This window comes from Paenibacillus sp. FSL P4-0127 (assembly GCF_038007325.1).
Classification (GTDB): domain Bacteria; phylum Bacillota; class Bacilli; order Paenibacillales; family Paenibacillaceae; genus Fontibacillus; species Fontibacillus macerans.
Map to the genome: position 1 here is coordinate 2,198,872 of NZ_JBBOWY010000001.1, position 115,343 is coordinate 2,314,214.

The window sequence follows — 115,343 nt, forward strand, 5'->3', positions numbered from 1 at the left end:
AAGCGGGCCGTCCTGGACAGGTGCTCTACTTCTGGCATGATTGGGGGAACCGTTCCGTGGAAGCGGACAGTCTGTTTTCTTTTATCCAAAGCTGTCTGGAAGAAGAGGACGAGTAGACGAGCGGTATAGCGCGCGGCCGGGCCGCTTATTCTAATAAATCGCAATTCTGAAAGGAGAACGATGATGTCCGAAGCTGATACTGTCCCAATTTTACAGCGATACGCAAACGGAAGAACTGAAATGCCGCATCTGGTGGAGGTTGGCGCAGCGGGGGATCGACATTTCCGGACGAATCAACGCACTGCTGACGAATTTTCATAACTATAAAACCCCCGAACTGACCGGCAACAGTTTGCTGGCTTTATGGGTGGCGCTAAGGAAGGGCTTTTTTGACTCCCCGATCCCGGATAGCGACAAAACCTGCCGGATCTGGCTGTGGCATTTAGTGACGGACCTTGTGTTCAAGCTGAAACCGAAATATGACGAAAATACTCGTTTAGGGAGCGGCGGCTGCCTGCTTGAGGCCGCAAGCATGTACCCGCAGACGCAGCGGCTGATTCTGGAGTGCATGGAAAACTGGGGGATCAAGGAGCCGAAACGGCCGCGCGGCGATTTTCAACTGGATCTTAAGGAGCTTTACGGCCGCTGCCGCAATCATCCCGGTACCACCTGCCTGCCCGATAATTACGTGATTACGAAAAAAGGAATTATGATGACGGCGCGCCAGTAAATGAACTTGGAAGCAGCGGTTCTCCAATCACGGGGGAATTGCTGCTTTACTGTCTTCTTGTGCGCTCGCGCAGGGTCCGCTCGGCCTGCTTCTTGAACTGCAGCGGAGTCTGCTGTTCATATTTGAAGAAGACACGCGAGAAATAGGCCGCGTCCGAGAACCCCAGATCAATCGCCACCCGGTAGACCGGCAGGTTGCTGTTTAGCAGCATATCCTTGGCCCGGTTGATCTTCTGCACGGAGACGTATTCGGTAAAGGTGACCCCGGTGCGGCTTTTGAACAGGCGGCTGAAATATTGCGGATTCAGGTGAATGAAGGCGGCAACCTCAGACAAAGTCAGTTCGCTGGTAATGTGCCGTTCAATATATCGCAGTGCCGTCTTAATCAGATCTTCGTTCGGCTTGGGAGCGGCAGGGATAGTCTCTGCGTCCATAGCTTCGCCCTGATTCAAGGACAGGATCGCCTTATCGAGCGCAGATTTGAGCTGGTGGGGCGGCACTGGCTTCAGGAGATAGTCAATAACCCCACACTGCAGTGCTTCGCGGGCATATTGGAAATCGCCGTAGGCCGTCAGAATAATCGTCTTTGTCTGTGGGAATCTGTGGATAATCTGCTGCTGGGCCTCCAGCCCGTTTTTCTCGGGCATGCGGATATCCATCAGCAGAATTTGCGGCCCCAACAGCTGTACCTTGTGGACCGCCTCCTCGCCGTTGAGCGCATCCTCCACCACCTCCAGGTCCAGCGGCAGCCTTTGAATGATTTTGCGCAGCGCCATTCGCTCCAGTGGCTCATCCTCAACAATCATCAGTTTAATCACAAATGTTCATCCTCCATTCGGATCGGCAGATGTTCCCTCAAGCAGGGCAGGGTGATATGGACCAAGGTGCTGACATCCGGCTCGCTGCGGATACTTAGGCCGTACGATTTGCCGAAATAGCCGCGCAGCCGTTCATGCGTGTTGAACAGTCCGATCCCCGTATGTGTGCCTTTGTCCTTATCCCAGTTGGCGAACGCACGCAGAATATCCGGATTAAAGCCTCTGCCGTTATCCGCAACGGTGATGACAATCCGGTTATCCGGCGTTCGGCAGCCGCTGATCCGCACGGTGCCGCCGTCGCGCTTCTGCTCCAGTCCGTGTATGAAGGCATTCTCCACCAAAGGCTGCAGCACCATCGACGGGATGCGGTAATCCATAATCTCAGGATCGACTTTAATCTCATATTGAATCCGGTCGCTGTAGCGCAGGGTCTGAATGTAGAGATATTTTTTAATCGACTCGATTTCCGCGCGGATCTTGGGGAATTCCTCCACATTCTTCAGATTGTAGTGCAGCAGGTCGCAGAGGTTGTAGATCAGTTCTTCGGTTTCCGGGGCATTTTCGATCAGGGCCATACGGGCGATCGTGTTCAGTGTGTTGAACAGAAAATGCGGATTAATCTGTGCCTGAAGCTGCTTCAACTCCATCGTTTTGGCTTTCCGCTCCAGCAGCAGATTCTCGCGGCTTTCCTTGAGAAATTGCTCCTGCACCATTTTTTTCATACTGATCTCGGCTATATAGTTTGCAACAAAGGTGTCGAAATTGACCGAATCCTCCAGGTATTGGCGGCTGACGAGCGGAATCTGCCCAATCGCCTCCCGTACCTTCTGCAGCGGCAGCCCGAATTCAACGGAGATGCGCTCGGCGTCAATTTTCGCACGGTCCGCTTCATCCGTCAGCACTTGCCCGCCCAGCACCGCCCCCAGAAAATAACCTTCGGCAATGATCGGCGCCACACAGTCCTGCAAACCCAGATGACAGCGGTAGATTTGCGGTTTGCGGTGTTTCATCGCCAGCTTCCCTGCCTCATAGTCGCAGCTGATACATCTCCGCTCTCCTTCGCTGGAAGAACGCACCATCTTGCAGAACGGGGAGAAATTGCTCCACGCGCCCATCGGATTACCTTCTGCATCGATCGTAATAACGGGAAACATCACGATTTTGGCCAGCTTCTCCTGTATGCTCTTGAATGCTTCCACTTCGATAATGTCGGCAAGTTGAATCACTTCGGACATGGTATCGCCATTCCTTTCAAAGGTTTGAACACGCACTTTCACCGGATCCTGCTCCTCCGGCAAGGGGGCAGCTATCAAGATAGTGGGATTATGCCACAGCTTATTTGTAAGCGCAATCAATTATTGCATATTAACTACATGTAATTTTTTGCCATGTCATTAAAGTACAAGGCAGCGAGTCGTAATAATCCTGTTTCGCGTGGTTAAAGTCAAATATTTGCGGCCCCGTTCTTCGTACAATGGAGATGAAAACGCAAGTTTAAATATCTATGGAGGTGCGCAAAATTATGCGGCAGGAAGCACTCGGACTTATTGAAACAAAAGGGCTGGTCAGCGCAATCGAAGCAGCGGATTCAATGGTAAAGGCTGCGAATGTGACCTTGATCGGCTATGAAAAAATCGGCTCCGGTCTGGTAACCGTTATGGTTAGAGGTGATGTAGGCGCTGTCAAGGCGGCAACGGATGCGGGAGTAGCTTCCGCGAAACGGGTAGGCGAGGTCATTTCGGTACATGTGATACCAAGACCGCATATGGACGTTGAGAGAATTTTGCCAAAGCTGTCTGAACAATAAAACCGGGGTGAGCGTATGGATGAAGCGATTCTGAAGCAGGTGATTGAAGCGGTCGCCCAGGCAAGCCCCGGGGGTGTGCCTTCCGCCCCGGCAGCCGATGCTGCCGCAGGCTTTCCGCTGAACAACCAACAGTATACGGAAAAGAGGGAACAAGACGTGACAAGCCATTGCAAAGCGATAACGGAGTATGTCGGCTCAGCCATGGGGGATACCGTGGGCCTGGTGATCGCAAATCTGGACCGCCATCTGCATGAGAGCATGGGCCTGGACCCGAGATACCGTTCTATCGGCATCGTCAGCTCGCGCACCGGGGCAGGCCCGCAAATTATGGCTGCCGACGAAGCGGTGAAGGCGACCAACACGGAAGTGGTCTCGATTGAGTTGGCGCGGGACACCAAGGGCGGGGCCGGACACGGCTGCACCATTATTTTTGCCTCTGAGGATGTCTCCGACTCCCGCCGGGCGGTGGAAGTGGCGCTCAAAGAGCTGCCGCGCACCTTCGGCAATGTCTACCCTTGTGATGCCGGGCATGTGGAGCTCCATTATACAGCACGTGCGAGTCTGGCGTTGGAGAAAGCTTTTGGCGCACCGGCGGGCAAATCCTTCGGCATTCTGGTTGGTGCTCCGGCTGCGATCGGCCTGCTGATGGCCGACACCGCGCTCAAAACAGCCAATGTGGAGATTGTAACCTATGCCAGCCCGGATAAAGGTACAGCCCGCTCGAATGAAATTATCGCCACGATTACAGGCGATTCCGGCGCGGTCCGCCAAGCGGTGATCTCCGCTCGCGATGTGGGCGTAAGCGTATTGAGATCGATGGGCCATAACCCGGTATCGATGACACAGTCCAATCTGTAGGGCAGCACAAGCATACATGTAAAATGTTGAAGGAGTGGCTACCGTGAATGGGAATGCCCTTGGTCTGATTGAGGTGGTCGGTTATCCGGCGGCGCTGGAGGCTGCCGATACCTGTGTGAAATCGTCCTATGTCAAGCTGCTGGGGTACGAGAAAGCGAAGGACGGGCGGGTCGTGGTCAAAATTACCGGAGATGTGGGTGCGGTCAAGGCTGCGGTAGAGGGGGCTAAGAGCAGCGCCGGCAAGCTGGGGGCGGTTATAGCGGCGATTGTCATTGCCCGCCCGGCGGATGGGATCAGCCGGCTGGTCCATTCTCCTGAAACCGTATTCACCAAGCCGGGAGCGGAACAGATGCCTGGAGAGCCGCTGGAGGAAACGGCGGGCGGGGAGAAAGAGACAGCAGAGTCTGCTGCCGGTCGGCGCGATGCTGACAGCCCTGTTGCAGAGGAAGAAGTAACGAAATTTAACGAGTCTGGTGCTGAAGAACCCAATGCGGATGAGTCTGCAGGCGGGGAAACTGTAGCGGATCCGACGGAACAGGCGCCATGGGTCGAAGCTGCGGATCGGGAGTTGCAGCAGGAACCGCAGTCAGAGCCGCCAGTACCACAGCAAGAGCAGCAAGCGGAGCGATTAGACCGGGCTGAGGTCAGCTGCAATCTGTGCGGCGATCCGCTATGCGGGAGAATGAAAGGCCAGCCGGCCGCTCTCTGTCTGCATCACCGGCCGCGCCCAGTCAAAAGAAACAAGGATGGTCAACCATAATGGACATGAATAATCAGCTGGTACAAAGTCTTGCGGCGGAAATCGCGAGTACGCTTAAAGTAAAGGACCGCAGCTATAGCATTCCGGTTGGAATCTCCGCCCGCCATATCCATCTGGACCGCCAGGATATGGAGGTGCTGTTTGGAGCCGGCCACGAGCTGACGGTCAAAAGCAATCTGAAGCAGCCTGGTCAATTCGCTGCTTCGGAAACTGTCTGTATCGCCGGACCCAAAGGTTGCTTTCCGTGCGTTCGTGTGCTGGGGCCGCTGCGGCCGTCCAGCCAGATCGAAATCTCGCGCAGCGATGCTTTTGCGCTCGGAATCAACCCTCCCGTCCGCGACTCGGGAGATACGGCAGGCTCTGCGAGCTTGTGTGTGATAGGACCCAAAGGCATGCTGGTGATGAACAGTAAGACGATCTGCGCCAAACGCCATATTCATATGAGCGAAGAGGATGCAGCCCGGTTTGGGGTGAAGAACGGCGATTCAGTCACTGTAGAGTCGGCGGGCTCAGGCAAGAAAATTATGTTTCATGATGTACGTATCCGCGCGGGCCGCGAGTTCGTGCTGGAGATGCATATCGATACCGACGAGGCAAATGCGGCGGAGGTGAAGAACGGAGACACCGTTCGGATCACCGCAGTGCGGCAAGGGTGAAGCCTATGGGCGCTGAGCACGGCATGGAGCGGGTCAATCTACTGGTGCGTGAAATGGAGCTGGCGATGGACGGTGCACGGCCTTTTGAAGATAAAGTTTTTAAGCTGCCCTATAAGGTCGGCGTAGACCTGGGTACTTCGAATATCGTGATAACGGTGCTTGACCAGGATGACCGGCCGGTAGGCGGGGCTTTGGAGAAAGCCCATGTGGTCAGAGATGGAATTGTGGTTGAATACGTCCGTGCGGTTACGCTGCTGCAAGAAATGAAGAAGCGTTTGGAGCGGCGCCTCGGCACGGTGCTGCACGAAGCGGCTACGGCTATTCCGCCGGGAATATCGCCCGGCAACGTAAAGGTGATTACGAATGTGGTCGAGGCTGCCGGCTTCCGGTTGATTCAAGTGATTGATGAGCCTGAGGCGGCAGCGAAGGTGCTGCGGGTAAGAAGTGGCGCAGTGGTGGACATCGGGGGCGGCACAACCGGCATCTCCATTATCAGGAACGGCGAGGTTGCGGCTTCCGCCGATGAACCCACAGGCGGCGTGCATATGACGCTCGTGATCTCCGGGAACCTGAATGTGGATTTCGCCACGGCGGAGCAGTTGAAGCATGACCCTGAGCAGCACCGCATGCTCTCCCCCATCGTGCAGCCGGTGATTGAGAAAATGGCCAATATTGCGATGAGCTACATTCCGCAGGATATCGAAACGGTCTATCTGGCAGGAGGCAGCTGCTGCCTGCAGGGGATCGAGAAGGTTTTCGCCAAATACACCTCGCTCAACGTAAGGAAGCCGGACAATCCGCTGCTGGTTACCCCGATCGGCATCGCCATGAGTGCGAAAGGAGACGGCCTATGTTGCCCGCCGAAGCCTTAATCCGCCGGATGCTGGAGTCGCTGCTGCCCGCACTGAGCAGGAGAGTCGTTGTGTTCCTCAGCGGAGGCACAGTGAACGAAGGTTGTGTAGCCAGGATACTGGCGGATTATCCGCTGTACCGCTACAGTCTCGTCATCGATGACAGCCCCGGCCTGCCCCCGCTGGATGAGACGCTGCTGTCCCGGTTGTCCGCACGCAGATTAAACGGGCTGGCCGAAATCGAGCAAGCCTTGCGCGAGGCGGAACTGGTGCTGATTCCGCTCGCCACCCGGGGCACATTAAGCAAGATCGCGCTTGGCATCGCCGACAGCCCGCTTACCGCCGGCATCGCCGCGGCGATCATGCAGCGCAAGGAGATCGTCGCGGTCCGTGACGGCTATGATCCGCTACATACCGTGCAGGCCGCTGCCGGGCTGGGCGGAAACGGGGCGTACAACAGGATGCTGCTGGGTTATGAGCGTACATTGCAGGACTTTGGCGTCAAGGTAGTCACACTCGCGGAGTTCCGCGAAACGCTGAGCACGCATGGATTTCAGCCGGAGGGAGCCCCTGCAGCCGACATTTCGCCAGGCAGCGGAAGGCCAGCCGATCTAAACCCGCCGAACGCCATCCATCTGCCGGATTCGGTCATTACTCTGGCCGATGTGCAACATATTTCAGGGGGGACGCTGAGCGCGCGGGAGGATGCCATCATCACACCGTTGGCCCGTGAGCTGCTGGAAGCTCGCAGGATAGAGCTCCGTTTTCTGAAAAAGTAAGTGAGCAACAAGCATAAGAAGCAGGAGGAAACGGCAATGAAGATTCTGGATCATGATCTGCAATCCATACAGGAGGTTCGCGTCATTCTCGCAGCCGCCAAGCAAGCCCAGAAGGTTTTGCAAAGCTACAGTCAGGAGCAAATTGATCACATTGTAGCGCAGGTGGCCGCGGCTGCGGAACAGTCCGCCGTCAAGCTCGCCCAAATGGCCCACGAGGAGACCGGATTTGGCCGCTGGGAAGACAAGGTCATTAAGAATACATTCGCCAGCAGACAGCTGTACCGGCATATTAAGGACATGAAGACCGTCGGTGTAATTGCCATCCATGAAACTGATCAGATCGTGGATATCGCCGTACCGGTCGGTGTGATCGCCGGGCTGATTCCATCGACCAATCCAACTTCGACGGTGATTTACAAAAGCTTGCTGGCACTGAAGACAGGCAACGCTATCGTCTTTTCGCCTCATCCGTCCGCACGCCGCTGCATTAGCGAGACGGTGGCCCTTCTCTCCTCTGCGGCGGTGCAGGCGGGAGCGCCTGAAGGCATTCTGGGCTGCCTGTCTATTCTCAGCATGCCGGGCACCAACGAGCTGATGAAGCACCGCGACACCTCGCTTATCCTGGCCACCGGCGGGGAAGCGATGGTGAAGGCGGCTTACAGCTCCGGCACGCCTGCCATCGGTGTCGGCCCGGGCAATGGCCCGGCCTTCATAGAGCGGTCGGCGGATATCCCGCGCGCGGTTAAGCAGATTATCGACAGCAAGACGTTTGATTACGGGGTTATCTGCGCTTCCGAGCAATCGATTGTGGTGGAGAAGGAGAGCAGACAGCAGGTTGTACAAGAACTGCTGCGGCAAGGAGCCTACTTCCTGAACAGCGAGCAATCGGCCCAGTTGGGCTCCTTCCTGCTGCGGGGCAATGGCACAATTAATCCGCAAGCGGTCGGCAAGTCGCCGGAGAGGCTGGCGGCGATGGCCGGCTTCAGCATTCCGGCCGGAAGCCGGGTGCTGATCTCGGAGCAGGCGACCGTTTCCCGCAGCAATCCTTATTCCCGGGAGAAGCTGGCGCCTGTGCTGGCTTTTTATGAGGCAGAGGATTGGCAATCGGCCTGCGAGCGCTGCATGGAGCTGCTGGAAGGGGAGGGCAAAGGCCATACCATGACGATCCATTCGCGCAATGAAGCGGTGATCCGGGAGTTTGCGCTCCACAAGCAGGTGTCACGCCTGCTTGTTAATACTCCGGCGGCGCTGGGCGGCATTGGGGCAACCACGAATCTTCCTCCGGCCATGACGTTGGGGTGCGGTGCGGTTGGCGGCAGCTCCACATCGGATAACATCGGCCCGATGAACCTGCTGAACATCCGCCGCTTAGCCTATGGTGTGCGCGAGATGGAGGATTTGCGGGAGCCTGTGCCGATGTGTGCGGCAAAACAGGTGACGGCTGAGGCAGCGGCGGCATCGGCAGCACCGGCGGCGCCGGCAGCAATGAATGAGGCCCAACTGGAAGCGATCGTACAGCAGCTGCTGCGGCAACTAATGGGATAAGGGAGGAATCACAGCATGCATCTGGCTACAGTCATCGGCAAGGTCGTCTCTACCCAGAAATGTGAGAAGCTGATCGGCGCCAAGCTGCTTATGATCAAATCAGTGGACGAGAAGCGCAGAATGACCGGTGATGATGTGTTCGTTGCCATTGATATGGTTGGCGCGGGAATCGGTGACCTGGTGCTGATTGACTGGGGCAGTTCCATGTATGAGGACATCCGCTTATCCGCAGATATGTCCATTGTCGGAATTGTGGACGATTTGCAGACCGACGAATGACGTGGAACGGAGGCAGAGGAATGAAGCGTTTTTGTGTAAAGACGGAGGTCTATTTTGATTCAGGCGCGCTTGAATATTTAACACTGCTCGATAACCGCCGGGCACTGGTCATTACCGATCCTTTTATGGTGCAGGCCGGGTTCGCGGATACATTAATTCATATTCTGAAAACCAGTGTGGAGGATTACCGGCTCTTCACCGGCGTACAGCCTGATCCGCCTGTTGAGGCGGTGGCCGCCGGAGTGAAGGAGTACCTGGCTTTCCGTCCCGATCTGATCATTGCCCTGGGCGGAGGATCTACCATTGACGCGGCAAAAAGCATTCTGCTGTTTGCCCGCCAGCATGCCGGTAATGCGGATGACGGCGGCAAGCCGCTGTTCATCGCCATTCCGACGACAAGCGGCACCGGATCGGAAGTGACCTCCTATTCGGTCATGACGCTGGGCGACACGAAGATTCCGCTCGTCTCACAGGACATCATCCCGGATGTGGCGATCCTGGACGCCGCCTTTCTGAGAACCGTGCCGCCGCAGATTACCGCCGATACCGCCATTGATGCGCTAACGCATGCCATCGAAGCTTATGTGTCGAGCGAGCATTCCGATTATACGGATGCGCTTTGCGAGAAGACCGTCGAGCTGATCTTTGACTATCTGCTGCGCGCCTATCGCAGCGGCGACGATCTGGAGGCGCGGGAGCGCCTGCACAATGCCTCCTGTCTGGCAGGCATGGCGTTTACGAACGCGGCGCTGGGCATTACCCACAGCATGGCACATACGCTGGGCGGGCATTTTCATCTGCCGCATGGACGGGCGAACGCCGTGCTGCTGCCCCACATTATCGAATACAACGCTGACCTGGAGAGCGGCGGTGAGAGCCGGGCGGCGACGCGTTATTGCAAGCTGGCCCGTCGCCTGCATCTTCCGGCGTCAACGGTGGCGGAGGGCGTGGCCAGCCTCGTTTCGGCGGTGCGGGCGCTGCAGAAGCTCACCGGCACACCGGCATCGCTGGAGGCGGCCGGCATCGACCGGGAGGCTTATGAAGCACTGCTGTCCGCGATGAGCCAGGCGGCGCTGAAGGACAAATGCACCGCGGCCAATTCGCGCGAGGTCAATGTTCAGCAACTGGAGCAGCTGTTTCGTAAAGTGTATTAGCGCTTAGTAAAGCGAGTTTTACCGAAGTCTGTTCAATGAGAGTTTTACCATAGTGATGCTAAGAAGTGATGCTAACAAAACTTGCAGGAGAGTGAGCCATGAAAAAGACGCTGCTCGGCGAATGCCTCGCGAGTTCATTGGAACATTCATCTTTCTATTTATCGGCCTCGCGGCTGTGGTCTCGCTGGTTGCTGGGGGTTCGGACATCACCTGGGCGGAACTGACGCTAACCTGGGGGTTCGCGGTCATGCTCGGTGTTTATATTGCCGGTCATATCTCGGGTGCGCACCTCAATCCGGCGGTGACGATCAGTCTGGCCGTCTGGAGCGGATTTCGGCGCAGCAAAGTGATTCCTTATATTGCTGCGCAGATCCTCGGCGCATTTGCCGGGGCAGCGACTGTGTATGCGATCTACCGCAATATGATCCTTGCTTATGAGCAGGGGGCGGGGATTGTTCGTAGTACGGCCGGCGGCCGGGCCACGGCCAGTATGTTCAGTACCTTCCCGCAAAGCGGGCTGTCCCTGCTGCAAGCCGGTCTGATCGAACTCATCATTACTGCCGTTCTTATGCTGGTGATCCTGGCCGTAACCGACGGCCGCAATGGCGCCGCACCCCGGGCGGGACTGGCCGCTGTGTCCATCGGGCTGACTGTGGCCGTTCTGGGTATCGGCTTCGGGCGCCTCACCGGCTTCGCGATGAACCCGGCGCGTGACCTGGGTCCGCGCTTGTTGCTGCTGCTCTCCGGCTGGGGAACGAACGCCCTCGGTCCGAATCTTTACGGACTGATCGTGCCGGTATTTGGCCCGATTGCGGGCGCACTGGCCGGCGGCGCGGTGTATCATAAGCTGATCGCGCCCTTTTATCCGGCGATGCCGGCCGTGGTGCTGTCAGCGAAGGATCAGGACCAGCCGGCATCCTAACCGGGTGTTTCATGAACAGCTTATCAAGCATTATGAAAGCAAACTGAAGGGGGAAGCTATACGATGACAAAAGTGTATGATATGCCCAAATCAGCACCAGTGACCGGCCGGATCGGCCATCTGATCGACAACCTGATGTCCGGCACGCCGGAGATCGAAGCCGAAAGAGCGGTCCTGATTACGGAATCTTTTAAGCAAACCGAGCACCTTCCGATGATTATCCGCCGCGCCAAAGCGCTGGAGCATATTTTGCGGAACATGACGCTGGTGATCCGGGACAAAGAGCTGATCGTGGGCAATTTGACCGTCAAACCAAGAGGCTGCCAGATCTTTCCCGAATTTTCGAACCGTTGGCTGCTGAGCGAATTCGACACGGTGGCCCGCAGAACGGGCGACGTGTTTACGATCTCGGATGATACGGTCGGCAAGCTGAAGCAATCCTTTGAATATTGGAACGGCCGCACGGTGCAGGAGCTGGCAACCTCCTTCATGTCTCCCGAAGCGCTGACGGCGCTGGATGCGGAAGTTTTTACGGTAGGCAATTATTATAATAACGGCGTTGGCCATATTTCTGTGGATTATGGAAAGGTGCTGTCCAAGGGCTTCAAGGGCATCATCGAGGAGGCGCAGCAGGCCAAAGCGGAGGCGGACCGTTCGTTGCCGGATTATATCAAAAAAGAACAGTTTCTGAACGCGGTGATCATCTCGGCGGAAGCGGCCATCCAGTTCGGTAAACGGTTCGCGGAGCTGGCCAAGAATCAGGCCGCAGCCTGCAGCGACGGTGTCCGCCAGCGGGAACTGCTGCAGATTGCCCGCAATTGTGAGCGGGTTCCGGCGAATCCGGCATCCAGCTTCAGCGAAGCGGTACAGTGCTTCTGGTTCGTGCACATGCTGATCCAGGTGGAATCCAACGGGCACTCCGTGTCTCCGATGCGTTTTGACCAATACATGTATCCGTATTACAAACAGGATATCGAGCGCGGTACCCTTCGCCATGAAGAAGCCCAGGAACTGCTGGACTGCCTGTGGGTGAAGCTGAACGAGGTTAACAAAATCCGCGACGAAGCCTCAAGCAAAGCTTTTGGCGGATACCCGATGTTTCAGAATCTGGTGGTCGGCGGTCAGAATGAGGAGGGGCTGGACGCCACCAACGAGCTGTCCTTCGCCTGCTTGGAGGCGACGGCCCATGTGAAGCTGCCGCAGCCTTCCGTCTCGATCCGCGTCTGGAACCGCACACCGGATGAACTGCTGCTGAAGGCAGCGGAGGTAAGCCGTCTGGGGCTTGGACTCCCGGCTTATTACAACGATGAGGTCATCATCCCCGCGCTGGTCAGCCGTTCCGTAAGTCTGGCGGATGCGCGCGACTACGGCATTATCGGCTGCGTCGAGCCGCAAAAGGGCGGAAAAACCGAAGGCTGGCATGACGCCGCATTTTTCAATCTGCCGAAGGTGATGGAGTTTGTCATCGGCAACGGTACCGTCAATGGCAAAAAAGCCGGGATCACCACCGGAGACTTCACCTCCTTCACCTCCCTGGATGAGATTATGGAGGCTTACCGCAAGCAGATGGAACATTTCGTCAATCTATTGGCTCAAGCGGATAATGCGGTGGATTATGCTCATGCGGAAAGAGCGCCGCTGCCGTTCCTGTCCTCCATGGTGTATGACTGCATCGGCAGAGGCAAATCGCTGCAGGAAGGCGGCGCCTTCTATAACTTCACCGGACCGCAGGGCGTAGGTATTGCCAATGTAGCGGATGCCATGTACGCCATCCAGAAGGTGGTTTTCGAAGAGCGCAAAACAACGTTGTCGGAGCTGCAGGCAGCGCTTGAACGCAATTTTGGCCTGGCCCGGCCGGCTGCTGCTACAGCCCCCGCTCCCGTCTCGCCGGATACGTTAACCCAGGAGCATATTATTGAATTGATCAAAAAGTTCCTCCTGGAAGGCAACCAAATATCGTTAGCCCAGTTGGGCGCGCAAGCGGATGTAAAGGTGGATCTCGGCAACAGCCGGAGCCAGGGCCAAGGCAATGACGCCCGCCTGCGCGAGTGGCTGATCGCCGCGCCGAAATACGGCAACGACATTGAGGAGGTCGATGAATTGGCCCGCCAGGTAGGACTTGTCTACTGCCGTGAAGTGCAGAAGCATGTCAATCCGCGCGGCGGCACCTTCCAGCCCGGACTGTATCCGGCCTCGGCCAATGTGCCGCTGGGAGCCGCTACCGGTGCAACGGCGGACGGACGGCTGGCGGGCGAACCGCTGGCCGATGGCGTATCGCCGGTATCCGGCCGGGATACCAGCGGACCTACGGCTTCGGCCAACTCGGTCGCGAAGTTGGATCATCACATCGCCTCCAACGGTACGCTGTTCAATCAGAAGTTCCATCCGTCCGCGCTGAGCGGACCGGCGGGACTGGAGAAGCTGGCGGCGTTGGTCAGAGGATTTTTTGACCAGAAGGGGATGCATGTGCAGTTTAATGTGATCAGCCGCGATACACTGCTGGAGGCTCAGCGCAACCCCGAGAAATACAAGAACCTCGTCGTCCGTGTGGCTGGCTACAGCGCCCATTTCACCACACTCGACAAGAAACTGCAGGATGACATTATTAACCGGACGGAGCAGACGATGTAACTATATAGATCAGGAGGCCCACCATGAATGAAGTCATTTGGGAAGCCAGGGGGATGGTCAGCGAAATTCAGCGCTTCTCGCTCCATGACGGTCCAGGTATCCGCACAATCGTATTTCTGAAGGGCTGCCCGCTGCGCTGCAGCTGGTGCAGCAATCCCGAAACCCAGGCTCCCGGCAGCCAGCTGATGGTTCAGGAGGACAACTGCGTCAGCTGCGGACGCTGCGCCAATGTCTGTCCAGCGGGGGCCATCAGCTATCAGCCGAAGGTGACGGTTAACCGCCTAAGCTGCGTATCCTGCGGACTTTGCAGCGCCGAATGCGGCAGCGGGGCGCTGACTATGAACGGCAAAGAGATGAGCACCTCTGAGATTGTGTCCATTCTGCGCAAGGACGAGGCTTATTACCGGCGTTCCGGCGGGGGGATTACCCTCTCCGGCGGTGAACCGCTTTATCAGAGCGACTTCGTTCTGAACCTCCTTCGCGCCTGCAAGGATCAAGGCTGGAACACAGCGATTGAAACCACGGCCTTCTGTAATCCGGCCGTGCTGGATAACGTGCTGCCGCTGCTCGATACGGTTTTGCTGGACATCAAGCACATGGAGGACAGCAAACACTATGAATATGTGCAGCAGTCCAACTCGCTGATTCTGGAGAACGCCCGGCGGATTGCCGGGCAGGGGGCGCAGATGATCATTCGCGTTCCCGTCGTTCCGGGCTTCAACGACACCATCCATGAGATCGCCGCCATCGCCTCGTTCGCCGCGGAACTGCCGGGGGTGCGGGAACTGCATCTGCTGCCTTTTCACCGGCTGGGCGAGAATAAATACACCTATCTGGGTACGGAATACCATATGAAGCATCAGACGCCACCTCCAAGCGACGAGATGGAGAGCCTGCGCCATGTGGCGGAAGGTTATGGCTTGCGCTGCCAAATCGGAGGTTGAATTAAAAAAGAAGTACGTATGAAAGGAAGAGCCGTTTATGAAGGTGCTGGTCATTAACAGCGGCAGCTCGTCCTTGAAATATCAGCTGTTTGATATGAAGGATGAATCGGTGCTTGCGAAGGGAATTATTGAAGAGATTGGAACGGAGCAGGCGATTCATCGTCAGGATAATACACCGCCGCTGCCTCCGCAGACCGGTCTGCGGATCCTGGAGCATAAGGAGTCCATCACCCATATGCTTGCGGCGCTGATGGATCCGGGCAACGGGTGCATCGCCTCGGTGCGGGAAATCGCGGCAGTAGGGCACCGGATTGCCCATGGCGGCGAATTCTTTTCGGATTCGGCACTGGTGGACAATGAGGTGCTGCAGGCGGTAAGGCGCAATATCGAGCTGGCGCCGCTGCACAATCCGGCCAATCTGAAGGGGATCGAAGCGTTCCGCCAGCTGCTGGGCGAGGAGACGCCGATGGTGTGCGTGTTCGATACCGCTTTTCACCAGACGATGCCGCAGGAGAGCTACATGTATCCACTGCCAAGAGTCTTGTATGACCGCCATAAAATCAGAAGATACGGGTTCCACGGAACCTCGCATAAATATGTCAGCTTGCGCCTTGGCGAAATTACCGGCCGACCCCTCCAGGGAACCCGTGTAATCTCCTGCCATATCGGCAACGGAGCCAGCATTACCGCCATTCGGGACGGGAAGTCTGTAGATACCAGTATGGGCATGACCCCGCTGGAAGGCCTGATGGGAACCCGCTGCGGCGATATCGACCCGGCGATCATTCCCTTTGTGATGGCCAAAGAGAATCTGGGTCTTGGCGAGATCAACTCGCTGCTGAACAAACATAGCGGGCTGGCCGGCGTCTCCGGCCAGGGCTCCGATTTGCGCGAGATCATCCGCTGCGCCGATGAAGGCCATGAGGGAGCCAGGCTGGCGCTGAATATGTATGTACAGCGCATTCGCAAATACATCGGCTCCTACTGCGCCGTGCTGAACGGTCTGGATACGCTGATCTTTACCGACGGGGTCGGCGAGAATTCCGATTATATTCGCGCCAAGGTGTGCGAGAGTCTGACCTATCTGGGGCTGGAGCTGGACCCGGAACTGAACCGGTCCCGCTCGCCCGGCGAGCGCAAGATCAGCACCCCCGCCTCCCGTGTGGCGGTGCATATCATCCCCACCAACGAAGAGCTGATGATTGCGCGCGATACACAGCGGCTCGTCCAACAGCGTGCTGCTTCTGCGGCCGTGCACCGGTCTGTCCCAATGTGATGCGGCCATTGTCAAAAAACCTTGTCATAACGGTTGTTTGCCGGTATGACAAGGTTTTTTGCACGCCTAGTAAATGATCCAGAAAAAACGTGTTAATCTACGGGTCGGGTGGAGGTACTATCCAAAAAAATAGCGGAACTTTATGGTCTTATTTTCCGAATGGAGCCTGTTCGTCCTGATTAGCGGAATTTTTTGGCCCTATTTTTCAATGGGTGCTGCGAAAGGCGGCCATTCCCCTGTGATTTGAGAAAATAGCGCCATAATTTTCCTTTATTTCTCTCCGAAATGGGATTTCGCCGAAATAGAGCCATTTTTTTCCCTTATGTTTCCGGCTGAGTTTTTTAGCAAGCTAACTTTTGCAGTTCAAGAGAAGCCGCCACCATGCTCCATTATTTCAGGAACAGCCTACTAGCCAAGCCAGGGCTCAACTGCCGAACTCTTAATTAAACCGCAAAAGGGAAAGCAAAACAAAGTAGTTTCCACGCACAGCAATCTATCTTTTTTTGATAGAAAAATTTTTAAAAAATTTTTATCAACAGCTTGTCCCCCAGCGGGCCCTGGTATGATGCGGGATTGCATCGATTTTCCACATTATCCACAGGGGATTTGGGTGCGGTTTGGGACGTTTACCAGGTTGACAACACAATATATAGGTATTAAATTAAACAAGTACACCAATATGTTGTTGTGAAGCGAATTTTGGTGTTTATCTCATTATATCAAATACTTACCGGGTAATAGAAGAAAAGTGGGGGAGTAACAATGCTGATTGCCTATGATTCCAAAACCGGAAACGTGAAACGGTTCATCCAGAAGCTCGATTTGCCCGCCGTGCAAATTGACGAGAATATGACGCTGGAGGAGCCGTTTGTGCTGATTACATATACGACGGGGTTTGGACAGGTGCCGGCAAAGGTCTCCGCTTTTCTCGAGCATAACCATCAGCGGCTGCTCGGTGTAGCGGCCAGCGGAAACCGCAACTGGGGCGAGCGTTTTGCCCTGAGCGCCGATTTGATCGCCCAGCGCTACCATGTTCCCGTGGTGGCCAAATTCGAGCTGTCGGGCACGAAACAGGATGCGGAAAGATTTAAGCAGGAGGTGAGCCGGGTTGCGGCATATTGAACTGAACAACATGTTGATGAAGCGGGACGAGAGCGGGTTCTTCCAACTGGAGAAGGACCGGGAAGCCGTCGCCGAATTTATGCAAGAAGTCGAACGCAAAAGCGTGACCTTTTCGAGTACGACCGATAAAGTGCGGTACATGATCGAAAACGATTATTACGAGAACGTGTACGAGCAGTATACGGAAGCCGAGGTCGAACGCGTATATGCCATTACCCACGGCTATCATTTTGAGTTTCCGTCTTATATGGCGGCGTCGAAGTTTTATACCGACTACGCGCTGAAGACGAACGATAAGTCCAAGTATCTGGAGCATTACCCGGACCGGGTAGCGGCGGTGGCGCTGCACCTCGGCCGCGGCAACGCGGAGACCGCCAGCCTGCTGGCCCGTTCCATGATGGAGCAGCGGCTGCAGCCGGCGACGCCGACGTTCCTGAACGCGGGCAAAAGCCGGCGCGGCGAGATGGTGTCCTGTTTCCTGCTGGAAATGGACGACTCGCTGAACTCGATCAACTACGTGCTGAACACCTGCATGCAGCTGTCCAAAATCGGCGGCGGCGTAGCGGTAAACCTGTCGAAGCTGCGCGGACGCGGCGAGCCGATCAAAGGCGTGGAAGGCGCGGCCAAAGGGATCATGCCGGTGCTGAAGCTGATGGAGGACGCTTTTTCCTATGCCGACCAGATGGGTCAGCGCAAAGGATCGGGCGCGGGGTACTACAACATTTTCGGCTGGGACGTTGCGGAATTTTTGGACAGCAAAAAAATCAACGCCGACGAACGGATTCGCTTGAAAACCTTGTCGATCGGGCTGATCGTGCCGAACCGTTTTTATCAACTGGCCAAGGACAACGAACCGCTTTACGTGTTCGGTCCTTACAGTGTATATAAAGCTTACGGCACTCATTTGGACGACATGGACCTGGACGTGATGTACGACAAGCTGCTCGCCGACGAGCGGGTTAAGAAAAGAAAGCTGATGAGCGCGCGCGACATGCTGACCAAGATCGCCACGGTCCAGCTGGAATCCGGTTACCCGTACATCATGAACAAGAGCAACGCCAACAACCAGCATGCGCTGAACAAGGTCGGGAAGATCAAAATGTCCAACCTGTGCACGGAGATCTTCCAGCTGCAGGAGACGTCGGAAATCGCCGATTACGGGCAAGCGGATGCGATCCGCCGCGACATCAGCTGCAACCTGGCTTCCCTGAACATCGTGAACGTGATGGAGCGGAAGATGGTTCGCGAATCCGTGCACGAAGGCATGGTGGCGCTCACGTCCGTCAGCGACATGACGCATATTTCCAACGCTCCCGGCGTTGCCAAAGCGAACCGGGAAATGCATTCCGTCGGGCTCGGCGTGATGAATCTGCATGGATTTTTCGCAAAAAACAAAATCGCCTACGAAAGCGAAGAGGCGCGCGATTTTGCCCGTACGTTCTTTATGATGATGAACTATTATTCCCTGGAAAAAAGCATGGAGATCGCCGTGCAAACCGGAGAAACCTTCGCCGGATTCGAACAATCCGACTACGCTACAGGGGAGTATTTCGAACGGTATCTGAATACGGACTACCGTCCGCGCACCGGCAAAGCGGCCGCTCTGTTCGAAGGCATGCACATCCCGTCCCCGCAGGACTGGGCCGAACTGAAGCAGCAGGTGATGAAAAACGGCTTGTACCATGCTTACCGTCTGGCGATTGCGCCGACCGCCAGCATTTCGTACATTCAGAACGCCACCTCGAGCGTGATGCCGGTCGTGGAGCAAATCGAAACCCGGACCTACGCGAACTCGACGACGTATTATCCGATGCCGTATCTGAGCCGGGAAAATATTTTCTTCTATAAATCCGCTTATCAGATGGACCAGTTCAAGGTGATCGACCTGATCGCGGAAATCGTGCCGCATGTCGACCAGGGCATCTCGACGATCCTTCACGTCAACAGCAACGTGACGACCCGCCAGTTGGCGCGTTGCTATCTGTATGCCGCGCATAAAGGGCTGAAGTCGCTGTATTATACCCGGACGAAGAAGCTGTCCGTGGAAGAATGCCTGACCTGCTCGGTATAAGAGGTCTTTTTGAACTTGCACTATAACGAAAGACTTAGAAAGGGATGAAAGATCGGCGATGTGCGCATTACGAGCTGTAAACTGGAACCGTCCGGACGACGATTTTACGATGATGTTCTGGAACCAGAACATCATGCAGTTCTGGACGGATGACGAAATCCCGTTGTCCGACGACAAAATGTCCTGGATGACGTTAAACGATGATGAAAAAGACGCATATATGAAGGTCCTCGGCGGTCTGACGCTGCTTGATACGGTACAGGGCGGCGTCGGCATGCCGCAGATCATGGAGCATGTGGAGGGCCTGCAGCGCAAAGCCGTGCTCGGCTTTATGGGCATGATGGAGCAGATCCATGCCAAATCGTACAGCAGCATTTTCACTACGCTCGCTTCCAATGAGGAGATTGACGAGATCTTCCGCTGGGTGGAGCAGAACCCGATGCTGCAGACGAAAGCGGAGACGATCCGCCAGTACTACACCAACATCCGCTCCCCGAGAGAGCTGTATTTGGCGATGGCGGCCTCCGTCCTGCTGGAGAGCTACTTGTTCTATAGCGGATTCTTCTACCCGCTGTATTTGGCCGGCCAGGGCAAAATGACCTGCAGCGGCGAAATCATCGACCTGATTCTGCGCGATGAGAGCATTCACGGCGTGTACGTGGGCGTGCTGGCCCAGGAAATCTACGCGCAAATGAGCGAAGACGAGCAAAAAGACGTATACGAAACGCTGGAAGGGCTGCTGCACTACCTGCACGCCAACGAAGAGCGGTATACGGAGCAGATTTACACGAAAATCGGACTGGTGGACGAAGTGAAAGTCTTCCTGCGGTATAACGCCAACAAGGCGTTTATGAACCTCGGCTTTGAGCCGCCGTTCGAGGAGGAAGAGGTTAACCCGATCGTGTTCAACGGGATCCGTACCGACACGAAGCAGCACGACTTTTTCTCCAAAAAAGGCAACGGCTACGTACGGGCGCTGAACGTCGAGCCGCTGACCGACGAAGATTTCAATTTCTAAGCCGACGGGCTTTTTAAATAAGAACAGGGTGTTTGCTCCCGGAAGCGATCTTACAGCGGGAGACGCCCTGTTTTTGCTTGCAAGCGTAAGCTGTCTGAAAGTTAAGCAACCTGACTTGAGGAGTGAAAGTTACTTTTGACGACGATTTGGAGCATATTGGGGATCGAACCGACGCAAGACAAGCAGCAGATCAAGAAGGCCTATGCCAAGAAACTGCGGATGGCTCACCCAGAGAACGACCCAAGAGGCTATCAGCGGCTCAGGGAGGCTTTTGACGCGGCCATAAAGCAGGCCGGCATGCCGGAGGAGCATGATTTTCCCGGATACGGCCAGGACCTGAAGACCGGAGTCGCGATCGGGACGAAGCAGGAGGGGGAACCGGCCCCCGATTCGTTGGCGCTTTTTGAACAACACCTGCATGAACTTTACACGGATTTCAAGCGCCGCGTCGATCCGCAGGAATGGAAAATGCTAGCGAACCAGGATTACATATGGGACGTAGGGGCGCAAGGCGAGCGATTCGACGCGCTGATCCGGTTTCTGGACGAACATCGGCATATGCCGGCGAACGTGTGGAAAGTATTGGATGAACTGTTTTTGATCAGAGAAAACTTTGAGCACGGGTATGACTACTTTGACGATGAATTGATGGAATTTGTGACCGGACAGATTAGCGGAGGCCTGGCGATGGGCTACGAATGCTTCTTGAACCGGGAGCTGGCGATCGACTTGGAGGCATATCTCGGCTTAAGACAAGAGGCGCAGCTCAGTCTGATGGATGGCCGGCTGGAAGACGCCGGGCGGGAGCTTGCCGCCGCCCATGCGCTGTTCCGGGAGGACCCGGACCTGGAGTTAATGCGGGCCAAGCATGCTATTATGGCCGGGGATTCCGGCGCAGCGCTGGCTGTTCTCCATCAGGTCGTCCGTTTGAACCCGGAGGCGCGGGAAGCTTATCTGCTGCGCGGGAGATTGTTATTTGATCGGCGGCAGTACCGTGAAGCGCTGCAGGATGCGGAGTATTTGCTGCAGTTTTCTCCCACGCCGCAGGATGCGTACTGCTTGGCTTTGGAATGCCGGGAGGTTCTCGGTCAGGTTGAACAGGCCTGGGAGGACGGCAGGAAGCGCTGGGAGTTTGAGCGGAACTCTATACACTATCGTTTCTATGCGGTGTGGTCGCGTTTTAAAAACCGGCATCTATTCCCCCAAAAATATAGCAGGCTGCCGTTCAAGGTTCGGCTGCGGATGTGGCAGTTTGAACTCCTAATGATGCTGTTTCTGTTCCTGGGGCTAAATTGGCTGTACATTCTGCTCTATCTCGTCTGCCGGTTTACGTTTGGCGCCGGTTCCGCTATCGCCGCGATTTGGCTGGCAGTCATGTTGTGGAATACCTGGAAGACGGCCAAAATCGCCTGGATGCGGCGCATCTGACCGAAGGAGGGCGTTTTTAGATGTTACCCAAGTACAGTTTTTTTAGGCGCAGACGGCTGAATCAGTACTTTCGCTGTTTGTCGGCTAATTGCTTTGATGGGATTATGGCAGATTATTTTAATTTTTATGAATTCACCTGGCTTAACCGCTGGTTACGTAAAGGTGTGATAACCCTATCTCTCAAAAAAAATGAGGTTGCCAATGCGGAACAGTTGAAGGACAGGATTCGTACGCTGCTGGATGCGGATGCCGACCTTTACCGGGAATACCGCCGGATTCATAGAATCCTGTTCGTTTTACCGGAGGCGGCGCGCAGCAAATATATCGAAGCCCGGCAAGGCGGCGGCGATCATGCCAAGCTGGTGCTGGTGAATCACTGTCTGCACCAACTGCCCTCGGGCAACATTGCCGGGTATGGGGCCGCCTGGGCGGTCGCCTTAAGCCGAATCGGCCGGGCCAAAGGCTGGCTGACGGCCGAGGAAGCCTGGCAGTACAAGCTCGCGGCAGCCCGCTTTGCCCAAAGCTGCTACGATAGCTGGGGAGAGTTCTTTATCGCTCACTCCATCGGTTCTCTCTTTTCTCAGCCTAATCCGAAGCTCAAAGAAACATTGTTGGTGACGGGCATGGTTTCCCTAATGGAGGGAAGCTCGCTGCTTTACAGGAAGGCCAAGTGGGATATGAATCTGGAGCCGGATTGAGCGGGCGGTTCATCCTCCGTCTTAATATGCATTCCGCCGTTATTGTAGCGCCGGGGTGTACCTGTCGGATCGAAAGCCCGTTAAGCCGGAAGCAACCGCTCCAGCAGCTTATCGAATTTATTGACGCTCAAGATTTCATGCGTGACGAACTTCCCGTCATAGTACAGGGCAAAGGTTGTCCAAACCGCGGGGGCCTGCTGGGCCTGTTCTTTGGATGTGATCCGGCGGGCGCGGAAGGGGACGCCTTTGGCGCGGGCCGCTTCCCGCAGCTCCTCAAGCATGCCGGCCGCAAACGGGCATTGGGCCGTGTAATAGATCGAAACTCCTTCTTCCGGAACGGATGCCTGCTTGACGTGCGGTTTGAACGCAGGAGAAGCGGCGGTTTCGTTCCAGGTTAAAGCCAGCAACTGAAAATAAGGCTCGGCCTCATCCGCCACTATAAACCCCATATGCTCAAAAAAAGCCTTGTCGCTCAGATAAGGCAGCTTTTTGCTTCCGGCGATATGCACAATGCCGTCCATGCCCCGGGCCGCCGCGTCCTCCTTGCACCGCTCCAGCAGCTTTGCGGCATGCCCCTGCCCCTTATGCCTGCCCGACACCCAAAGACAATTGATGAACATATAATTGGGAGCATCGATGGGGATCCAGGCCTGATCGGCCGGCAAATATTCGATGAAAACTTTGGCCCGGTCGTCCAGACGGTAAAAAACGAGGCCCTCGTCCATTCGTTCCTTCAGCCAGTGCTTTTTCTCATTGACGGCCGCTTCATACTGCTTGGCGCCCAATGCGCAGCAAATGTGTTGTTCGTCGATATTTTGCTTCGTAATTTGCAAATATGCCAAGTGGACCAGTCCTTTCCGCGGATATCTTATCTGGTTTTTTCTATCCAGTATAAGCTTTGCCGTTCGTTAAATCTATGAAAAAAAACAGCCTGCCGCACGGCAGACTGTTTGGCTTGCGGTTATTGGCAAAGCCCATTAATGAAAAGTAGAGCGAAGAATGATCACCAGCAAAATGTACAATACGAGAATCGTGCCTGTTGACGTCCAGAAGCCGTAAAGGCCATGAACAGGTGCAACATGGACCGGTGCAATATGCACAGGCGCGACATTAACAGGCGCAACATTGACGGGTCCAACATTAGCGGGACCGATATTAGCGGGACCAATATTGGCGGGTCCAACCGCGCCGGGCCAAACATTGTTTAAGGAGCTCATTTTTGGTTCACCTCGATATATTTGGTTATCAGCTGATTTCACGTTATCTTATGTCGGGCGTTCGTCTCTGTCCTGTGCGGCGGCCCAGAGGGCGAAAAAACTATAAAATGGGCTTACGGCCGGCCGGCTTCGGCGCCGATCGGCGGCGTAAATACGCCGGGATGTTTCCTCGGCGGCGCCAAAATGAGCGCCAGCATCAGCAGGAAAAAGGCCAGGAAGTAGGGAGAATACGACCCGTGCATCGCCCCGGCGGCGATCGGCCCGATAAAGGAACCTAGCGACGTCGCGATCGACTGAAGGGAAAATACGGTGCCAAGCCTTTGTCCCCCGCTCAGGTCGATAAACAGGGAAGAGAGCGCCGGAAAGACGATGCCTTTGGCCATGCCCAGGACGAACAGAATCGCCGGCAGCGGGATGAAATCGAGTGCGGCCAGCGCAAAAAAACAGAGCGCAACACCCAGGATGCCGAAGCTCGCCCGTTTGTAAGGCGACAGTTTGCTAAGAAACAGCATCGAAAGGGTGACAAGCGCCCCCAGGCTGATGATCGAAAAATAGAGGCCGGTGTGCATGATTTCGGAAGCCCCGCCGGTTTGCAGCGGCAGTTCGAAAAACAGAATACCCTGGGAGCAGGCGACGGCCAGCGACAGAAGGTAGTAGCGGAGCGGAATGACGTTGAGCTTGAGCGGGATCCCGGAGGAGGCCGTTTTCGGCTCCAGAGCGGCTGGTTTGCTCGTTTTCGCGGGCTCGTGAATGGTGATCATGGCGATGACGCTTGTTGTGATGAGCAGCCAGCCCAGCATTTGAAACGCGAGCGAGAAGCCCGACTGGGCCACAAGGAACGCGCCGACCGCCGGCGAGACGACGGAAGCGATCGTGTGCATCACCCCGTGGCCGGCCATCAGTTTCCCCTGCTGCACCGGATTATTGGACAGCGAAGCAAGCATCGCCAGGCAGGCCGGCGACAAAAAGGCCAGCACAAAGCCGCTGATCGAGCGTATGACGAGCAGCTGCCACGGCTCCGTCACATGCGCCTGAAGCAGCAATAGTACACCGGCGGTAAGCAAGCTGAAAATCATGTATCTCCGGCTGCCGTGCCGGTCTACGCCTTGGCCGGCGATCAGGTTGCCGGGCAAATGCGTTAAGGAGTAGATCCCCATCATCCAGCCGATAAACGTCGGCGCCGCGCCGAGGGACAACGCAAACGGAGTCAGAATCGGATACTGGGCGTGCAGGTCGAAGAAAGCGAGAAACATAAAGAAATACAGCCAGAACGCGATTTTCATGCGTTAGCCCTCCTCTCTTGGATAGTAACGATGCTCTACTTGTACTACTTGTACGCCTGAAGGGATGAAGTTATGTCTAAATGGCGGAAAGCTTCCTGCTTTTAAGCTGCTTTTCGTTCTGTGAAAATTGAGGAAAAAAACTACCTGATAAACGCGGTCTGGCTTGCTTGAAAGTACGTCGATAGACGTTTTTCTTATGTTCGTTAGCTGCCCGGAAACGGGATAAGGTTATAATCGAAGGATAGAATTACCGGAACGACCAACCGGAACGGCCAACCGGGACGACGAACCGTCGTCCTTCAAAATAACGGCACTTTATGTACTTATTATCCGGAGCGAGGCATATTCATCCCCATTAACGGCATTTTTGGTCCTTATTTTCTTATGAAGGGTCCGGAACGCGGGCATTTCCTTGCAACGGGGGAAAATAGCTGCATAAAATACCTCTATTTCTCTCAAATGGATGGATATCGCCGGAATAACGACATTTTTTGTTCTTATGTTTTCCGCTGGAGTTCCTCCTCATTCGTCCTGCCAGCGTGTTGGCAGGTTGAACGGGTTAGGAGGTAAATGTAGCCTGATTGCTCTCCCTGTATAAAAATGTATGGCAAACATGTACGGCCCCACAGGGACTAAAGGCACGTCTTCTTCAGCCCCTGTATTATGATGGCAAAGGGGTTAAGCTGACACCGGCCTGGGCCATCATGTATAATGGTAAGGCAACCGTGTTGTTGCCGAAATAACCGGGCCGGCCAGGGAAGAACTCCGCCGGCAAAAACGTGTAGGAGTGTTTGCAAATGATGGACGTGCAAGTATGGACTGAATTTTTGAAAGAGAACTGGCTGGTCATCGTCGTGGCCCTGGTCATCCTTTTTCTGGTGCTGAATTTCGTCAGAACCGTCGTCAAATGGGCGCTTGTATTGGTGATCGCGGCTTTTATCATTATTTACAGCGGCATTTCCCTTAAGGACATCGGCAACGCGGTAGCCACTGTGAAGGAACAGGCCGTGAATATCAGCCAAAGCGAAGTTTTGAATATGATGAAAAAAGAAGCCAAGGAAGCCAAGCTGACGCAAAACTCGGACGGATCGTTTACGATTTCCACGCCGAATTTGGAAGTGACCGGCACCGAGGGGAGCGATAAAGTGAAGGTTTCGTTCCACGGCGTGTCCATGGGAGAATGGTCGGTGAACGATACGCTGAAGGCCTTTATTCAAGAGGCGCAGCGCAATTCCAAGTAAGCGGCGGTTCGAATTGCATCTGCATTTTTCGGAAAATTTATCGTTAATATATATGCCGCGCCGGCAAATCATCAGGATCGGGGGGTGACATGATGGAGGATTTGCTGCAAAGTGTGCGGGAATACAACTTCATATCGTTGCTGCTGCTGTTCATCCTGCTGGGATCGATACTTCAGGGCTTGCTGCGCGGGGCATCGCGGTCGGCCGGCCGCTTGTTTTCGCTGCTCAGCGGGGGCGTGCTGTCGCTGCTCGGGATTGCCGCCGCCATCCCGCTTACGTTGTGGATTTCTCCCAAGGTGCAGGGGTGGCTGGCTATGCTGGAGATACCGCAGCGTGAGCTGGCGCTTTGGGAGCAGGTGTTTTATACGTTCATCATGGCGGTAAGGGACTTTCCGCTGATGCGTTTTGCCGTCGTGTTCATCCTGATGTACTGGCTGATCCGGACGATTGCCGGGCTGGCTGCCGCGCTTTTCGGCGGCGGCTCCTGGTTCGGGCGGCTGTTCTCGGGCGGAGACCGCCCGGCTTCGCTGCTGAGCCGTTTGGCCGGAGCATGCATCGGCGGTGTGATCGGGGCGGCGCGCTGCCTGATGGTTATCGCCGTGCTTTTTATCGCCGTGACGTTGTTTCCGAACAGCGGCTTCAGCCGTTATGTCGAGGCGTCCCCGGTATACCAGCAGGGGGCCCGCACCATCATTGAACCGCTGACCGGCAACCTGATCAAGGAGAAGCTGCCGGTGTTCACCCGCAGTGTGGAGGCGGAGCTCAGCGGAATTCTGCAGCAAAAATACGAGCTGATCGACGCCCATATCCCGCAGGATATCGAGCTGGCGGCGGCCGAGATTACGAAAGGCGCGGATAGCGACGAGGAGAAGGCCCGCCGGTTGTACGACTGGATCGGCACGAGAGTCAGCTACGATTACGATAAAGTGAAGGACTATGAGGAGAAGGGGATCTGGCACGAGCAGACGCCGCAAATGACGTTTGAGACGAAAAAAGGCGTCTGCATCGATTACGCCCGCCTGTACGCGGTGATGGCGAGGTCGCAGGGCCTGGACGTCAAGGTCATCACCGGGCTCGGTTATGACGGGCAGGGCGGATACGGCCCGCATGCCTGGAACGAAGTGTTTTTGCCTGCGCAAAACGCCTGGATTCCGCTCGACGCGACCTGGGCCCAAAGCGGGGACTGGTTTAATCCTCCGGCCTTCAGCGAAACCCATATCCCGGATAAATTAATCTAACTAGGAAGTACGCATCTAAAATTTTTTTCCGGAGGCGGGCGAAAAAAGTTGGAACCGGGCCGTAACTTCGACGGGCCCTATTTCGTTAAAGTTATATAATAATAAGTTTCCGGCGGAGCCGAACAATTCTATAATCGTGGAGAAAAACTGCCGTTAAACGCGGTCTGCCTTCCCAGAAAATACATCGATAGACGTTTTTCTTATGCAAGTATAGAAGAGTGTAGACTTATCGATCCGATTTTTGAAAGGAAGAAGGTAGGGGAAACGCAATGAAAAGTGTCTACATGGACGATCCGCGCAAGCAAGAAGCGGCGATGCAGAGACATTTTAATATTCGGCTAAACCTGTTTTTCTTTAGCGCTTTTGCGATTTTTACCGTGATTATCGTTCGCCTGGCGATTTTGCAGTTCGTGGAAGGCCCGACGTTGTCCAGGCAGGAAAGCAATCTGCGGGTAAAGGATGTGCCAATGCCTCCGATGAGAGGTTCTATATTGGCTGCCGGTGGAGAAAAGCTGGCTTATTCGACACCGGTTCAATCTTTGTATTTGACTTTGCAAAAGAGCAGTTACAGCCAGGACAGTGAATCGGGAAAGAAGAATTACGAGGAAGCGGTGGCTTTAGCCCGGAAATTGAAAAATGCGTTTGCCAGATACGGAGCCCCGGACAAGGCCATGTCCGAAGAGGACATCCTTAAAGCGATGGACCTTAATTTCCAGACCAATAACGGTTTTGTTCCAAGGCGAATCAAAGCGGAATTGACCCCTAAAGAAGTTGCGTACTTTATTGAACGCAAAAGCGAATTTTCGGGGATTGACATCGTTGAGGAGAGCATCCGCCACTACGACAAGGACAGAGTAGCCGTGCAAACGATCGGTTATCTTAAAAAGTTTCAATCAACAAGGGATTTGGATTGGTATGACCCGATCAGGGAAGCAAAAAAAGAGGATCCTTCCCTGCAGTATACGGAGGAAGAGCTTGTCGGTTTCGACGGCTTGGAATTGTACTATCAAAATGAATTGCGGGGCAAAAACGGATTTAAGAGCGTCCCGATCGATCCGCGCAATATGGCAAACGGGATTCCGGAGCTGACGCCGCCGGAAAAAGGTTATGATTTGCATACAACGATCAATAAAAATGTACAGCTCGCCGCCCAGCAAGCCATCATGGACCAAATCAAATGGGTACACACGCATACGGTGTCCGGAAAAGTGCATCCCCATGCCAAAACCGGTTATGCCGTCGCGATGGAAGTGGATACCGGCAATGTGGTGGCGATGGCCAGCATGCCGGATTACGATACGAACTTATGGCAGTCGGGCGGGGTTTCGACGGAAGATTGGAACAAAATTATGGATAATTACCGAAACGGGACGATAACGCCAAACAGTTCGGGACGTTCGGGACATAATTTCGACTCCACCGTTTACCTTGGTTCGACGATCAAACCTTTGTCCGTGTTAGTTGGCTTAAACGAAGGCCTGTTTACGACGAGTGATCGATACAACGATACGGGGATTGCCTATTTCGGGAGAAATGATTCGTCAAGCGTGCGAAATTCCTCAAGACATGTGTACGGCCGAATTACCCCTAGAGAGGCGATCATTAAATCCTCCAATACGTTTATGGTCGATATGGTGGGAGAAAAGCTGTGGAAGAAATATCGCGACAAAGGGATTGGCATTTGGGACGGCTATATGAAGCAGTTTGGCCTTGGCGTACCCACGGGCGTGGATCTGCCTGAGGAATTCCGGGGCAGGCTGGATTATACCGACGAGTCGGAAACCTCCTTGGCGCGGTTGGTGTACTCTTCCTTTGGGCAGCAAGCCAAATACACCACATTGCAGCTTGCCCAGTATACGACCACGCTTGCCACCCGGGGGAAGCGGATGGAGCCGCACCTGGTCAGCAAAATTACCGATTCCGAAGGAAATGTCGTCAAGGAGATCAAACCGAAGGTGCTAAACGAGGTGAAATTTAATGACGCATACTGGAAAGAAGTAATTGCCGGGATGAGCACCAACGTGTCGTCCGCTTTTTCCGGCTTCCCGTATGACTTTGCCCGTAAAACGGGGACCTCGGAGCAAGTGGGGGGCAAAGAAAAGAGAGATAACGGCGTATTCATTGCCTTTGCCCCGCGCGAAAATCCGAAGCTTGCCGTCGCCGTCGTCATTCCTGAAGGCGGTTTTGGCGCAAACAGCGCCGCCCCGGTGGCCCGCAAAATTTTCGACGCTTACGATCGGGAGTACGGCCTCGACGGGGTGCCGAAGAAAGCGGAAAATCAAACAAGCAAATAAGAGCAGGTAAAAAGAAATCATGCTGTAACTTCGCTACGATTCTTGCGTTATGTTAATATAGATAAGGCCGACGGTTGCCTCGATCATGCCGATAAACGACTCATCAGGGGAAGAAAGTAGGGGAATCGCAGTGAAACGCGTCTACAGTGAAGATCCGCGCGAACAAGAAGCGTCGATGCAGAGACATTTTAATATACGGCTGAACATGTTTTTCTTCAGCGCATTTGCCATTTTTACCGTCATTATCGTGCGGCTGGCGATTTTGCAGTTTGTGGAAGGCCCAACCCTGTCCAAGCAGGAAAGCAGTCTGCGGGTGAAGGATGTGCCGCTGGCGCCCACGCGGGGCACGATCTATGCGGCCGGCGGGGAGAAGCTGGCGTATTCCACGCCCGTCCAGTCTCTCTATATTACTTTGCAGAAGGATTACAGCAATACGACGGACAAGGGGAAAAAGAACCGTCCGGAAGCGCTGGCCTTGGCGGATAAATTAAAAGAAGTGTTCGACAAATACGGCAAAGCGGATTCCAAGATGACGAAGGACGCCATCATCGAAGCCATGGACCTGGATTACCGGAAGCAAAACGGATTTTCGCCGCGCCGGATCAAAATGGATTTGACCAAGGAAGAGGTCGCATATTTTCTGGAGCGGAAGGATCAGTTCCCGGGGATTGATATCGTCGAAGAGAGCATCCGGCATTACGATCCGGATACGGTAGCCGTGCAGACGATCGGGTATATCCGGAAGTACTCCAATGCCTCGACGAACCTCGATTTTTATAAACAGATCCGCGCGCAAAAAGATGCGCCGCCGGATATGCAGTACACGGAAAACGAAGACGTTGGTTACGACGGGTTGGAATTGTATTATCAGAGCGAGCTGCGCGGCAAAAACGGGTACAAAAGCGTCCCGATCGATCCGCGGAACATGGCCACGGGCATCCCGGAGATCACGCCGCCGGTGAAAGGAAACGACCTGCACACGACCATCAACAAAAACATTCAGCTTGTGGCCGAACAAGCGATTTTGGACCAAATTGCGTGGGTGCATACGCACCCGGTGTCCGGTGAAGTTCATCCCAACGCCAAAACCGGGTATGCCGTCGCCATGGAAGTGGATACCGGAAATGTGGTGGCGATGGCCAGCATGCCGGATTACGATACGAACGTCTGGCAGTCGGGCGGGGTTTCGCCTGATGCTTGGAAGAAGATTTCAAGCAATTATATGAATGGGACAATTACCCCATTTAGTTCGGGACGGTCGGGACATGATTTCGAATCTACCGTCTTGCTTGGATCCACGATTAAACCGTTGTCCGTGTTACTCGGCTTGAACGAAAACTTGTTTTCGACGGACTCTTATTATAATGACACGGGGATTGCCTATTTCGGGAAAAACAATTCGTCGAGCGTCAAAAATTCACATAGAAGCGCATACGGCTTAATTGATCCGCGAGCGGCAATCAAGCATTCCTCCAACACCTTTATGGTCAATATGGTTGGGGAGAGACTTTACAATAAGTACGGCGCCAAAGGAATCGATGTATGGGACGGCTATATGAAGCAGTTTGGCCTTGGCGTATCCACGGGCGTGGATCTTCCGCAGGAGTATCTGGGCAAGCTGGAGTATATGAACGATAAGGAAACCGCCTTGTCCCGGCTGGCGTATGCTTCCTTTGGGCAGCAGGGGAAATATACCACGCTGCAGCTGGCGCAGTATACGGCGACGCTTGCCACTAGAGGCAAGCGGATGGAACCCCATCTGGTCAGTAAAATTACCGATTCCGCAGGAAATGTTGTTAAGGAATTTGAACCGAAAGTACTCAACGAAGTTAAATTTAATAATGCATACTGGAAAGAAGTTATCGCTGGGATGAGCACTGACGTGAACTTCGCATTTTCCGGCTTCCCGTATGACTTTGCCAGAAAAACAGGAACCTCGGAGCAATGGGGTGCCGGAAGAAATAGAGATAACGGCGTATTTATCGCCTTTGCGCCGCGCGAAAATCCGAAGCTCGCTGTCGCTGTAGTGATACCGGAAGGCGGCTTTGGCGCTTACAGCGCCGCGCCGGTGGCCCGTAAAATTTTCGATGCCTACGATCAGGAATATGGCCTCGACGGAGTGCCGAAGAAAACGAAAAATCAGCAGACGAACGGCCAGGCAGTTGAGAGCAACAAGGCGGAGTAAGCACCCCAAAATTGAAAAATACATGGATCAGCGATCTTTTCACAACATCGTTTGGGAGCAGGTCGCTGATTTTTTTGCATGCTTAGGAGTTTATCCGGAAGATCCGTACGAACGGGAAGCAACAAATATGGGATAGGCCTCCTTCCCCTCTTTGGATCAATATTTTTAGAAGTTACAATCTCGATACAAGTCTTCTGAAATCCGAAACAAGATCCCTCTATAATAAAATCCAACGAAACAAAAAGCGTTGAGGAGAAAATCATGCGTAGAAATCATCTTTTGTTTAGACTCCTAGTTTTGGCCGGATTTGTAATTGCTCTGATCTATGCGGCTATTCCCACCCACTTGTCCGGCAAATCAACAGTAGAAACTGCCGTTCCTTCTTTAGTGGCCAATCCTATAGAACAAAAACAACCTGTTTACCTGCCGGTTCCTGCTCCTGCTTCGGCTCCCAAATCCAAAAAAGTAGTGGCCTTGACCTTTGATGACGGACCGGACGGAAAATATACCGGAAAAGTACTTGATATTTTAAGAGAACAAAAAGTAAAAGGTACATTTTTTGTTATAGGTGAAAGAGTCAAGCAATATCCTGAGGTCTTAGAGCGCATCGTTAGTGAAGGGCATGCCCTGGGCAACCATTCCTGGAGTCACCGGAATTTAGCCAAGATCAGTGAAAAAGAAATGCGCGAGGAAATTACAAAAACGGATGAAGCCATTAATGAGGTTGTCGGATTTGTACCGGTGCTTATGCGCCCTCCTTATGGAGCCAAGTCGGATCGAGTAGAGGAGGAAATCGACCTATTGGGGCATGCCATGGCCTTATGGAATGTCGATCCGCGTGATTGGGACGGCGCCTCCGCCTCTGACATACTTGAGACCGTCAAGTCCGGTCCTGAGGAGGAGGTCACTATCCTGATGCATTCTTCAGGAGGGAGAGGCGGAGACCTGAGTAACACGATCAAGGCGCTTCCAGAGATTATCGATTACTATAAATCAAATGGCTATGTCTTTGTCACTGTGCCCGAACTAAAGGGCTTGGAGAGTCAGGCGATTGGAAAGGACGAGTAATGCTATGGACATTCAAGATATATACCGATCTTATAAAGGTGAATAGATCAAGATAATAAGTACCCGTCAAAAGCCTTGATTTTACAAGGCCTTTGACGGGTTTTAGTTTCCGTTCCGCTACAAATCTTATTCATAACGCAGGGCATCAATCGGTTTGAGCTTGGAGGCCTTGAGTGCCGGATATACTCCAAAGATTATCCCGACCAGCACACTGCTGGTGAAGGAATAGATAATCGGCTCATAGGAGAATTCTATCGGCATGCTCGCGAACTTCTCCAGCAGTTTGGCTCCGCCGATTCCGACAAAAATGCCGATGATCCCGCCAATCAGACTGATGAATACCGATTCGGTCAGGAATTGGGTCAAAATATTGCTGCGCTGGGCGCCAATCGCTTTGCGGATTCCAATCTCCCGCGTCCGTTCGGTTACCGAGACGAGCATAATGTTCATAATGCCGACCCCGCCGATGATGAGAGAAATTATGGCAACCCCAAGCAGGAGCAGATTCATAGTATCATTCACTCCGGTGGACATTTGCATAATCTCGGATTGGGTCATGATTTGGAAATCATCCTGGTCCGCAGGTTTCAGCTTGTGACTGCTGCGCAGAAGCTGCTGAATCTCCGCCCGAGCCTGATCTATTTTATCAAATGTCACGGCAGACGCATTCATTTCCTGAATATCCATTTGCCCGAACATATTCATCCCCGTCGTGATCGGGATATAAATCTGTTTGTTCGTGTAGCTGCGCATCGCATCCGCGGGACTCATAATCCCTACGACCTTAAACGGGATATCCTTGATTTGGATGGTCTCTCCTATGGTCTTGGCCGATGACTGGCCAAAAAGAGTTTGAGCCGCATCGGAGCCGAGAATGGCCACGTTAACACGGTTGTCTTCCTCAATAGATGTGAAAGTACGCCCATAGGCCAGCGACTGCTTTTTGACGCGGTAAAAGGCTCCCGAGGTCCCCTCAATCTGCGCATTGAGCACCTGCCGATTCCACGTGACTTTCGCTGAACTCATGGCACTGGGCGCTACATCGGCGACGGAGGGGAGCTTCTTCATGGCTTTGACGTCCTCCAGCGTGAAATCCTTCGGCTGGGCCATCGTCATCCAATTGTCCTCATCATAAGGTATATATGGGTAAATCATGAGCAGGTTGCTGCCCAAGCCGTTAATTTCTTTCGTGATGCTGGCGGTCGTTCCGCGGCCAATCGCCATAATAGCAATAACGGCCCCGATCCCGATGATAATCCCTAGCATCGTCAGGACCGTACGGAGCAGATTGCCGCGCAGACTGCTCAGCGCTACACGAATCGTCTCCAGCATATTCATTCCTCTGCCACTTCCCTTCGCGCGATTCTCCGGTTCTCCACCGGATGATCCTGTTCTATTTGGCCGTCGCGAAAGTGAATCAGCCGCTTGGCGTACTCCGACACCTCAATATCATGGGTAACCAGTACGATAGTCTTGCCGTTGTCATTCAGATCCTGAAAGATCTCCATAATTTCTTGGCTGGTCCGCGAGTCCAGCGCCCCTGTCGGTTCATCCGCCAGCAGGATCACGGGATTGGTGACAAGCGCTCTGGCAATAGAAACACGCTGCTGCTGTCCGCCTGACAGCTCGTTAGGCTTATTGTACATCCGCTCTGCCAATCCGACATTCGCCAGCGCCTCCATCGCACGTTCACGCCGCTCCCGGGCCGGTACGCCCGCATAAAGCATGGGTAATTCTACATTGGCAAGTGCCGTAGATCGCGGGAGCAGATGAAATTTTTGGAACACGAAGCCGATCTTCTCATTGCGGATATACGCCAGCTCATTTTCACGAGCGTCCAGAATGGAGTATCCGTCCAGATAGAACTCGCCAGAGGTAGGCGAATCCAGGCAGCCCATCACATTCATCATGCTGGATTTGCCTGAACCCGACGGACCCATGACAGCGACGAATTCTCCTTCCGTAATGGACAGACTAACGTCCCGGAGCGCATGAATTTCCTGATCGCCTACATGATATATCTTTTTCAGATTTTTAATCTCCATTACATAATTCATGGGAAGACAGCTCCTCCCGAGGCATCCATCATTCCGGCGCCTCCCGGAGCAGGGATGACAACGGTGTCGCCCTCATTGACCCCCGACTTCAGCTCTACGCGGTCTGTAGTGTAGAGTCCCAGCTCGACAGGCTTAAATTCAAAGACAGACGTATTGGAAGGATCGGCGGCGACATAGACTCCGTCTGCTCCCCCGTCCGATTGGATGGCGGTCACGGGGACGAACAAGACATTTTCACGCTTGCTGAGCTCGATCGCGATATTCATAATCATTCCCGTCTTCAGCTTGTTGTCCAAATTAGAGATAGATATCTCCGCCGGATAGGCATTTACACCCTCCTCTGTAGCGACTTCGGGAGAGATGAAGGTGACGGTGCCCGCGAATTCCTCGCCAGGATAAGCCGTAGTAGTCAGAATGGCTTTCTGTCCGGTTTTTACCTTAACAATGTCACTCTGGTTGATCTTGGTCGCAATCTTCAGGTCATTGGAATTGGAGTTGTTCATTACGATGAACGGAGCCGTGGGGCTTGTCCCCACGTCGCCATTGACCTTGAGGATGACACCATCCCAGGGAGCTGTAATCTGAAGTTTGTTCAGCTCACTGCGCTTTTGCTCCAGATCGGTCTCAGCACGGCTAATGTCGATGCGCAGATTCTCCAGTGTATCCGCCTCCGGCGGGGCCTTGAGCTTTTTAAGCTCTAATTGGGCGGTACGGTAGGACAACTCCGCATCCTCAATGCTGCTCTCAATCTGATCGCGGGTCTTGCGTACCTGCAGCTCCGTAGCGTCATAACTGGCTTGCGCCTTCTCCCACGCTTGCTCCGCTTCCGCCATCTCCTTGGCGGAGACGGCCCCGGACTCGTTTAGGAATTTTTGATCTTCATAGGTTTTCCTTGCCAGTTCCAGATCGCTTTTGGCCGTCTTGAGCCGCTCCTCGGCCTCCTGAAGATCATAGCTTTTCTTGGCATTTTCCAGTGCTTTCGCGGCTTTTTGCACATTCAATTCCTGCAGTTCCACTTCGGTTTCCTTTGGTCCTTTGGTCGCCTCGGCCAGCTTGGAACGGGCCATACGCAGCGTGTCCTCGGCATTCTGAATTTGCAGCTTTGCTTCCGTATCGTTCAACCGGGCCAGGAGTTGTCCCTTTTTCACCTGATCTCCGACCTTGACATTCACCTCGGCCAGCTTGTCCGTGCTGGTGCTGTTGAAGTTCAGATTCACCTCTTTGGAGGCTTTGACTGTTCCGGTGACGGACAGCGTCTCGGTGATGTCCCCGCGCTTCACGACGATCGCTTCGTTAGGGATCGCTGCCATCTCTGGCGCGGATTTATGCATTGAGCTATATATGGCAGCTCCGCCGCCACCGAGCGCGAGCAGCACGGCGAGGCTGATTATCCATTTTTTGCGGCGTTTCTTGCGTAATTGCTGTAGCGCGTTGTTCATTTGGTTCTGCGACATGTAACTTCCTCCTGAAAGTTTTGTGAGCATTGCTTCTTGAATCGGCTTCGTACAAAACTCGCATCGAAAGCATAAACTCAGTTTTGTGAGCGTTGCTTCCTGAACCGGCTCCGTACCAAAACTCGCTTCGGAAGCATTGGCTAACTGCTCCAAGGTTTGTTCAAGGTATAATTGGACTGGATCAGTCTCGTGGCAAGCTCGCTAATTTGCTGCTTCAATTGATCGACGCTCAGGCGAGCTTTGATCAACTCTAGTTCTACGATCAGGCCGCGTTCCCACTTCTTCTGAGCCAGTTCTAGGTCAGCCTGGGCAATCTTCAGATCTTCGTGCAGTTGTACGTATTTTTTCTGTTCTTCTTGCAGCGCGGTATAGAGAGATCTTACCGATTCGGCAAATTCGTCCTTGCCGTTGGTCAGCGCCTCATTAGCATTTTTCAAATCCAGCTTGACCATTTCATAATCTTCGGATGTTCCTTGGAAATTATAATAATGCAGACTAATCTTTGCATTTTTGACAGCGTCCTGCAGCTGCCAGATGGTTGGATTGTTTTGAAGCAAGCCTGTAATATGCGCCTCGATATTCATGGGCTCGGGCTCCTGGTAAACCGGATAATCCACAAGATGAAAAACCGTCCCCTTCGGCTTGTTCATCAAGGTGTTCAGCTCGTCCCTGGCCTTTTGCAGATCGGTTTTGCGCTCCTCCAATGTCCGCTCGGCATCCGAACGCGCCTTCGTGCTTTCGATCTTGCCCTTCTCCGAGATGAGTCCCCGGGATAGCTTGGCGATCGCAATGCGCTCCTCCAGCTTGGCGATTTGAGCGGACTCCTGAGCGACATTGACCTGATTCTCGGCTGTGATAATGGCGTAATAGGCCTTTATGGTCTGAAAATAAACCTTATCTTTGGCAAATTCAGTCTGCTTCTTGGCGGACAGGTAGGACAGATTAGCGGAGGTGTAGTCTCTCCAAGCAGCGTTGTTGGCTGTAGAATCCGATTCTTCCAAATTCGACGGAAGTTGTAAGTAGCCCAGGGCATTGGTGCTCTTTTTTAGCTCCAGATCTTTGCGTTCGAGGTCCTGAGCGGCTGTCTTCAAGGTGTAGCTGTTGGCCTGAGCCCATGCGTTGGCTTGGTCGAGAGTAAGCTCCTGCTGCTGAGCGCTGTCGCTTATATTGGCTGTCTGTGCTATATCTTCTATGTTAGACGCGGCAGCTGACGGCGCACTAAAGACAGCGGACAACGACAGAAACAGCACGGCTGCGGCTGCTTGATGTTTCATGGAGATGCTCCTTTCAAGATGGAGAAGTATAAGAGGATGAACTTGCATTATAACCTAAAATATTATAATTGGCAGTTGTATCCGTCTCGGTCGCAATTGTATCCAAGTTGTAAAATATGAGTATGTTATGCCGTGTTACCAGGCGCGGAACGTGAAGCGGTAAATCTCGCTTTTTTCCATAGAGCTGCTCACAACAAAGAGATTGTCGCCGTTCCATTTCAGATTGACAAAATTATCGATATTACGATACACCACCGTGTCCGACAATAACTTGTCGCCGTCAAGATAAGCCATGTGCAGCTCATTTTTTTGGTTTTCAAGCGCCGTAAAATAAGCAATCCGGGATTCATCTTCATTTAGGTCGAAGCTCCAGATGTTGCCTTTCATCAGAAGATCGAACCGCTTTGAGGCGGCTTGGTATATGAATAGCCCCGGCACCTTGTTCACAGTGCCCTGAACCAGTATATCGCCGTTCTTGAGCACTCTGAATTGCTGTATAGCCTCCGCGGGGGTGCACGCAACTGGATTGTTCCGGCCATTCACGGGAAAGCGGTATACCATGGTCGTGTTATTCCAGCCGACAAGAGTATAAAAGTACTGCAAATCCCGGCTGAACTCAATATTGAAGAGAATCCACACGTCATCCGGATTCCGGATATGATTCTCCTTGGCAACCAGCTTTATGATTTCTTCATCGCTGTATATTAAGCGTTTCTTGTCTGAATTTAAATCGATCATTTTGAATACGAGATTATCGTGCCCGATGTAGGCGTCGTTGCCGATATACTCCCGGTAAAAAGAATTGTCATCAGCCAGTTTCCGCCGCTGTCCGGATTTCATATTGTACTCATAGGTTGTTTGCTGTGCTTGCGGTGAGCGATATTCGGAAAAGATCATCTTCTTCCGATCGGGGCTCAAGACTACGCCGTAATCGGTGTTCGTCGCGAGATCCCTCACATGGTTGTCATCCAGTTTAAGCATGGAAATTTTGATGCCGGTATAAGAGTTTTCCGGCCGGTTCAGGATCAAGGTGTTTTGATCAGCGACTTCAAAATCGTAGATGGCAAAATCATTGGGCAGCTTGATTGCGGCCTCAATCTGAACCGTACTGTTTGGCGGAGGGGCGAGACGGCTGCTGAATTGCGCTTCCGGGAGAATGACCGTCCTCAGTTTGGAACCGTTCATGTCGAACAAACCGCCGACCCCGAATATGCCGCCGACAAAGGCGGCCAGCAAAATGGTCAATAGGAGCACATCGCGATGTTTTGTCCAGAATTCCCGGTTCTTCATGCCGGCCATTCTCCCGGAAGATGGATGTGTACCTGTGTCCCTAGGTTCACTGCACTTAACATTTGGATGGTTCCTCCATGCTGTTCTATTGTATTTTTTACGATGGACAAGCCGAGGCCTGCGCTTCCTCTCTCTTTTCTGTTCACCCCGTTCACCCGGTAAAACGGCTCAAGCACATGTTTCAACGCCTCTTCACTGATGCCTTCCCCCTGATCGCTGATCACGATATAAGCCGAATTGCCCGACCGGAACGACCGGACTTCGATCATCGAATTAACATATCCGTACTTAACAGAGTTATCGAGCACATTTAGGAACGCTTCCTTGAGCTTATGACGATCGCCCTGGATATGGAGGTTCTCCTCCAGTTCATAATGGATGGCGATATTATATTTGCCCGCCTTGATCGCCATGTCCTCGCAGGCTTCCCGAACGACCTTCGACACATCGATCCGTTCGAACCGATAGGCCTGCATCGCGGCGGACGCTACGGAAAATTCCAAAATATCCGCAACCATCGCGTTCAGGCGCCTGCTTTCATTAATAATGTAGTCCAAGCCCTTGTCGAAAAACGCTTTGTCCGTAAATCCATTATCCCGCAATATTTGGGCATACCCCAAAATGGTGGTCAACGGCGTTTTTAATTCATGGGTCACATTGTCAAAAAATAATTTGCTGCGCGCCTGCACCTGTTTTACCTCATCTCGTTCACGTTCAATCACGTCGATCTGCTCCCGCACGCGGTTGATCATGACATTGAAGCTGGAAGCCAGTTCGCCAATCTCGTCTTTCGTGGAGATGTTGACGTCCGCATTCAGGTTGCCCTGCGCCACTTGTACCGCGCGTTTAGTGAGCACGCGAACCGGTCTGGTAATTTGCCGGGAAATGAAGACGGATGCGATAAATACAAATACAAAAATGACCGCCGCCAAATATTTGACCGTATTTTGAAAGCGTAAATGCCGTTTGAACAGCTCCGTATAATTTTTCTCCAATTGAATAATGCCGATGACTTGCCGGCCGGACATGACGGGAAAGGACAGGCTGGAGATGAGCTTACCTTTCTGCATCGATGTGGAGTACGCGATCTGCGAATTGGCGGCAGACTGTATATCCGGCCGTTCGGAGGCAATTACGGCAGGGCTGGAAGACGCGTTATACGGAGAAGCATCCGGGTGATAAAGCGTAACCTTGCCGCCCGCCGCGGCCCCGATCTGCTCCTCCAGGTCCCGGCTTCCCGCCTCCAGCGACTTTTCGTTCAATCGTTTGTTATGAATCAGGAAATATTGATTGAGCGCAATGTCCAGATTTTTTTTGACCTGAATCATGTCTTCGTGCACTTCCCGGTACATGTTCTCTTCGCCCACTTTGTTTGAAAGGATGAGCAGGGAAGAGAAGCCGATAAATACGATGACCGAAAAAAGGGAAACCATTTTGAACTGGATCGTCCACTTCATGTCCGCACCTGGGTGTCCAATCTGTAACCGACGCCGAACACCGTCTCGATAATGGAAGCTCCTTGACCGTCGCCGTCCAGTTTCTTGCGGATGCGCTGCACGTGTATGTCCACTGTACGGGTGTCGCCGGCAAAGTCGTATCCCCATACTTTGTCCAGCAGTTCGGATCGCGTAAACACCTTGCGGTTATGGCTTGCGAGAAAGAGCAGTAAGTCGTACTCCTTGTTTGTCAGTCCTGTGCGTTTTCCGTCCTTCCAAACCTCCCGCTCGTCCTTGCGAATCTCGATGTGCTTCCCCAAGCGAATAACCTCTAACGATTCAATTTCCAGCGTCTCGCTGATCAGATCGATTCGGCGGAATATCGCCCGGATACGCGCCACGACCTCCCGAATATCGAACGGCTTGGTGATGTAATCGTCCGCTCCCAGCTCCATGCCCAGCACCTTGTCCAGCATATCCGACTTGGCCGTAATCATAATGACCGGCGTTTTCGCATCGGCTGACAGATGCCTGCAAATATCGAACCCGCTCATATCGGGCAGCATCAAATCCAGCAGCACCAGGTCGGGATGGTGCCGGCTTAACATCTCAAGCCCTTCCGTCCCCGTCGCCGCTTCGTGGATCACGAACCCTTCCTTTCGCAAAGAATAAGACAATATGTCACGGATGGAATCTTCGTCCTCAATGATTAATAATTGCTTATGTCTCATATTCCTTTTAAATCTCCCCTGCTCTTGCAATTCGTCTTCTTATATATTTTGAAGCCAAGGCGAACAATTGAACAGAGGTCAGAGCAAAAATTTACAACTTCGATACAAATGCCGCGAGTTTCGAAACATCGATCCTGTATACTCAATTAATTTAGGCAGAAAACTATGATTCATCTAAACCGAAAAGCAAGAGGAAAAATCCTCTTGCTTTTTTGTATGCGCTGCGTGTAAAATTTGCATTAGGGAAACATTTTTATATCTAGCTAAAAAACAGGCATCAGGAAAACAAGTGTTCACTGGGGAAACAACTAATCCAAAATAAGGGGATGAATTGGGGAAATGAGCGAAAAGGACGAATGGAAGATCAAAAAAAGCCCGTTTCAGCGGGCCAAAATGACGCTGGGGATGCTGGCTTTAATCATTCTGGCGGCATGTTCGAAAGTAGAGGGACAAGCCGATCTAACGCATCGGCACGATGACGGGACGCCGATTCAGGTCGTGTCGACGATCGGGATGATAACCGATGTGGTTCGGGAGGTCGGCGGGGAGGAAGTGGACGCAGCCGGGCTGATGGGCCCGGGCGTCGACCCCCACTTATATAAAGCGTCGCAAGGTGACGTGAAGAAGCTGGATGAGGCGGAGATTATTTTTTACGGCGGGCTGCACCTGGAAGGGAAAATGACGGAGATTTTCGAGAAGCTGGAGCAAAAGAAGCGGACGGTCGCCGTTTCCCAAAATATCGACCCTGCGCTGCTTAGATCGGGCGAGGATGCGGGGGGCTCGCAATACGATCCGCACATCTGGTTCAACGTCCAGCACTGGATAACCGCGACCGAAACGATCCGCGACACGCTGATGGAGTACGATCCAAAGCACGCCGAGGTATACCGGCAGAACGCGGAGGCCTACATAGGGGAGCTGGAGCAACTGGATGCCGAAGTTAAACAACGGATCGCGGAAATCCCCGAACAGGACCGGGTCCTGGTGACGGCGCACGACGCGTTCGGGTACTTCGGGGACGCTTACGGGATTAAGGTGATGGGGCTGCAGGGCATCAGCACGGCGGCGGAATACGGTTCGAGGGATGTCAGCAAGCTGCGGGATTTTTTGGTGGAGAATCAAATTAAAGCGGTGTTCGTGGAATCGAGCATTCCGACCAAATCGATGGAAGCCGTGATCGCCGGCGCCAAGGAAAAAGGGCATACGGTGAAGATCGGCGGGGAATTGTACTCCGATTCGCTGGGCGAACCCGGCGGCGAAGCGGATACGTACATCAAGATGGTCCGCCACAACGTAAACACCATCGTGGAAGCGTTGAAATAAGAAACGTCAACCGGACGGCATATTTATTTCAAATGAAGCGGCGGCCAGCGCTGCCCGAAGAAATGAGGCGATTAAAATGAAAGTGGTTCCGCTTGAAGTTGATCAACTAACGATCGCTTATCAGAAGAAACCGGTGTTAAGATCGGTATCGTTTCAGATTCCCGAGGGGAAGCTGATCGGCGTGCTGGGCCCGAACGGAGCGGGCAAGTCAACCCTGCTCAAAGCGGTGCTCGGGCTTATCCCGAAAGTGCAGGGGAAAGTGAGTATTTACGGCAAACCTTACCGGGAGCAGCGGAAAATCGTAGGGTACGTGCCCCAGCGGGAATCGGTGGATTGGGATTTTCCGACGAACGCGCTGGATGTGGTGATGATGGGCCGCTATGGTCATTTGGGCTGGTTCCGCCGGCCCGGCGCGAAAGAGCGGCAGATCGCCATGGAGTGTCTGGCAAAGGTCGGCATGGCCGACTACGCCGGCCGGCAAATCAGCCAGTTGTCCGGCGGACAGCAGCAGCGGGTGTTCCTCGCCCGGGCGCTGGCGCAAAACGCGCAGCTCTATTTTATGGATGAGCCGTTTGCCGGGGTGGACGCCACGACCGAAAAAGCGATTATCGGCCTTTTGCATGAATTAAAGGAACAGGGCAAAACCGTGCTCGTCGTGCATCATGATTTGGCCACGGTGAGGGAATATTTCGACCACGTGCTGCTGCTGAACGGCGAGCTGATCGCCGCCGGCCCGACCGCGGAGACATTCACCCCGGAAAATTTGCAAAAAACGTACGGCGGACGGATCGCCATGCTGCAGGATCTCGCGGCCGTACCGGCGGGGACGGTGTGATGAACATGCTGGTGAACCTGATCTCTTGGATCACGGATCCGAACATGCGGTGGATTTTGGCCGGATCGCTGCTGCTGGGGCTCGGGAGCGGTGTGATCGGATCGTTTGCTTATCTGCGCAAACAAAGCCTGCTGGGCGACGCGCTGGCCCATGCCGCGCTGCCCGGCATCTGCATCGCCTTCATGCTGAGCGGCGTCAAATCGGTGGGCTTGTTCATCATCGGAGCGGCCCTGGCCGGGATGCTGGCGACGTTCGGCATCTCCGCGATCACCCGGTATTCGCGCATTAAGCAGGACGCGGCGCTCGGCATCGTGTTGTCGGTCTTTTTCGGGATCGGCATCGTCATGCTGACGAAGATCCAGCACAGCGGCAACGGCAACCAAAGCGGGCTGGATAAATATATGTTCGGCCAGGCGGCTTCCATGATGCTGTCCGATGTGTATATGATGGGGGCGGTGGCGGTGCTCTTGATCCTCGTCAGCACCTTGTTGTTCAAGGAGTTCAAGCTGGTCAGCTTCGATCCCGGCTTCGCCCGGGGGATGGGGATGAACGCGGCTTTTCTGGAACAGCTGCTGCTGTTCATGACCGTGGTGGCCGTCGTCATCGGCATCCAGGCGGTTGGCGTCGTGCTCGTGGCGGCTCTCTTGATCACCCCGGCCGTGGCCGCCAGGTATTGGACGGATGCCCTGGGCTTCATGGTAATATTGGCCGGATTGTTTGGAGCGCTGTCGGGCGTAACGGGGACGCTGATCAGCGGGGCGTTGTCCAACCTGCCGACCGGGCCGGTGACGGTGCTGGCCGCCACCTCGCTGTTTTTGGTCTCGGCGCTGTTCGCGCCAAACCGCGGGCTGCTGGCAAAATGGGTCCGGCACTGGCGGAACCGCAGCGAAGTACGGCAGCACGTGGAAGGGGCGGTTATCCGCCAAAACGCAGGCGCCATGGAAAGGGGGGCGGAGTAATATGGCCGATGTATGGATTATTGTGACCGGCACGCTGGTCGCCGCTGCCTGCGGCATCCTGGGATGTTTTCTGATTTTACGCAAAATGGCGATGGTGGGCGATGCGATCAGCCACTCCGTGTTGCCGGGGATCGCGATCGCGTTTCTGGTGAGCAGCTCGCGGGATTCGCTGCTGATGCTGATCGGAGCGGCCGCGCTTGGCCTGATTACCGTTTTCCTGATTCAGGCGCTTCAGCACAGCGGACTGCAGTCGGACGCCTCAATCGGCATCGTATTTACGGCGCTGTTCGCGGTGGGCGTCATTCTCATCAGCCGCAACGCCGCCCATATCGACCTCGATCTCGACTGCGTGCTGTTTGGCGAAATCGCCTACGTGCAGTGGGACACTTGGGTCTGGAACGGCTACGACATGGGGCCGGCGGCCGTCTGGATGCTGGGCGGTACGCTGCTTGTCGTGCTGGCGGCGATCCTGCTGTTCTACAAGCAGTTCAAGCTGTGCGCGTTCGACCCGGCGCTTGCAGCCGCCGTGGGCATTCCGGTGGCGCTGTTCCATTATCTGCTGATGGGACTGGTATCCTTGTCCACGGTCGCTTCGTTCGAAAGCGTCGGGGCGATCCTGGTCGTCGGCATGCTGATCGTCCCGGCTTCCGCGGCTTATTTGCTGACCGACAGGCTCAGCGTAATGCTGCTCCTCAGCGTGCTGATCGGCGCGGCCAGCGCCGCCGGCGGATATTACGCCGCCAAATGGCTGGACGCTTCGATCGCCGGCTGCATGGTCGCCGTGGCCGGGCTGCTGTTCGTGCTGGCGTTTCTGTGTTCGCCGTCGCACGGCCTTGCGGCCCGGCTGAGCCGGCGCCGGCGGTTGAAGTCGGCCGCGGCCGCTTAGGATGGCGGCGACTCCCGGATTTTTTGCGCGCCGTCAACGCCAACAACCACCTTCCATCTCTTTAAGAGAGAGCGGAGGTGGTTGTTGGCGTTCATGTTTGCGCGGGCCACGGGATTAGCGGTAAAAAAGGGCTCTATTTCGGACGTGTGAGGGACTTCGGCCCAAATAAGGGAATTGTTTACCGCTATGCTCGACGGATGGAGGCAGATGTACACTTTTTCCAGGGCCGGCAACAAAATAAGTACATAAAATTCCGCTATTCCTCCAAAGTGGGGGAGAATATCGAAAATAGCGGTAAAAATTACTGCTATTTTTGATGGGTGTGGCACTACGCGCGTTCTGTTTAAAGGACGCCGTCAGGCATTATCTCCCGACTGGACTTACCGGATGTTCGGCGTGGACTCCCGAATGACCGGTTTGGTGTAGATATGGGACACCTGGTAGGGCTGATTCGGGTCTTTGATGCGCGAAAGCAGCATTTCGGCGGCTTTGACGCCCATTTCGTTGCTGAAAATATGGACCGTCGTCAAATGCGGTTCGACGATCACGGACTCGGGGCTGTTGTCGAAGCCGCAGATGACGATATTTTGGGGAATCGACAGGTTGCGGTTTCTCAGCGCTTTCATTACGCTAACGGCAATGTAATCGTTGGCGCAGACGAAAACGGAAGGAAGCTCCCGAATCGCGGCCAAGCGCTCGCCCATCCACTCGGGTTCGGAGAAGAACAGCCGGTCGTCGTCGACGATGCACTGGGACAAGTCAAGGACGATGCCGGCCTCGGTCAGCGCGCGGTTAAACCCGGCCCATCTTTCGTTGAAGCTGCGGCAATGGTTGTAGTCGCCGATAAAGCCGAAGCTTTTGTAACCGCCATCAATTAATTTCCTGGTAAGCTGATAGGTGCTGTGGTCGTTCTCCATCAGCAGCACGTCGGCTTGAAATTCCGGGTAGCAAACGTAAGCCGAGCAATCGATAAAGATAGTCGGGATGCCGAGCCCGGTGATAAGCTTGCTGTATTCCAGATCAAACAGCTCGATGCAGATGATGCCGTCCACATTGGACGCGTCGAAGTTGTTCGGCAGCGACAGCGATTTTTGCTCGATGTCCCTGACGATATGAATGGACAGGTTGTAGCCTTCGGCGCTGATTCTTTTTTCCAGGCCGCTGATCAGGGTTGAACCGAAATGGGAGGTGTTCGGCAAATTCTCCGTCAGCAAAGCGATGTTGCCCGAACTTTTCGACAAAAAGCTGTCGCTGTCCATAAAGGCAAATTGCTTGTATTTCAGCTCAATGGCTTTTCTGATTACTTTATTGCGCGTTTCCGCCGGGATGCTTTCGCTTCCGTTCAGCGCTTTGGAGGCCGTGTTGCGGGAGATGCCCAAAGCGTCGGCGATATCCTGAATCGTTACTTTTTCCTTCGCCATCATTTCACCTCTATAAGATCCTCGGGTCACGATGCATAAAAAGCGAGTATTTGCAAAGATTTCCTATCTCAAATGTATAATAAAACGAGAAAAATAGCAACATCAACTTTACAAATGAACAATTGATATTTACAATTTTGCATGATTACATTTGTCAAATTATTATGCTAATTTGTTAATCGATTTAAAACATGTGCGATCCGGAAAACGCTGTTTTATACAGCTCATTTAACCGAGATTGTTTGATTCTAGAGTGTTTTGTGCGGTTTGAAATATGTTTTTGTGCAAATTTCAGAAATTTTTCTTAACAAATGCACAAAAATAATTTTACAAAATATATTGACTATGAAAGTTTCGTTTGTTAAATTGTAAATGCAACAGGGTGCAGACAATAAAGGATTAGTGTTAGTGAAAGCCCTTACTTCAAAAGAGCTGTAAATTCAACGGGAGAACGGAGGTAACAAAATTGCAAAGCACTATAAAAGCCGGACAAAGAAGAACGGTGCTTAGGAGATCCCATGGACAAAGCCCCTTCGAATATTTGCGGAAATACGGCTTCCTCTACCTGCTGCTTGCCCCGGCCCTGATCCTCACCTTGATCTTCAAATACGGGCCGATGTACGGGGCGGTGATTGCGTTTAAGGATTTCAGTCCGATCAAAGGCATCCTCGGCAGCGATTGGATCGGACTCAAAAATTTCGACAAGTTTCTGTCCTCGCCCAATTTTGAAGTCATCTTTATGAATACGCTTAAATTGAGCTTGCTTGGGCTTGTGCTCAGCTTTCCCGTGCCGATCCTGCTGGCGCTGATGCTCAATCAGATCCGCCGGGCCGGCGTGAAAAAGAACATCCAGTTGTTTCTGTACGCCCCCAACTTCATTTCCGTCGTGGTTGTCGTCGGAATGCTGTTCATCTTCCTGTCGCCGACAGGGCCCGTCAACCAGCTGTTCATCTGGTTTACGGATGAGCCGATCATGTTCATGTCCCGCCCCGAGTATTTCAGGTGGATTTATATTTTGTCGGATATTTGGACGGGAGCGGGCTGGTCCTCGATCATCTATGTGGCCGCGCTGGCCAACGTGGACCCGGAGCTGCACCATGCGGCCCACCTGGACGGCGCCAACCTGCTGCAGCGGATTCGCCACATCGATCTGCCGACGATCCGCCCGATTATGGCGATCGTGTTCATTCTCGCCGCCGGCGGGATCATGTCGATCGGCTTCGAGAAGGCTTACTTGATGCAGACGGCCATGAACCTGCCGACCTCGGAGATCATTCCGACCTACGTGTACAAAATCGGCTTGCAGTCCGGAGACTACGCTTACTCCGCCGCCGTCGGGCTGTTCAACTCCGTCATCAACGTCATCCTGCTTGTGACCGTGAATTTTGTGGTTAAGAAGCTGAACGAAGGCGAAGGCCTTTATTGAGTCATCTTTAATCACGAAGCAGGTCAAGAAGCGGATTCGGCGTCGAATCTTGAATTCAGCCGGGCCTTCCGTTGCTCACGTACCCAAAGCGTACGCTGCGCTACTCAGTTCCTAGCTTCATTCAACCTTCTCGGTGCTGAAAACCTGACTTATTGAACTCGCAACTGTATTGAAAGGAGCAAAACTGCCATGCCCATCAAACATTCGAAATTCGACCGTTTTCTGCTGGTTTTAAATGCCATCGGGCTAGCGTTTGCCGTCTTGATCGTGGTCGTCCCGCTGATTTATGTCGTCGTGGCCTCGTTTATGGACCCCTCAGTACTGCTTAGCCGCGGCTTGTCCTTCAACGTTAAGGATTGGACCCTGGACGGTTACGAGAAAATCCTGACGAATCCGGCGATGGTCCGGGGGTTCGGCAACGCGGTGCTGTACTCGACTTCATTTGCCCTGATCACCGTGACGGTGTCGGTTTTCGCGGGCTACGCCCTGTCGGATCATAGGCTTGTCGGCCGCCGCATTTTTATGACCTTGTTTTTGATCACGATGTTTTTCGGCGGCGGGCTGGTGCCGACTTACCTGCTGGTCAAAGAGCTTGGCATGATCGATACGGTCTGGGCGGTGATCATTCCCGGCGCGGTCAACGTATGGAACATCATCTTGTCGCGGACGTTTTTCAAAGGCGTGCCGAACGAGCTGAGGGAGGCCGCCAACGTCGACGGCGCTTCCGAGGCGATGATTTTCTTCCGCATCGTGCTGCCGCTGTCCAAACCGATCGTTTTCGTGTTGGCGCTGTACGCTTTCGTCGGCCAATGGAACGCCTATTTCGACGCGATGATTTACCTGGACAATCCGAACTTGCACCCGCTGCAGCTCGTGCTCCGGTCGATTCTGATCCAGAACCAGGTCGATCCCAGCATGATCGCCGATCAACTGGCCATGGCGGAAATGAAGCGGCTGTCCGAGATGATCAAATACGCGGCGATCGTGATTTCGAGCCTGCCGCTCGTCGTGATGTATCCGTTTTTCCAGAAATATTTCGAGAAAGGTGTTATGGTCGGCTCCCTGAAATAATGCCGGCTGCACATAAATGATTTGCCTAAAGCACAAACCTGGGAGGTCAAAAGACAATGGAAAAAAGCCAAAAAGTGAAATTCGCCTGCAAAGCCTTATCCGTCTCCGTACTTGCTTCCGCGCTTCTGCTGTCCGCCTGCGGCAACGGGGGAAGCAAAAATTCGGCCGCCAACGAACAGGATCCGAGCGGGAAGATCACGCTGAACATGATGACGCAAAGCTCGCCGCTGGCGCCCGCGGATCCCAACGACAAGCTGATTTTCAAACGGCTGGAGGAAAAAACGAACGTCCATATCAATTGGAAGAATTTCACCAAGGACGTGTTCGTGGAAAAAAGAAATCTCGCCATGGCCAGCGGCGATCTTCCCGACGCCATCTTCGACGCCGGTTACACCGATTACGAGCTGCTCAAGCTGGCCAAGGACGGGGCGATCATTCCGCTGAACGATCTGATTGAGCAGTATATGCCGAATTTCAAAAAGGTGCTGGAAGAAGCTCCGGAATACAAGGCGATGATTACTGCGCCGGACGGCAACATCTACGCTTTTCCGTGGATCGAAGAGCTCGGCAAGGGTAAGGAGCGGATTCAATCCGTCGACGCCGTTCCGTGGATCAATGTGGAATGGCTGAATAAGCTCGGTCTGGAGATGCCGAAAACGACGGAGGAATTGAAGCAGGTGCTGATCGCCTTCAAAACCCAGGATCCCAACGGAAACGGGCAGGCCGACGAAATTCCGCTGTCTTTTATCAACAAGCCGGGGGCCGAGGATTTGGTGTTCCTGTTCGCCGCGTTTGGCTTAGGGGAAAATCCCGATCACGCGGTAGTTACGAACGACGGCAAAGTCGTGTTTGCGCCTGCCGAGGAAGGCTACAAAAATGCCGTCAAATATATCAACGAGTTATACAAGGAAGGACTCATCGATGTCGAAGCGTACACGCAGGACTGGAGCACGTATCTGGCCAAAGGCAAGGACCATAGATACGGCCTCTACTTCACCTGGGACAAGAGCAACATTACGGGCGCTAATGACAGCTACGAGGTCATGCCGCCGGTAGCCGGGCCGGACGGTGAAATCAATGTGGCCCAAACGAACGCGCTGGGCTTCCATCGCGGCCGGATGGTCGTTACGAGCACCAACAAAAACCTGGAAGCGACGGCGAAATGGGTGGATCAGATGTACGATCCGATCCAATCCGTGCAGAACAACTGGGGCACTTACGGCGACGAGTCGCAGCAAAACATCTTCGAATACGACGAAGCGAGCAACAGCCTGAAGCACCTGCCGCTGAACGGAACCGCTCCGGTGGAACTGCGCGAAAAAACGAGCGTTGGCGGCCCGCTGGCGATCCTGGACAGCTATTTCGGCAAATATACCACCGTGCCGGACGACGCCAAAGAAAGAATGCAAATCGTCAAGGAGGTCATGGCTCCTCATATGAAGGCGGAGCAGGCAATGCCCAATGTATTCCATTCAATCGATGAGCTGGACCGGCTGACGACGATCGAAACGGACCTATTCGCTTATGTGCTGAGAAAGCGCACCGAGTGGTATCAGAACGGCAAAATCGATGAAGAGTGGAGCGGCTATTTGCAGGAGCTGGATCGGCTTGGGCTGCAGGAATGGCTGAAAATCAAGCAGGGCGGATATGATCGGGCCATGAAGAAGTAATCGGGAAGTAAAGCGGCATCGCACAAAGCATCCGTATTCAACGAAAATTCCGAGAAATAGAAAATGATAGGTATTTACAGAGATAGCCGATTTTATTACGGAGGCAAAAAGGAGAGACGCTGGAATGTCGACAATCGCCAAGCAAAACTACAGAGGCAGGTATCATTTCTCGCCGGAGAAGAACTGGATGAACGATCCGAACGGATTGGTTTATTTTGCCGGAGAATACCATCTATTCTATCAATATTATCCTCACGGAACGACCCATGGGCCGATGCACTGGGGCCACGCCGTAAGCGAAGACCTGGTTCATTGGGAGGAGCTTGACATTGCGCTCTTCCCCGACGAGAACGGCACGATTTTCTCGGGAAGCGCGGTAGTGGACTGGGGCAATACGACCGGCTTTTTCGAGGAGGAACCGGGGCTGGTCGCGATTTTCACCCATCACCTCGAAGCGGAAGGAAAACCTCCCGTGCAAACGCAAAGCATCGCCTACAGCAAGGACAAAGGCAGAACTTGGACGAAATACGCGGGAAATCCGGTGTTGAGACATGAACGCTTCGTTGATTTTCGCGATCCCAAGGTGTTTTGGCATGAAGGTACCCGGCGTTGGGTTATGATCATCGCTTGCGGGCAGACGGTATGCCTGTATCATTCTCCCGATTTAAAAACATGGACGTTCGCCAGCGAATTCGGCAGCGGGATCGGCTTCCATGAGGCGGTTTGGGAGTGTCCCGATTTGTTCCGGCTGGCGGTCGACGGCGATGCCTCCCGGCAAAAATGGGTGATGCTGGTCAGCGTGGGCGATCATCCCGCTTATGCGGAAGGGTCGAGAACGCAGTATTTTACCGGGGAATTCGACGGCGTGACGTTCACGCCCGATGAAGACTCGCGCGCGGTCCGCTGGCTGGATTATGGCCGGGACAATTACGCGGGCGTCAGTTGGTCCGATATTCCGGCGGAGGATGGCAGACGGCTGCTGATCGGCTGGATGAGCAACTGGAAGTATGCGCAGCTTACGCCGGCGGAGGAGTTTCGCGGCGCAATGACGGTACCGCGGGAACTTGCTCTGGAATCCCGGAACGGTGCGACCGTTCTGACGCAGAGACCGGCGCGGGAACTGGCGCGTGTGCGCCGGCCGGTGCTCAGCCTGGCGAATGTCGCCGCCGGGGAAGCGGAAGCCGCGCTGCGTTCCCTGCGGCTGGACAGCTGCGAGCTGGTTGCGGAAGCCGCGCCCGGCGCGTCCTTTGCCTTTAAGGTCAGAACGGGGGCCGGCCAGGAGACGGTTGTCGGCGTGAACGCGGCTTCCGGGGAGGTCTATGTGGACCGCACGAAGTCGGGGCAGCATGAGTTCCACGAGCAGTTTCGCGGCGTACACGCGGCCAAGCTGCATTCCGCGGGAGAAAAGCTCGAGCTGCGCATTTTCGTGGACCGCGCCTCCGTCGAAGTGTTTGCCAATGACGGGGAAGCGGTTATTACCGATCTGATCTTCCCTGGCCCGGAGGCCACCGGCCTATCCCTGGCGGCGGAAACGGACTTGGCGCTGAAGTCGCTGACGATTTATGAGCTGGCGCCGTAATTTAGATGGAGGCAGCGATGCCAGGGTACGGCGCTGGTATCCGTTACGATCGGCGGCGCTGCGGCCGATGAATGCGGCCATCGGCCGATGAAACATACAAGATGCGGGACCGCCTTGGACTGTATCGAAAAAAAAGGAGATCATCAACATGCGCATAGGAGCGATTGAAGCCGGCGGGACGAAATTCGTCTGCGGCATCGGCAATGAGCACGGCGTGATTGAGGACAGCATCAGTTTTCCGACGGAAAGTCCGGAGATCACGCTTGGCAAAGCGATTGCTTATTTGAAGGACAAACGGGTGGAGGCGATTGGGGTCGGTTCATTTGGCCCCATCGATCTTCGGCAAGACAGCCCCACCTACGGCTATGTGACCACAACGCCGAAACCCGGTTGGAGCCGGTTCGATTTCCTCGGCGCGCTGCGCCGCGAATTCCCGGTCCCCTTGGGCTGGGATACCGACGTGAACGCGGCCGCGCTGGGGGAAGCGGCGTGGGGGGCCGCCCGGGGCCTGAACAGCTGCCTGTATTATACGGTGGGAACGGGCGTGGGGATCGGCGTTTATCTGGAAGGCCGGCTGGTGCATGGGCTGGTTCACCCGGAGGGCGGCCATGTGCCGGTAAGGCGGCACCCGGACGATGATTTCGCGGGCCGCTGCCCGTATCACGGCGATTGCCTGGAAGGCATGGCGGCGGGACCGGCGATCGAAGCCCGCTGGAAAGCCAAAGGGCATGAGCTGCCAGGGAATCATCCCGCTTGGGAAATCGAGGCGTTTTATCTTGCCCAGTCGATTACGGGGGCGGTGCTCTTGGTTTCGCCGGAAAAGGTCATCCTGGGCGGCGGGGTCATGCAGCAGCCCCAACTCTTCCCGTTGATCCGGGAGGCGGTGCGCCGAAATCTGAACGGATACATAAACGCCGGCGAGATTTTGGAGCGCATGGAGGAGTATATCGTGCCTCCCGGCCTTGGGCAGCATGCAGGGCTTTGCGGCGCTTTGGCATTGGGGCTGAAGGCGTTAACCGGGCCGCTTCTTTCTTCTTAAGCGAAAGCGAAGAAAGCGGCGAAGAGAGCGTGCCGGAGGGAGGCGGTGGCCGTGATCCATGGCCTCCTGCGCCGGAAGCCAAAACAAGTTTGTATCTCTTACAGGAAAAGAGGGTGTATCATGGGCAAAGGAAAATCCGTATTATCCATCCTTTTGTCCTCCGCGCTTATTTTTGCCGGGCTTGATGCTGGGATGGTCCGGGCGGCAGGCGCGGAGACGGAAACGGGAAAGGGGGCAAAGGCCATTTTTGAAAGCGCAACCAAATTGGAGACGAATTTGACCGGCTGGCGAATCGAGGGAAAAGGCCGAATGGAGACGGTGGAGCAGGGGCTTCTGCTCGTCTCGGAGCCGAGGGAGAACGTGATGGCCCTGACGGAAACCCGGGCGGCCGATTTTATCTATGAAGCCGACGTCATGATAACGGAGAGGCAGGCGGACGCCACGTTGGTATTCCGCTCCAATCAGGATGGGTGGTCCTCCTACATGCTTCAGCTCGTGCCGAACGCGGGATTGATCCGGCTAAAGGATGCAAGCGAAGACGGCAAGCTGCGGGAAGAACGGCGGGTGGACTTGGCCGAAGGGGAAATCTATCATCTGAAAGTCAAAGCCGAAGGAACCCGGCTTCAGGTATTTTGGGGGGACCGTTATAAACCGTTGATCGACGTCCATGACGGGGCTTATGCTTCCGGCTATTTGGGCCTGAACGTTTGGGACGGCTCCGCGCTGTTTCAGAACGTGAAGGTCAGCGAACTGAACAGCAATTTAGGCGCGGCGATCGCGAGTTTTGGAGTCTGGCAGCCGGACCTGCGGGGGGAGCTGGGAACGGCGGACGGTACCGGGCGGGCGCTGCGGCTTTATCAGGGGGCTGAGCGGGATCTCGTGCTGGAAGGAAACGTGTCTTTTGCCGCAGACCAGGGGGAAGCCGGTTTGCGGTTCAGAGCGAACGGGCAGGGGACGGACGGCTACGAGGCGGCTTTGCGAAAAGACGGCGGCCAGGTTTGGGCGGAGCTGAGAAAAGCGGACGGCCGCGTCATCGCGGCCTCGGAACGTGCTTACCCGTCGGCTTCCAAAGCAAGGCACCATCTGGAAATCCATGCGCTCGGGAGCCGGATTCAGGTCTATGTGGACGGATACGCCGAACCGGCCGTGGATGCCGTTGACAATAGCTACGCGGACGGTCACGCGGGATTTGCGGTATCCGGGGGAGCGGCATATTTTCAGGACGTCTATTTGACTGCGGCCAATGATTATTATACGGAAAAATACCGCCCCGACTACCATTATTCGCCCGCCCGCGGGTCGGCAAGCGATCCGAACGGACTGGTCTATTACGAAGGGGAATACCATCTGTTTCATCAGGACGGCGGAACTTGGGCGCACGCGGTCAGCACCGATCTCGTTCATTGGAAGCGCTTGCCTATCGCTTTGCCCTGGAACGATTTGGGCCATGTCTGGTCGGGTTCGGCCGTCGCCGATCTCCATAATGCCTCCGGCTTGTTCGCGGATTCCGGGGGCAAAGGCCTGATCGCCTATTATACTTCCTATAATCCGGACCGCCCGAACGGCAACCAGCGCATTGGGCTGGCGTACAGCAAGGATCGCGGCCGCACCTGGGAGTACGCCGCAGAGCGCCCGATCGTGATCGAAAATCCGGGCAAGCAGGGGGACGATCCGGGAGGCTGGGATTTTCGCGATCCCAAGGTCGTGCGGGATGAAGAGCATAACCGCTGGGTTATGGTTGTGTCCGGCGGCGACCATATCCGCTTTTTCACTTCGACCAACCTGATCGACTGGACGCTGACCGACAGCTTCGGATACGGGGCTTATGTCCGCGGCGGCGTGTGGGAGTGCCCCGATTTATTCCAACTGGCCGTGGACGACACGGGCGAGAAAAAATGGGTGCTCATGATCAGCACGGGGGCCAACCCGAATACGCAGGGTTCGGCCGCGGAGTATTTTATTGGGGAGCTTACTCCGGAAGGTAAGTTCGTTAACGACAACCCTGCCGGCAAGGTGCTGGCGACCGATTACGGAAAAGAGTACTACGCCTCTATGTCTTTTGCCGGTATGCCGGACGGACGCAGGGTGATGCTGGCCTGGATGACGAACTGGGATTACCCGTTTGCTTTTCCGACCGAGGGTTGGAAGGGGGTTCTAAGCATTCCGCGCGAGTTAACGCTGCAGAAGACGGACGAGGGAATCCGCCTGGCACAGACGCCGATCCGCGAGCTGGAATCGCTGCGCGGCCAGCTGCTGTTTGCGGCGTCGGACCGCCGCGTCCAAGCGGATAGGGAGAATTTACTGAAAGGCGTGTCCTCAGGAGTCTATGAAATTGAAGCCGAAATTGAAATTCCTCAGGCCAGCAACGTGAGCGAATTCGGTTTCCGCCTCCGCGAGGGAGCCGGAAAGCGGACGGTCGTCGGGTACAAAACAAAAGAGAACGAGATCTACGTGGATCGCTCCCTTTCCGGCGACACCGGCTTCTCCGAGCGGTTCACCACGCTTCATCAGGCGCCGCTTCAGCCGGACAACCGGCGTGTGAAGCTGCGGATTTTCGTGGACGATTCCTCGCTGGAGGTATTCGGAGGGGATGGCCGCGTAGTATTTTCGGAGGTGATTTTTCCCGATCCTGCGCACCGTGAAATGAGCCTTTTTACTGTAGGTGGAGAGGTGAACGTGGTTTCCTTGAAAGTGCACGCACTAACAAACGTATGGAACGAGGCGGCGGAGAGCCAAACCTCCATCGTGATGGACACGAGTCCGCAGCAAATGGGGCTGGGAGATACCCGGACCTTGTATGCGGCGGTGAACGGCGGCGCCAAAGGCGGGCGCAGCGGCGGTTCGGACGGCAACCGAAATCAGCCGATCCGCTGGGAGACAAGCGATCCGCAAGTCGTGGCCATCGCCTCGTCCGATCAGCGGCAGGCGGTGATTCGCGCGGCCGGCCAAGGAGAGGCGGTGATCACCGCCTCCACCCCGAACGGGAAAGCGTCGGCCAGCGTTCCGGTGAAGGTGTTTGCCGGGGAGTTCCATACGAATCTGACCGGCTGGACTCCCGATTTGGCGGCATCCTCCTGGGTGGCGACGGAGAAGGGCATCCGCGGCAGCTACGGGAGCGACGCTCATTATGTGGCGGAGGAGACGGCCGGGGATTTTGTGTATGAGGCCGAAATGACGCTGGCCGAAACGGGCGGTGCGGGCTCTATCCTGTTTCGGGCCAGCCGGGACGGGCGAAGCGGGTACTATTTTAATCTCGATCCGAATATGAAAGCTTTCCGTTTGTTCTACAAAATCGATGGCGCATTTGCCGAACGCCAGGTGCTGGCGAACGTGCCGGCATTCATCCAGCCGGGGAAGAAATACGCCATCGTCATCGAAGCGGACGGGCCGCGTATCCGGATTTCCGTGGACGGTGCCGGGATCATTGACATTACCGACGGAACGTTCGCGGAAGGGCATTTCGGCGTTCACGTCTTCGGCGGCGCGGCTTATTACCAAAACGTCAACGCCAGCCGGGCGGAGCAGGCCAAGCTGCGGAAGACAAGGTTCGTTAACGCCGGCGCGAACGCGTCGCTGTATGCAGCGAAAGCGGAAAACGGCGAGCCGGTCGCGCTGCTCCCGGCCGGGGCTGGGGAGGCGTCCTCCCAGACTTGGGTTTTGGTGCCGACCGGAGACGAGTCGGGCTCATATTCGATCCGCACCGCCGCGGGAGGCAAAGCTTTGGACCTCGATACCGGCCAAAACAAACTCCAGCTGTACGATTATCTCGGCTACGACAATCAGCGCTGGCTGCTTCGCGACAATGGCGACGGCACGGTAGCCATTCTGTCGCTTCACAACCAGCAAGCGCTTGAAGCTTCGGCGGACGGCGGCTCCTTGTACTTGAACGAACCGGATCCGGCGCTGGACCGGCAAAAATGGCGAGTGGCGGATACCGGCGCGCCATGATGCTTCTGGATTTTTAGCTGCCGCGGCCGGATCGTTTAAGGGCTCCCGAATAGCGGAGAAGGTTTCTTCCGCTTGGGAGCTCTGTTTTTGTTTGGATATTTGCGAGTAATGATATAGTTTATACTATATAAATCAACTGTCGGTGCGATCAACATGAAATTGGCAATTAAGCGAAGCGGTTGTTGCAAAGCGATCGCCCCACCCGAGCGTACCTGCTTCATTCTCCAGCTTTCTTGGTCCATTGTTATAATGGAATAGTTGCAGAATGTACAGTTACTTATCGGGAAATGCTGCCACAGCACCTGAATAAGTGTAAAACCTGCAATTACTCCGCTGCCTTTTTGAAGAAGAGACACAGAAACGAGGAAATCGATGTATGAAATACAATTAAACGGATGATTGATAAATGGATGTAAAGTTGGTTGTATGATTTGCAATTAATGGTCAGAGAGGGGCCGGTCAAGCACACTTTTGCCCGCCATCCGACCAGACGAATAAATAGGCAACGGTGTACTCTGTCTGTACAGCATCGGCAGTTTAGCCGATTTTGGTTCGGCGAAAGTTGAGTATATAAGTTGAACTAAAGAAATGCGGGAGTTAGGCAAAAGGATTTATACAACATCTGAATTTAATTGAATTAGAGATATGTTTCAAAAAACGGAACGGGAAGGGAAGAAAGTGAACGATACATCCGATAAACTCATGTTGACGGAAGAGGAAGTTCGTTACATGCTTCATGCCGCCGACAGCATCGCCGGTTGCGCGGGAAGAACGATGCTGGCCAAAATATTGAAGGGTTCCCGCGACAAAAAACTGTTGGCGCTAGGACTGAACGATAGTATAGCATACGGATATTATCGGCGGCTAACGATCGCAAACATCACTGAGCGTGTAGACTGGATGATTAAAAACGATTTTCTGTCATTCAGTTGGGTTGGCGAAATGCCGGTGCTGGTGTTTACGGAGCGGGGGCGGGAAATCCAGCGGGAGCAGTTGGCGGACCTGCTGCTGTCGCAGTGGAAGGCTTGGGTGGAAGCCGGGATTCCCGTCGTGGATATGACCTACCTCAAGGACCGCGACCGGAGCATGATCTTACTGTTTTTGCAAAAAATCGCGAATTCGCGGGACGCCCGCTACATTCCTTTGCTGAAACAGTGGGAGCTTGTGGATTACAGGAAGGTGCGGCATGCCATTGGTCAAGTTATCGTCCACCTGCAGCAAGGGACAAACCAACCGCTCGTGCTGGAAGGCGCGCCGGTGGATGCAGGGGTGGGCGACGGAAAGCCGATTATCGGGGAACGGAAGAGCGAACGATTGAAATGTCGGGACTGCGGCGCGCGTTTTGACTGGACCGTAGAAGAGCAGGACAGTTTCCGCATGAGAGGGTGGGACCCGCCCAAAAGATGCCGGGAATGCCGGAAGGAACGCAGCATCACAAGACTCTTTGACTTTGATGGCTGGATATGATGCAATAACGGCTCGGAAGCTGCGACCGGCGAGTCTCCGGTTAGCCTGCCTGTTTTGCCGAAGCTTTGTTGGGATTCCGGGATTATGGTAAAATGGCGGTGTACTAATATAGGATGACCCGAAGATGGGAGGAGCTTTTTTTTGAAGTACAAATTGTTGGCGCTCGATATGGACGGAACGTTGTTGAACGATGAGCAGCAAATTACGCCGGAAACGGAAAAATGGATTCGCAAGGCGGCGGCGGCCGGGGTACATGTCTGCCTGTCGACGGGGCGGGGATATCATGAGGCGATCGCGTACGGGGAGCAGCTTGATCTGGGCACGCCGATGATCACCGTGAACGGGAGCGAAATATGGAGAACGCCGAAAGAGCTGCACAGCCGGGTATTGCTTGACCGGTCGCTTGTCGCCCGGATGCATGCCATTGCCGAGGAAAAGAAGGTATGGTTTTGGGCCTACTCGGTGGAAGGCAGCTATAATGAAACGAATTGGGTCCCTGAGGTGCTGGAGCGCAACCAGTGGATGAAGTTCGGCTATTTTACCAAGGACGACGAGGCGCGCCAGGATATCAAGCGGCAGCTCCAGGAGCTGGGCGGTCTGGAAGTCACCAATTCGTCGCCGTACAATTTGGAGATCAATCCCGCGGGAATCAGCAAAGCGAGCGGCATTCGCACCGTTTGCGATTGGTTTGGCCTCGATTTGTCCGAAGTCGTGGCGGTTGGGGACAGCCTGAACGACCTCGCCGCGATCGAAGCGGCCGGGCTCGGCGTCGCTATGGGCAACGCCCAGGAAGCCGTAAAGGCCAAGGCGGACGTGGTAACGGCCACGAACAACGAGGACGGCATCGCGCTGATTATCCGCGATTATATTTTAACGGGAGAGTGAAGCTGTCGTGATGACCATGACCGTGCTCGGATGGATTTTGGTGATATTGCTGTTTGCCATCGGTATGGCGGGGGCGGTATATCCCGTGCTTCCCGGCGTCATCGCCATCTATTTCGCCTTTTTTGTGTACGGCTGGTTTTTCTCCTTCGAGCCGTTCGGGCCGCTTTTCTGGATCGTGCAGACGTTGATCGTCGTTGTGCTGCTGGTCGCGGACTATGCGGTCGGAGCCTGGGGCGTGAAAAAATTCGGCGGCAGCAAGCTGTCCGTCTGGCTCAGCACGATCGGCATCATCATCGGACCGTTTGTTATCCCGGCGTTTGGGCTTGTGATCGGGCCGCTAGTCGGGGCGATGCTCGGGGAGCTCATTAGGGGCGAGTCGCTTTCCAAGGCGTTTAAAGTCGGGATCGGCTCGGTCGTTGGCCTGTTCAGCAGCATCGTCGTCAAGGTGATTTTGCAGCTGGTCATGATCGTCGCGTTTATTATCTGGATCATGGCGGCTTAGCTTTGCGGCGGATAGGCCGGCGCCAGGCTTCTTGCTTTTAGAACGTTATAATCATCGCAGAAATGGACTTATTCAGGGGAGCGAAAGAAGGAATCGTTGTTGTCCAAAAAAGAATCGTTTATTAAAGGCACTTTGATTTTAGCGGGGGCGGCGCTGATCGCGAGGGTGCTCGGATTGTTTCAGCGCGTGCCGCTGGAACACATTCTCGGCAGCGTCGGGAACGCCTCCTATTCGCAGGCGAACAATGCTTATTTCATGCTGCTCACCTTGGCCACGGCCGGCATTCCCAGCACGTTAAGCAAAATGGTTTCCGAACGCCACGCCTTAAACCGGCCCGACGAGGCCCGCCGCGTGTATCACGCCGCGCTGATCTTTGCCGCAGCCGCCGGCGTCATCATGTTTGCGCTGCTGTTTGCTATGGCGCCTTATTATGCGAAAGCTTCCGGTGTTCCTGAGTCGGTGGTGGCGATTCGGGCGCTTGCCCCGGCGCTGCTGCTGTTTCCGCTGATCGCCATCATCCGCGGTTATTTGCAGGGGCGGAACATTATGATCGCCGGCGGCATCTCTCAAGTCATTGAGCAGATCGTTCGTGTGACGACAGGCATTGTTTTGGCGTTTATGTTATACAACTGGGGGTTCTCCGGAAAGGATATCGCCGCAGGGGCAACCTTCGGCGCGGTGCTTGGCGGCGTTGCCGCTTTGATCGTTATGTTGTATTTCAGCGTAAAAATGCTGCGGCAGGACCGGACCGAACGGGCACAGGATGCCAAACCGGAAGAAAAGCTGCCGTTTAAGCGGATTTATGCGGAAATTTTCAAATTGTCGATCCCGATCGTGTTGACTTCGCTGGCGGTTTCGGCCGTCAATTTTATCGATAGCTCAATTGTGGAGCCGTTGTTAAGAGGCCAAATCGGTTCTGAACAAGCCACCTATATCCTAGGGATATTGGGTACCCGGGCGCAAATGATCGCCGGCATTCCGCCGATTTTGGCCATTGCGCTTAGCCAATCGCTGGTGCCGATTATTTCTGCGGCCTACGCCCGGAAAGACCAGGAGCATTTGCAGCGCCAGGTTACGCTGGCGATGCGGATTTCGGTGCTGACCGGCATGCCGATCATCGTCGCGCTCGGTTCGGCGGCTTATTCCGTGAACGGCTTGCTGTTCAGTACGCGGGACGGCAGCGGTATCGTGGCCTTGCTGACGTTTATGACGATTTTTCAAATTACGATGATGACCAGCAACTCGATCCTGCTCGGCGTGGGCAAAGCGAACCAGTCGATGGTTCACGTCGCGATCGGGGTTGCCTTGAAGCTGGCGGCGAGCTATATCCTCGCGCAATTTTGGGGAATTTACGGCATCGTTACGGCGACAGGACTATGTTTCCTGGTCATTACACTGCTCAATGTACGGGCGATGAAGCGGATCGTTCCGTTCTCGCTGATGGGCGGCCGTTGGCCGGGTTTTCTGGCGACGGTGGCCGTGCTGTCCGGCGTGGGCTACGGCCTGAATCAGGCCGGCATCCAAATGGAGGCGCTGATGCCGGCGCGGATCGCCTTCTTCCTGACCTGCTGCATCGTCGGAGCGGCCGTGGTCGCTTTGTACCCGGTCATGCTGATCCTGCTGCGGGTGGTCCGCAAGGATGAACTGGCCGGTTATCCGAAGCCGCTGCGGAAACTGCTGTCCCCGCTCATGCGCCTGCAGCGCGGCGGCGAAACCGCCGTGGGGAAATAAGTAGTGGCGGCGGGCAGGGTTCGGGCGCTGCTAACGCGCCTTTTCCAGGTGCGCGTTCCCGTGCTGCAGGGGGGCTGGTTAGACCGTGCGCTGCCTTTGGACAAACTTTTACCACCTGGCGGTGCGAGGCAGCATTGAACGCGGCCGCGCTGGAACGGACCGACCTGCGGCCGCGTTGCCGACCTACGGCCGAACCTGGGCGTCCCGTTAGCCGAACCTAGGCGTCCCGCCAGCCGAACCTGGGTGTCCCGTTAGCCGAGCCTGGGCGTCCCGCTAGCCGAACCTTGTCCCGCTAGCCGAACCCGGGCGTCCCGCTAGCCGAACCTGGGCGTCCCGCTAGCGGTAAAAAAGGGCGCTATTGATAGAGTTTTGCGTGTTAACAGGAAGTTAGCGGAATTTTTGGGCGTTATTTTTGTGGGATTGGCTATGAAAGGACCTGTTTTAGCAGGCGGCCCCTCAAATAACGCCTTTTTATTCCGCTATTTCTTTATGGCGGGCAAACTTTGGCGAAATAAGACCATAATTTACCGCTATTTAATAGCGTATTATTTGAACTTAAGCGTGTTGGTGTGCAACCTGCGACTATGGTGATCTCGAGCAACTGTGCAGATGTAAATTACCTATGTCGCGTTTAGGAGCAATGCCAACTAGTTTTGTTTATGATAGAAGTGTTGCACGCAAATTGCGCAAATTGGGAGTTTGTTCATCTTAATGAGCCGCGCCAACTTTTAGGAGTCGCCGAGCGCATCGTGGAGCAGCGCCGTTTCGAGGATGCCGCCCCGGTGCTCGCGGCTGATGTCGCACAGAAACGGCCGCTTCGGCGCGCTGATCCCGTCCAGCGCGCTGTGGTCCTTGAGCCAATCCTCCCGGGATATTGGCTCATAGGGCGTATCGCCCCAAGCGCTCAGCAGCTTGGGGCTGTAGAGACGCTCGCCCGCCGGCAGCGTCTCGCTTTGAAGAAGCTCTGACGCCTGCCTTGCGGCGGTCAGAGCTTCTTCCTTATTGGCCGTGAACAAGTCCGGCCAATAATCCGCCCGCGAGCCGCTGTGCGGCACGCTCGCGGCGAACCGCTCCGCGCCGCAGCGTACGGCGCGGTAGCCCATCAGCATCGCGTATAGGCTTTTGCCTAACGCGATGCGGGCGGGCAGGCTGCCGAAGTCGGAGACGACGCGCCCCGCAAGGCGGCGCACCTCCCACCCGGCAGCCGGCCCCGGCTGCGGCGCGGCGCCTTGCGCTTCCGCAGCGCCGCTCCCCGCGCCGGCGCGTCCAGGCAAAGCCGCGCCTTCCGCACTGTCCCCGCCGGAACAGCGCGCTTGCGGAGCGCCCTCGCCGGCGTTGGAACAGTACGCTGCCGCTCCGCCCTCGCCACCGGCGTCCGTCCCGTATCCCGCGGCGGAAGTATTCGCGCCGGCCCCACCCGACGTGGCCCCACCAGCACCAGAACCCCTCAGAGCGGTGTTTCCGGCTTCTCCGTCGCCTTCGCCTCGGCTGGCTTCGGCCTTCGCTCCGCGTACGGCAGCCGCTCCCTCAGCCGCACCAGCGACCTGCCCCAGGTTTTCTCCGGCGATCTCGCCCTGAACTGTTCCGGCCTCCTTCGCTCCGCGTACGGCAGCCGCTCCCTCAGCCGCACCAGCGACCTGCCCCAGGTTTTCTCCGGCGATCTCGCCCTGAACTGTTCCGGCCTCCTTCGCTCCGCGTGCGGCAGCCGCTCCCTCAGTCGCTCCAGCATCCGGCTCCAGGCTTTCTTCGGCGATCTCGCCCTGAACTGTTCCGGCCTCCTTCGCTCCGCATGCGGCAGCCGCTCCTTCAGCCGCTCCCTCAGCCGCTTCAGCGTCCGGCCCCGGGCCTTCTTCGGCGGTTTCACCCCGAGCTAGTCCGGCCTTCGCTCCGGCAGCGGCGGGCGCAGCCACAGGCCCGCCCTCCTGAGCACCGGAAGCCGTTCCGGCGGTCTCAGCCGCGCCACCATTCCCTCCTTCTTCCCGTTCCAGCAGCGGAAACACGACTTGATTCAACCCGGCCAGGCTAAACAGATGAAACTTGGTTTTGCCCGTCACGTACTTTTGAAAATACGGATGGCGCACAACCCGCTTTTCGATGTAATTTTGCTCGTTGATGATCAGTCCGACGGTGAGCAAAGCGCTGCCCCGGTCAATCCAAAAACGCTCCCAAAACGGCCGCATAAACCGCGATACATGAAAATACGGAAGCAGATGGAAGTGGCTGGCCCCGCGTTCCCGGCTCTTCATATAAAGCAGCAGTTGGGGGTAAGCGTCCTGGAAAATAAGCGCATTGTTTCTCTCCAAAAACCGGTAGTTCAACCGTATCTCCTCGGCATCGATGATGTCGGCCATGCGGCTGCCGCTTAAATCGGTCATATTCCATCCCGCATTGCGGGATACCATATGGGCGAGGAACGCCCAATGCAATTCGGGATACGCCTCATAGCAGGCCAGGTATGCCGCGGTGCGGGTGATATTGCTGACACCGGCCCGGCTCGTCTCGGCGGCGATCTCCTCGGCCAAAGCCAGATCCTCGGGGCTCCAAAACGGCTTCTCCGCCGGCCGGGAGGTTACGCCGCGCCGCAGCATGTCCTCGATGTCGGCGATGACGGTGCGGGCGGCCGACTCGTTCCAGTCCAAAGCCAGCGCTTCTTCGCGCATCCGTGAGGAATCGGCGAATTGGGCGGTTTTATTTTTGACGAGGCTTTTGACGATCGCGGGCAGCCGGTTGATCAGCTTTTTGGCGCTTTCGGGCAACGCGTTGTGGCGGCGAGGCTGCGAACTCATGGCGGAGGGCTCCCTCCCCTTATTTCAAATTTATTCATCCGGTATCCGGATTCTGACGGAAACGCTGGACTGCGGGCCGCAGCAGCGGCTAAGGATAGTCGGAATTACTGATCATCCCCATAACCCGCTCCGTTCCTCCACCCCTCATTGGAAAAATCCAATAGATTGACCGACATCGACCGCAATATTGAGCTCTCACCCGCAAAAATCCAATAGAATTCGCTCAAATCTCCGTTTTGCACCCTACCGTGCCTATTCTATTGGAAATATCCAATCAAGCTGCCGCATTTGCTGCCCCATTTCCATTCTATTGGATATTTCCAATCAGAACGTGCTGCCTGACGTGATACACGACCGGGTACCCGACGTGTTGCCTGACGTACTGCCCGACGTGATACACACGAGCGGGTATCCGACCTGACACCCGCTGTGTTGCCTAAAGTGTTGCCTAAAGTGTTACCTAATGTGTTATCCGACATTTTGCCTAACGTGTTACCCGACCTGGTGCCCAGCGTGGAATCCCGTCACCCGATTATTTTCGGCTTGATTCAAGCAATTTGACTGGATAAATCCAATGGAATGAGCGAAAATAAGCCTAATCCTAAGCCTAAGCCGAGCGCGTCATGGCGTTAATCTGTTCCGGCGCAGCAGCATAGTCCCATGGAGATTGATCGCTTGGTTCAACTATATAGCCATATCGTGTTTCTCTATAGCCATATCGTGCTTCTCCATAGCCATATGGTATTTCGCCTTAGTCATATCCTGTTTCGCCGCTTCCGGCTTCATTACCGGAGCGCCCAGCCAGACAATGGTTATTTACTTGCAAGTATGCCCAAAAAATTGACTTCCACTCCCGGATTTGGTTGACTTAAGGGGAGAGAGGAACAGAAAGGAAGGGAAGCTTAGATGAAAAAAGTTACATCTCCCGGAGAATTTCAGGTCAGCATCCAATCCAGCAGCCTGGTGATCGCGGTTTTTAAAGCGGACTGGTGCGGCGATTGCAAATTTATAGATCCTTTTATGCCGGAGGTCGAGGAAAAATACGCGGACCGGCTAACCTTCATCGAAGTGGATGTGGATCAGGTCGGCGAAGTGAGCCAGGAGCAAAACATTCTCGGCATTCCGAGCTTCGTGGCCTATACCGACGGCCGCGAGCTCGTTCGCTTCGTCAACAAGCTGCGCAAATCGCGCGAGGAGATCGAGCAGTTCATCGGGCGGGCGCTGGATGTTTACCATACGCTGCATGATACGCCGGAGAGAAGAGATCTGTGAAGAGGTAAAGCCGCCTTCAAAGCCGGTTTTAAAGCAGCACGCCTATTGCATACGTGCTTAATCAAGCCACCGCCCCGGCCAACCGGGGCGGTGGCTTCTTTTTTGTAACTTTTTACGCAGGTTGCCTATGAAAGAGGTTGCTTTATCGGTTATAATGAGAAGGATATGTCAACCGAATGAAGATAATGAAGATACAAAGGTGTGAACCATTTGAATACGAGACAATTAAAATGGCTCAGTTATGCTTCCTGCTTGGTGATGTTTCTGGCTACCTTGGGGGGCAGCGTCGTCACCAAAACGGAGTCCGGACTGGGCTGCGGCAATGAGTGGCCGCTTTGTCACGGCAAATTCGTGCCTGCCCATACGATCGCTTCGCTGATCGAGTATTCGCACCGGGCCGTGAGCGGAGCCGCCGGGCTGTTGTCGCTGGCGGTGTTCGTCGCTTTCTGGCTGTACCGGAAAAACCGCAGGGATCTCCAGCTCTTTTCTCTCCTGGCTTTGATTTTCGTGATGGTGCAGGCGTTCATGGGAGCGATGGCCGTCATCTATCCGACCTCCTCCTACGTAATGGCGCTGCATTTCGGTTTTTCGCTGATCGCTTTCGCCAGCTCGATTATGCTGGTGCTGGGCATCCGCCAGGAGGAACGCAGGCAGGCGGGATTCGCGCCAAAGGCCAGGGTGTCCAAAGCCTTCCGCAACCTGACCTGGATCGCAACCGGTTACACCTATATCGTCGTTTATCTCGGCGCCTACGTCAGCCATACCGATTCGGCGGGAGGCTGCAGCGGCTGGCCGTTATGCAACGGACAGTTGATCCCGGGACTCGCGGGGGGAGAGGGGATCGCCTTTACCCACCGGGTGGCCGCCTTCCTGCTGCTGCTCGTCATCGCCGCGCTTGGACATTTGGCCTTCTGGAAGCATCCCGATCTTCCCGAGATACGCAAGCTGGGGCTGGCCGCGACGCTGCTGGTCATCGTTCAAGTGTTCACCGGGGCGAGCATCGTGTTTACGCTGAACAACTATCATGTCTACTTGTTTACTTCGCTGGCGCACATTATCGTGCTGGCTGCGTTGTTCGGTGTGCTTTGTTACCTTAGCGTCCGCACTTGGCAGCTAAGCGGGAGGAACTCGGCCCTGGCCGATGCGCGCAAAGCGGTATAGGAGGATTGATCAACCATGAGTTATAAGAACTTGCGTCAATGGATCGATGCGCTGAAAAAAGAAAACCAGCTGGCGGTTATCGATGTTCCGGTCGATCCTTATCTGGAGCTGGCGGAAATCCACCGCCGGGTCATTGAGGAAGGCGGTCCGGCGCTGCTGTTCACGAACGTGAAAGGAACCCCGTTCCCGGTGGCGACCAATTTGTTCGGCACGGTGCGCCGTGTGGAAATGGCGTTTGGCACCCGTCCGGAAATGCTGGCGAACCGGCTGGTCGACGCGATACATAAGCTTTTGCCGCCTTCGCCGAAGGCGCTGTGGAATGAGCGGGGATTAATCCGGGAAGTGCTAAAAGTAGGGATGAAAACCGTCACCAAAAGCGATGCCCCGATTTTGGAGGTGTGCCGGACCGAAGCTCCGCTCAAGGATTTGCCGAAGGTGACCAGCTGGCAGGAGGATGGCGGCCCTTTCATCACTTTACCGCTCGTATATACGGAGAACCCGCTGCAGCCTAAGGAGAACAACCTCGGCATGTACCGGATTCAGCTGTACGACGATCAGACGACAGGGGTGCACTGGCAAATTCAAAAAGGCGGCGGCTTTCATTACCATGAGGCCGAGAAACGGGGCGAGCCGCTTCCGGTTTCGGTGTTTCTGGGCGGCCCGCCGGCGATGATCGCTTCGGCGATTTCCCCGGTGCCCGAGCATTTGTCCGAACTGCTCGTCGCTTCGTTTATTCTCGGCGAAAAGCTGCCGATGGTCGACAATCCGCTCGGCGGCCACCGGATTCCGGCGGAATCCGAATTCGCCATCACCGGGCTGGTGCCGCCGCATGAGCGCCGGCTGGAGGGCCCGTTCGGCGATCATTTCGGGTATTATTCCCTGCAGCATGAATTTCCGGTGCTGCACGTAAACCATATGTGGCACCGCAAGGACGCGATTTATCCGGCGACGATCGTCGGCAAGCCGCGCCAGGAAGATTATTATTTGGGCGACTTTCTGCAAAAGCTGCTGTCCCCGGCTTTCCCGATCGTCATGCCGGGCGTCCGCTCGCTCTGGACCTATGCGGAAAGCGGATTTCACGCGCTCAGCTCGGCGGTCGTCCGGGAGAGCTATTCCCGCGAAGCGCTTGTCTCGGCGCTGCGGATTTTGGGGGAAGGGCAGCTGTCGTTGACGAAGATTTTGATGCTGACGGACAAGCCGGTGGATCTGGCCGATTTCCGCCTGCTGCTTAAGACGGTGCTGGAGCGCTTCGATCCGCGTACGGACTTGTTTATCCTAAACAATACCTCGCATGATACGCTGGATTATACCGGGCGCAAGCTGAACCACGGCAGCAAGGCGATTCTGATCGGGGTCGGAGACCCGGTGCGCGAGCTGCCGCAGGCTTACGACGAGGGCGAGATTGCCGAGATCGAGCGGATCCGCGTGTTTCATGACGGATGCCTGGTCGTGTCCGGGGCGTCTTACGAGAAGGAGCCTAAGCTTGCGGAACGGCTGCTTGGCCGGCTGCGCGAACGCGGCACGAGCTGGCCGCTGGTCGTCCTGGTCGATGACGCCGACGCGGCGACCCGGAACCAGACCGCCTTTTTATGGACGGTGTTTACGCGCTTTAATCCGGCGGACGATATTTTTGCCGCGGCCGAGGTGCGCCAGCATCATCTGGCCTATACGCTGCCGCTGGTCGTCGATGCCCGGATGAAGCCGGGGTATCCCGACGAACTGTTTCCGCGGGAAGATATCGTGTCTTTGGTGGATGAGCGCTGGAAATCTTATTTTTCGTGAAACGGGGACTAACGAATGCTGCGAAGCTTACTTGGCGAACCGCCGAGACGAAATGAAGGCCGGCTGGCCGAGACGTTGGGCGCGATGGCGCAAACCGTGAAGCTGCTGCAGCGGGAAATGAAGCGGCATCAAGATCCAACCCATGATTTCCGCAAGCTGGAAGTTTGGATGCACGGCCTGATTACCTCGTTGGACGAGTTGGAACAGTGTCTGTTTGCCGCGGCTTTTTTCCGCAAAAAAGTGCGGACCGGTTTCGTGGACGATATGGGCTCGGACGAACGGGAGAATTATGCGCGGTACGTCTTTTTTTACAAGGACGGGTTTATTCGGGTGTTTTCCTCTCTGGACAAGCTGGGCACGGTGCTGAACGAGCTGTTCGATTTGAACACGTCCAAGGTCAAGACGCATTTTTCCTACTTTACGGTGCTGCGCCAATTTGCTCATCTAAAGGTACATCCCGAGCTGGGCGGCAAGCTGACGGCGATCAAGGAGGAGTACGGTGAGGTGCTGGGGGTGCTCAGGCGCCGGCGGAACACGGAAATCCATTACATGAACTCGGAAATGAAGGACGATCTGTGGCAGCGGCACCAGGCCCTTTACGGGAAGATCGAACTGGAGGATCTCGACCGGCATCTGCGGGATTTGGAGCAGGGTTACCGCATGGTTTGCGAAACCTTTTGGACCGTTTTCGATTATACGAACCGGCGGTGGAAAAAGGTCACAACAAGCTGACTTCAAATGAGCTATTTTTCCTTTGACAAAATGCGAGAAAGTCTTTATACTCAACAATAGTTTCAGAAAGCGTGAAATAGTTTCATCCAATTTAATATTTTTCTTATCGAGAGAGGCGGAGGGAAAGGCCCGATGAAGCCCAGCAACCGATTCGACCAGGGTGTTTTCGCGGGTAACCGCGGAGCTTGGCGGATGTCATGGTGCTAATTCCTTCAAAACCGATGGCTGCAGTGGCAGATTGGTTTTGGCAGATGAGAAGGCATTGTCTTTACGTAAAGAGAGCCCTTTGATTCTGTCAGGGGCTCTTTATTTATATAAGTGCGTGTTCAAAAAGTCGGGTTTTCAGGACCGAAGCGTATGCTTCCGAAGTGCGTTTTTTCAAAACGCTTGAGTTGGATGAAGCCAGGGACGAAAGTAGCGGAGCGTAGACAGATCTACGTGAGTCAAATGTTTCCGAAGGAAACATGCTTCGGAAGCATCCGCTTGGAAGGCCCGGCTGAATTCAAGATTCGATGCCCGATTTACTCCCTGAACTACTTCGTCATGGAAAGACGACTTTTTGAACAACCTCTATAAGCGGAAACGGCATGGAAAAGGGGGTTAGGAGCTTGATTGAACTCAAAGGCATCACCAAAATTTACAGCGGCAAAAAAACGTCGACCACCGCGTTGTCGGGCCTCAATATGAGCGTGCAAAAAGGGGAAATCTTCGGCGTCATCGGCCACTCGGGCGCCGGCAAAAGCACGCTGATCCGCTGCATCAATTTGCTGGAACGTCCGACGCAAGGCGAGGTATGGGTCGGCGGCGTGGAGCTGACGAAGCTGGGCAAACGCGAGCTGCAGCAGCAGCGGCGCAAAATCGGCATGATTTTTCAGCATTTTAACCTGCTGTCGTCGGCTACCGTTTATGATAACATCGCTTTTCCACTGACGCTGATCGGAACGCCGAAGGCGGTCATTGCGGAAAAGGTGAACAGCTTGCTAACATTGGTCGGTCTGGAAGAGCACCGCCATAAATATCCGGCGCAGCTGTCCGGGGGCCAGAAGCAGCGGGTCGGCATCGCCCGGGCGCTGGCGAGCGATCCCGATGTCCTGCTGTGCGACGAAGCGACCTCGGCGCTCGATCCGCAAACGACGGATTCGATTTTGAAGCTGCTGCTGGACATCAATAAGAAGTTCCATTTAACGATTTTGCTCATTACGCACGAGATGCACGTCATTCAAAGCATCTGCGACCGGGTGGCGGTCATTCATGAGGGCGGCATCGTCGAGGAAGGGCCGGTAACCGAGGTGTTTCTGAAGCCGAAGCATCCGGTCACGCGCGAGTTTATCCACCGGGACGCCGCCGGGGAGGAAGGCGTCAAGCTGGCCGCTTCGGTGCCCCGTCCGGCATGGTCCCGGCTGGTGAAGATCACGTTCCTCGGGGCAAAGACGTATGAGTCGGTATTGTCCCAGGTCGTCCGGGAGACCGGTGTGAATTTCGCCATCCTGCAGGGGACGATCTCGACGATCAAGGAAGTGCCTTATGGGCAGCTTACCGTATCTTTTGAGGGCGCGGACGCCGATGTCGACCGGACGCTGGCGCTCCTGAAAGCACGGGATCTTGATGTGGAGGTGATCGGATAATGTGGAACGTGGATTTCGCCGGGTTGGATTGGCCCGAAATGGGCACGGCCACGATCGATACGCTGAAAATGCTGGGATATGCCTCCCTGTTTACGTTTTTGATCGGGCTTCCGCTTGGGGTGCTGCTGTATACCTGTTCCCGTTCGTCGTCCGCAGTGCTCGCTTGGATTTACCGGATTGTCTCGTTTATCGTCAATATCCTGCGCTCGGTGCCGTTTATCATTTTGATCGTCGCCTTGATTCCGGTGACCCGGGCGATCATGGGCGTTTCGACCGGCGTGGAAGGGACGATTCCGCCGCTGGTGATCGGGGCCGCTCCGTTTTTCGCCCGCTTGGTGGAAACGGCGTTGCGCGAAGTTGATCGCGGGGTGATTGAGGCGTCACAGGCGATGGGCGCCTCGCCTGTTCAAATCATCCGCAAGGTGCTGCTGCCGGAATCGCTGCCCGGCCTGATCGCGGGGATGACGATCACCGTCGTTACGCTCGTGTCCTACACGGCGATGTCGGGCATGGTCGGCGGGGGCGGACTCGGCGACCTGGCCATCCGTTACGGCTATTACCGTTATGAATCGGGCGTGATGATTGTCTCTGTCGTATTCATGGTTATTCTGGTGCAGGTGCTGCAAATGCTGGGCGACCGGCTGGTTATCTTTTTTACGCGGAAATAAGGAATGACTCAAATAGATATGAATCCTTATTCAAAACACATTTTAAGGGGGAAGAACTGCAATGAAAAAATGGACTTTATCTTTGCTTACGCTGGCGCTTGTATTGGTGCTTTCGGCTTGCGGCAGCAACAACGCGGCAAACAGCGGTGCGGGCAGCGCCGCTGGCGGTAACTCCGGCGGGGCGAATGCCGGGGCTGCTCAAGGCAGTGCGGAAGGCGGAGACACGAATACTGCGGTAAAACTGGTGGTAGGCGCAACGTCGCCCCACGCCGACATTTTAAAATTTATCGCTCCGAAGTTGAAAGAGGAAGGCGTTGAGCTTGAAGTTAAAGAGTTCACCGATTATGTGCAGCCTAACGTACAGCTTTTCGAAAAAGAACTCGATGCGAACTATTTCCAGCATCAGCCTTATCTTGACGAGCAAAACAAGCAAAACGGCTTTAATCTCGTTCCGGTGGTAGGCGTTCACGTTGAGCCGTTTGGCGCTTATTCGAACAAATACAAATCCGTGGACGAAATTCCGGACGGCGCGAAAGTGGCCATCCCGAACGACCCGACGAACGGCGGACGCGCGCTGCTGCTGCTGCAGAAACAAGGCTTGATCAAGCTGAAAGAGGGCGCGGGCATTACCGCCACGAAAAAGGACATTGCGGAAAATCCGAAAAACCTGGAGATCACAGAGAACGAGGCCGCTATGTTGCCTCGCCTGCTGCCTGAAGTGGATCTGGCGCTGATCAACACGAACTTTGCGCTGAAAGCCGCTTTGAACCCGACGAAGGACGCTTTGTTCATTGAGGACAAAGACTCGCCGTACACCAACCTTTTGGTAGCCCGTCCGGACAACAAAGATTCCGAGGCGATCCAAAAGCTGGCCAAAGCGTTGACATCCGACGAGGTCAGAACGTTCATCAACGATACGTACAAAGGCGCGCTTGTGCCGGTATTTTAAGCCATTGTTATAGTTATCCCGCTGCGAGAGCAGCGGGATTTTTCTGTTATTGGCGACTCCTGCACGTACCTGTCTGGTACATTGTTGAATAATTGTAGAATGTACACTTATCTACTAGGATATGTGGTTATATGAGTGTTAAATGCAAATCCTGCACTTAAATCTGTGTAATCCCAAGGGACGACGGAATTGTTTGGGTGTAGTTGCATGATATGCAATTAAAGCATATGACTCAGTAACTTTAGTTAAATCTAGTTGTAACTTTTACAACTAACCGTTCAAATACGTGTACCGATAGACGTGTCTTTCACGTGATTTTAAATTTGTCCAACATTTGTACACCCTCCAAAATAAAGGGGAAAGGGATGAGTTTGCAGAATAACATGCTCAACCGGAAACAAAGTTAACCGATGATATTTATCTAAGCGGGATGACTGGCTTTGCACAAAACGCAGAACGGTTTTGCCGGAACTAGTTCTTAAAAGGAGGTTGTTGTCCATGGGTTCGGTTCAACCCGGAGCTTTTCAAGGTTTTTTCCCCGAAACATTGACGTTCCTGGAGGAAGTGCAGCGCAACAATTCCAAGCCGTGGTTTGAGGAAAATAGAGCGGTATATACGCGGTTTTTGCTGGAGCCGATGCAGTCGTTGGTGGCGGATTTAAGCGAAGGTATGCTGGACATCGATCCGCTGCTGGAAACCCGGCCGGCCGTCAATAAAACGATCTCGCGCATCCATTGCGACACCCGTTTTTCGAAGGATAAGCTCTTGTACCGCAACACCATGTGGATTGCGTTTAAACGGCCTTCCAAGGAATGGAGGGACGCTCCGGCGTTTTTCTTCGAGCTGCATCCCGATTCTTATCGTTACGGCATGGGATATTACGGCGCAACCAAAGAAACGATGGACAAGCTGCGCGAATGGATCGATGCTGAGCCTGAGCAGTTTCAACGAGTCACTTCATTTTTCAACTCGCAAAATACGTTTGTGATCGAAGGGGAGCGTTACAAGCGAATTCTTGATCCGGCAAAATCCGCTGAAGTGCTGAACTGGTATCAGCGTAAAAACTTGTATTTGGTCCATAACGAGGTCGTTAACGACAAGCTGTTCAGTTCCGGGTTGGTCCGGGATCTTGCGTCCGGCTTCAATTTATTGGCGAAATTGTACCATAGTCTGTACAAGCTCAAAACAATGTAAAGTCTTTGGCCGTTTGTAGGAACACGCCAAATCTTTTATACTTGAAGTAAACGTGCAGTTTGGGAGGAGGAGTAGGAACGTTGCTGGGTAAGGTTGCCCTAATCACCGGGAGCGCCAAAGGTCTCGGAAAAAAGACGGCGCTGACGCTGGCCGCGCAAGGCTGCAATATCGCGCTGAATTACGTACATAGCGAATCGGAAGCGCTCTCCCTTCGTTCCGAAATCGAGCGGATGGGCGTGCGCTGCATCGCGGTGCAGGCGGACATATCGCATGGAGAGCAAATCGAAGATCTGGCCCGGCAGGTGAACGAAAGCTTGGGGACGATCGACATCCTCGTCAACAACGCCGGTCCTTTCATCCGGGAGCGCAAGCTGTTCGCCGAATACAGCCAGGGGGAAATTCTGGAGATGATCAACGGCAATCTTGTCGGAACGATGCTGCTGGATCATCAGGTGCTACAGGGCATGCGGGAAAAAAGCTGGGGACGGATCATTCACTTCGGCTTCGGGCACGCGGCGGAATCCCGGGCCTGGCCGCACCGCGCGGTGTATGCCGCCGCCAAAACGGGACTCGTCTCCTTTACGAAGACGCTCGCTGTCGAAGAAGCGCCGTACGGGATTACCGTCAATATGGTATGCCCCGGCGACATTCGCGGGCGGAACAAGGAGATTTCGATCCGCGAGGCGAGGGAGAAGCAGGACGGCGAAACGCCGCTCGGCCGGCCCGGCAGCGGCGAGGACATCGCTCGCGTCATCGCTTTTTTGTGCCATCCGGATTCCGATTTCATCACCGGGAACATTATGGACATTTCCGGCGGGCTGGACCCGATCCGCCCGTGGATCAAACCTATGTAATGCATAGCGGCAAATAAAAAAAACTCGGCCTCGCCGGCTAAAACCGGTCGGGCCGAGTTTATTATTGCATCATGATGGTCTTAGAATACTTGGACTACCTCTTCCACGCCTTCCACTTCTTCAAACAGGGCGCGTTCGATCCCCGCTTTGAGCGTGATGGTGGAGCTTGGGCAGCTGCCGCAGGCACCCATCAGTTTCAGTTTGACGATACCGTCCTCCACGTCGACCAATTCAACGTCGCCGCCATCGCGTTGCAGGAAAGGACGCAGTTTGTCGAGCACTTCGGAAACTTCGTCATACAATCTATCTTGTACATTTTCGCTCATCTATGTTCAACTCCTTTCTTGACTTATTATAATACAGAATAGATAAAATTTAAATGCTTCTTAAGCGGGAGGCCGAAAAGTGAAGCCGATTATTGAATTTTGTGCAAACAATGCCGGTTTTGGGACCGGCGAGGCGATCCGCAAAGTGCGTGAATTGCAGGATTGCGATGTTTACGAATACGGCTGCCTGACCAACTGCGGTACCTGCTTTATGTTCCCATACGTGCTGGTCGACGGGGAGCCGGTGGAGGCGGAAAACGCCGACCGGCTGTATGAGCGGATTCTGCTGAAAATTAAGGAATCCGCGTCCGCGGACTAACGCAAATTACATCAGGCACATTCCGGGTTTATCCAATATGATGCTTGGACATCCACAGCACGCCGCTTTTGAGCAGGCGCGGGACGCGGCCCTTCACCTGCGTTTTGCCCATGAGGCCGAAACCGGCTTTTTTGCCCAAGGAGCCCAGCGTCCCTTTCAGCTTGATCGGGTGCAGCCGGGGCTGTTCGCCGGGCCACAACGCGGAGGCGACTTGAGCGATTTGATGGCCTTGTCCTTCGGCCGCCTGCGCGCTGGGCGAAAACGGCAGGCTGGCGCAGTCGCCGCACACGAACACTTCCGGATGCTCCGGAATTTGATGGTATTCGTTCAGCAGCACGCGGCCCTGGCGATCCTTGGCCACATCCAGCGCCTGTACGATGTCGACGGGGCGGATGCCGGCCGTCCAGACGGTGACATCGGAAAGGATGTCGCCTTGTTCATGGTGAATGACCCCGGGTTCGAGGGATTGAATCGCTATATGGGACAGCGTTTCAACCTCATGCTCATGGAACCATTTCTCCACATATTCCGAAAGCTTCGGCGGAAAAGCGGAGAGCACGCGCGAACCGTGGTCAATGATGGCGATGTTCAGGTCCGGCCGGCTTTCCCGCAGCTCGGCGGCGACTTCGACGCCGCTGAGTCCGCCGCCGACGATGTTGATTTTACTGTACGGCTTCGCGTTGTTCAGCCGCAAATACGTTTCGCGAACCGCGGCGAACGACTGGATGGTGTAAGAATACTCCGCCGCTCCGGGAATCCCGTGGAAATTGTCGGTGCATCCCAGGGCGATCACCAACTGGTCATATTCCAACGGTTCGCCGTCTTGAAATAAAATGCGCCGCTGCTCCAAATCCACCGAGGCGACTTCCCCGAATTTGATCGTAAGCCCGGGATAATCGGGAAAAGAAACCCGCAATTCATGGTCCGAGGCGGTTCCTGCCGCCAGGGCGTAGTATTCGGTTTTTAAGCTTTGAAAGGGCATTCGATCAACGAGGACGACTTGTATGTCCGAAGGGATGCGGCGGCCTTTGAACAGCTCGTGAATCACGGTCGTTCCGCCGTACCCTCCGCCAAGAACAACGAACTGCTTCTTCATTCGAATTCCCCTTTTGCCGGAACTTTAGGCGCAAGGCTTGATCCGGTCTTTATTCGTAAACTTTGATTTCGTTGTAGAACGTGTCCCGCTCCACCGGGATGCGCCCGGCCCCTTTGACGAGCCAGATCAGCTCTTTCAGCGTGAGCCCTTCCGGCGTTTGCGCTCCGGCCGCGTGGCTGATTTGCTCCTTCAAAATCGTGCCGTGCACGTCGGAGGCTCCGAACGTGAGAGCGACTTGCGTCAGCTGCACGCCGATATTGATGAAATACGCCTTGATATGCTGGATATTGTCGAGCATCAGCCGGCTGATCGCGATCGTTTTGAGATCCTCGTACGCGGAATTCCGGCGCATAATGCTGGCGTTTTTGTTGCGCGGCTGCATGGACAGCGGAATAAACACGCTGAATCCGCCGGTCTCGTCCTGAAGCTCGCGGATTTGAATCATGTGGCGAATCCGGTCCTCATACGATTCGATCGATCCGTACAGCATCGTCGTAGGCGTTTTCATGCCTAGCTCGTGAGCGGTCCGGTGAACGTCCAAATACTGCTGGACATTCGCTTTCTCCACCTTCATTTTTTCCCGGTATTGGTCGGATAAAATTTCCGCGCCGCCGCCGGTTAACGACTGCAGGCCGGCTTTTTGCAGCTCCACCAGCACTTCCTTGGTGCTGAGGCCGCTAAGCCGGGTGAAAAACTCGATTTCCGCCGCCGTATACGCCTTGAGCGTCACATCCGGAAAACGCTCCTTCAGCGCTTTGAGCGAATCCACATAATATTGAAAAGGAACATGATTATTATGCCCACCTACGATATGGAATTCTCGAACGCCGGGGGTAATGTGCTGCTCCACGAAAGCAACCATTTCCTCGCCGGACAGTGTGTATGCTCCTTCTTCGCCCTGATCTTTGCGGAAGCTGCAAAACGCGCAGTGCGACTCGCATACATTCGTAAAGTACAGGCTCATATTTTCGATAAAATAGACCTTTTTGCCGTTTTTCCGCAAATTGACCTCATTGGCTAATTGCCCAATAGTCAATATATCGTCGCTTTCATATAGATAGACCCCGTCCTCCAGAGTGAGGCGTTCCCCGCGGCGTACTTTATCGGCAATTTCCGCCATTTTTTGCTCCGTGTTGGGGGTGACGACTGTGGACATGACATTCCCTCCGTTTCCAACGATTCTGACAATGAAACCACCATCCTATTATAAACCTCACTTTTTAAGGGGGCAATAAGCCTCCCCCTTGGAAAATGATTCGGCAATGAGAAATATCGCATTTATCGGATTTATTGGATTTGTTGAGCGGATTCGGGTTGTGGAGTATAATTTCTTATAAAGGAGTGTGAAAAACATGATTACGATTAGCGACAGCGCATTGGCGCGGATTAAAGATATGCTCGCTGAGGAGGAAACGCCGAACATGTTCCTTCGCGTCGGGGTCAATCCCGGCGGCTGCAGCGGTTTTTCATATGGCATGGGACTCGACGATCAGGAAAGCGAAGACGACGTGTACATGGATGTCAAAGGGCTTAAAGTGGTGGTCGATAAGGAGAGCATCCGTTATCTGAACGGGCTGGAGATCGATTTCAAGGAATCCGGCATGAGCGGCGGCTTCACCATCCACAACCCAAACGCCATCGCCACCTGCGGCTGCGGACAGTCGTTCCGCTTTAAAGATGAGGAGGGGCAGCCGCAGCCTTGTGATTGAGGAAAGGCGTAGCGGCGCGGTTTCCATTTGTTGATCCAAGCGCAAGCCGAAACGGAAACCATTGCTCAAATGAACGTTTGGGGATGCGGCTCGCGGTGCTAAATTGAGCGTTATCGACCCCGATTAACTCTGTACATTAACAACCTCGAAATCAGTGTTTTAGGGTTGAAGATCACGGCCTCTACTGCGTAAATACACGCTTTGGAGGTCGTTTTATTATGTCGTTAAAAAAACGGGAGAGACGCGTTCCCAGGGGCCTGGACAGCCGCGAGTACCCACGAATCACACTGGACCCGCTGGACTTTGTGATAAGCGCTAAAAGGGCTGAGGGGCTGTGCGAAAGGACGCTTGTTGATTACGCCTAACCTAAAAATCGGTGCTTGATTAACGGGTTAATCTTGAATGATTAAGCTATTCGGAACATTTTCTACGCTAACGGTTGTCATCGGGCTTATTCGAGCGAAAAAGCAGTGGTTTCTATATTTAACGGTTGTCATTGCACTTATTTAGGCAAAACTGCCCCATTACTGCCGATAATACGGGAAATAGGCTCGCTGGCAACCGTTACAATTTGTACTCGCTCGTTTTTAGCCAAATAGCGTTGCCCGCAACCGTTAGATTTTTTTCGCCCTCTCAAAGTCAAAGCGATATTGGCGCAGACGAACCGCCACGATTTCGTAGGTTTCCAGAATTACGTCGGAATCGTGACGTTTTAGACAGCTGGCTTCGCATATCGGAGTTGTTGCGGTTTCTGATATTGATATTTTCGGCCGTGATTTGTCGGGAGATTCGGTCGGGCGAATCCGTGAGGGAATAAATTAAACTTAACATCATCGGTTATCCGCTTTTTCAGAAACAAAAAAGCGCAGACTCAATGCAAGGGATTTTGCTCCGAAGGTCTGCGCTTTTTAAAATTAAATTGACCTAATTATACTAGATGGTCGGTGGATGGTATGTACGAAATTGCACTTAATAGGTTCATTTATTCACTTTAGTGAAATAGATCATTTTTCACTATCAACCAGCATTATGATCTTGCTTATATCGTTAGTCCCCAATGCTTCAGCTATTTTAACAATATGTTCAAAATTGATGTTTTCCCGCTTTCCGTTGACTAATTCCGAAAGAGCAGCTCGCCGCACGTTTGACCGCGTCGAAAGTTCATTTAATGACATACCTCTTTCTGCGAGAAGTTCCCCAAAAGTGACCTTTACTTTCAATGCCATAAAATTGCCTCCTCAAAAGTCTTGACTGTACGTTTATGCGTACAGTATAATCAAACTAAGAGTTGTACGTATTAACGTACAATCAATAGTATACATTGTTATTTCGCAAAAAAACATAGTTTTGCGCTACTTTGTCGCACCCATTTATAGATTTAGGAGGCGAAGGCCATGTATCGCGGAGGCCGACGGATAAACGGGCGGCTATACGTTCGGACACGCGGCGGAAACTGGATTGATTTACGGTTAATTATTTCGAATTTAAGAAGGACGTAGCGGCATTGGAGGGATGATTCGAGTGAACTTCGTAAAAGTAACGGAGGTTTGCGAAGACCCTGACGGTTTAGGCGAAACGAGCGTACTTGTCTACGATGGGGTCAAATTAAGCGGAAATATCGCGGCCTACGTGGATCGATCCGGCACAGGCACGTATCTCGTTGTTGAGAGAGTCATTGAAACGGAGAGCGGGCTGCGGACGGTCAGCGATCCCGGCAGCGTATTGTTTGACGCCAATCTGCCGCAAAAGCTAACGATTCTGGAAATCGCTGCTATGACCGCGCTCGAATTATTGGAGGTGCTTGCACATGCCGGCAACCATTGATCTTGAACGCGTTTTGGTCGTCGATGGCTATTTCTGCAGCGATCCGCTCGATTATGATCTGCACCGGGCGTGGCTAATCCGCGACGACCTGGCGCTATATTTTAGCGGTAACTATCTTGTTTTGCGCTGTGTCACGCGTTATGCCGACACCGCAAACCATCCGCGCCTTTACATTTCACGCGAGATCAAGTATTCCGTTCGGGTCGCGAAGGGGATCGAGCAGACGGACGAGATTGTCACGGAAGTTGCCGCCTGCCTGCTAAGGATGTCGGCACTCGACTTTCTTGTCGAATGTGTTATGAACGATCCGGACGCCGGGGAAGAGTTCAGAGTTGTACAATAGGGCTGCGCTACCTGATGAACCTACGCGGCTGCAACGGCTCAAGGTGCGCCAACACCGCAAGGGACCTTTTAGGAATATTTATCCACCATTTTAAGCAAATAATTTCGAAATTCTTCAACATAGGATTTGGGCTCTACGATTTCTAAATTTGTACCGAAGCTTGCTAAAAATTGAAATCCAATACTGTTTTGAGGAACATGAACGGTTGCCAAAAAAAGTTCAGAACTATAGTTTTCAATACTCTTTCGACCATACCTTTCCATGAAATGATCTTTTATGCTGGGCGAAATCAACGCTTTTACAGCGACTAGTTCCGGTTGATAACTGGCTTCATGTTCCTGTTCTAATGAAAAATCTCTAGGGTTAAATGTTTTTTCATCCATATGAAGATGATCGATCCGAGATAATTTAAATGTTCTATATCTCATGCGATGCAAACAGAAGCCTTTCAAATACCAACTCGTTTCGCTAAAATGAAGCTGGTATGGCTCGACCATTCTATTCGTTTTCATGCCATTTTTATCGATATAATTAAAAGTAATTAACCTTCTCGCTAAAATTGCTTCTTGACACTTCTTCAAGGTTTGAAGAATTTCAGACCGGCCCTCCCAATCATAAAATGACAGTTGGATTGAACCTTTCGGCGACAATGGGCTAACCATGGCTTCTATTTTTTTTATAGTCACTGCAACTTCTTCGCTAATAAGAATTTGTTCCAATCCGCCGAGCGCAGTCAATATATTCTCCAAGTCGGAGCTGCTTAAAAGACGTTTATCAAACTTGTATTCATCCATAATACCATAGCCGCCATGAACCCCGTTGACAGAATAGATGGGAATGTTTGATAAACTCAGTGTTTCCATATCACGAAGAATCGTTCTTTTGGAAACGTTAAATAATTGTGTGAATTCTTTGGTTGAAACCACATCCTTTTTCAGCAATATCATGATGATGGATATTAATCGCTCAACCTTTTCCATATTTTCTCCTTCTTTTTTGGTTCAAAACCGAGATCTGTGCTTGACAAAATAAATTATGATAGCGTTTGTGTCTTGGTATCCCTGCATGCTGCTTTGCACGATTATCTCCTTTGTTCAGGGGGGGAGAAGGTGGGGGCTAATCACGGTCCTTTCATTTTTCACGGTGTCTTCGTCAGGTCTGCTTCACTTCTCCTAAACCTCCTTCCACAAACCTGTCTAACGATTCGAACATGTCTGCTTCTCCCAACATCATTTACTTCTCCTGAAGAATTTATCTTCCTCTCTGTTTCCGGATCAAACGGGATAATCGTGCAAAGCGTCCGGACAGCGGATGTTGAACTGCCGATATTTCTTACCATGATCGGTGTATTTTATTTATAAATGGTGACATACATATGTCACCTCTTATTCATTATACTACATTCATAACAAGAAGGAGGGTTTTGCTTTATGTCAGCTATTGTATATTTAAACTTTGATGGAGTTGCAGAACAAGCGATTGATTTTTATTCGAAGGCTTTAAATGCGAAAGAAGTTAAAAAAGTAAAATTTAAGGATTTCCCGCAAGATCCAAACTATCCATTGCCGGAAAATGAATTAAATATGATCATGGAGTCTTCCGTCGAATTTGCAGGCGGGAAAATCATGATATCGGACATTTTGCCTTCCATGACGGCGGTAATGGGGGAACTAGTGAAAGGAAATAATGTACTTATTAGTTTGGTCAATGATGATAAACCAACATTGGAAGAATACTTTAACCATTTATCTGTTGGCGGCCATGTTGTGATGCCGTTATCCAATACGCCTTGGTCTTCGTGCTTTGGAATGCTGGTTGATCAGTTCGGAGTTTCCTGGAAATTTAATAGTGACGCAGATCAGTTCCTTGATAACGTAATTTCAAACAAACAGTAACTCATTCTAAAAATGGTCTTGCAGCTGAAGACCATTTTTTTATGTACCCATTAACTTAAACAGGTATATATGGATCATCAAATTAGAAAGGAAAAGGGATTTTAATGATGGAAATTGAAAATTTAATTCAAGTAAAATCGAGAGGAGATTTAAGGATCTGGCTGCAGGAAAATTGCAAGATTGAAAAGTTCTGCTGGGTGTTGGTTAGTATGAAGCCCACCCCTGATATGTTGTTATATTTGGACGCCGTAGAGGAAGCGTTGTGCTTTGGATGGATTGATGGGGTCAAAAAGAAAATATCTGAAACGGAGCTGGCGCAGAGACTGTCTCCTAGAAGTAAAAAAAGTTCGTGGACTGAATTAAATAAAGAACGTGTCCGCCGCCTTGAAAAGTTGGGGTTAATAAGAGATGAGGGAAGAAAGGTTCTTCCTGATATGAATCCGGATTCTTTTAGAATAGATAAGGGGATAGAGCAAAGGCTAAAAGAGGAAAGGCAAGTATATGAGAATTTTATGGCTTTTCCTGATCTTTATAAAAGAGTTCGGATCGACACAATCCAGAGCGTTAGAAATCAGCCGGAATTATTTATGAGTAGATTAGACAAATTCATAACAAACACGAGAGAAAATAAAATGTACGGTCAATGGAATGATAATGGTCGCCTACTGGATTATTAATATCCCCTGGGTTAGTTTCACCAGGTAAAACGGGTTATGTTTAAATGGCAGCAATACTCCGCGCTTTACGTGAAGGACAAGAGGTGATAAACGCAAAACTAGACGCACGACCGTGACTATATGTACTTAGCGTAACCAAACTGTCCAACCGCCGATTGGCTCAGTTTAATCGGGAAATTTTATTGGGATAAACGCAGAAAAGCGCCGCGATTAAACGGCGCTTTCTTTATGTTGCAATATACGCGAGACAATACCGGCTCCAATCGCCTGCATAGCCGATTTTACGAGGTACTGGCCGAGAATGGCTGCCGGAACCGCAGACCACGGAAGGATTCCGGCCCCCAGCGGAGAGAGTCCGATGATGACAAAAACCGCACTATCGACCGCGCCGCCAACCAAACCGCTGTATAGCACACGTTTTGCCAGACTGGCTTTCAGACGCGTAAATATCTCGGTATCAATCGTTTCGGATAGCGCAAAAGTAATCGCGCTGGCCACGGTGATGAGCAGCGTGTCGCCAAGCAGGGCCGACGAAATTGCGGACAAGACTAGAGCAGCTAAAATTACCAAATATGTTGCGCGGCGTCCAATCCGTTTTTGCACCAGGTCCCGAAGAATAAACGTCGCACCTATCAGAAACGTCCCCATCGGAACGATAAACGGTCCCCAAGCCAGGGGAGAAAAGGCCGCCGTTATTACGTTTGCACTGATAATGGCCAATAAATACAAGATGACCCGGATCAAGCGGCCTCACCTAACCTTTCGTATTTTTTCGTGCATAGCCAAGTATACCATCTTCTTTATGCTGCGTCTCCGCCGTTTCGGCATGCGGCTGAATAACTAAAATAAAGGCGCGGGTTCTTTAGTTGAGAACACCGCGCCTTTTGACTTAATAGTATTCGCCTGGATTGCCCAGGTATAATGTTCAGCTTGTCCAATGTAATCCTCCTAGTCTCAATTTAATCCATGCGTTTACCGGCCTGGCACAACGTTCTGATTGGAATTATCCAATTGATTGGGAAAATGACTTATAAGCCATCCGGCTGATTGGATAATTCCAATAGATTAGGTTCGGCAGAGGGCAAAACAGGCGGGTTGCGTGAATTCTATTGGATTTTTCCAATGAGAGTTCAAAATTGCGGGCGATTTCAATCGATCTATTGGATATTTCCAATTAAAGATGGAGCCAATGAGAAGCGAAGCTACTGGAGCGACGGCCCCCCTACTTCACTTCCACCATTAGCTCGGGCGAATCGTTCCGGACGTTGCCGACCTTCGGCGAGACCGGATAGGCGCGCATTTGGTCGGCATCGTAGGGCCTGAGCAAGCGGAGCAGGGCAGGGACGTCCGCATGGTCGCGGGCCAGCCACTCGGCCTCGTCTTCCCGGTGGAGGATGACCGGCATACGGTTATGGATTTCGGCCATCAGCGCATTGGGCTCCGTAGTGATGATCGTGCAGGTGGCGAGTTTGTTCCCGTCCGCGTCCGCCCAAATATCGTAAAGCCCGGCCAGGGAGAACGGGCCGCCGTCCTGCAGGACGATCCGGTACGGCTGCTTAACCCCCTCCCGCTGCTGCCATTCGTAAAAACCGTCGGCCGGGATGATGCAGCGGCGGGAAGCCAGCAGGCGGGCGAAGGAAGGCTTTTCGGTTAACGTCTCGGCCCGGGCATTGATCATTTTGCTGCCGATTTTATCGTCCTTCGCCCAGGAAGGCACCAGCCCCCAGCGCAGTTCCCCCAGCCGGTTGCCCGTTTTGCCCTGGATGATCGCGGGGATAAACTGCATGGGAGCGGCATTGTACCTCGGCATATAATTGAAGATTGCCGATTCCTGGATAAGGTAATGCAGCATTAATTCATCGATCGGCAGTGTAATCGTAAACCGCCCGCACATATCGAATCCCTCCCGCAGGACTATTCTTTGGATGATCCGTTTACGCTTTCCTCATGACCCGCGGCCGCGGCGTTCGCCTCCGGCTCGTACAGCCCCGAACGCCGTTCGAACCATTGGAACAGATGCGTGCAAATGACCTTGAGCACGGCGTATCCCGGGACGGCTAAAATGATGCCGAGCACCCCAAACAGATTGCCGGCGGTCAGGATAACGAAAATGATCGTAATCGGATGGATTTTCAGCGACTTGCCCATAATTTGCGGCGAAATAAATTTGCCTTCGATCAACTGCACGACCGTCCAGACGACAATCAGCTTCACCAGCATGATCGGCGACGTGACCAGGGCGATGATCAACGCGGGCGTAATCGCAATCGCCGGCCCCAAGTACGGCACGATGCTCGTAAACGCGGCGATGATGGCCAGCACAAGCGAATAGTCGAGCCCGATAATCAGGAAGCCGACGTACATCAGCGCCCCGATGCAGAAGCTGACGATAATTTGCCCGCGGATATAGGAGCTGATCTGGCCGTTCATTTCCGTCATGACATGGTGGGTTTGCTGGCGCAAACGGACGGGTACGAATCGTAAAATAAAATGCGGCAGCTTTTTGCCGTCCTTCAGCAGGTAAAACAAAATAAACGGTACGGTGACGATCGCCAGCACGACGTTTTTGACTGCCCCCAGGAAGCCGCCGATGCCGGACCAGGCGCTATTGAGCAGCGCGGTAGCCCGTTCGGATAACGTGTTGCCGAGGTCGTTCGGGTTGAATCCCGTCGATTCCTGGAGCTGATAAAAGAAATCGCCCCCGATCAGATCCTCGAATTGCCCCTGAATTTCGGTGCTGTATTGCGGAATATTTTCAATCAGGCCGGTCACTTGCTGCTTCACCAGAGGAACGACGCTCATGATGACCACCGTGATGATCCCCGCGATGAAAAGATATAAGGCGGTAATGGTGTAAACCCGCCGGACTCTTTTGCCCTCCAGCCAATCCACAAGCGGATTCAGCAGGTAGTAGATCGCCCCTGTCAGCAGGATCGGCAGCAGTACCGTTTTGAGCAGCACCGTGACCGGTTTGAACACAAACGAGATTTTGGTGAATACGAAAATATTCAAGCCGATAAGCAGCAAAATTAGCAGAAACAGCACAAAACGATTGTTGATGAATAACTTTTTGAACCGTTCGCTCCAAAGCTGAGTGGTTCCCATGCAATTTTAACCCCCTGTAATCCTGACTCAAACTAACATTAAAATTTTATTTATGTAGAGTAATACGTATCAGAACGATTTGGTTCCAAAAAAAATGGCGCCGGTAACGTCCTGAATCCATGATTCGCGGCCGGGGGGGCCAGCTTGCATGCTAGAAAAATTGACGGTTAACCATCATTACGATCATGCCGGCGGCGACCAGCGAAAAGACGATGCAGCCGATGCCCAGTCCTTTGCGCGAGCTTTTGATCATTTTGAACCCGGTCAGGAACAAGGCGACGGTAATCGCCGCCAGGATCAGCGACATCGCGATCATCGCAAACCAGTACAATACTTGAAAAAATTTAGCCTCAAACGATTGCCCCGCATCCAAAACTTTCATTCTCCTCTCTTGATAGGGTGTAATCCATTGTTTTCCTCATCATATACGCTAATTCCCCAAAATTGCAAAAAATGCTTCCGCAAGCGGCCGCCCGCGCGTTTCTGAAGGGCGGACGGGAAAAGAGGCGGGAAGCCTCGGACAAACATCCAAGAATATCTCTCTTTCTTTGAGTAGTATATCGTATAGTGCGAGAAAGGGGATGGTGTAATGGCGGGAAGACAGCTGGCCAATAAATGGCTGAAAACCGAGGCGCTACTTAGCAACGCGGACGTGGCCCCCCACATACCGCTTACCCGATTGTACAGCGCCGACTCCCTGAAGCAAATGCTGCATCAGTTTGGCATGGTCGTGATCAAACCGATTCGCGGCGGCGGGGGATACGGCGTAATCAAGGTCACTTATGCAGGTGGGATTTACGCTTTTACCTATATGTCAAAGCGGAGAGCATTTTCCAGTTTCGAGGCCATGTATCGGGCGTTGAACCGCGCCAAAGCCGGGCGGAAATATATCATTCAGCAAGGCATTCATCTGGCCACGATCTCCGGACGGCCGATCGACTACCGGGTCAAAGTCGTCAAAAGCAACGGAACTTGGGTTTATCGCGCCATGGTGGGACGCCTCGCCCGGCCGGGACTGTTTGTCACCAATCTCTGCAAAGGCGGAACGATGTTAAGCGCGCGCGAAGGGCTGGGACGGTCGTTGGGCCGGAAAGCGTCCGTCCGCAAACGCCGGGAAATGCGATCGCTGACCAATACCTGTGTGCGCATTTTGGAAAATGCTTTTCCGGGCATCGGGTCGCTCGGGTTTGATTACGGCCTGGACCACAGCGGCAAGATATGGATTTTTGAGGTGAATACACGACCGCAGTAAGAAAAGAATCGAAAATCTATGATTCTCAAAAAAAATTTTTGGTAGAAAAAACGGTGCGGCTATCCTGTGAATAACTTTTATCCACATTATCCCAATACATTTTTCAACGCTTTTCGCCGATTAATAACATGTTATTCACAGGATTTCCACAAGCTTTTGTGGATAACAGGAACACTTGTTCTACTAAACTTTTCCTGTTATGATGAGGAAAAATATAGAAAGGATGTGTGACTAATGGCGCTGTTAACGGATGAGCTGCTCCTGGAATCCTACCAAAAAGCGACGGAGTTGCAGTTGGATCGGGAGTTTATCGCATTGCTGTTAGCAGAAATCCACAAACGCGAATTGGAGCTGGCCGTGTCGTCCGTCGTGCATTAAAATGGGACAACTTATTCACAGCTTGGATGTACCCCGAGTTATCCACAACTTTTAAGGCGCTTGCCAAGCGTTCACATGATAAATATAAGCTTCATGACAATGCGGACATTGAACGACATGTTCGCAGCCGGACGGAATGCTCGCGGAAATCGCGGAGGTGTATTGATCCGCCGAACCGTAAGGGCTGTAAGGCCCGACGTAGTCTTCTTTCCGTCCGGCGTTCTCCAGTACGTGTCCGCAATCGGGACAGGTGGCGGTTAATGGCGCCAAGCCGTTGCATAGCGGGCATATAAATGGCAAAGGGTATCTCTCCTTTACGGCAGAATATTCCGTATAGGTAAGATACCCTTTTGTTTGCAATCTCATGTACGGATTACAGTTTCATGTTGCTGCTGTGGCCCGGAGACAGTTTGGCGTCCGGGTCGATATACACCTTGGCGTTGTTGACCGCGGTTGGCGCTTCGCCGAAGCCGACGGCGATCAGATCGAGTTTGCCGGGATATGTCGTAATGTCTCCGGCGGCAAAAATACCGGGAATCGAGCTTTCCATCCGCGAATCGACGACGATCGCGTTGCTTTCGATGTCGAGCCCCCATTCGGCGATCGGCCCGAGTGAGGAAACGAAGCCGAAATTGACGATGACGTCATCGACGGCGATCTCCTGGGTTTCCTTGGTTTTGACGTCGGCCAGAGTGACGCGTTCGATACGCTCTCCGCCGTGCAGCGCGGCGATTTCCGTCGGCGTGATCACATGCACGCGGGAGTTCATGAGCTGCTCCACGCTGTGTTCATGAGCGCGGAATTTGTCCCGGCGGTGAATGAGCGTCACTTGCTCGGCGATCGGTTCAAGCATGAGCGCCCAGTCCACGGCGGAGTCGCCGCCGCCGCTGATCAGCACTTTTTTGCCGCGGAACCGGTTCATGTCGCTGACGAAATAATGAAGGTTCGTTTTCTCGAACGCTTCGGCGTTTTCGAGCTCCAGCCGGCGCGGTTCGAAGGCGCCGACGCCAGCGGTAATAATGATGGCGCGCGCCTGATGCACGTCTTTATCGGTCGTTACCACGAAATGGCGTTCGTCCTTCTTTTCGATTTGGAGCACTTTCTCCTCCAGCCGGATATCCGGCTGAAACAGCTTGAGCTGCTCGTTCAGGTTGTTGATCAGCTCCTGACCGGTGATCTTGGGGAAGCCGGCGATATCATAAATATATTTCTCAGGGTAAAGGGCAGCAACCTGCCCCCCCAGTTGAGGCATACTTTCGATAAGTTTGACGGAAGCCTTTCTCATTCCTCCGTAAAAGGCGGCGAACATGCCTGCAGGACCCCCGCCGATGATCAGCAGGTCGGTAAAATCACCGCTATTGCTTTGGGATGACACGGATCAAACACCTCCAGATGGTTTCTCTTTTATAAATGTCATTTCTACTTTATTATAAACGCCCCGCTTGGACTTGCAAAGGAAAGGGCGGGCAGGCCGAAAAACGTCAAGAAAAAGGCGGAAAGTCCCGCAATGGCGCGCAAATTAAGACTTGATCTTTTATGTAAAAGCCGATATTATTCAAATGTATGTACATTTATATGTGACGAAAAAAGTACATTTATGAAAAATACTGCTCCATTGTTTTGATATTCATACAGACAACGTTTAAACTTATTGTGACAAATGTCGCAAAATTTACAAATAAAACGGCCAAAATTAGATAGAGGCTATTTTTTTATTTGAATATACGTGGATAGAAGCTTTTCTTATGTGTGAATTTTCACATTAACATCATTGGGTTAATAAACAAATATAGAGTGCTTACATTTGGAAGGAGAACAAGTTCATGAGTACCATACCGAAGATCGTGATTCTTGGGGCGGGTTACGGCGGTATTCTAACCGCGCAGCGTCTGCAGAAGGAATTGAACTACAACGAAGCGGACGTTACCCTGGTCAACCGTCACGATTATCATTATTTTACGACCCATCTGCATATGCCCGCGGCGGGAACCGATTCGATCGATCGCACCCGCGTGGCGATTTCCAAGCTGATCGATGAATTCAAAATCGATTTGGTAAAATCCAATGTTCAGGAAATCCGCCTGGCCGATAAGAAAGTCGTGCTTCAGGACGGCACGTTGTCATACGATTACCTTATTATTGCGCTGGGCGGCGAACCGGAATCGTTTGGCATTCCGGGGCTGACGGAATATGCGATGACGATCCGCAGCATCAACTCCGTGCGCTTGATCCGGCAGCATATCGAATATCAGTTTGCGCTGTACAAATTGGATGAAACCCGCACCGATCGTTTGAATTTCGTGGTGGGCGGCGCCGGGTTCAGCGGCATCGAATTCGTGGCCGAGCTGGCCGACCGCATCCCGCGGCTGTGCAAAGAATACGACGTCGATCCGAACCTGGTCAATGTATACAATGTGGAAGCGGCACCGACGGCGCTTCCCGGTTTTGATCCCGAACTGGTCGATTACGCGATGGAAGTGCTCCGCAAGAAAGGCGTCCAGTTCAAAATCGGCCTGGCGATCAAGGAATGCACGCAAGACGGCGTGGTTCTGGCCACGGGCGAAGAGATCAAGTCGGCCACGGTGGTTTGGACCGGCGGTATCCGCGGCAACCGGCTGATTGAAGCGGCAGGCTTCGAAACGGCCCGCGGGCGCGTAAAAGTCGACGAGTATTTGCGGGCGCCGGGACATGACAACATTTATATTATCGGCGACAACTCGCTGTTTTTTAATCCGGAGGGCCGGCCGTATCCTCCGACGGCGCAAATCGCCATGCAGCAGGGCGTCACTTGCGCGCAAAACGTCGTAGCTTCAATCCGCGGCAAGGAGATGAAGAAATTCGTATTCAGCCACAAAGGAACGGTGGCTTCCCTCGGCAAAGGCGAAGCGATCGCTTCGGCGTTCGGCAAGAAATATAAAGGCTGGGTGGCGGCCCAGTTGAAGAAACTGGTGGATATGCGTTACCTGTTTATTATCGGCGGCATTCCGCTCGTGCTGAGAAAAGGCAGATTTTTCTAAAATGCGCCACTGCAGCGTGCAGGTGCGCGGACTGTTGACCCGGGAGGAGCTGGACCGGTACAATGCGCTGATGGAGGTCGGCTCCTTCCTCGAGTCGCAGCAGCGCTACGACTTGTCGTATACGATTCAGAAGGAAGTCGATATCCTGATCCTTCCGGCGATCGAGCGGCTGAAGGAGAAAAGCCGGGACCGCGACCGGGCGACGGCGGAATTTCTCGAATCGCTGAAATCCGGGGATGAAGATGAATAGAAGGAGGGCGTGCTCATGATGTTAAAGGGCGCGCCTTTTTTTCGTCCGGGGCTTTTTGCATTTGATCGGCTATTTTGCGGCATTTTTGGTGAGAAGGGACTGCACTTTTGCAGTTCGTAGTGGCAATGGAGGGAGATAGCGGCTGGTACGACGAGGATAAAGGAAAAGGGATATGGGACGTAACGGCGAAACCGCCCGCAAAGCCCCATATCCCCCAGTATTCCTTTTTATAAATTGCTTGTTACATCTTCAGCATTTCGTCAAGCAGCTCGGCGTTGAGCAGATTGCCGACGAAAAAGCTGCCGAATTCGCCGAAGCGTGCGCTCACTTCGTCGAAGCGCATTTCGTACACCAGCTTTTTGAACTGCAGCGGGTCGTCGGAGAACAGCGTAACGCCCCATTCCCAATCATCGAAGCCGACGGAGCCGGTGATGATCTGCTTCACTTTGCCGGCATAACCTCGCCCGATCATGCCGTGGCTGCGCATCATGGCGCGGCGCTCCTCCATCGACAGCATGTACCAGTTATCGCTGAGGTCGCGTTTTTTGTTCATCGGATAGAAGCAAATATGCTTCGCTTTGGGCAGAATCGGCTGCAGGCGGGCCATCACTTCCGGATTGGCTTTAGGGTCGCCGTCGCCGGAGCCCAAATAGTTGCTGAGCTCGACGACGCTGACGTAGGAATAAGCCTTTGTCGTATATTCCGCGAACGTCGTTTTATTAAAGGCCGTTTCCAGCGCGTTCAGTTCCTCCATCGTTTCCCGGAGATGCATAAACACGATGTCCGCTTTCTGGCCGACGATCGAGTAGACCGCGGTGCTGCCCGTTTTATTTTGCTCCATGTCGTTCCATTCCTGCAGAAAATGATGCAGTTCCTCCAGGGCGCCGGCGCGTTCTTCGTCGTCCGCCGCTTTCCAGGCTTTCCAGTCGATCGTGCGGAAATCGTGGAGGGCATACCAACCATCCAGGGTTAATGCCGCTTCGTTCATTTATAATCACTCCCAGATCAATTTCTAAACGCTATCAAAAGTATGGAAATTACACTCCCCTTATTGTAGCGCATGGTTGGCAGACGGGGCAAATCAGTTCATCGATATTTCATCCAAAGTTCATTGCTTCGTTACATTTTTTCTAGTAAACTAACTACTAGCTTGAATTCGTGTGATTTATTTTATAGTTCACATTTTGAACTACCGTTTCAATAAAGGTTCGAACAGTCAGGTTTGGAGCAACGGAGCGACCGACTGAATTCAAGATTCGATGTCGAATAGGCTCCCTGCTATTGCTTCGTGATCGAAAGATGACTTTTTGAACTACCGTTTCAATAAAGGTTCAGACAGTCAGGTTTGGAGCACCGAGAAGGTTGGATGAAGGAGGGAGTGAGTAGCGGAGCGTAGGAGAACCTACGTGAGCAACGGAGCGACCGACTGAATTCAAGATTCGATGTCGAATAGGCTCCCTGCTATTGCTTCGTGATCGAAAGATGACTTTTTGAACTACCGTTTCAATAAAGGTTCAGACAGTCAGGTTTGGAGCACCGAGAAGGTTGGATGAAGGAGGGAGTGAGTAGCGGAGCGTAGGAGAACCTACGTGAGCAACGGAGCGACCGACTGAATTCAAGATTCGATGTCGAATAGGCTCCCTGCTATTGCTTCGTGATCGAAAGATGACTTTTTGAACTACCTCTTAGAAGGGTGGGAGAACGATGGGCTGGCTCATCGTATTAATTCTGATGGTTTTGTTTTTCGTCATGATGTTCGGCATCGGTTTTATCTTGAACATGCTGATGAAAACGACGTGGTTTCCCGCATATATTTTCATTTTGGTCATTTTGCCGATCGTCGTGTACACCTTGTGGAACCATGATAAAAGCTTCGGCGTTTATTTGGCCTCGTTCCGGCTGGTCGATTACTTGACGGCGCTGGCCGGGCTTGGCGGAGCTATCCTCAGCGGGTGGACGATCCGCAAGCTTCGGCAGGCCGGATATAAAATGTTTTAAGGCAAGAAAAACTACCTCTAAACGCGGGCCGGGCTTCCTTGAAAAGTATGGCGGACGATACGCAGGAGAGAGGGGAAGAGGAATCTGCAGGTAAGGGACACCAGAGTCGTTATTTGCGGAAAAACGGAGGTTTGCAAAATATAACGGACACAGCTGTACACAGCTGACCTTATTTACCTCACTAGCGTTGCATTAACTTTTGCTAAACATTTCCCAAAAAAAGCTACCCGGAAATTTAACGGTTGCAGCAGCGGCTATTTTCCGAAAAAAGACCTTTTCTAAATTCTAACGGTTGTAAGCGTCGTTATTTGCCTGAATCTAAGCCAAAATAGCCGGATATCAGTGGAATAAGCGCTATGACAACCGTTACAATTTGAAATCAACGTTTTTGGCACAAATAACGCTTGTGGCAACCGTTAGAGCGTCTGTCCAAAGTTTGGAAGATGAAGCCGAAATTCTCGATGCTTCTGCTGATGGCTGATAAAAGGAGGAAAGGGTTCTCGGGGTAAAAACCGAAAAGGGGAATGGATGTGGGGGGGAAACCCATACCTATTCCCCTCGCGAATCCAACGTATGGGATTGCGCATGCAAAGGACCTCGCCGGCAGTGAGGTTTTTTGCGCTTTTTGCGCTGGCCGTTAGTTCTTCTGTCCCATTTTCCATTTCTGGTATTCGAGGAAGTCCTTGAACTCTTTTTTGCTGACGCCCGAAGTCATCGCTTCCTGCACCAGCTCCCACCATTCCGGGTCAAGCAAGTCCTCCGCAGGGCGGTCGCCGTACAAGAGCAGGTGGATCGAAACGTTTAAAGCATCGGCGATCTTCTCGATGAAGGAAATGGAAGGATTCGTTTGAATATTTCGTTCGACATTGCTCAGGTAGGATTTTGCTACATCCGCTTTATCCGCAAGCTCGGACAAGGAATATCCCCGATCCTGGCGGATTTTCTGAATGCGTTCGCCAATACGTTCTGCCATGTAGCCGTCGCCCTTCTATCAGAATAATTTGATGCCATTATATCAAAATATACGTGATAGGACAAAGGCGTATAGTCGGAATTACGTTAAGTAAAGAACACCTTAACCCGAGGAGCGGGCCAAGGTGTTCTGCTTCGGTTTGACGGCTGAATTATTTGACTTCTCCTGCGCCCTGCTTCGCTTCGAACGTCCATTTCAGGTTCAAAGCGTCACCTTGGAATTCGTTTTGATCCTGGCCGTTATCCTTGAATTCGAAGTTAACGATCAGGTCGTCGGTATCGCCGGCTTTCAAGCCACCATGCTCTTCGAACCAGGCCACCCATTTGTTTTCCACGGCGTCAGGAGCTTGATTTTGCAGGTCATACAGCGTGGTTTGGTAAATGACGGTTTCTTTTTTGTCGATGTTCTTTAAAAATCTAACGACGATATGTTTGCCGAAGTCATCCGTGTTTTCAGGAGCCCCCGGCTTATTCACAACCGTATAGGTCGTTTTCAGCAATACCTTGGCGATGTCGAGCGTGCCGTCGTTTTTCAGCTTGAACGTACGGGTGGCGGTATCCCCCGGCTTAAGATTGCCCACGTCGATGATCGCCGTCGGATCGGAGTTGAGATCCAAGGTGCCTGCGGCGAACGTACCGGTCGTTTCCACGGAATCGCTAAAATAAGCGAACGTTCCTCCGCCGATCAAAGTCAATCCAAGCGCTGCGGTGGCTACTCCGAAACCTAATGTCTTTTTGATACCCATACAAAATTCCTCCCTTATTTTAAATGATTTTTTATATTGCATCCTTATGAAGTCATAAGGAGAGCAACCGAAAGTTAGAAACAAGCGACTTACTGTGTTATGGGGCCTTGGCGTCCGGTTGGGATGCGTTCGGGTCCGGCTTCTTGTCTTCCAGCGCCGAAATGGCTTTCCATAAGGAGGCTAAGGCATACAGGAACAAAAGCGCCCCCGGGACGATCAACAGCGTGACATTCCCCAATTTTGTCCCGGCGAAATTGAGAACGTATCCTGCATAAGGGACGTTAAAGCCGGTGTAAACGCCGGTGACATTGGCCGGATCAACCGGCTCCAGGTCGGGGGCATCGTTGTTGTCTCCTTTGGTCCGGTAAAGGACCTGACCGGTTAGCTCATTGCGGGCGACTTCGACGATGCGGTGGGTGATCAGTTTCTGTTCGTCCGCCCGGAAGGTGATAACATCGCCGGCGGTAAATCGGGTCATGTCGCCTCCGGGCTTAATGGCCACGATGGAACCGGTGGGTATGGAGGGTTCCATTGAGCCGGACAGTACCGTTTTCAACTGATAACCGTAGAAATTCGGTTCATTGCCGGACATTTTCGACATGACGGCTGAGCCGGCCACGGTAAAAAAGGCAGCCGCCATCAGAACCGTCAGCGCATTTGCCAACCATTTTCGAATCCGCATGACTCATTCACCGCCTTTCTGATCATTTGCGGGAGAGGGAGAGGCATCGGCACCGGCATCTGCGGAATCCGCGGAATCCGCGGAATCTGCCTGGCCAGGCCCATCTTGATCCAAATTTTGGCCGCCGGGTTGCCCGCCTTCGGCCGGCGCGCCATCTTCGGAAGCCGGGGGTTCTTCGGGCTGAGCAGGACTTGGGCCGGCGGCAGACCGTTCCGGTTGAGGCGGCGATGGTTTGTTCGCATGCGAATCGTTAGGATCGGCGGATTGTTCAGCGGAGGAGGGAGGTTCGTCCCCGTCGCCGCCTTCGCTATCCGCAGGAATCCGTACATCCCCGCCGCCGCTCTCTCCAGCCGTCGGAGTCTCCCCATCGCCGGTCTCGCTAACTGTTGGGATATCTCCCTCGGCCGGCGTTTTATCCTTTACCGCTTGTTTGTCTCCCGGCGGAGGCGTTTCGCCATCGCTCGGGTTCCCGGACCCGTCCGGGGCGGCCGGTTCCTTCTCACCGGCTTGCTCTTCTTGTTTGGCCTGCTCTTCCTGCAGCTGCTTCTGCCGCTCGATTTCCGCCGGCCGCTGCGCTTCCGCCTCCGGCAACAGCTGCGCTCTCTGTGCCTCCAGACTGGAGATGCCGGCGGTCAGACCGGCTATGGCCGACTGCAGGGAAGCTTGTACGCTTTCAAAATAAGCGAGCAACTCTTCTCCGGCGGGATCCCCATCGATAGCGACCCGGCCATCGAAAAAGGCAGCGGTTGCATAGCTATCGGCCGCAAAGCCGTCGGACGTCAGCGATCCTAATTGGTGGACGGAACGCAAGTAGCTTAGGATTTCTTGCAGCGTCCGGCTTAACGAGCCTGAATGTAATCCACTGCGCTCCAAAAGGTCGGTGATCCGGTCCAGCAGCGTCGTTTGCGACAGTTCGGCGCAATTCGGCTCCAGCTCGTTCAGCGAGGTTAGCAGTTCATGAACCGGCGCGGAGGCGGCGGCAAGTTCCCGCTGCAGCTCCTGCCAAATGGACTGATTCAAGGCCTTTTGCTGCTCCAACTGCTGAATCATGGCGTTCAGTTCGCCGATTCGCGCCGACAGGCCGGCCGCGGCCGGCCCCAACCGGCTGCCGGCCTCGAATTCGTTTGTTCCTTCGCCGCCATCGTAAACCAAATCGGTAGCGGATGGATTATAGGCAGGAGGGGTCACGGCAGAGCCTAGCAATCTTCCTTTTAATGAAGCGGCCCGTTCAAGGTGTTCAGCCAACAGCGACAGTTGGTTTTCAATTTGGCTGGGGAATACCCGGCATGCCTTAATTTCCGAATGATCCTCGCGTACGCTGGTGAATTCCCCGAAGGTGGTGCCGACTTGCTGCGAGGTCCACAATAACAAGGTAGAAAAAATCAATCCGGATTGCAGCGTTTTCACCATCTTTTGTTTCTTCCGGTTTTTGCGCCGTTTGCGGATCGCGCCGGTTCGGGATCTTCGCAGAAAAGGTTCCTCCTTTCCAAGGGGGTCGGCTCGTTCGTTAATATGTTCTTTATTAAGAACGAATTCCGTGACTCAAATATACACGAAATTCCCAAAGAAAGGAAACCCGCGAATTCGCTCGATTGTTCTCAATAATGAACAAATATCTTGAATTATCTTGGTATTATGCCCGTTTACGTTTATTATTTATAAATTTCGTTCTTTGTTAAGAACAGAACTTTGTTTTGTGACTTGCATCAGTGAATTTACTAAAATTGACAACAAATGTAACAATTAAACAATAAAATATAGCTTTTTCCATCAAATTTACGTGCTTGGCCTACGCGGAACGACATACTTTTCAGATCGGGGACATTATAATAAGAACTAAGGAAGCTTTCTGGCTGAAAGCCCGTAATCCATTGGCACAAAGTCTCAGATCTAAGGTAGGGACACTAAAATGGCTGGTCTGTCCGGGGACAAGCCTAAATAATGATCTTAGGAGGGGATTGTTGTTGAAAAAATCCGCCCAGGTTATTGTTCGTGACCGGTGCCCCGGGGAAATCGACCCTGAATGGGTGGTTCTGCTCGCCATGGCCAAGGATGCGGGGATATCCATCGAGGAGGTTCGGCGCTTTTTGTCGGGGGAACGATCAAATTATGCACAATGGCATTTATATCATAAATAGCTCTGAATAGAGAGCTGGCGAATCGTCCCCCGAGCGGAGCGGGACGGTTCTTTTTTTTTCGGCGATTTTTGTTCGGAGGCAAAAAGGGGCGTAAAACGCGGCGCCAGCGCGGTGTGAGGGGAAAAACGGCGATTTTTGTATGCCAAAGGCGATTCAGGGCGAAGCCTTTTATGCTAAAATAGATAAAGTCTATTTGTGCGTGAGAGGGAAGGGGCGATAAAGCCGTGCGCATGAACAACATGCTGCATTTTACCGAAAATCACCGTTATTGCGTATACCGCGACTTCAGTCTCAGCCCGGTGGACGGAAAGATGCTGGCCATGATCTACCAGCCGATGGTCGGGGCGTTTGCCGTGGCGTTGTACCGGCTGCTGGCGGAACAGGTTCCGCTGGAGCAGGTCGGTTATTCCAGGGTCGAGCAGCAGCGGAGGCTGTTCCTGACGCTGGGGGTGGACCCGAGCGAAAAGGGGAGGAAGTTCCTGATCGAGCAGGCTTCCAAGCTGGAGGCCGTCGGCCTGCTGCAGACCTGCCGCCTGTACGTACCGGACAGCGACGATTATATGTACGAATACGAGCTGCAGGCGCCGCTGTCGCCTGCAGAGTTTTTCAGAACCCAGCATCTGACGCTGCTGCTGCGCGACAAAATCGGCAAATTTGCCGTCCTGGCGCTGCGGGAACAGCTGTTCAGCAATGAACCGGAGGCTTGGGCAGGCGTAACTTATAACAAAGAAAATATTTCCGTACCGTTTTACGATATTTTTGAGTTGAATACGCACTCGATCGATTACGAGCTGGAGCAGGCGATCGCCGAGACGTCGATCGCCCGGCAGCCGGGCGTGCTGCTGGGGCCGGAGGAAGAGGCGATCAATTACGCCGACATTATTCTCCGGTTTCCCCGGGAGTCGCGCAACCGCCCGTTTGTGGAGGCGCTGCGCTTTGACCCGGAAAGCATGGGGATCGTGAATTACATCGCCCGCAAGTACGATTTAGGCGTGCAGGACATCTGCCGGCTGCTCGACGAGGACGGCGTGTTTGATCCGGCCGGAGCCATCCTGCTGGACGAATTGCAGTACAGGGCCAATTTGCAGTTCCGGCAGGGAAAACGGCGCAAGGAGGCGCGCGAGGTTGCGTACGGCAAAATCGTCTCGCTGCGCGGGGGAGAAGCGGCGGGTTCGGCGGCCCAGTCCATCAGCCATCCGGAAGAGGTGGCGGTGCAGATGGAGTATTACGTGGATGTTCCGCCGCAGTTCCAGAGCAAATGCGATGTTCATCAATACAATATGATGCTGCGCAACGAGCCGTATACCCGGCTATTGAAGACGTTTTTTCCGGGGACGGTGCCGGACAACCTGCTCGATATTTTTGAAAAAGTCGATTTGAACTATAAGCTGCCCGGCGAAGTGATCAACGTACTTATCCATTATTTGATGTCGCTGTTAACCTCCGGCGGGGAGCAGCGGATCAACCGCAATTTCATCGATGCGATCGCGGCGAACATGCTGCTGAAACAGGTCGACACCTATGAGAAGGCGGTTCAATACATTAGGGACCAGGCCAAGGTCAAGGATAAAGCGGCCGGCAACGCGGCGGCGGCCGGGGGCGCCAAACGGGGAAGATCCTACGCCGGCCGGAGCGCGAAGCCGAAGCCGGAGATTCCGATCGTACAGCAGTCCGGGGATGACCAGGCTTTGTCCGAAGAGGAATTTGCCGAGCTGATCAAGATGGCGGAGCAGATGCAAGCCAAAAAGCAAAAAGGGATATGAATCATAACGGGCCATGGGGGCCGGGGAAGGTGAATGCGACATGGAATCGCTGGGGGAACTGCTGTCGCAAATGAAAAGCTCGCAGCTAAGGCAGCGCTCGGAGGAACTGGCCGCGAGACTCATGAACGATCCGCTGGTCTGGGAGCTGCGCAGCAGCCATCCGGAGCTTGAACAGCAGCAGCTGATGCGCGGCATGGCCAAGCTGTATCAATATGTGAACGACCGCCGGCACTGCGAAAACTGCCCCGGGCTCGCGAATTGCCCGAACGATTTTCCCGGGCATTATACGAAGCTGGCGGTGGAGCAGCTGGGCGGCAAGCCGGAGCTGGTGGATCTGCAGGTGCCCTGCGGCAAGCAGCTGCAGTATGAGCGGGAACTTTCCGTGAAAAAGCGGATCCACAGTTTTTATGTGGATGAACGGGCGCTGGAGGAAGGCTACAGCGAAGTGGAAATTATGTCGAAGGACAGCTTGCGGGCTCCGGCCGTTGCCCAAGTGTTCCGTTACATCAACGAGATTAGGGAACAAGGCCTGAAGCCTAGGGGGCTGTACCTGGAAGGGCATTTTGGCACGGGCAAAACGTTCCTGATGTGCTATCTTTTGCACGAGCTCGCCAAAGAGGGATATTCCGGGGCGATCGTGTATATGCCCGAATTCGTGGAAGAGCTGAAGTCGATGCTGCAGGACAGCGACAAGCTGCGTGAAACGGTGGAGATGATGAAGCAGGTGGATCTGCTCATTTTTGACGATATCGGAGCGGAAAATTTGAACCCTTGGGTGCGCGATCATGTTCTGGGTTCGATTTTGAATTACCGGATGAACCGCAAGCCGACTTTTTACACGTCGAATTATTCGCTGAACGCGCTGGAGAAGCATTTAAGCTTCACGAGCAAGGACGGGGAAGAGGCCCATAAAGGCCAGCGGCTGATGGACCGGATCGCGCCGTTTGTGGAGGTCGTCCAGGTTCGCGGGACGAATAAGCGCGGGCGGTCTTGACAGGAAGCTTGGCAGGGGGCGCGGATTAAACGGCTGCGGCTTGGGGCCGAGCGTGAGGTGAACGGCCGCATTTTGGCCGCATCCTTGGAAGTAACCTTGTCAACTCCGGACCGGATGCCTGCCCTCTAAGCGCCGGACGCGCCATAAAACGGCTGGGGCTTCCATCCGCCAAGTGCACTTAGCTTGCCGCCGCCGTGGGGGGCGGTCCACGTTTGCTGAGGCCGCGGAGATAACGGTAAAAAATTCCGCTATTTTCTCCAAGGTAAGGGCTTGGCATAAAATAACGGAATTTTTTACCTCTATTGTTGCCGGATGGGGGGAGAAAGGCGTTTTTTTCAAGCTTAATTAGAAAATAGGGACCGAAAGTTCCGCTATTTTCTAAGCGAAGGGCAGCACCGCAGAAATAACGACATAAATTACCGCTATTTCCGGGAGGGGCCGGTGCCTTCCCGAACATCGGCAAAAAACCGGACTTCCCGAAGGAAGTCCGGTTTTTTTGCCGCCGTGCCGTGCCGTAGCGAGCGTCAATGCCGGAGGTATGTAGGCGCTTCAATTAACCGGCAATAAATTTAATGATAACCATCCCGAAAAAGATCACGATCATTAACGTCAGCATGCCGAAGAAACCGTTCATCAGATCGAACAGGTCGTTGCGCGGTTCTTCGTTAATATGCTGCCGTGGATCGTTCGCATGCGTGTTTGCATCCATAGCGATGGGGCCTCCTCGCGAATTTATCGTGTCGTCAACTACATTTGTCATAGACAATTCGTTTTCAGGTTATTCTTAGTATAACCAATCGCTTTTCACTTTGTAAAGAAGAAGGGATGGGCCGAGCACTTTCTTTTTTTTAGTGGGATGTGGTATAATTGGTTCGGCAGCTGTCGCTCAGGGAGAGATCCCTGAAAATGTTCATCTTGGAACGTTTTACCGGCGAACGGTCTGCATCATTCTCACATTCAATCCAATTGCTGGGCTGAAGCAGCAGGTATTTGACGCGCTCCCAAGCAAACCTATAAGGAGGAGAATATCATGGCCATTGTTAATGTATCCGATCAGTCTTTCAATAGCGAAATTGAAGGACAAGGTCCGGTTCTAGTTGATTTCTGGGCTCCCTGGTGCGGTCCCTGCAAAATGATCGCTCCGATTTTGGAGGAGTTGTCGGCAGAAGTGGGGGACTCGGTGAAAATCGCCAAGCTCAACGTGGATGACAATCCGGAAACGGCTTCCCGTTTTGGCGTAATGAGCATTCCTACCCTGATCCTGTTCAAAGACGGTCAACCGGTCGACAAAATCGTCGGGTTGAACTCGAAAGACACGCTGAAAAACCTGATCGCCAAGCATCAATAAGACAGGGATAAGGCGATAGGGACTTTTGCTGCGCGCCTTGGATTACGCCTCCGGTTTCGTCCGGGGGCGTTTTCTGTGTAAGCGGTGTACGCCTTCGGGCGGCGCGGATGTTTTTCTAAATTCCATGCGGGAGGAGGATGAAGGGCGTGGACTCATTTGTCAACGAAGCGCAGGGGCAGGAGCAGGAGAAGGCGTTGGAGGCGATTCGCCACAAGCTGGCGTTGCTGCCGGATTTGCCGGGCTGTTATTTAATGAAAAACAAAGACGGCAAAATCATCTATGTCGGCAAAGCCAAAGTGCTGAAAAACCGGGTCCGTTCGTATTTTACCGGCAGCCATAACGGAAAAACGCAGCGGCTGGTCTCGGAAATCCGCGATTTCGAATATATCGTAACCGGAAGCAACATGGAGGCGCTCATTTTGGAGTGCAACCTCATTAAGCAGCATCATCCGCGTTATAACGTGCTTTTGAAGGACGACAAAACCTTCCCTTATATCAAAATTACGAATGAACCGCATCCCCGGCTCGAGGTGACCCGGCGGGTGCTTAAAGATAAAGCGAAATATTTCGGTCCGTACCCGAACGCGTATGCGGCCCAGCAAACGAAAAAGCTGCTCGACCGCATGTATCCGCTGCGCAAATGCAACGTGATGCCCAAAGAGGTGTGCCTTTATTACCATATGGGGCAATGCCTGGCGCCATGCGTGCAGGAGGTTCCGCAATCGACCTACGACGATATGACCCAGGAAATAACGTCGTTTCTGAGCGGTGGGCACGAGGAGATCAAAAAAGAGCTGGAGCGCAAAATGCATGAGGCGGCCGAGGAGCTGCAATTCGAGCGGGCCAAGGAACTGCGCGACCAGATCATCAATATCAACGCGCTGATGGAGAAGCAGAAGATCACGATGAAAGACGCCAAAGACCGCGACGTCTTCGGCTTTGCCGTCGACAAAGGCTGGATGTGCGTGCAGATCCTGTACATGCGGCAGGGGAAAATGATCGAGCGGCATGCGTCGGTATTCCCGTTTTACGGCGATGCATACGGAGATTTTCTGTCGTTCGTCACGCAGTATTACAGTGAAAATCCGGCCTTGCCGCAGGAGATTTTGCTGCCGGAGATGAAGGAGGATGCGGAGGCTGAGGCCGCTCGGGCTGAGGGGGATCCGAAGCGCGGAGCTGAGCCGTTCGGGGCTGCGGCTGAGCGTCGCGGCGAAGACGGAGCGGAGCCAGAGCCGGTAGGCCTGGGGCCGGAGGCCGCGGCTGGGCAAGCTGCGGGGCAGGAAGGCGCGGACGGTGCGGTACCGGCGCTGGCTGCACTGGCGGGGCTGGCTCCGGCAACGGAAGGCGCGGACAGTCCGGTGCTGAGTCCGGGAGTCCAGGCCGTGCCGGCCCCAGCGCCGGAAGGCGAGAACGGCCCGGTGCCGACGCCAGGGGCGCAAGCGGGGGAAGCCATGCAACTGGAAGGCGAGGCTGGCCCGGTACCAGCGCTGCGTGGCGAGAACGGCCCGGAAGCTCAAGCCGGCCCGGAAACCCGGTCCGCGGAGCAGCCGGCGGCGCTGGATTCGGCCTCCGGAGCGGCGGCGCTGCAGGAATGGCTTGGCGTCAAAACGCTGGTGCCGCAGCGCGGCCTGAAGAAGCAGATGGTGACGATGGCCTTGGAAAATGCGCGCGTGGCGCTCGACGAGAAATTCCGCCTGATCGAACGGGATGAGGAGCGGACTTCGAAGGCGGCGGAAAACCTCGCGCGGGCGATCGGCCTGGAGAAGGCGTCGCGCATCGAGGCGTTCGACAACTCCAACATCCAAGGGACGAACCCGGTATCGGCGATGGTCGTGTTTATCGACGGCAAGCCGGCCAAGAAGGAGTACCGCAAATACAAGGTGCGGACCGTACAGGGACCGGACGACTACGAAACGATGCGCGAGGTGATCCGCCGCAGGTACGAACGGGTGCTGAAAGAGAACCTGCCGCTTCCCGACGTGGTCGTAGTCGACGGGGGCAAAGGGCAGATCTCCGCCGCGACCGACGTATTGGAAAACGAGCTGGGCCTCTATATCCCGGTGTGCGGCCTGGTCAAGGACGCCAAGCATAAAACGGCGCAGCTGATGGCTTTTGACCCGCCCGAGCCGATTCATCTGCCGCGCGACAGCCAGGAGTTCTACCTGCTGCAGCGGATTCAGGATGAGGTTCACCGCTTCGCCATCACGTTCCACCGCGAGCAGCGCGGCAAGTCGATGGTCGTTTCGCGGCTCGACGCGATCCCCGGCATCGGGGAGAAACGGCGCAAGGCGCTGCTGAAGCATTTCGGCTCGCTGAAAAAAATCAAAGAGGCTTCAGTCGAAGACTTCCGGCCGCTTTCGATCGGCGACAAGCTCGCCCGCCAAATTATCGACGCCCTGCGGGACGAGGACGTGCCGGAAGAATTGTAAACTACGGCCAGTTTTGGAGCCATGGCTTACCATGATCGCAAGGAGCGGGAGCGTGATAGGGATCCAAAGTCACTGGCGGCGTTGCATTAACTTTTGCTCAAGCTTTCCCGTAAAAGCTATCCGAAATCTAACGGTTGCAGCAGCGGCTATTTGCCGAAAAAAGACCTTTTCTAAATTCTAACGGTTATGAGCGCCGTTATTTGCCTGAATCCAAGCAGAAATTACCGGTTTTCAGCGAAATAAGCTCCATGGCAACCGTTACAATTTGAAATCAACGGGATTGGAACAAATAGCGCTTGTGGCAACCGTTAGAATATTGGTTTGCCCAGAAAAGGTAACTTTCCACAGATTTAAATGCAGCGCTAGTGCCAATTGCCGCTATTTTGCGGAAACAAATGCAACGCTCACTCCTCTCTGCTCCTTAAACCAAAAAACCGTCGAAGCAAAAATTGCTTCGACGGTTTTTTGCGTTCTGCAGGGTCAACCCTCTTCACAGCCGCCTAAGGCTGCTGCAGCAGCTGCGGAGATTGCGGGGGCTCCGGCTGCTGCGGCTGCAGCGGATGCAGTGGCGGTGGACCCTGCGGCGGACCCTGCCGCTCCTTGCCCGGCGGGTTGAACAGATAGATGACGTAAGCGACGATCGCCGGCAGGGCGATGTAGACCAGACCGGCGGCGATGTTCACCGCTCCGCCCATAAACATCAGGCTCAGCGCCATAAGGATGCTGTCAAAGATCACGTGCGAGAAAACGACGGTCGGAAAGCCGTAGCGCAGGAAAATGAAGCTGAACAGCAGTCCGATAAAGGTCAACTCGATCGGCCGTGAAATGACCGGATAGATCGGATACAGCGTATGGCCGAAAGCCCAGATCAAGGTCGTCAAAAGACTGGCGATGAACGTGCTGCGGAACAGCTTTTTCAGCATCGGAATGCCGAACAGCCGGTAAACGGCTTCCTCGCCGATCCCGGCCACCCAGGCGAGCAGCGGGAACAGGAGCGGGTAGACCATGTTGTACGGCGATTGTGTCGCATCGGTCGTCGACCAGGTATGAATCGTTCTTTCCAGAATGAAGAAGACAACCGACTGCACCCCGAGCAAAATTAAAGCCCACGCATAACCGTCGGCCACCGCGGTCAGCACATGGCGGCCGTAACCTTCCTCCCTGGACCGCGCCCACAGATTGATGCCGTTTTTCCGCCACAGTCCGTCCCCGCCGACGAGCGAGAAATATACCGAGGCGGCAAGAATCAGGGTGACGAGTCCTTGAATCACGAACCCTACCGTCAGCACGATCGGATCGAGCCCGTCCTTTTCAAACACAGGCAGCATGTTGACCGTCCCGATGACGGACAAGACGAAGTAGGCGCCGGCCAGAAAAATCCCGCGTTTAAAAGTGGTATGCGCCCGCGTCAGCGCGCTGTATACGATGGCCAGGATGCCGAGCACAAATGTGAACAGGGCGTATCCGGCAAAGGTAAGCCAGTTGGCCAGCCGCGTCTGCCCGGCGACGTAATCGGCATGCGACTCAGGAACGGAGAAGTAGCTTTCGAATGACGATACGGCGCCGTATTCGTAGCGGATATCGATCGTCGCTTGCGACTCCCCGAGCTCATCCCCCTTGATGTGATAGAGCAGACCGACATCGCCCTCGCCCGACACGCGCTCAAGGCGGGCTGGGTCAAAGCCGAACGCGGCCAGATAAGGCGCGGCCAGCCGCTCCTTCTCCTCCAGCGTCAAATCGCCCTCCCAGGTGCGCAGCGAGTCTGGCGTTTCGGTACCGTAGTCCAGCATCATCTGCTTTTTCGCATTGCTCGAGGAAACGATTTCCTCGAACCCGACCACTTTGCCGGTGGTCATGTGAACGTCGACGGTCAAAGCGCTAAACACATCGTTTGGTTCGTTGAAACGGACGCGAAATACGTCGTACGGAAATTGCTTGTCATACGTCTTCAGGAAAGGGGCGAGCAAATCCGCCTTCGTTAAATAACCGTACAGATCGGAGCGCGATTCATAGGTAACGAGCGCTTTTTCGGGATGACCGGCCAACTCGATGTTCAGCACCGACTTTGCAAATTCGATAGCTTTCGTTCTGGCCTGCGATTTGGCGATGACGTCATCCGACTGTTCCATCTGCAGCGTGTCGGAAGCGGTTGTCGGAAAAATCTGGACGATGAAGAAAATGACCAACCCGATCAGGGCCATCAGCCAAAGCGTTTTTGTCTTCAGCCTGCGGCTGGACGGTTTCATAGGTGAAAACATTACAAAACTCCTTTAAAATTTTTTGTTCTCAAGTATGATTTTGCGCGAAGTACATCACAGTAAAGATAACATAGTGGAATTTCCAACGCCAGTTGAAGGCAAAAATGATGAAAAGATGCAATAATCCCGTTATACCCTAGCATGGCTCAGATTGGACGGCAAGAAGATCGGGGATTTGCCGTTTCCAGCCCTTTTTCACTGTTTTTAATCAAAATGAACCTTTGTAGTGGAAGCCAATAAGGATTATAATCCATTTGACGAAAACGGAATGAAAACAATTGAAAAAATATTAAGGCCTAATTTCGATTTCGAAAACGGGGGAACCGATTTTTTTGGGGTGAATTTCGCGCGATTGTGGCGGCAGCCGGTATGGCTGCCTTGGTCGGGCGATTAGGGCAACTGTGCATGCCCGAATCCGTCAGCTAACCTCGTAGGCCTCCTGCAACAGGAACCAAACACCGAAAGGCATTGGATTTCCAGTGCTTTTTTCTTTTGTTCTTTTTTCACGACAACAATGGGGTGAATGAATTGTCTTTCAAAAAAATCAGCTTTTCCCCGCCGCAAATTTTGGTGTTGGGTTTTGCGCTCATCATTTTGCTGGGATCGCTGCTGCTGATGCTGCCGATTTCCAGTGCGGCCGGGGAGACGCTGCCGTTCGTCGACGCGCTGTTTACGGCGACTTCGGCGACATGCGTAACGGGACTGGTCGTCGTCGACACCGGGACCTATTTTTCCACGTTTGGCCAAATCGTAATCATGCTGCTGATTCAGGTCGGCGGACTTGGGTTCATGACCATGGCCACCTTGTTTTCGCTCGTGTTGAAACGGAAAATCTCGCTGAAGGACCGGCTGATCCTGCAGGAGGCGATGAACCAGAACACGATGGAGGGGATCGTCCGGCTGATCCGCAAGGTGCTGCTGTATTCGCTGGTCATTGAATCCTGCGCGGCGCTGCTGTTCGCGATTCGCTGGGCGTTTGACATGCCGCTGGGCCGGGCGCTGTACTTCGGCGTTTTTCACGCGGTATCCATGTTCAACAACGCCGGGTTTGACCTGTTTGGCGAATACCGGAGCTTGACGTTGTACGTGGCCGATCCGCTCGTCAACTTCGTGGCGATGTTTCTCATCGTGTCCGGGGGCATCGGGTTTATCGTGCTGTCGGACATCATTGATTTCCGGCGCCGCCGCAAGCTGTCGCTGCATTCCAAGGTGGTGCTGTCGATGACGTCGGCGCTGATCGTGGTCGGGGCCCTGGTCATATTTATATTCGAATTCACCAATCCGCGGACGCTAGCCCCGCTCGGCTGGGGCGGGAAATTTTGGGCCGCGCTGTTCCAGTCGGTGACGCCGCGGACGGCCGGGGCCAACACGGTCGATATCGGCGAGCTGCGGCAGGCTTCGCAATTTTTTATGATCATCCTGATGTTTATCGGGGCTTCGCCCAGCTCGACCGGCGGCGGGATCAAAACGACGACCTTCACCATTCTCGTCGGCGCGGTCATCTCCATGATCCGCGGACAGTCGGACCTCGTCCTGTTCCGCTACCGGATGGCCCAGGAACGTATTTTCAAAGCGGTCACCATCACGATGCTCGCTTTATTTCTTGTGGTGGCCGTCGCCATGGTGCTGTCCACGACCGAGGACGCCAGCTTCCTGAGCATTCTGTTCGAGACGACCTCCGCGTTCGGCACCGTCGGGCTTACGATGGGGCTTACCGGGAAACTAACGGTAATCGGCAAAATCCTCATCAGCTTTACGATGTTCGCCGGAAGACTCGGGCCGCTTACGCTAGCTTATGCGCTTGGACCGAAGAAAGGCAAGGAATTGTACCGCCATCCGGAAGGCAAAATGATTATAGGATAAGATAAGGGGACTTGAGATTAAACATGAAAATGCAGCAGTTTGTAGTCATCGGACTGGGCCGGTTCGGCTCCAGCCTGGCTCTGGAGTTGATGGACCTCGGGTATGAGGTGCTCGGGATCGACCGGGACGAAGAGGTGGTAAACGAATTGAGCGACCAGCTGACGCATGCCGTCGTGGCGGACGCCACGGACGAGGAAGTGCTGAAATCGCTGGGCGTCCGCAACTTCGACTGCGGGATCGTCGCGATCGGTAACGATATTCAGATGAGTATTTTGGCGGCGATTTTGCTCAAGGACTTGGGGATCAAAACCGTGGTCGCCAAGGCGCTCTCCGTCTTGCACGGCCGCGCGCTGCAAAAGCTTGGCGTGGACCGGGTTATTTTTCCGGAACGGGATATGGGCGTCCGCGTGGCGCATCAGCTCGTGACTCCAAATCTGCTGGATTACATCGAATTGTCCAAGGAATACAGCATCGTGGAAATGAACGTTCCCGCTTGCCTTGACCGGAAAAACCTGGGCGACATTAACCCGCGCGCCCGTTTCGGCTGCAGCATCGTGGCCATTCATCGCGACGGAAGCATCCTGGTGGCGCCTACCGCCATGGATCAGCTGCAAGAAGGGGACATTATGGTCATCATCGGATCGAAGAGAAATATCGAAGAGTTCGAGGAAGTCATTAACGAGTAATTATTATCGGGTTATTAAGAAAAAAGAGTTGGTTCACTTTGGATGGTTGGGATGTGGCGGAATGGAATCGGCTGTAACCGAAGCGATACATCATTTTCTGATCTTAATTTTATTCGTTATCAGCGTTGGCGTAGTATCGGGCAAACTGGCGGCATGGCTAAGGCTGCCGGATGTGGCGGTGTTCATCGCCGTCGGGATGCTGCTCGGTCCGGGGCTTGGGCTGATTCATGAACAAAGCGGATCGCTGATCAATCAATTGATATTAACGGTCGGGTCGGCGCTGATTTTGTTTGACGGCGGGCGGAATTTGCGGCTGAGCGGGCTTCGCAACGTATGGATTACGTTATCGCTGCTCAGCGTACCGGGCGTGGTGATTTCGACGATCGTCATGGGCGTGGGTGTTCATTACTTGTTCGGCGTTGATTGGATTTTTGCTTTTTTGGCCGCGGCGGTCATCGCCTCCACCGATCCGGCTTCGATCATTCCGGTATTCAAGCAGGTAAAAATCAAGGAGCGGGTCCGCGAGACGGTGGAGAGCGAATCGGCGTTTAACGACGCTACCGGCTCGATCTTGACGTTTTCGCTGCTGGCCGCGGTGGCCGGCGGCGGGGCGCTGGACGTTGGCGCCATGTCCTGGGAGTTTGTCCAAACCGCGCTCGGCGGAATTCTTGCCGGACTGATTATCTCGGGCATACTGACTTATTTGGCGGGACATGCCCGCCACGGCTATTTTCGCGACTATTCCACAATCGTCATGACGGTCTGCGCGTTATCCTCATACTTGATCGCCGATTTGCTGCATGTCAGCGGGTTTATGGCTACGTTTGTCGCCGGGGTGATCTGGGGAAATGCCGAAACGTTCGGTTTGTCCCTGAAAGACAATCATGTGGAAATGAGCTCTTTCGCTGAAAATATGACGGTTATGCTGCGCATGCTGATCTTTGTGCTGCTGGGCAGCCAAGTGAATTTTGCCACGCTCGGGCAATTTTTCTGGCCAAGCCTGGCGGCGGTGCTGATCTTGATGTTTGTGGCCCGCCCGCTGTCGGTGCTGCTGTGCGCCTGGCCCGACCGCAAGGTGAAGTGGACGTGGCGCGAGCTGCTGTTCATGTGCTGGGTGCGCGAAACCGGGGTGATCCCGGCCGCCTTGTCCGGCATGATTGCGGGGATGGGAATCGCTCATTCCAACGTGATTACCGGGCTGGCTTTTATGGCGATTGTGCTGACGATCATCATTCAAGCGAGCACCACCGGCTGGGTCGCCAAAAAACTCGGTTTGGAAGTCAAAGAAACCGCCACCGGAAAGCCGTAAGGCTTGGGTGGCGGTTTTAGTTTTCAATAGTCTAACTTGAAGGCTCTAAATTAGCTCGTCAGATTCAGCTATTCCAAATTCAGCTTATCCAACACCCGCTTGATCATTACCGTCGCTTGAGAGCGTGTTGCGTTCCCCTGAGGCTGGAAGGTATTTGTCGTCACCCCCTGGATAACGCCGGCCTTTACTGTTTTGGCTACAGCTTCTTGATAACGAATCTTGGAGGCATCCTTAAACTTCGTCAAAGCCTGTGCCGGTGTGCCGTTTAAGGTAGGCTCATATTTGCCATAATTCAGGGCACGCACCATCATCAAAGCCATTTCCTCACGGGTAATATACTGATCCGGTCTGAATTTCCCGTCAGGGTATCCTGTAATGATCCCGGCCTTGCTGGCAGCGCCTATGTAGCCCCCGCGCGTATCGAGCTTCACGTCCGGATAAACCTGCGCTTCCTTTATATCTGTGCCTAGTCCCAGCGCTTTGGCGATGTACTCCGCGAACTCTGCACGCGTAATATTCCGGTCAGGCTCAAATGCGTTAGAATCGCTTTTACGTGGACTGACTACAAATTTCGAGGTCAGCTCATCAATATCCGCTTTTGCCCAATGCTTCCCGGTGTCCCCATAATTAGCAGTACCTGAAGCTGGGCCAACGATCAGGCCGCCTGAAGCTGCTGATTCCGCCCCCGCATTGGACGATCCTGACCCCGCTTGTCCGGAGGCAGATCCCGAACCGGATGCCCCGGCTCCGCTATTCGCTGGATTGCCGCCAGGATTTCCGCTAAATACCAGCGTCCCGTTGCTTGCGGAAATTTTAGACGGAATTGGAATGATCGTCTTGTTGACTGTGTCGTATTTCACTAACGTTGCATTTGCAGATGTTACCTTACTGCCGGTAATGCGCAAATAAAGCTTCCCTGCATGAGAAATATTAAACAAATGGGCAGCCGCGTTAAGATTAGACGCATCTGATTCAGAAACCACAATGATTCTAATGCGTATAGGATTGCTTGCCTGGTTCACGTAAACCCCATTTATAGTCATCGGTATGGAAATCTGGTCAGGCGAAACAAATTCCAGTTGAATAATCAAGTACAGCGTATTTAAAGAATCTACACTTAGTGTCCCGTTATTCAAGGACTTGGCAATTTGCGCAAACGGAATCTCCTCGACCGGCAGCTCATACATCGTTTCATTGTATTTAATTGAAAATGAAACAAGCTTACCGCGATTGTAACCTTCATACAGTGCGCCAAGCGGGATAGCCACCTCAGCGGCTTTCTCCGTCGCCGGCACCTCAAAAATTAACGGTTCGCGTTTGCTTTTATTCGTATTTATGGAGATCAAGAATTTAATGGCTTCTTGCAGTTGTGCTGCGCCGATTGTATATCTTGAGATATTTTGCCCGCCAACCGATACACTGCTTGATGACTTAGCCGTACTTAGATTTAGCAGATAACCGCCAAGTCCGAAGTTAGAGCTGGAAATCGCCGTTACAAAGGACGGCATGCCTTGTGCAGCTGGCGGCTCTGATCCTGTGCTAGCCTTGCCTTTTACAACATAATCAATGTAATAGCTCCCATAAATGCCGTCCAAGTCCTCAATTGAATCCGCACCATCGACAAAAGAAACGGTAACATTATCGTTCTCCGCCAGCGATGAAGCCAAAGTCAAAATAACCTGGCTGCCGGCAATTTCAACTCGGGTGATCCGCAGCTCTGACTGATTTACACGCACAATGAATTGATTTGGATTCAATTTTTTGCTTTTTAGCGTTTTATTATAAGTAATGGTAATTGTGTTCCCTTTGCCCTCAATACCTATCAATGATAATGTTGACTTACTGCTGGTATTGCTCACCTTATAGCTGCTGATTTCCGCAAGCGCCTGCCCAGAGCTAAGGACTAGCTTATTACTCGCTTTCGGGGTGTACGATAATTCCACCAAATCACTTGCTTCAATAGCTGTCACTAATTCGATATACAGATAGCTTCCGGAAGAGTATACCTTGGAAATTTCTCTTTCCCGCTGGTTAACCACCACCTTGAAGCCTGTCGTTGCGATGCTGTTATTTGTGCCAAGCGGCTTGCTATATTTTAAAATAATCGTATTATTCGTAATCTCTCCACTTTGAAGGACAGGAGCCTCGCTGCTATTCTTGTCCGTCTCCGTCTCGTATAAACCCTCCCAGCCGTTCATATATACAGCCCCTGTCTGAGCATCCGCTGCGGCACCCGCACCAATGTACAGATAATACCTGCTTCCCTTGTCCAACTCATGAACAGGCTTTATAAACAAACCTGAACCGGAGGCTCTAACCTGAACAGCCAGTTGCGCATCATTTTCTTTTTTCTTAAAAACTATGGCGGATTCGTTATTAATCTTAATGTTGCGATTAAAAATCATCGTAAACTCGGTATCCACGGGAATGTTCGTACTTCCCCCAAGTGGTGTCACACCTAACATTTGCAATGGCGAAGTCTCTTCCGCCGCACCAGCATTGACGGTATTGTTAGTGCTGCCGGCGGCTGTCTCGGTTTTTGTTGTGAAAAAATACTGAACAGCAGGGGAGGCAATGCTCCGGTTCTCCGCATCCACAAAATTGCCTTCTTCAGCTTGTACAACGTATGTCGTGTTATACTTTAACTGCGGCAGCAGCAGTGTAACTTCATTCGTACCCTTCCCCGGGCTCCCATCACTAAGGACCGTCTCGATATTGGACAAGGGTTCCTTACCTTTTTCGGACACTTTAAGCGAATCCTTATTGATCTGTACCTTGCGGTCAAATTGCAGCTTAATAGATTTAGTTGCGGCTGGGTCAACATTGCTGGCCCCATTTTGCGGATTCATCGTAATCCGAATTCCGCTAGCACTGCCGGCGGCGTGTATCATTGATGTCGGCGCCGCGACCCCAAGCAGTAAATTCAGTACTAAGATTGCAATGATCCCCGTTGATAGCTTTCTCTCCATTTTGCGTTTCTCCTCTCAAAAATAACCTGCACTCTATATTATCGGCTATTTGCCCTTCCTTGTTGCGAAGGATTTGAAATATTGTGCACTTGTTAATTCTCCGCATAAAATTACAGCGACAGCTCCTCCACCAGACTTTCCCTAATTTGCGTAAACCACTCTTTCGTTTCGCTGGTCAGCTCCGATTTCTCTCCGTAAATCAGGCAAGTTTCTCTACGGGTCTGCTCCAGTTCGGGGATCGGCACGGACACCAGCCCGTTGTCCCGCAGCAGCGGCCTGCGCAGGTACGATCTGGGGAGCAGGGAAGCCGCTTTGCAGATCGGCAGCAGCCGGACGATCGCTTCGAAAGAGTCGATCTCCATGCGGACATCGGGGACGATGCCGTAGCGGCCGAACAGGTCGTCGACCAGCCGGCGGTACCAGGTTCCTTTGGAGAAAATAATCATGGACCGGCCGTTCAGATCGTCCATCGAGGGATGGCCGTCTTGGGTTGGGGATGCGAGTTCATGTCCCTTGGGGACCACAAGCTCCAGGTGGTCCTGAAACAGCGGGATGCATTTTAACCCGGCTTCGCTGATCGAGGAGGCGACGACGCCGATGTCCACTTTTTTGTCGCGGACGTGGGAGACGATCTCATGCGTTTTCCCGGTGACGAGCTTGAGCTCGATGTCCGGGAATTTGTCCATCATCGCCTTGACCAGCGGGGGCAGCGTTGTCTGGATGGTCGTCAGACTGGCGCCCAGCGTAACGACGGTGCGTTCCGCCTTTTTGAAACGGGAGACGGCCTGCAGAAAGTTTTGATGGCGCTGCCGCTGTTCCAGGGCGTACAAATAAGCCTCTTGACCGACACGGGTCAACTCCAGGCGTTTTCCTTTGCGGTGAAACAGCGCAACCCCCCATTCATCCTCCAATTTTGCGATTTTTCGGGAAAGTGCGGGCTGCGACAAATTGAGCAGCTTCGACGCTTTGTTTAAACTGGATTGCTCCACGACGGTGGTAAATACAAGCAGTTCTTCTAACATGGGGTAACCTCCTTTTTTCGGGAAGAAAAAAATAGGGCTCGACAATTGGCGCGGATTATTGACGGACAAGTGATCGGACTATACCGGACTATACCGGACTATACCGGGCTATATGTGAAAAGCTGCTTATGTGCTTTTTGTATAACTATTAATAACTATATTGCAATTCCATTATAAGATAAAAAGGAGTAACATGAAAAGTGACACAAGATGTTCACATGTTACTTTTGTAACATAGTAAAGTAGCCTTGATGTTGTGGGATATATCATATCCAAACTGTAGGGCTGTATTAATCGATTCGTCGATTATTGTTGAAAATGCGCAAGTTCAAGGGAAGATGGAAACTAGAAAGGGGTACGCGCACTTATGAAAGGGTTTTATTCCAGAAAACTTCATTCGCTGCTCGGAGTCATTCCGCTGGGGTTTTTCATTCTGGAACACATGATCACCAACTTTTCGGCGGTGGAAGGCGGAAGCCAGGGATTTAAGGAAAGCGTGGCTTTCCTGAACAGCCTGCCGCTCGTGCTGGTGCTGGAGATCTTCGGCATCTGGCTGCCGCTGCTGTACCACGGTGTCTACGGATTGTATATCGCCTTCCAGGCGAAGCCGAATAACGGGCGGTTCCCGACGGAACGGAATCTGCGGTATTTGCTCCAGCGGATTTCGGGTGTAATCGTCTTTGCCTTCGTGATTTGGCATTTGTGGGAAACCCGCGTTCAAGTGGCGCTGGGCAATGTCACTCATGAAGAGCTTGGCGGGGTTATGCACAGCATCGTTACCCAGCCGGTTTTCTTCCTATTGTATCTGATTTCGGTCGTGGCGGCGTCCTTCCATTTCGCCAACGGGTTATGGTCGTTTATGGTCAGCTGGGGCATCACCGTCGGCCCGCGCGCGCAGCGCGTTTCCTCATACATCTGCATGGGGCTGTTCGTGATCGTTGCGCTGATGTTCGTCGGCTCGCTGTTCGCTTTCCGCGGGGCCGAATTCCAGGCGGAAGGAACGGCTTTGCTGGAGTCGGCGAAGGCGCTGCTGGCGTAACTGCTGGCGTAAGGACGAAGATTATGATTTTTGGCGGCGATATCGCGATATTTTGGG

At 53.6% G+C, this 115,343-nt stretch carries 102 protein-coding genes, 1 pseudogene and 2 riboswitches (1 of these 105 running past the window's edge); of the genes and pseudogenes, 68 read left to right on the top strand and 35 right to left on the bottom strand.

All coding sequences use genetic code 11. The features are described 5' to 3' along the window. Positions 1-116: the end of an SMI1/KNR4 family protein gene (locus NYE74_RS09805; protein ID WP_341004766.1), read on the top strand. 409 nt of this gene lie to the left of the window's left edge; the window shows 116 of its 525 coding nt (coding positions 410-525); the start codon falls outside the window, past its left edge; its stop codon occupies positions 114-116. Positions 117-259: 143 nt separating this feature from the next. Next, positions 260-730: a hypothetical protein gene (locus NYE74_RS09810; RefSeq protein ID WP_341004767.1), complete on the top strand. Its 471-nt coding sequence runs from the start codon at positions 260-262 to the stop codon at positions 728-730. Positions 731-776: 46 nt separating this feature from the next. On the opposite strand, the gene NYE74_RS09815 is transcribed toward NYE74_RS09810, so the two are convergent. Both NYE74_RS09815 and NYE74_RS09820 read right to left on the bottom strand, forming a co-directional pair. Continuing rightward, a complete protein-coding gene (locus NYE74_RS09815; RefSeq protein WP_326044461.1) occupies positions 777-1,547 on the bottom strand; it encodes a response regulator transcription factor in 771 nt (256 codons plus the stop codon). Beyond that, a complete protein-coding gene (locus tag NYE74_RS09820) occupies positions 1,544-2,824 on the bottom strand; it encodes a sensor histidine kinase (protein ID WP_341004768.1) in 1,281 nt (426 codons plus the stop codon). The genes NYE74_RS09815 and NYE74_RS09820 overlap by 4 nt, the downstream gene beginning before the upstream one ends. 245 nt (positions 2,825-3,069) lie before the next feature. On the opposite strand from NYE74_RS09820, the gene pduA reads away from it, so the two are divergent. The 18 genes from pduA (at position 3,070) to NYE74_RS09910 (ending at position 22,346) form a co-directional block, all read left to right on the top strand. Continuing rightward, positions 3,070-3,354: a propanediol utilization microcompartment protein PduA gene (gene pduA / locus NYE74_RS09825; protein WP_155619651.1), complete on the top strand. Its 285-nt coding sequence runs from the start codon at positions 3,070-3,072 to the stop codon at positions 3,352-3,354. Between the two features lie 15 nt (positions 3,355-3,369). Then, positions 3,370-4,212, top strand: a complete 843-nt coding sequence (gene pduB, locus NYE74_RS09830) for a propanediol utilization microcompartment protein PduB (RefSeq protein ID WP_051985280.1) — start codon at positions 3,370-3,372, stop codon at positions 4,210-4,212. Positions 4,213-4,255: 43 nt separating this feature from the next. Next, a complete protein-coding gene (locus NYE74_RS09835) occupies positions 4,256-4,972 on the top strand; it encodes a BMC domain-containing protein (protein ID WP_341004769.1) in 717 nt (238 codons plus the stop codon). Further along, positions 4,972-5,628: a phosphate propanoyltransferase gene (locus NYE74_RS09840; RefSeq protein WP_341004770.1), complete on the top strand. Its 657-nt coding sequence runs from the start codon at positions 4,972-4,974 to the stop codon at positions 5,626-5,628. The genes NYE74_RS09835 and NYE74_RS09840 overlap by 1 nt, the downstream gene beginning before the upstream one ends. A 5-nt stretch (positions 5,629-5,633) precedes the next feature. Next, positions 5,634-6,500 (top strand): ethanolamine utilization protein EutJ, encoded by an 867-nt coding sequence (gene eutJ, locus NYE74_RS09845; RefSeq protein ID WP_341004771.1) that lies wholly within the window; start codon positions 5,634-5,636, stop codon positions 6,498-6,500. Further along, entirely contained in the window at positions 6,479-7,258 is a 780-nt protein-coding gene (locus NYE74_RS09850) for a hypothetical protein (RefSeq protein ID WP_240752053.1), read from the top strand. The genes eutJ and NYE74_RS09850 overlap by 22 nt, the downstream gene beginning before the upstream one ends. A gap of 36 nt (positions 7,259-7,294) precedes the next feature. Next, positions 7,295-8,803 carry an acetaldehyde dehydrogenase (acetylating) gene (locus NYE74_RS09855; protein WP_270619154.1) on the top strand — a complete coding sequence of 503 codons (1,509 nt, stop codon included), beginning with the start codon at positions 7,295-7,297 and terminating at the stop codon, positions 8,801-8,803. 15 nt (positions 8,804-8,818) lie between these two features. Continuing rightward, complete coding sequence (locus NYE74_RS09860; protein WP_036619984.1) at positions 8,819-9,082, top strand: EutN/CcmL family microcompartment protein; 264 nt, start codon at positions 8,819-8,821, stop codon at positions 9,080-9,082. Between the two features lie 20 nt (positions 9,083-9,102). Beyond that, the gene (locus tag NYE74_RS09865) at positions 9,103-10,236 is read left to right on the top strand and encodes a 1-propanol dehydrogenase PduQ (protein WP_341004772.1); all 1,134 of its coding nucleotides are present in this window, start codon (positions 9,103-9,105) and stop codon (positions 10,234-10,236) included. Positions 10,237-10,327: 91 nt separating this feature from the next. Continuing rightward, positions 10,328-11,158: an MIP/aquaporin family protein gene (locus NYE74_RS09870; RefSeq protein ID WP_213510606.1), complete on the top strand. Its 831-nt coding sequence runs from the start codon at positions 10,328-10,330 to the stop codon at positions 11,156-11,158. Positions 11,159-11,221: 63 nt separating this feature from the next. Further along, positions 11,222-13,789, top strand: a complete 2,568-nt coding sequence (locus NYE74_RS09875; protein ID WP_036619990.1) for a glycyl radical protein — start codon at positions 11,222-11,224, stop codon at positions 13,787-13,789. A gap of 23 nt (positions 13,790-13,812) precedes the next feature. Then, the gene (locus NYE74_RS09880) at positions 13,813-14,733 is read left to right on the top strand and encodes a glycyl-radical enzyme activating protein (RefSeq protein WP_036619992.1); all 921 of its coding nucleotides are present in this window, start codon (positions 13,813-13,815) and stop codon (positions 14,731-14,733) included. Between the two features lie 37 nt (positions 14,734-14,770). Next, on the top strand, positions 14,771-16,009 hold the full coding sequence (locus tag NYE74_RS09885) for an acetate/propionate family kinase (RefSeq protein ID WP_155619580.1): 1,239 nt from the start codon (positions 14,771-14,773) through the stop codon (positions 16,007-16,009). A gap of 762 nt (positions 16,010-16,771) precedes the next feature. Next, positions 16,772-17,131, top strand: coding sequence for a class Ib ribonucleoside-diphosphate reductase assembly flavoprotein NrdI (nrdI, locus tag NYE74_RS09890; protein WP_036619996.1), 360 nt, complete (start codon positions 16,772-16,774; stop codon positions 17,129-17,131). Next, positions 17,118-19,202, top strand: coding sequence for a class 1b ribonucleoside-diphosphate reductase subunit alpha (gene nrdE, locus NYE74_RS09895; RefSeq protein ID WP_213510607.1), 2,085 nt, complete (start codon positions 17,118-17,120; stop codon positions 19,200-19,202). The genes nrdI and nrdE overlap by 14 nt, the downstream gene beginning before the upstream one ends. Positions 19,203-19,260: 58 nt before the next feature. Next, on the top strand, positions 19,261-20,220 hold the full coding sequence (gene nrdF, locus NYE74_RS09900; protein WP_036620001.1) for a class 1b ribonucleoside-diphosphate reductase subunit beta: 960 nt from the start codon (positions 19,261-19,263) through the stop codon (positions 20,218-20,220). A gap of 135 nt (positions 20,221-20,355) precedes the next feature. Next, positions 20,356-21,648, top strand: coding sequence for a J domain-containing protein (locus NYE74_RS09905; RefSeq protein ID WP_036620003.1), 1,293 nt, complete (start codon positions 20,356-20,358; stop codon positions 21,646-21,648). Positions 21,649-21,752: 104 nt separating this feature from the next. After that, positions 21,753-22,346 carry a DUF1266 domain-containing protein gene (locus NYE74_RS09910; RefSeq protein ID WP_227872921.1) on the top strand — a complete coding sequence of 198 codons (594 nt, stop codon included), beginning with the start codon at positions 21,753-21,755 and terminating at the stop codon, positions 22,344-22,346. A gap of 80 nt (positions 22,347-22,426) precedes the next feature. On the opposite strand, the gene NYE74_RS09915 is transcribed toward NYE74_RS09910, so the two are convergent. From NYE74_RS09915 to NYE74_RS09925, 3 genes are all read right to left on the bottom strand, one after another. Then, positions 22,427-23,188, bottom strand: coding sequence for a GNAT family N-acetyltransferase (locus NYE74_RS09915; RefSeq protein ID WP_036620007.1), 762 nt, complete (start codon positions 23,186-23,188; stop codon positions 22,427-22,429). Positions 23,189-23,323: 135 nt separating this feature from the next. Continuing rightward, positions 23,324-23,440 carry a sporulation protein YjcZ gene (locus NYE74_RS09920; RefSeq protein ID WP_115311385.1) on the bottom strand — a complete coding sequence of 39 codons (117 nt, stop codon included), beginning with the start codon at positions 23,438-23,440 and terminating at the stop codon, positions 23,324-23,326. 236 nt (positions 23,441-23,676) lie between these two features. Then, positions 23,677-24,846, bottom strand: a complete 1,170-nt coding sequence (locus NYE74_RS09925; RefSeq protein ID WP_036620009.1) for an MFS transporter — start codon at positions 24,844-24,846, stop codon at positions 23,677-23,679. A gap of 800 nt (positions 24,847-25,646) precedes the next feature. On the opposite strand from NYE74_RS09925, the gene NYE74_RS09930 reads away from it, so the two are divergent. The 5 genes from NYE74_RS09930 to NYE74_RS09950 all read left to right on the top strand — a co-directional run bounded on the left by NYE74_RS09930 (position 25,647) and on the right by NYE74_RS09950 (position 32,872). Then, positions 25,647-26,087 carry a hypothetical protein gene (locus tag NYE74_RS09930; RefSeq protein WP_036627611.1) on the top strand — a complete coding sequence of 147 codons (441 nt, stop codon included), beginning with the start codon at positions 25,647-25,649 and terminating at the stop codon, positions 26,085-26,087. An 89-nt stretch (positions 26,088-26,176) separates the two neighbouring features. Beyond that, positions 26,177-27,325, top strand: coding sequence for a transglutaminase domain-containing protein (locus NYE74_RS09935; protein WP_213510974.1), 1,149 nt, complete (start codon positions 26,177-26,179; stop codon positions 27,323-27,325). Between the two features lie 269 nt (positions 27,326-27,594). Further along, entirely contained in the window at positions 27,595-29,619 is a 2,025-nt protein-coding gene (locus NYE74_RS09940) for a peptidoglycan D,D-transpeptidase FtsI family protein (RefSeq protein ID WP_036620012.1), read from the top strand. A 130-nt stretch (positions 29,620-29,749) separates the two neighbouring features. Beyond that, entirely contained in the window at positions 29,750-31,804 is a 2,055-nt protein-coding gene (locus tag NYE74_RS09945; RefSeq protein ID WP_036620015.1) for a peptidoglycan D,D-transpeptidase FtsI family protein, read from the top strand. A 261-nt stretch (positions 31,805-32,065) separates the two neighbouring features. Further along, complete coding sequence (locus tag NYE74_RS09950; RefSeq protein ID WP_051985284.1) at positions 32,066-32,872, top strand: polysaccharide deacetylase family protein; 807 nt, start codon at positions 32,066-32,068, stop codon at positions 32,870-32,872. Positions 32,873-32,998: 126 nt separating this feature from the next. Here NYE74_RS09950 and NYE74_RS09955 read toward each other — a convergent pair whose 3' ends face one another. The 7 genes from NYE74_RS09955 to NYE74_RS09985 form a co-directional block, all read right to left on the bottom strand. After that, positions 32,999-34,210: an ABC transporter permease gene (locus tag NYE74_RS09955; protein WP_278738055.1), complete on the bottom strand. Its 1,212-nt coding sequence runs from the start codon at positions 34,208-34,210 to the stop codon at positions 32,999-33,001. Beyond that, complete coding sequence (locus tag NYE74_RS09960) at positions 34,207-34,929, bottom strand: ABC transporter ATP-binding protein (RefSeq protein ID WP_036620019.1); 723 nt, start codon at positions 34,927-34,929, stop codon at positions 34,207-34,209. The genes NYE74_RS09955 and NYE74_RS09960 overlap by 4 nt, the downstream gene beginning before the upstream one ends. After that, complete coding sequence (locus NYE74_RS09965; RefSeq protein ID WP_036620020.1) at positions 34,926-36,383, bottom strand: efflux RND transporter periplasmic adaptor subunit; 1,458 nt, start codon at positions 36,381-36,383, stop codon at positions 34,926-34,928. Before NYE74_RS09965 ends, NYE74_RS09960 begins: the two co-directional genes overlap by 4 nt. Before the next feature lie 140 nt (positions 36,384-36,523). Further along, a complete protein-coding gene (locus tag NYE74_RS09970; RefSeq protein ID WP_036620022.1) occupies positions 36,524-37,657 on the bottom strand; it encodes a TolC family protein in 1,134 nt (377 codons plus the stop codon). Positions 37,658-37,792: 135 nt separating this feature from the next. After that, positions 37,793-38,947, bottom strand: coding sequence for a hypothetical protein (locus NYE74_RS09975; RefSeq protein ID WP_036620024.1), 1,155 nt, complete (start codon positions 38,945-38,947; stop codon positions 37,793-37,795). After that, positions 38,944-40,404 (bottom strand): sensor histidine kinase, encoded by a 1,461-nt coding sequence (locus NYE74_RS09980; protein ID WP_124333152.1) that lies wholly within the window; start codon positions 40,402-40,404, stop codon positions 38,944-38,946. The genes NYE74_RS09975 and NYE74_RS09980 overlap by 4 nt, the downstream gene beginning before the upstream one ends. Beyond that, positions 40,401-41,114, bottom strand: a complete 714-nt coding sequence (locus NYE74_RS09985; RefSeq protein ID WP_341004773.1) for a response regulator transcription factor — start codon at positions 41,112-41,114, stop codon at positions 40,401-40,403. Before NYE74_RS09985 ends, NYE74_RS09980 begins: the two co-directional genes overlap by 4 nt. Positions 41,115-41,453: 339 nt before the next feature. On the opposite strand from NYE74_RS09985, the gene NYE74_RS09990 reads away from it, so the two are divergent. The 4 genes from NYE74_RS09990 to NYE74_RS10005 all read left to right on the top strand — a co-directional run bounded on the left by NYE74_RS09990 (position 41,454) and on the right by NYE74_RS10005 (position 45,117). After that, entirely contained in the window at positions 41,454-42,437 is a 984-nt protein-coding gene (locus NYE74_RS09990; RefSeq protein WP_051985285.1) for a metal ABC transporter solute-binding protein, Zn/Mn family, read from the top strand. 76 nt (positions 42,438-42,513) lie between these two features. Beyond that, positions 42,514-43,272 (top strand): metal ABC transporter ATP-binding protein, encoded by a 759-nt coding sequence (locus tag NYE74_RS09995; protein WP_124333150.1) that lies wholly within the window; start codon positions 42,514-42,516, stop codon positions 43,270-43,272. A gap of 5 nt (positions 43,273-43,277) precedes the next feature. Beyond that, on the top strand, positions 43,278-44,231 hold the full coding sequence (locus NYE74_RS10000) for a metal ABC transporter permease (RefSeq protein WP_036627617.1): 954 nt from the start codon (positions 43,278-43,280) through the stop codon (positions 44,229-44,231). Position 44,232: 1 nt separating this feature from the next. After that, positions 44,233-45,117: a metal ABC transporter permease gene (locus NYE74_RS10005; protein ID WP_036620030.1), complete on the top strand. Its 885-nt coding sequence runs from the start codon at positions 44,233-44,235 to the stop codon at positions 45,115-45,117. 380 nt (positions 45,118-45,497) lie between these two features. Here NYE74_RS10005 and NYE74_RS10010 read toward each other — a convergent pair whose 3' ends face one another. Further along, entirely contained in the window at positions 45,498-46,538 is a 1,041-nt protein-coding gene (locus NYE74_RS10010; RefSeq protein WP_124333148.1) for a LacI family DNA-binding transcriptional regulator, read from the bottom strand. A 502-nt stretch (positions 46,539-47,040) separates the two neighbouring features. Here NYE74_RS10010 and NYE74_RS10015 point away from each other — a divergent pair. From NYE74_RS10015 to NYE74_RS10060, 10 genes are all read left to right on the top strand, one after another. Beyond that, positions 47,041-47,964, top strand: a complete 924-nt coding sequence (locus NYE74_RS10015) for an ABC transporter permease (RefSeq protein WP_326044465.1) — start codon at positions 47,041-47,043, stop codon at positions 47,962-47,964. 189 nt (positions 47,965-48,153) lie between these two features. Beyond that, complete coding sequence (locus NYE74_RS10020; RefSeq protein ID WP_036620037.1) at positions 48,154-49,035, top strand: carbohydrate ABC transporter permease; 882 nt, start codon at positions 48,154-48,156, stop codon at positions 49,033-49,035. 56 nt (positions 49,036-49,091) lie between these two features. Then, positions 49,092-50,705, top strand: a complete 1,614-nt coding sequence (locus NYE74_RS10025) for an ABC transporter substrate-binding protein (RefSeq protein WP_326044451.1) — start codon at positions 49,092-49,094, stop codon at positions 50,703-50,705. 124 nt (positions 50,706-50,829) lie between these two features. Further along, the gene (locus tag NYE74_RS10030; protein ID WP_036620042.1) at positions 50,830-52,284 is read left to right on the top strand and encodes a glycoside hydrolase family 32 protein; all 1,455 of its coding nucleotides are present in this window, start codon (positions 50,830-50,832) and stop codon (positions 52,282-52,284) included. Positions 52,285-52,432: 148 nt separating this feature from the next. Next, complete coding sequence (locus NYE74_RS10035) at positions 52,433-53,323, top strand: ROK family protein (RefSeq protein WP_036620045.1); 891 nt, start codon at positions 52,433-52,435, stop codon at positions 53,321-53,323. A gap of 120 nt (positions 53,324-53,443) precedes the next feature. Then, the gene (locus NYE74_RS10040; protein WP_341004774.1) at positions 53,444-57,271 is read left to right on the top strand and encodes a GH32 C-terminal domain-containing protein; all 3,828 of its coding nucleotides are present in this window, start codon (positions 53,444-53,446) and stop codon (positions 57,269-57,271) included. Positions 57,272-57,949: 678 nt separating this feature from the next. After that, a complete protein-coding gene (locus tag NYE74_RS10045; RefSeq protein WP_227872917.1) occupies positions 57,950-58,738 on the top strand; it encodes an RQC-minor-1 family DNA-binding protein in 789 nt (262 codons plus the stop codon). 141 nt (positions 58,739-58,879) lie between these two features. Continuing rightward, entirely contained in the window at positions 58,880-59,623 is a 744-nt protein-coding gene (locus NYE74_RS10050) for a Cof-type HAD-IIB family hydrolase (RefSeq protein WP_164815273.1), read from the top strand. Between the two features lie 16 nt (positions 59,624-59,639). After that, a complete protein-coding gene (locus NYE74_RS10055; RefSeq protein ID WP_036627623.1) occupies positions 59,640-60,125 on the top strand; it encodes a DUF456 domain-containing protein in 486 nt (161 codons plus the stop codon). 99 nt (positions 60,126-60,224) lie between these two features. Then, positions 60,225-61,856, top strand: coding sequence for a putative polysaccharide biosynthesis protein (locus NYE74_RS10060; RefSeq protein WP_341004775.1), 1,632 nt, complete (start codon positions 60,225-60,227; stop codon positions 61,854-61,856). Positions 61,857-62,584: 728 nt separating this feature from the next. On the opposite strand, the gene NYE74_RS10065 is transcribed toward NYE74_RS10060, so the two are convergent. Both NYE74_RS10065 and NYE74_RS10070 read right to left on the bottom strand, forming a co-directional pair. Then, complete coding sequence (locus NYE74_RS10065; RefSeq protein WP_445323419.1) at positions 62,585-63,766, bottom strand: DUF2515 family protein; 1,182 nt, start codon at positions 63,764-63,766, stop codon at positions 62,585-62,587. A gap of 42 nt (positions 63,767-63,808) precedes the next feature. Further along, positions 63,809-64,642: pseudogene (locus NYE74_RS10070) on the bottom strand (DUF2515 family protein); the annotation flags it as partial. Between the two features lie 906 nt (positions 64,643-65,548). Between NYE74_RS10070 and NYE74_RS10075 the strand changes: the two are divergent. From NYE74_RS10075 to NYE74_RS10115, 9 genes are all read left to right on the top strand, one after another. Further along, the gene (locus NYE74_RS10075; RefSeq protein ID WP_036620049.1) at positions 65,549-65,914 is read left to right on the top strand and encodes a thioredoxin family protein; all 366 of its coding nucleotides are present in this window, start codon (positions 65,549-65,551) and stop codon (positions 65,912-65,914) included. 210 nt (positions 65,915-66,124) lie between these two features. Beyond that, on the top strand, positions 66,125-67,075 hold the full coding sequence (locus NYE74_RS10080) for a COX15/CtaA family protein (protein WP_036620051.1): 951 nt from the start codon (positions 66,125-66,127) through the stop codon (positions 67,073-67,075). Between the two features lie 15 nt (positions 67,076-67,090). After that, complete coding sequence (locus NYE74_RS10085) at positions 67,091-68,857, top strand: UbiD family decarboxylase (RefSeq protein WP_036620052.1); 1,767 nt, start codon at positions 67,091-67,093, stop codon at positions 68,855-68,857. 15 nt (positions 68,858-68,872) lie between these two features. Beyond that, positions 68,873-69,589, top strand: coding sequence for a Cthe_2314 family HEPN domain-containing protein (locus tag NYE74_RS10090; protein WP_213510960.1), 717 nt, complete (start codon positions 68,873-68,875; stop codon positions 69,587-69,589). Positions 69,590-69,689: 100 nt separating this feature from the next. Continuing rightward, positions 69,690-69,847: riboswitch (SAM riboswitch) on the top strand. Between the two features lie 350 nt (positions 69,848-70,197). Beyond that, the gene (locus NYE74_RS10095) at positions 70,198-71,214 is read left to right on the top strand and encodes a methionine ABC transporter ATP-binding protein (RefSeq protein ID WP_124333143.1); all 1,017 of its coding nucleotides are present in this window, start codon (positions 70,198-70,200) and stop codon (positions 71,212-71,214) included. Further along, the gene (locus tag NYE74_RS10100) at positions 71,214-71,882 is read left to right on the top strand and encodes a methionine ABC transporter permease (protein WP_124333142.1); all 669 of its coding nucleotides are present in this window, start codon (positions 71,214-71,216) and stop codon (positions 71,880-71,882) included. The genes NYE74_RS10095 and NYE74_RS10100 overlap by 1 nt, the downstream gene beginning before the upstream one ends. Before the next feature lie 61 nt (positions 71,883-71,943). After that, the gene (locus NYE74_RS10105) at positions 71,944-72,831 is read left to right on the top strand and encodes a MetQ/NlpA family ABC transporter substrate-binding protein (protein WP_124333141.1); all 888 of its coding nucleotides are present in this window, start codon (positions 71,944-71,946) and stop codon (positions 72,829-72,831) included. A gap of 498 nt (positions 72,832-73,329) precedes the next feature. Further along, the gene (locus tag NYE74_RS10110; protein ID WP_155619587.1) at positions 73,330-74,025 is read left to right on the top strand and encodes a DUF2461 domain-containing protein; all 696 of its coding nucleotides are present in this window, start codon (positions 73,330-73,332) and stop codon (positions 74,023-74,025) included. Between the two features lie 80 nt (positions 74,026-74,105). Further along, complete coding sequence (locus NYE74_RS10115; protein WP_036620064.1) at positions 74,106-74,879, top strand: SDR family oxidoreductase; 774 nt, start codon at positions 74,106-74,108, stop codon at positions 74,877-74,879. Between the two features lie 80 nt (positions 74,880-74,959). Here the strand turns inward: NYE74_RS10115 and NYE74_RS10120 are convergent, their stop codons facing one another. Continuing rightward, positions 74,960-75,205 (bottom strand): NifU family protein, encoded by a 246-nt coding sequence (locus NYE74_RS10120; RefSeq protein WP_036620067.1) that lies wholly within the window; start codon positions 75,203-75,205, stop codon positions 74,960-74,962. A gap of 79 nt (positions 75,206-75,284) precedes the next feature. Between NYE74_RS10120 and NYE74_RS10125 the strand changes: the two genes are divergently transcribed. Further along, positions 75,285-75,524, top strand: a complete 240-nt coding sequence (locus NYE74_RS10125) for a YuzB family protein (protein WP_036620069.1) — start codon at positions 75,285-75,287, stop codon at positions 75,522-75,524. Between the two features lie 28 nt (positions 75,525-75,552). On the opposite strand, the gene NYE74_RS10130 is transcribed toward NYE74_RS10125, so the two are convergent. Continuing rightward, a complete protein-coding gene (locus NYE74_RS10130; protein WP_036620070.1) occupies positions 75,553-76,620 on the bottom strand; it encodes an NAD(P)/FAD-dependent oxidoreductase in 1,068 nt (355 codons plus the stop codon). Positions 76,621-76,669: 49 nt separating this feature from the next. Beyond that, complete coding sequence (mqnE, locus tag NYE74_RS10135) at positions 76,670-77,776, bottom strand: aminofutalosine synthase MqnE (protein ID WP_036620072.1); 1,107 nt, start codon at positions 77,774-77,776, stop codon at positions 76,670-76,672. A gap of 196 nt (positions 77,777-77,972) precedes the next feature. Between mqnE and NYE74_RS10140 the strand changes: the two genes are divergently transcribed. Further along, positions 77,973-78,329: a HesB/IscA family protein gene (locus NYE74_RS10140; protein ID WP_036620073.1), complete on the top strand. Its 357-nt coding sequence runs from the start codon at positions 77,973-77,975 to the stop codon at positions 78,327-78,329. Positions 78,330-79,333: 1,004 nt separating this feature from the next. On the opposite strand, the gene NYE74_RS10145 is transcribed toward NYE74_RS10140, so the two are convergent. Further along, entirely contained in the window at positions 79,334-79,555 is a 222-nt protein-coding gene (locus tag NYE74_RS10145; protein WP_036620074.1) for a helix-turn-helix domain-containing protein, read from the bottom strand. 295 nt (positions 79,556-79,850) lie between these two features. Between NYE74_RS10145 and NYE74_RS10150 the strand changes: the two genes are divergently transcribed. Both NYE74_RS10150 and NYE74_RS10155 read left to right on the top strand, forming a co-directional pair. Continuing rightward, positions 79,851-80,153, top strand: a complete 303-nt coding sequence (locus NYE74_RS10150) for a hypothetical protein (RefSeq protein ID WP_213510956.1) — start codon at positions 79,851-79,853, stop codon at positions 80,151-80,153. Then, positions 80,137-80,496, top strand: coding sequence for a hypothetical protein (locus NYE74_RS10155; RefSeq protein WP_213510954.1), 360 nt, complete (start codon positions 80,137-80,139; stop codon positions 80,494-80,496). Before NYE74_RS10150 ends, NYE74_RS10155 begins: the two co-directional genes overlap by 17 nt. Positions 80,497-80,564: 68 nt before the next feature. On the opposite strand, the gene NYE74_RS10160 is transcribed toward NYE74_RS10155, so the two are convergent. Further along, a complete protein-coding gene (locus tag NYE74_RS10160) occupies positions 80,565-81,476 on the bottom strand; it encodes a helix-turn-helix transcriptional regulator (protein ID WP_316560641.1) in 912 nt (303 codons plus the stop codon). A gap of 450 nt (positions 81,477-81,926) precedes the next feature. Between NYE74_RS10160 and NYE74_RS10165 the strand changes: the two genes are divergently transcribed. Both NYE74_RS10165 and NYE74_RS10170 read left to right on the top strand, forming a co-directional pair. After that, positions 81,927-82,391, top strand: coding sequence for a VOC family protein (locus NYE74_RS10165; RefSeq protein ID WP_036620084.1), 465 nt, complete (start codon positions 81,927-81,929; stop codon positions 82,389-82,391). A 107-nt stretch (positions 82,392-82,498) separates the two neighbouring features. Next, positions 82,499-83,068, top strand: coding sequence for a YdeI/OmpD-associated family protein (locus NYE74_RS10170; RefSeq protein WP_036627629.1), 570 nt, complete (start codon positions 82,499-82,501; stop codon positions 83,066-83,068). A 210-nt stretch (positions 83,069-83,278) separates the two neighbouring features. Here the strand turns inward: NYE74_RS10170 and NYE74_RS10175 are convergent, their stop codons facing one another. The 4 genes from NYE74_RS10175 to NYE74_RS10190 all read right to left on the bottom strand — a co-directional run bounded on the left by NYE74_RS10175 (position 83,279) and on the right by NYE74_RS10190 (position 86,555). Then, positions 83,279-83,809 carry a VUT family protein gene (locus NYE74_RS10175; RefSeq protein ID WP_036627630.1) on the bottom strand — a complete coding sequence of 177 codons (531 nt, stop codon included), beginning with the start codon at positions 83,807-83,809 and terminating at the stop codon, positions 83,279-83,281. Positions 83,810-84,290: 481 nt separating this feature from the next. Further along, positions 84,291-84,962, bottom strand: a complete 672-nt coding sequence (locus tag NYE74_RS10180) for an SOS response-associated peptidase (RefSeq protein ID WP_316560640.1) — start codon at positions 84,960-84,962, stop codon at positions 84,291-84,293. 20 nt (positions 84,963-84,982) lie between these two features. Next, complete coding sequence (locus NYE74_RS10185) at positions 84,983-86,173, bottom strand: AI-2E family transporter (protein ID WP_036620091.1); 1,191 nt, start codon at positions 86,171-86,173, stop codon at positions 84,983-84,985. Between the two features lie 151 nt (positions 86,174-86,324). Beyond that, a complete protein-coding gene (locus NYE74_RS10190; RefSeq protein WP_051985289.1) occupies positions 86,325-86,555 on the bottom strand; it encodes a hypothetical protein in 231 nt (76 codons plus the stop codon). Positions 86,556-86,762: 207 nt separating this feature from the next. Here NYE74_RS10190 and NYE74_RS10195 point away from each other — a divergent pair, with 207 nt between their 5' ends. Together NYE74_RS10195 and NYE74_RS10200 are read left to right on the top strand one after the other, a co-directional pair. After that, positions 86,763-87,425 (top strand): YheC/YheD family protein, encoded by a 663-nt coding sequence (locus NYE74_RS10195; RefSeq protein ID WP_036620094.1) that lies wholly within the window; start codon positions 86,763-86,765, stop codon positions 87,423-87,425. A 234-nt stretch (positions 87,426-87,659) separates the two neighbouring features. Continuing rightward, on the top strand, positions 87,660-87,803 hold the full coding sequence (locus NYE74_RS10200; RefSeq protein WP_115311353.1) for a sporulation histidine kinase inhibitor Sda: 144 nt from the start codon (positions 87,660-87,662) through the stop codon (positions 87,801-87,803). 51 nt (positions 87,804-87,854) lie between these two features. Here NYE74_RS10200 and NYE74_RS10205 read toward each other — a convergent pair whose 3' ends face one another. Both NYE74_RS10205 and NYE74_RS10210 read right to left on the bottom strand, forming a co-directional pair. Beyond that, on the bottom strand, positions 87,855-88,103 hold the full coding sequence (locus tag NYE74_RS10205; RefSeq protein ID WP_036620096.1) for a hypothetical protein: 249 nt from the start codon (positions 88,101-88,103) through the stop codon (positions 87,855-87,857). Between the two features lie 73 nt (positions 88,104-88,176). Beyond that, positions 88,177-89,178 (bottom strand): NAD(P)/FAD-dependent oxidoreductase, encoded by a 1,002-nt coding sequence (locus tag NYE74_RS10210; protein ID WP_036620099.1) that lies wholly within the window; start codon positions 89,176-89,178, stop codon positions 88,177-88,179. Positions 89,179-89,626: 448 nt separating this feature from the next. On the opposite strand from NYE74_RS10210, the gene NYE74_RS10215 reads away from it, so the two are divergent. Together NYE74_RS10215 and NYE74_RS10220 are read left to right on the top strand one after the other, a co-directional pair. Beyond that, complete coding sequence (locus NYE74_RS10215; protein ID WP_326045082.1) at positions 89,627-90,820, top strand: NAD(P)/FAD-dependent oxidoreductase; 1,194 nt, start codon at positions 89,627-89,629, stop codon at positions 90,818-90,820. A gap of 1 nt (position 90,821) precedes the next feature. After that, on the top strand, positions 90,822-91,070 hold the full coding sequence (locus NYE74_RS10220) for a hypothetical protein (RefSeq protein ID WP_036620105.1): 249 nt from the start codon (positions 90,822-90,824) through the stop codon (positions 91,068-91,070). Between the two features lie 241 nt (positions 91,071-91,311). Here NYE74_RS10220 and hemQ read toward each other — a convergent pair whose 3' ends face one another. Then, the gene (hemQ, locus tag NYE74_RS10225) at positions 91,312-92,058 is read right to left on the bottom strand and encodes a hydrogen peroxide-dependent heme synthase (RefSeq protein WP_036620113.1); all 747 of its coding nucleotides are present in this window, start codon (positions 92,056-92,058) and stop codon (positions 91,312-91,314) included. 716 nt (positions 92,059-92,774) lie between these two features. Between hemQ and NYE74_RS10230 the strand changes: the two genes are divergently transcribed. Continuing rightward, complete coding sequence (locus tag NYE74_RS10230; RefSeq protein WP_036620114.1) at positions 92,775-93,068, top strand: YuiB family protein; 294 nt, start codon at positions 92,775-92,777, stop codon at positions 93,066-93,068. 637 nt (positions 93,069-93,705) lie between these two features. Here NYE74_RS10230 and NYE74_RS10235 read toward each other — a convergent pair. The 4 genes from NYE74_RS10235 to NYE74_RS10250 form a co-directional block, all read right to left on the bottom strand. After that, positions 93,706-94,041 (bottom strand): helix-turn-helix domain-containing protein, encoded by a 336-nt coding sequence (locus NYE74_RS10235; RefSeq protein WP_036620116.1) that lies wholly within the window; start codon positions 94,039-94,041, stop codon positions 93,706-93,708. 151 nt (positions 94,042-94,192) lie between these two features. Next, entirely contained in the window at positions 94,193-94,786 is a 594-nt protein-coding gene (locus NYE74_RS10240; RefSeq protein ID WP_213510950.1) for a TasA family protein, read from the bottom strand. A gap of 97 nt (positions 94,787-94,883) precedes the next feature. Beyond that, positions 94,884-95,468, bottom strand: coding sequence for a signal peptidase I SipW (sipW, locus tag NYE74_RS10245; protein ID WP_036620122.1), 585 nt, complete (start codon positions 95,466-95,468; stop codon positions 94,884-94,886). A 3-nt stretch (positions 95,469-95,471) separates the two neighbouring features. Continuing rightward, the gene (locus tag NYE74_RS10250; RefSeq protein WP_341004776.1) at positions 95,472-96,878 is read right to left on the bottom strand and encodes a hypothetical protein; all 1,407 of its coding nucleotides are present in this window, start codon (positions 96,876-96,878) and stop codon (positions 95,472-95,474) included. A 554-nt stretch (positions 96,879-97,432) separates the two neighbouring features. Here NYE74_RS10250 and NYE74_RS10255 point away from each other — a divergent pair. The 3 genes from NYE74_RS10255 (at position 97,433) to dnaI (ending at position 100,363) form a co-directional block, all read left to right on the top strand. Next, complete coding sequence (locus tag NYE74_RS10255) at positions 97,433-97,606, top strand: anti-repressor SinI family protein (RefSeq protein ID WP_082207686.1); 174 nt, start codon at positions 97,433-97,435, stop codon at positions 97,604-97,606. Positions 97,607-97,830: 224 nt separating this feature from the next. Further along, complete coding sequence (locus NYE74_RS10260; RefSeq protein ID WP_124333710.1) at positions 97,831-99,369, top strand: DnaD domain protein; 1,539 nt, start codon at positions 97,831-97,833, stop codon at positions 99,367-99,369. 40 nt (positions 99,370-99,409) lie between these two features. Then, complete coding sequence (gene dnaI / locus NYE74_RS10265; protein ID WP_036620126.1) at positions 99,410-100,363, top strand: primosomal protein DnaI; 954 nt, start codon at positions 99,410-99,412, stop codon at positions 100,361-100,363. Positions 100,364-100,916: 553 nt separating this feature from the next. Here the strand turns inward: dnaI and NYE74_RS10270 are convergent. Next, the gene (locus NYE74_RS10270) at positions 100,917-101,072 is read right to left on the bottom strand and encodes a YqzM family protein (RefSeq protein ID WP_115311354.1); all 156 of its coding nucleotides are present in this window, start codon (positions 101,070-101,072) and stop codon (positions 100,917-100,919) included. A 321-nt stretch (positions 101,073-101,393) separates the two neighbouring features. Between NYE74_RS10270 and trxA the strand changes: the two genes are divergently transcribed. After that, positions 101,394-101,711 (top strand): thioredoxin, encoded by a 318-nt coding sequence (gene trxA / locus NYE74_RS10275; protein ID WP_036620128.1) that lies wholly within the window; start codon positions 101,394-101,396, stop codon positions 101,709-101,711. A 146-nt stretch (positions 101,712-101,857) separates the two neighbouring features. Further along, a complete protein-coding gene (gene uvrC, locus NYE74_RS10280; protein WP_316560637.1) occupies positions 101,858-104,140 on the top strand; it encodes an excinuclease ABC subunit UvrC in 2,283 nt (760 codons plus the stop codon). Between the two features lie 500 nt (positions 104,141-104,640). Here the strand turns inward: uvrC and NYE74_RS10285 are convergent, their stop codons facing one another. Beyond that, positions 104,641-106,398, bottom strand: a complete 1,758-nt coding sequence (locus NYE74_RS10285) for a CPBP family intramembrane glutamic endopeptidase (RefSeq protein WP_341004778.1) — start codon at positions 106,396-106,398, stop codon at positions 104,641-104,643. A gap of 283 nt (positions 106,399-106,681) precedes the next feature. Next, positions 106,682-106,851, top strand: a riboswitch (cyclic di-AMP (ydaO/yuaA leader). A 66-nt stretch (positions 106,852-106,917) separates the two neighbouring features. On the opposite strand from NYE74_RS10285, the gene NYE74_RS10290 reads away from it, so the two are divergent. The 3 genes from NYE74_RS10290 (at position 106,918) to NYE74_RS10300 (ending at position 110,256) form a co-directional block, all read left to right on the top strand. Continuing rightward, positions 106,918-108,261: a TrkH family potassium uptake protein gene (locus NYE74_RS10290; protein ID WP_051985826.1), complete on the top strand. Its 1,344-nt coding sequence runs from the start codon at positions 106,918-106,920 to the stop codon at positions 108,259-108,261. Between the two features lie 23 nt (positions 108,262-108,284). Next, positions 108,285-108,947, top strand: coding sequence for a potassium channel family protein (locus NYE74_RS10295; protein ID WP_124333056.1), 663 nt, complete (start codon positions 108,285-108,287; stop codon positions 108,945-108,947). Between the two features lie 61 nt (positions 108,948-109,008). Beyond that, positions 109,009-110,256: a cation:proton antiporter gene (locus NYE74_RS10300; RefSeq protein WP_124333057.1), complete on the top strand. Its 1,248-nt coding sequence runs from the start codon at positions 109,009-109,011 to the stop codon at positions 110,254-110,256. 68 nt (positions 110,257-110,324) lie between these two features. Here NYE74_RS10300 and NYE74_RS10305 read toward each other — a convergent pair whose 3' ends face one another. Further along, positions 110,325-113,225, bottom strand: a complete 2,901-nt coding sequence (locus NYE74_RS10305; protein WP_341004779.1) for an S-layer homology domain-containing protein — start codon at positions 113,223-113,225, stop codon at positions 110,325-110,327. A 110-nt stretch (positions 113,226-113,335) separates the two neighbouring features. After that, complete coding sequence (locus tag NYE74_RS10310) at positions 113,336-114,247, bottom strand: LysR family transcriptional regulator (RefSeq protein ID WP_036620140.1); 912 nt, start codon at positions 114,245-114,247, stop codon at positions 113,336-113,338. A 367-nt stretch (positions 114,248-114,614) separates the two neighbouring features. On the opposite strand from NYE74_RS10310, the gene NYE74_RS10315 reads away from it, so the two are divergent. Further along, positions 114,615-115,286 carry a succinate dehydrogenase cytochrome b558 subunit gene (locus NYE74_RS10315; protein WP_036620144.1) on the top strand — a complete coding sequence of 224 codons (672 nt, stop codon included), beginning with the start codon at positions 114,615-114,617 and terminating at the stop codon, positions 115,284-115,286. Positions 115,287-115,343 lie beyond the last annotated feature (57 nt).

What these genes read in the sequence shown, in the direction of transcription:
- pduA (WP_155619651.1), top strand. Translation starts at nt 3,070, where the DNA reads ATGCGGCAGGAAGCACTCGGACTTATTGAAACAAAAGGGCTGGTCAGC.
- pduB (WP_051985280.1), top strand. Translation starts at nt 3,370, where the DNA reads ATGGATGAAGCGATTCTGAAGCAGGTGATTGAAGCGGTCGCCCAGGCA.
- NYE74_RS09840 (WP_341004770.1), top strand. Translation starts at nt 4,972, where the DNA reads ATGGACATGAATAATCAGCTGGTACAAAGTCTTGCGGCGGAAATCGCG.
- eutJ (WP_341004771.1), top strand. Translation starts at nt 5,634, where the DNA reads ATGGGCGCTGAGCACGGCATGGAGCGGGTCAATCTACTGGTGCGTGAA.
- NYE74_RS09850 (WP_240752053.1), top strand. Translation starts at nt 6,479, where the DNA reads ATGTTGCCCGCCGAAGCCTTAATCCGCCGGATGCTGGAGTCGCTGCTG.
- NYE74_RS09855 (WP_270619154.1), top strand. Translation starts at nt 7,295, where the DNA reads ATGAAGATTCTGGATCATGATCTGCAATCCATACAGGAGGTTCGCGTC.
- NYE74_RS09860 (WP_036619984.1), top strand. Translation starts at nt 8,819, where the DNA reads ATGCATCTGGCTACAGTCATCGGCAAGGTCGTCTCTACCCAGAAATGT.
- NYE74_RS09865 (WP_341004772.1), top strand. Translation starts at nt 9,103, where the DNA reads ATGAAGCGTTTTTGTGTAAAGACGGAGGTCTATTTTGATTCAGGCGCG.
- NYE74_RS09875 (WP_036619990.1), top strand. Translation starts at nt 11,222, where the DNA reads ATGACAAAAGTGTATGATATGCCCAAATCAGCACCAGTGACCGGCCGG.
- NYE74_RS09880 (WP_036619992.1), top strand. Translation starts at nt 13,813, where the DNA reads ATGAATGAAGTCATTTGGGAAGCCAGGGGGATGGTCAGCGAAATTCAG.
- NYE74_RS09885 (WP_155619580.1), top strand. Translation starts at nt 14,771, where the DNA reads ATGAAGGTGCTGGTCATTAACAGCGGCAGCTCGTCCTTGAAATATCAG.
- nrdI (WP_036619996.1), top strand. Translation starts at nt 16,772, where the DNA reads ATGCTGATTGCCTATGATTCCAAAACCGGAAACGTGAAACGGTTCATC.
- nrdF (WP_036620001.1), top strand. Translation starts at nt 19,261, where the DNA reads ATGTGCGCATTACGAGCTGTAAACTGGAACCGTCCGGACGACGATTTT.
- NYE74_RS09910 (WP_227872921.1), top strand. Translation starts at nt 21,753, where the DNA reads ATGGCAGATTATTTTAATTTTTATGAATTCACCTGGCTTAACCGCTGG.
- NYE74_RS09925 (WP_036620009.1), bottom strand. Translation starts at nt 24,846, where the DNA reads ATGAAAATCGCGTTCTGGCTGTATTTCTTTATGTTTCTCGCTTTCTTC.
- NYE74_RS09930 (WP_036627611.1), top strand. Translation starts at nt 25,647, where the DNA reads ATGGACGTGCAAGTATGGACTGAATTTTTGAAAGAGAACTGGCTGGTC.
- NYE74_RS09935 (WP_213510974.1), top strand. Translation starts at nt 26,177, where the DNA reads ATGATGGAGGATTTGCTGCAAAGTGTGCGGGAATACAACTTCATATCG.
- NYE74_RS09940 (WP_036620012.1), top strand. Translation starts at nt 27,595, where the DNA reads ATGAAAAGTGTCTACATGGACGATCCGCGCAAGCAAGAAGCGGCGATG.
- NYE74_RS09950 (WP_051985284.1), top strand. Translation starts at nt 32,066, where the DNA reads ATGCGTAGAAATCATCTTTTGTTTAGACTCCTAGTTTTGGCCGGATTT.
- NYE74_RS09955 (WP_278738055.1), bottom strand. Translation starts at nt 34,210, where the DNA reads ATGAATATGCTGGAGACGATTCGTGTAGCGCTGAGCAGTCTGCGCGGC.
- NYE74_RS09960 (WP_036620019.1), bottom strand. Translation starts at nt 34,929, where the DNA reads ATGAATTATGTAATGGAGATTAAAAATCTGAAAAAGATATATCATGTA.
- NYE74_RS09965 (WP_036620020.1), bottom strand. Translation starts at nt 36,383, where the DNA reads ATGTCGCAGAACCAAATGAACAACGCGCTACAGCAATTACGCAAGAAA.
- NYE74_RS09970 (WP_036620022.1), bottom strand. Translation starts at nt 37,657, where the DNA reads ATGAAACATCAAGCAGCCGCAGCCGTGCTGTTTCTGTCGTTGTCCGCT.
- NYE74_RS09975 (WP_036620024.1), bottom strand. Translation starts at nt 38,947, where the DNA reads ATGAAGAACCGGGAATTCTGGACAAAACATCGCGATGTGCTCCTATTG.
- NYE74_RS09980 (WP_124333152.1), bottom strand. Translation starts at nt 40,404, where the DNA reads ATGAAGTGGACGATCCAGTTCAAAATGGTTTCCCTTTTTTCGGTCATC.
- NYE74_RS09985 (WP_341004773.1), bottom strand. Translation starts at nt 41,114, where the DNA reads ATGAGACATAAGCAATTATTAATCATTGAGGACGAAGATTCCATCCGT.
- NYE74_RS09990 (WP_051985285.1), top strand. Translation starts at nt 41,454, where the DNA reads ATGAGCGAAAAGGACGAATGGAAGATCAAAAAAAGCCCGTTTCAGCGG.
- NYE74_RS09995 (WP_124333150.1), top strand. Translation starts at nt 42,514, where the DNA reads ATGAAAGTGGTTCCGCTTGAAGTTGATCAACTAACGATCGCTTATCAG.
- NYE74_RS10000 (WP_036627617.1), top strand. Translation starts at nt 43,278, where the DNA reads ATGCTGGTGAACCTGATCTCTTGGATCACGGATCCGAACATGCGGTGG.
- NYE74_RS10005 (WP_036620030.1), top strand. Translation starts at nt 44,233, where the DNA reads ATGGCCGATGTATGGATTATTGTGACCGGCACGCTGGTCGCCGCTGCC.
- NYE74_RS10010 (WP_124333148.1), bottom strand. Translation starts at nt 46,538, where the DNA reads ATGGCGAAGGAAAAAGTAACGATTCAGGATATCGCCGACGCTTTGGGC.
- NYE74_RS10020 (WP_036620037.1), top strand. Translation starts at nt 48,154, where the DNA reads ATGCCCATCAAACATTCGAAATTCGACCGTTTTCTGCTGGTTTTAAAT.
- NYE74_RS10025 (WP_326044451.1), top strand. Translation starts at nt 49,092, where the DNA reads ATGGAAAAAAGCCAAAAAGTGAAATTCGCCTGCAAAGCCTTATCCGTC.
- NYE74_RS10030 (WP_036620042.1), top strand. Translation starts at nt 50,830, where the DNA reads ATGTCGACAATCGCCAAGCAAAACTACAGAGGCAGGTATCATTTCTCG.
- NYE74_RS10035 (WP_036620045.1), top strand. Translation starts at nt 52,433, where the DNA reads ATGCGCATAGGAGCGATTGAAGCCGGCGGGACGAAATTCGTCTGCGGC.
- NYE74_RS10040 (WP_341004774.1), top strand. Translation starts at nt 53,444, where the DNA reads ATGGGCAAAGGAAAATCCGTATTATCCATCCTTTTGTCCTCCGCGCTT.
- NYE74_RS10055 (WP_036627623.1), top strand. Translation starts at nt 59,640, where the DNA reads ATGACCGTGCTCGGATGGATTTTGGTGATATTGCTGTTTGCCATCGGT.
- NYE74_RS10075 (WP_036620049.1), top strand. Translation starts at nt 65,549, where the DNA reads ATGAAAAAAGTTACATCTCCCGGAGAATTTCAGGTCAGCATCCAATCC.
- NYE74_RS10085 (WP_036620052.1), top strand. Translation starts at nt 67,091, where the DNA reads ATGAGTTATAAGAACTTGCGTCAATGGATCGATGCGCTGAAAAAAGAA.
- NYE74_RS10090 (WP_213510960.1), top strand. Translation starts at nt 68,873, where the DNA reads ATGCTGCGAAGCTTACTTGGCGAACCGCCGAGACGAAATGAAGGCCGG.
- NYE74_RS10100 (WP_124333142.1), top strand. Translation starts at nt 71,214, where the DNA reads ATGTGGAACGTGGATTTCGCCGGGTTGGATTGGCCCGAAATGGGCACG.
- NYE74_RS10105 (WP_124333141.1), top strand. Translation starts at nt 71,944, where the DNA reads ATGAAAAAATGGACTTTATCTTTGCTTACGCTGGCGCTTGTATTGGTG.
- NYE74_RS10110 (WP_155619587.1), top strand. Translation starts at nt 73,330, where the DNA reads ATGGGTTCGGTTCAACCCGGAGCTTTTCAAGGTTTTTTCCCCGAAACA.
- NYE74_RS10120 (WP_036620067.1), bottom strand. Translation starts at nt 75,205, where the DNA reads ATGAGCGAAAATGTACAAGATAGATTGTATGACGAAGTTTCCGAAGTG.
- NYE74_RS10130 (WP_036620070.1), bottom strand. Translation starts at nt 76,620, where the DNA reads ATGAAGAAGCAGTTCGTTGTTCTTGGCGGAGGGTACGGCGGAACGACC.
- mqnE (WP_036620072.1), bottom strand. Translation starts at nt 77,776, where the DNA reads ATGTCCACAGTCGTCACCCCCAACACGGAGCAAAAAATGGCGGAAATT.
- NYE74_RS10140 (WP_036620073.1), top strand. Translation starts at nt 77,973, where the DNA reads ATGATTACGATTAGCGACAGCGCATTGGCGCGGATTAAAGATATGCTC.
- NYE74_RS10145 (WP_036620074.1), bottom strand. Translation starts at nt 79,555, where the DNA reads ATGGCATTGAAAGTAAAGGTCACTTTTGGGGAACTTCTCGCAGAAAGA.
- NYE74_RS10155 (WP_213510954.1), top strand. Translation starts at nt 80,137, where the DNA reads ATGCCGGCAACCATTGATCTTGAACGCGTTTTGGTCGTCGATGGCTAT.
- NYE74_RS10160 (WP_316560641.1), bottom strand. Translation starts at nt 81,476, where the DNA reads ATGGAAAAGGTTGAGCGATTAATATCCATCATCATGATATTGCTGAAA.
- NYE74_RS10165 (WP_036620084.1), top strand. Translation starts at nt 81,927, where the DNA reads ATGTCAGCTATTGTATATTTAAACTTTGATGGAGTTGCAGAACAAGCG.
- NYE74_RS10170 (WP_036627629.1), top strand. Translation starts at nt 82,499, where the DNA reads ATGGAAATTGAAAATTTAATTCAAGTAAAATCGAGAGGAGATTTAAGG.
- NYE74_RS10180 (WP_316560640.1), bottom strand. Translation starts at nt 84,962, where the DNA reads ATGTGCGGGCGGTTTACGATTACACTGCCGATCGATGAATTAATGCTG.
- NYE74_RS10185 (WP_036620091.1), bottom strand. Translation starts at nt 86,173, where the DNA reads ATGGGAACCACTCAGCTTTGGAGCGAACGGTTCAAAAAGTTATTCATC.
- NYE74_RS10190 (WP_051985289.1), bottom strand. Translation starts at nt 86,555, where the DNA reads ATGAAAGTTTTGGATGCGGGGCAATCGTTTGAGGCTAAATTTTTTCAA.
- NYE74_RS10195 (WP_036620094.1), top strand. Translation starts at nt 86,763, where the DNA reads ATGGCGGGAAGACAGCTGGCCAATAAATGGCTGAAAACCGAGGCGCTA.
- NYE74_RS10200 (WP_115311353.1), top strand. Translation starts at nt 87,660, where the DNA reads ATGGCGCTGTTAACGGATGAGCTGCTCCTGGAATCCTACCAAAAAGCG.
- NYE74_RS10215 (WP_326045082.1), top strand. Translation starts at nt 89,627, where the DNA reads ATGAGTACCATACCGAAGATCGTGATTCTTGGGGCGGGTTACGGCGGT.
- NYE74_RS10220 (WP_036620105.1), top strand. Translation starts at nt 90,822, where the DNA reads ATGCGCCACTGCAGCGTGCAGGTGCGCGGACTGTTGACCCGGGAGGAG.
- hemQ (WP_036620113.1), bottom strand. Translation starts at nt 92,058, where the DNA reads ATGAACGAAGCGGCATTAACCCTGGATGGTTGGTATGCCCTCCACGAT.
- NYE74_RS10230 (WP_036620114.1), top strand. Translation starts at nt 92,775, where the DNA reads ATGGGCTGGCTCATCGTATTAATTCTGATGGTTTTGTTTTTCGTCATG.
- NYE74_RS10235 (WP_036620116.1), bottom strand. Translation starts at nt 94,041, where the DNA reads ATGGCAGAACGTATTGGCGAACGCATTCAGAAAATCCGCCAGGATCGG.
- NYE74_RS10240 (WP_213510950.1), bottom strand. Translation starts at nt 94,786, where the DNA reads ATGGGTATCAAAAAGACATTAGGTTTCGGAGTAGCCACCGCAGCGCTT.
- sipW (WP_036620122.1), bottom strand. Translation starts at nt 95,468, where the DNA reads ATGCGGATTCGAAAATGGTTGGCAAATGCGCTGACGGTTCTGATGGCG.
- NYE74_RS10250 (WP_341004776.1), bottom strand. Translation starts at nt 96,878, where the DNA reads ATGGTGAAAACGCTGCAATCCGGATTGATTTTTTCTACCTTGTTATTG.
- dnaI (WP_036620126.1), top strand. Translation starts at nt 99,410, where the DNA reads ATGGAATCGCTGGGGGAACTGCTGTCGCAAATGAAAAGCTCGCAGCTA.
- NYE74_RS10270 (WP_115311354.1), bottom strand. Translation starts at nt 101,072, where the DNA reads ATGGATGCAAACACGCATGCGAACGATCCACGGCAGCATATTAACGAA.
- trxA (WP_036620128.1), top strand. Translation starts at nt 101,394, where the DNA reads ATGGCCATTGTTAATGTATCCGATCAGTCTTTCAATAGCGAAATTGAA.
- NYE74_RS10285 (WP_341004778.1), bottom strand. Translation starts at nt 106,398, where the DNA reads ATGTTTTCACCTATGAAACCGTCCAGCCGCAGGCTGAAGACAAAAACG.
- NYE74_RS10295 (WP_124333056.1), top strand. Translation starts at nt 108,285, where the DNA reads ATGAAAATGCAGCAGTTTGTAGTCATCGGACTGGGCCGGTTCGGCTCC.
- NYE74_RS10300 (WP_124333057.1), top strand. Translation starts at nt 109,009, where the DNA reads ATGGAATCGGCTGTAACCGAAGCGATACATCATTTTCTGATCTTAATT.
- NYE74_RS10305 (WP_341004779.1), bottom strand. Translation starts at nt 113,225, where the DNA reads ATGGAGAGAAAGCTATCAACGGGGATCATTGCAATCTTAGTACTGAAT.
- NYE74_RS10310 (WP_036620140.1), bottom strand. Translation starts at nt 114,247, where the DNA reads ATGTTAGAAGAACTGCTTGTATTTACCACCGTCGTGGAGCAATCCAGT.
- NYE74_RS10315 (WP_036620144.1), top strand. Translation starts at nt 114,615, where the DNA reads ATGAAAGGGTTTTATTCCAGAAAACTTCATTCGCTGCTCGGAGTCATT.